The organism is Deltaproteobacteria bacterium IMCC39524 (genome assembly GCA_029667085.1).
Classification (GTDB): domain Bacteria; phylum Desulfobacterota; class Desulfuromonadia; order Desulfuromonadales; family BM103; genus M0040.
The window spans coordinates 343503-458328 of record JARUHJ010000004.1 but is presented as its reverse complement, the minus strand read 5'-3'; the positions used below and the strand labels follow the sequence as shown (position 1 = coordinate 458328).

The following is a 114826-nucleotide window of genomic DNA, read 5'->3' as shown; positions in this document are numbered from 1 at the left end:
TCATCAACCACATCTACAGCGGCTGGCTGATGGATGTCAAGATGCGTAACGGTACTATGAGCGGTATCTTCAGCGGCTACCGTTACATCGAACCGGAGGATCTTTAATGTCAACCCTGGTCCTTGGACTGGGCAATACGATCATGACTGATGACGGTTTCGGGGTGAAAGTGGTCACTACACTTTCATCCCGTTACCATTTTCAGGGTCAGGTGAAGCTGATTGACGGTGGCACCCTGGGCCTTGATCTGCTGCCCGAGCTTGAAGAGCTTGACTCCCTTCTGATTATTGACGCCCTCGATATGCGAGCAGAGCCCGGTGGTATCTTCCGCCTCGAAGGCGAGGAGGTCCCACGTGCGTTTGCCAGTAAGCTCTCAGTCCATCAGATGGGGCTGCAGGACTTGCTCGCTGTCGCCGAATTCCAGGGCCACGCTCCGCGCAACCTGGTTGTCTGGGGCGTCCAGCCCGAATGCATTGAAATGGGTACCGAGTTAACGGCAGCAGTGGAGCAAACGGTTGAGCCCGTGGTTGAAAAAGTACTCGAAGAGCTCCGCGGTTGGGGGATTCAGTACGAAGAAAAGGATCAGGAGTAAGCGTTGAGAGAGAGAACAATAAAAAATCACGTCTTATTGTTCTTTGTCCTGCTGATAGTTTTTGCCCTCTGCGGCTGTGCTGAAGAGGTCGTTGATTACCCCGCTCGTACCATGCCCGACGGCATTCTCAAGGATGAGATACAGTTGAGTCGCGGCGAAGCACTCTTTATGGCTAAATGCGCTTCTTGTCATGGTAAGCCCGGAGAGGGGCGCTCCGGTCGGGCGGCCTTCTTTGAGCCGCCCGCTCCTGATTTCACCGATGCACATTACCAACGCATGGATCCTGCTTATCTTTACTGGCGCATCGAAGTCGGCAAATCAATCGAGCCGTTTCGTTCACAAGGATCTGTTATGCCCGCCTGGGGGATGCATTTAACTGAACAACAGCTCTGGCAAATTGTCGCTTACCTGCAAGTTCGAGCGCACTAGCAACCTGTTGGACAATCAATAGGCTGGCTGCAAATTCGTCAATGTGGTCCATGTCTCAGCCCCTTATTCGACCAATAGCAACGGCTATTCCTCTCAAATGAGTCAAAATCTGGCCTCAAACATTCAAGGTTTCGCTTCAGTCCTGATTGTCAGACAGGCTGCTAGATAGTAGAATTAATCCAAGTAAAACAGCATAGATAGAACACCTTCTCTTTTTAGCCAAAAAAACTCTTTTTTATTCTCACTAAATTTGATAAAGTGCCGCAGTCGCGGCCTTTTGATCAAGGTCATAACTCTAGCCTCTGCAGTCGGTATTCAGCCAATAATGAACCCGTTGATTTTCAGACAAAGACGTCTTCGAGTTAATCGCAGTGGTCGTAAACGCAGCGACTGAAAAGAACACTAATGTCTGGCTTGTACTGAAATGATTCAGTGACAGGCCTCTTCTTTTTTAAACGTATGAGTCAGGAATAAATCAGTGGAAGAGTCACTCTTTCACGCACATTAAGGGGAGCCTCACCATGTCAAACCTTACCGCCCAGGATCTCGGACTGCAGAATGTCGGTACAGTTCGTCACAATCTCGGCTATGACGAGCTGTTCACATTGGAAAGCAGTAATGCAGAAGGTACTGTTTCTGAGAATGGCACCATGATGATCGACACAGGCAAATTCACAGGCCGCTCACCGAAGGACAAGTATTTTGTTCATCAGAAGCCGTCGTTTGAGAATATTGCCTGGGGCAAGATTAATCAGGCGATGGCCCCTGAAGTTTTTGACGAGCTTTACAGCGAAGTCATCGAGCATCTCGACGGCAAGGACCTGTTTGTGACGGACGGTTTCTGTGGTGCCAACGAAAAAACTCGCACCTCGGCCCGTTTTGTCACCGAGTTCGCCTGGCAGTCGCACTTCGTCAAGAACATGTTCATCCGCCCGACGGAAGATGAACTCAGCGCTTTTGCTCCTCAGTTTACCGTTTACAACGCCTGCAGCCTGACCAACAAGAACTGGGAGAAGCACGGTCTCAACTCCGAAGTTTTCGTGGTCTTCAACATCGAGAAGAATATTGCGATCATCGGCGGCACCTGGTACGGCGGCGAGATGAAAAAAGGCATCTTCACCATGATGAACTACTGGCTGCCGTTGCAGGGGATCCTCTCCATGCATTGTTCTGCCAATGTAGGTAAAGACGGCGATGTTGCACTTTTCTTCGGTCTCTCAGGTACCGGTAAAACCACTCTCTCCACCGACCCCAAGCGCAAGCTGATCGGTGATGATGAGCACGGCTGGGATGATGACGGCATCTTCAACTTTGAAGGTGGTTGCTATGCCAAGACGATCAACCTGAGCGAAGAGAATGAGCCTGAGATTTACAGAGCGATTCAGCGCAACGCGCTTCTGGAGAATGTTGTCGCCGATGATAATGGCGTCATCGATTTCGACAGCGATGCCAAAACCGAGAACACCCGCGTCTCCTATCCGATCGACCATATCGAAAACCATGACCCGAGCCTTAAGGGTGGCCATCCAAAGAACATCATCTTCCTTACCTGTGATGCATTTGGTGTTCTGCCTCCAGTCTCGAAATTGAGCAAAGAGCAGGCGATGTACTACTTCCTCTCGGGCTATACAGCGAAGGTTGCGGGTACCGAGCGCGGAGTTACTGAGCCTCAGGCGACTTTCTCTGCCTGCTTTGGTGAGGCTTTCTTGCCCCTGCATCCAACAGCCTACGCAAAACTGCTCGGTGAGAAGATGGAAGGTCACAATGTCAACGCCTACCTGGTCAACACCGGTTGGGTTGGCGGTGGTTACGGCGTCGGTAGCCGTATGAGCATCAAGGCAACTCGCGCATGTATCAATTCTATCCTCGATGGCAGTATCAACAATGTCGAGTTTGACGAAACCCGTTGGTTCCGCCTCAGCATTCCCAAGACGCTGCCCGGTGTCGAAACGAACCTGCTCAACCCGCGGAACGCTTGGGGAAACAAGGAATCTTTCGATGCTACTGCAAACAAGCTTGCTGGAATGTTTATCGAAAACTTCAAAAAGTACACGTCTGAGAATGATGACTTTGATTACACCCAGGCTGGCCCTAAAGTCTGATCCTGTCATCAACATGTAACAGATAAAGGGCGTCCATTTGGGCGCCCTTTGTTTTTTGCCAAGAGACTGCATTTCACTGCAAAGAGGCAGAGATAAAAAGAAAGACACAAGGAAAGAATTGTTCCCTTAACGTCTTTGCGTTAATCTTGTCACCTGTTTGTAGCCTTGACAGGCCTCACCATAGTTATAGATTGAACATGCTACTCAAATTGACTGAGGAAGACTCATTATGCAACTTGAAATATTCACGACTGGTGGCACGATTGACAAGGTCTATTTTGACGCCAAAAGCAAGTTCGAGGTTGGCGAGCCGCAAATTCTCGAGGTGTTGCGTGAGGCCAATCTAAGCATTGCTTACCAGGTCACGCCCCTGATGCGTAAGGACAGCCTTGAGTTAACCGATCAAGACAGGGCGTTGGTGCGGAAGGCCATTGAGTCTTCTACCGCGACCCGGATAGTTATTACGCACGGTACGGATACGATGACGGAAACCGCTAGGGCCCTTGCCGGGGTCACCGGAAAAACGATTGTTCTGACCGGTGCCATGCAACCGGCCCGCTTTCGTTTCACCGACGCCGTGTTCAACATTGCCAGCGCCATGATGGCCGCACAAACGCTTGCCGCAGGGGTTTACATCGCTATGAACGGGCAGGTCTTTGACCCGGAAACAACACGCAAGAACGTGGAGCTGAATCGCTTCGAAGCTATCTGACAGGAACGAAATCATCCTGTCAGGCTCTGTGGTACAAAAAGAAAAGGCGCAAAGGATTTAGTCCTTTGCGCCTTTTTCATATTTGTTGAATTCTCGTTAAAGGATCTGACTTAAGAACAGCTTGGTCCTCTCGTTTTGCGGATTGTCAAAGAAGTCGTGCGGATTGTTCTCTTCCACGACCTGTCCTTCGTCCATGAACATGACGCGATCGGCAACGCTCTTGGCAAAGCCCATCTCGTGTGTGACAACAAGCATCGTCATGCCTTCTTCGGCCAGGTCGATCATAACGTCGAGGACTTCCTTGATCATTTCCGGATCCAGAGCCGAGGTCGGCTCGTCAAAGAGCATCACTTCCGGCTTCATGCAAAGGCTTCGGGCGATAGCGACACGTTGCTGCTGTCCACCGGAGAGCTGCCCGGGAAATTTCAGTGCCTGCTCGGCAATATGGACCTTCTCAAGGTACATCATCGCCATTTCGTCGGCATCCTTCTTCGGAGTCTTGCGCACCCAGATCGGTCCCAGGGTCAGATTCTCGAGAATCGTCAGATGCGGAAAGAGGTTGAAATGCTGGAAGACCATGCCGACTTCTGCGCGAACTTTCTCAATGTTTTTAATGTCATTGGTCAGTTCCGTACCATTGACGATGATCTGCCCGCGCTGATGTTCCTCCAGCCGGTTGATACAACGAATCAGGGTTGATTTTCCGGAACCGGAAGGTCCGCAGATAACTATCCGTTCACCCAGCGCTACTTTCAAGTTGATGTCGCTCAAAACGTGGAAGTCCCCATACCACTTGTGCATGCTGTTGACTTCAATGATCGGGGCGTTATCCGGTTTTGCTGCAGTTTGCTTTTCAGTTTCGTTCATAAATCTCTCGCAAGTTTCGGCCTGCTGCATAGTCAGCGGCCCATTGAATCATCGCCCGGTATGTAGTGATTTTTCCAGTTTACGGCTGTAGCTCGACATGGCGTAGCAACAGATGAAGTAAAGAACTGCCAGGAAAATGTAGGCTTCGGTCGAATAGCCAGTCCACTTCGGATTCGACAGGGTGACCTTGGTCGTCTTCAAAACATCGTAAAGTGCGATGATGACAACTAGCGATGTGTCTTTAAAAGCTGACAGCAAGATACCCAAGGACGGCGGAATGACGATCTTCAGCGCCTGCGGCAGAATGATCAGCCGCATCGTTTGATTGTAGTTGAGGCCGAGCGAGTCGGCGGCTTCGAACTGGCCGCGAGACATTGCCTGCAAACCGCCACGAACGACCTCGGCTATATACGCAGCCGTGAACATGATGATAGCAACCTGGGCGCGCAACACCTTGTCGATGGTTACGCCTTCGGGCAGGAAGAGCGGGAACATGATCGAGGACATGAAGAGCAGACTGATCAGCGGCACACCACGAATCATTTCGATGTACACCACGCAGAGGGTTTTGATTGCCGGCATCTTTGATTGACGACCAAGCGCCAGCAAGACCCCAAGGGGATAAGCTGCGACCATGCCAAAGAAGGAGAGCATAAACGTCAGTGGCAGTCCGCTCCACTGGGCCGTTTCAACGACCTGCATGCCGAAGACACCGCCATACATCAAGGTACCCATAACAACCAGGCCAATTAACCAGTAAACACCGAGTGATTTCTTCCAGTGATTACTGTTCTTGGAAAAGAACACCAGGCCAAGGAGAATCAGCATGGCACTTCCGGGTCGCCACTGCTCACCATCCGGGAAAAAGCCGAAAATGATGAAGCTGATGTTCTGTGGAATGATCGACCAACAGGCTCCTTCGATGTCGCGACAAGCTTCTGAGGGAGTGTTCCAGACGCTGTCGATGAACGCCCAGCTGATGAATGGCGGGACAACCTTCCAGAGGACCACTGCGAACAGGATAGTCAGCACCGAGTTGTACCAGGTGTTGAACAGGTTCCCATGCAGCCAGCCGAGCACACCAACTTCGGTAACAGGCGGCTTGAGATATTCGCGGGTGGGAGTTGTGTTTGGCGCGCTCATATAATCATCTCTCCACCAGGGCCATTTTTTTGTTGTACCAGTTCATAAATAAAGATGTCGACAGACTGAAGAACAGGTAGATGATCATGATCAGAGCCACGCCCTCGATCGCCTGTCCCGTCTGATTGATCGTCGTGTTGGTTACGGCCACGAAATCCGCGTAGCCAATAGCGATCGCCAAGGAGCTGTTTTTGGTCAGGTTGAGCATCTGGCTGGTCAGGGGCGGAATGATCACGCGCAGCGCCTGGGGTAAGACCACCAGGTGCAGGACCTGTCCGGAGCGCAAGCCAACGGCTTTGGCTGCTTCAACCTGGCCATGGCCAACCGACTGGATGCCGGCCCGTACGATTTCGGCGACGAACGCCGCAGTGTAAAAGACCAGACCGAGCAGCAGGGCGCTGAATTCAGGGCTGACTGTTACCCCGCCGGTGAAATTGAATCCTCTCAGTGCCGGTATGTCCATAGCGGTTGGGGAACCGGCGAAAACCCATGCCAGCAGAGGTAACCCTACACAGAGTGCCAGGGTGACTCGTATCGCAGGGAAAATCTGCCCGGTTTGTGCTTGTCTGCGTTTACCCCAGCGGTTGAGAAACCAGCCAATCGCCAGTGCGGCAACGAAAGCCCAGCCCATCGTTGCGTGCACGGCATGTGCTTCGGGGACGCCGAAAATAAGCCCGCGATTACAGAGGAAAACGCCCTCAAAGGGGTTCAGTGCCTGGCGAGGCGAGGGAAAAGACTCATAAAAAATTGCGTACCAGAAGAATAGTTGCAGCAACACCGGAATGTTCTGCATCACTTCTATGTAGCCTGCGGCAATTTTCGAAACCAGCCAGTTGCTGGAGAGCCGGGCAACGCCGACAATGGTGCCAAGAATAAGCGTGAAGATGATGCCGATGAAGGAGACCTTCACCGTATTCAACGCGCCTACCAGGAGGGCATCAGCATAGCTGTCTGCAGCCGAATACTCAATGACCGACTCACCGATTTCGAAGCTGGCTTCCTTGTCGAGGAAACCGAAGCCTGTCGCGATCGACTGCCGCTCAAGATTGGCCTGCGTGTTGGAATAGAGGTAGTAGCTGACGACTGCGACCAGCAACAGGGCGACGACCTGGAAGACGATCGCCCGCTTCTCAGGATTTCGCCAGAAAGGCACCTCGCTCGGCAGCAACTCTGCTTCTGTTGTAATGGCTGGATCTTTCTTCACAGGTAATCCTGTACTTTTGCGTTAAGCAAGTTTCTGAAGGGAGCTGGCTCGTAACAAACAACCGGGGAGGCGCCGCATGCGACACCTCCCCGGGGTTACTGCAAATATTTACTTGAATGGAGGCGAGTACATCAGGCCGCCATTGGTCCAGAGAGCGTTCAGACCACGCTCGATACCGAGAGTGGTGTTTACGCCGACATTGCGCTCAAAAACTTCACCGTAGTTACCGACTTGCTTGATGATGTTGTAAGCCCATTTTTCGTCGAGTCCGAGGGACTTGCCGTTACCTTCGATAACGCCGAGGAAACGCTGGACCATAGGATCCGTGCTCTTCATCTTCTCGTCGATGTTTTTCGAGGTAATGCCCATCTCCTCTGCGTTGATCATCGCCAGTACGGCAAAGTCAACGATGTCGCGGAACTGGTCATCGCCATGGCGAACGGCAGGGGCCAGAGGCTCTTTAGAGATGATTTCTGGAAGAATGGAGTAGTCTTTTGGGTTCGGAGCAACAGCGCGGGTTCCGGCCAACTGGGAAGCGTCGGACGTCAGAACGTCACAACGACCGGCGAAGAAGGTCTTGGCCAGTTCTGATGTGGACTCGATAACAACCGGGTTCCACTTCAAGTTGTTGGAGCGGAAATAGTCGGCGGCGTTCTGCTCGGTGGTCGTTCCCGGCAGGACACAGACGGTCGCGCCGTCCAGCTCTTTGGCGCTCTTGACACCAAGCTTGTTCGGTACCATAAAGCCCTGACCGTCATAATAGTTGACAGTAACAAAGTTCAGGCCGAGCTGGGTTTCACGACTCAGGGTGCGAGTTGCGTTACGGGTCAATACGTCAATTTCGCCGGATTGCAGAGCGGTGAAGCGCTGCTGGGCGGTCAGAGGGGTAAACTTGACTTTACTGGCGTCACCGAAAATGGCTGCGGCAACAGCACGCGCGGTGTCAACGTCGAGACCTTTCCAGACACCTTTCGAATCAGGCATGCCAAAGCCGAAAACACCACCATTGACACCCGCCTGGACAAAACCTTTTTTCTTGACTGCGTCCAAGTCTTTACCGCCGAAAGCTACGCCTGCGGCCAGCAAGGAAAGAATCATTACCAATACTGTCAATCTGCTCAGTTTCATCTGTGGACCTCCTCATTGATTGTAGGGTTGATGAACATATCGGGCAAAATACTTTTAATACCCATAAAATGCTTATTAAATATACGTTGTGACTACCAGTATGTCAAATGTGTATATGGCATATTTACCGGATATCCTTACCATTTACTGGAAATTAGCAAGTGTTTGGAGCGCCTCATACCAGATATCAATTTGATTGAATGATAGCCATGATTGTCATGAGTGGAGATTTCTGCCAGAATCAGGCGTAGCTCTTGTTGACATGAAAGGGACTCTCACCTTATGTGCCTGATTCTTGTTGCCCATCGTCCAGAGGAACCAATTCCCTTGCTGGTTCTCGCCAATCGTGATGAATTCTACGACCGGTCCTCCGGGGCTGCCGACTACTGGCAGGAGTCTCCGGAAATGATCGCCGGCCGGGACCTTGTCTCCGGGGGAGCCTGGTTCGGTGTCAGGAATCAGCGTTGGGCGACGGTAACCAATATCCGTGAAGGCGTCAGAGACAAGGATCCACATCTCAGGTCAAGGGGTTGGCTGGTACGAGATTATCTTCAAGGGGATTTGTCGCCTGCAGACTTTCTGACCAGTATTCAGGCGACCAAGACTGAGTATGCCGGCTTCAACCTGTTGCTGGGAGACGGCAGCGAGCTCTGGTATGCAACGAACCGTAACCTTAGCAGCAAACGACTGGAGCCGGGAATCTATGGCTTAAGCAACCATCTGCTCGATACCCCCTGGCCGAAAGTCGTGCGAGGGAAAGAAGCTCTTGAATGTCTGCTCAAGAGACCGTCATTCGATGATGATGCGGCCTTTGCTTTGCTGGCCGACACCACCCGGGCGCCGGACAGCGAGCTTCCCGACACCGCTATCCCGCTTGAGTGGGAGCGTGCCCTTTCGGCCATTTTTATATCAATGCCAAGCTACGGTACGCGCTGCTCGACACTTTTCATAATCAGCGCAGATGGTCAAAAAAGTTTTCTTGAGCGCCGCTATAATCGTGGCCCAGAAGAGTGGCAGCAAAGTGAATTCACCTGGAAGTTGTAGGGGAGTTTGCTTGACAGATAAAAACTCTCGCATGACAATGCATTTTTACTCTCCTAAGTTCAGGAAGCAGGGACGAAAACCTTTGAAACTGAAAGCGCTGGGTGAATTTAAACTGATCGACCGCATTCGCGAGCAAGCCAGCGAGGGTGACGGGGTAGATCGTGGTATCGGTGACGATGCTGCAGTACTCAGTCTTCCGAAAGGGCATCAGCTCCTGACTTCGACGGATCTGTTGATCGAAGGCGTTCACTTCCGTCACGACTGGACTGACTGTGAAGCTCTTGGCCACAAGGCTGTTGCCGTAAACCTCAGTGATATCGCAGCTATGGGTGGGTCTCCTCGCTATCTTTACCTGGGGCTGGCCTGTCCTGATGAGGCGGAAATCAGCGACATCGATGCTTTTTTACGTGGCGTCCTCGACGAAACTGCGAAATACGGTGTCTCCCTGGTCGGTGGCGATACCTGCAGAAGCCCCGGCCCGTGGATGATCTCGGTGACCGTTGAAGGGAGCGCCCCCAGAGATCAGGCGATCGGCCGTGATGGCGCGCAGCCGGGTGACCTGATCATGGTCTCCGGCACCCTTGGTGACAGCGCCCTTGCCCAGCGATTGATCGAGGAAGACCAGGAAGCACACACAGATTTATTGAGACGTCATCATCAACCTGTTGCCCAGGTTGAACTGGGGCGACTGCTCGGTGAAAATCATTTGGCCAGCGCCATGATCGACGTTTCCGATGGTCTGGCGGGCGACTTGGAGCATATCCTGCAAGCATCTCAGGTCGATGGACTTATCGAAGAGGCCGAACTGCCTTTATCGGAAGAGTTTCAGGCTCATCTCGGCAAAGCTCCTGCCTTGCTGGAACTGGCACTCTACGGAGGCGAAGATTACGAGCTACTCTTTACCGTAACCCCAGGTCAAGCTCATTCAGTAAGGGAGCTCTGTGCCGCCAGACAGTTGCCGGTAACCACAATAGGTTACATCAGCAAGGGTTCCGGCCTACTTTCACTCAAGGAAAAGACGGGAGAAGTGCGACCCATCCTTGTCAGGGGATATGACCATTTTTGTCGGACTTAAAGATGTTTGATGTAATATGACCAAACCAGCTGTTCACATATGGAGGGGAGACGATCTCACCGACGACGAGTTCGCGGCGATTACGCTACTCCTGCGTGAGCGCCGCCAGTTTGATCTCGACCAATACAAGGACCGCTGCATTCGCCGGCGCATCGCCAAGCGGCTGCGGAGCTGCAAAGTTGTGGATGTTGCTTCGTATCTGAAGCGCCTGGAGATGGATCGTGACGAGCTTGACACCTTGCTGGCAACCATCTCCATCCATGTCTCCCAGTTTTTTCGTAATCCGGACACCTACCGGATTCTCGAACAGAAGATTTTACCGGACCTCTGCCGCCGGGCTCGAGCAGCAGGGCGGGCCGAGTTGACGCTTTGGAGCGCCGGATGTGCTTCCGGTGAAGAACCTTACTCTCTGGCCCTGTTGATCGATGACATGAACGTCAGAGACTTGAAGGTCAATATCCTGGCGACCGATGTCAGCGAACCGGTCCTGGATGCAGCTCGCTGTGGGACTTTTGAAGCGTTGCGGCTGAAAGAGGTGCCGCCAGAAGTCCTCAATAAATATTTTCATGAGGATAAAGGTCATTACCAGGTTATTGAACCTATTCGTCACCAGGTGGAGTTTCGCCAGCACAACATCTTGACCGCAAGTAATTATCCGCCGGCAGACCTGATTCTCTGTCGTAACGTGATGATCTATTTTACACGTGAGGAGCAGGAACGAATCCTGTCTCGTTTTGCTGCGACCCTGCCCGAACATGGGGCTCTGGTCCTGGGTCGCTCTGAAACCATGACCGGAGATATTCGCCGCTGCTATCAATCTGAATTTCCTGTGGAACGGGTCTATCGCCGTACGGCTGAGCCTGTCACAGTTGCTGACATTTAGAAGGCCGGGTCAAAAGCCACGGTCTTCACTGATCAATGGCCGGTAAGGAGTGGAAACATGCGCGTCGAAATCAGTTATAAATTCATCATCGGTTTCCTGATTGTGGTGGTTTCGGGAGTCGTCGTCAATCTGGCGGTGCCTTACCTGAAAATTGCCCCTGAGTTCCAACAGTTCTTCACTATCGTCTGTGCCTTGGTTGTTGGCCTGATCATCGGAGCCCTCTTTTCCCGGGTGTTCACAGCAAATATCCGCCGTCTGACCTCAGCGGGTGATCGGATCAGCCAGGGCGACCTGTCTGAGAATATCGAGATGAAAGATAACCGTTTTCCTGATGAGACCAGTGATCTGGCCAGTTCCATGAATCAGATTCAAGAGAGTCTGCGCAGTCTGGTCGGGGACATCCGCGGCATTGCCTTCAAGGTGGCGGGCTCAGCTCAGGACCTTTCCGGGACCTCCCAGGAAATGTCGGCGTCTTCGCAGGAAGTTGCCGGAACTGTCGATCAGATCAGCAAGGGCGCCGAGACTCAGGCGGAAATGGTTGAAGAATCGAACCGTCTGTTTAAGGAAGTGGCCATGTCGATCAACCTGGTCGCCTCGGCGGCAAAGACCGTTGCCGAATCGGCCAATAAAACGGTGGAAACGGCAAGGGATGGCAGAAGCCTTGCCGGAGCCAGCCTCTCCAGTATTCGCCAGGTTATGACCGAAGCGGAAAGCAGCAGCCAGCAAATGTTCAATTTTATCGGCCAGCTGCAACGCATCAACAAGTTTGTCGAAGTGATTAACGGAGTGGCCCAGAAGACCAACCTGCTGGCCCTTAACGCGACAATCGAAGCAGCCCGGGCCGGAGAGTACGGGCGTGGTTTTGCCGTCGTCGCCGAAGAAATTCGCAAACTGGCTGATTCGACCACCATCTCTGCCGATGAAATCAGCAGTCTGGTCGAAGGCATTCGTGCCGAAGGTCAGCAGGTTCAAGCCTCCATGTCCCAGGTTGTTGAAGAGATGGAGAGTGGACGCGAGGCTGTTGACAGGACCAACGAGGCTTTTTCCGCGATTACCGAAAACGCCGAAGGGACACGGGCCAAAGCCAGCAGCATCTCCGAACTGGCTGACCAACAGATTGCCAGCGCCGAGCTCATTACCCGGGCCATCGAAGAGATCGACAAGGTCGTCTCTGACAATGCTGCCGCAACAGAACAGGTTTCGGCAGCAACCCAGGAACAATCTGCCTCGATGGAAGAGCTGGCCCAATCGGCAAAGAACCTCTCCACCATGTCCGAAGAGATGCTGCAGATCGTCAAGAAGTTTAAGCTGGTCAAGACTGATCAGGAATAAAACATGGAACTGACCCTGATTTTCAATCTCGGCGAAGAGGTTTACGGGCTCGAAATCGATGCAATCCAGGAGATCATCGAGAACCCGACCCTTCACCATGTCCCGCTCGCCCAGGGCGTACTTAACGGAGCGATCAGTTTTCACGGCCAGATCCTTGCCGTAATCGATCTGCCGAAACTGCTCGGCTTCACGGCAGAGGAGCGCGATCACCGCTATGTGGTTCTGACCCCGGAATTAAAATCGATGGTGCTGTCAGTCAGTGAAGTTGTTCGCATCGCCCGGCTCGATCTTTCGACGTTGCAACCGGCACCTGCAGAAGCTGGCGATAGTGCCATTCGTGGCGTGGCCTACCTTGAGGACAAGAGGGTCAACCTGCTCGACACTGACAAAGTTATTAATCAACTTGAAAATAGCTATACAGAATAGGGGGTGCTCATGGCCTTACGTGTGATGGTTGTCGACGATGCTCTGTTCATGCGCAATATGTTGAAGGATATATTCGTTAGAGCGGGACACGATGTGGTCGCAGAAGCGGAGAATGGCGAAATAGCTCTCGAACTCTATCAGGGGCTCAAGCCGGACCTGGTGACCATGGATATTGTCATGCCCAAGAAGAGCGGCATAGAGGCGTTACAGGACATTATGGCCTTGGACGCGAGTGCCTGCGTGGTCATGGTCAGTGCTCTTGGTCAGGACTCCCTGGTTCTCGAAGCAGTCGAATCCGGAGCAAAAGATTTTATCGTCAAGCCGTTCAAGGAAGAGAAGGTCCTCGAGATCGTCAATCGGGTGACCGGATAATCCTGCTTCAGGAGCTCCGGACAAGCTATGGATATGTCCCAGTACCGGGATCTTTTCTTAACGGAAACCCGGGAACATATTAATAACCTGAACAAGCTGGTTGTCATCCTGGAACAGGAACCGGACAACCGTGAGACGATTGATGCCCTCTTTCGTGAGGCGCACTCGATCAAGGGCATGGCTGCGACCATGGGCTTTGATCGCACGGCCAGGCTGTCCCATCATCTCGAAGACCTCCTGGACGACTTTCGCTCTTCCGGCCAAATCCCTTCTGCCGCAATTGACTACCTTCTGAGCGGGATAGATATTCTCGACGGACTCATTGATGACCTGCAGTCCAACCAGCCGGAACGGGAGATCGAGGCCTTTCTGCGGGAAACGCCTGAGCCGCCGCCGATCATGGTGGCCGAGGCGTCTGAACCAGAAACGCTTGTGACAGACGCAGGAGCACCCTGTGAAGCTGAGGACGAGACGGCTTCCGAAGAAGAGCCCCTCCCTGAAGAACCCGATGCGTATCAGGTGTTGGTTGATCTGGCTGAGGACACACCGGCCGCCGCCGCTCGCGGCCTCCTGATTTTACGCGAGATCGAGAAATCCGGCGAGCTGATTTCGAGTCGGCCGAATATGGCGGATTTACGCGGTGGAGCACCCTGTCAGCAGATTCAGGCCTGGCTGCGCACCACATTAGGCAAAGGCCATATCGAAGAAGCCTTGCTGAAGATCAGCGGTGTCGTCAAGATCCGTTTCATCGATGATCGCCGCAAGGAAGAACGCCGCAATCGCGATGAGGGTGTACGCACCATTAGAGTGCGAACCGATCTGCTCGATCAGTTTGTCAACCTGACCGGAGAACTGATTACCCACCGCCATATGCTCAACACGGCGACCACCAGCCGCGACTGGGACGAGCTGACCCAGACCCTCACCCGGACCGGCCTCCTGCTCGATGACCTGCATCACCACGTCCTCCAGGCTCGCCTGATGCCGCTGGAAAGCATTACCGGCCGCCTGCCGCGGATCGTGCGTGACCTGAGCCGCAAAACCGACAAGAAAGTCACGCTGCAACTAACCGGCGCCGAAGTCGGTATCGACCGTGCGGTCCTCGAGGCGCTGACCGACCCGTTGGTGCACCTCGTGCGCAACGCGATTGACCATGGCATAGAGCAGGAAGGGATTGTAACTGTGTCGGCCCGTCGCGAAAAAGACCTTGTGCTGGTAGAGGTTGCCGACGACGGTAAGGGGATGGACGCCGATCAGTTGCGTCAGAAAGCTGTCGATCGCGGTTTGATGACGACTCCCCAGGCGAACAATTTAAGTGATCGGGATGCCCTGATGCTGGTCTGCCAGCCGGGCTTCTCAACGGCAGAAGCGATCACCGAAACCTCCGGGCGAGGTGTAGGTATGGATGTGGTCAAGGCTGCGGTTGGCAACCTCGGCGGCACTTTGGAAATCCTTTCCGCTCCAGGCCAGGGAACCCGCTTCCAGATGCGTCTGCCGCTCTCCATCGCCATCATCAAGATCCTGCTGGTCAGCTGTGCCGGTCATCCCATGGCGGTTCCAATCACCCGGGTGGAACGTACTCTGGATTTACCGACCAGGGAGATTCAGAGTTCCGGCCAGAACCGGGTCTTCAGACTCGATGAAGAGCTAATCAGCCTCCATTCTCTCAGCGGCGCTCTGGGCCTGCAGGAGGTTGCCGCCGGAGAAACCACCTGGGTTATTCTGACCGAAGTTCAAGGGCGTCGCATCGGCTTACAAGTGGATCACTTCCTCGGTCAGCGTGAAGCTTTTGTCAAAAGCCTTGGTTTCCCGCTTAACCTTCTGACCGGCCTGAGCGGTGCTACAGTCGAAGGCGACGGACAGATTGTATTTATTGTTGATCCTTCGTCCCTGCTTGAGGGTTGTCAACTTTTCACCAACGATTGATCGGGGAGACTTGAATGCCCTTTCGCGAATTGAACAGTGTTCAGTTGGACACCTTGAAAGAGGTCAGCAATATCGGCAGGGGTCATGCGGCCACGGCTCTTTCGCAAATGATCGGACAGCGCGTAAATCTGACCGTTCCGAATGTCACCGTCACCGAAATCAGCCAGGTCCCTGAGCATCTCGGCGGTGCTGAAAAGATGACGGTCGGAATCACTCTGCAAATTCTTGGAGATGCTCGCGGCAGCATCATGTTGCTGTTCCCGGAGGAAAGCGCCCAGCGCCTGCTCTGCAGCCTGCTTGGTCAGCAGGAAGAAGGGCTGGTAATGACCGAGGTGTCTGTTTCAGCATTGAAAGAAGTCGGCAACATCCTGGCCTCGGCATATCTCAGTGCTCTCGGCAACCTGCTGAATAAGACCCTGATTCCCTCGGTGCCTCTACTTGCCTACGATATGGCCGGTGCCGTGGTTGATCATGTTCTGATTGATTTGAGCCAATCCAGCGACTTCGCCATGATGATCGAAACGGATTTTGGCGGAGAACCTGATCAGGATCTTGCCATTAAGGGTCATTTCTTCTTGCTCCCTGATCCGGCCACCCTGAATATCTTTCTCAGTGATGTCGGAGGGTCGCTATGAGCACCCGGGTCACAATTGCCCAGGTTCGGATCGATCAGACTCCAGCTGTTCTCAAGGCGTGTGGGCTTGGATCTTGTGTTGCCGTTGCACTCTATGACCCCGAAGCCAGGATCGGCGGCCTTGGGCACCTGCTCCTGCCAAATCGGCCGAAGAAGAACGCCTTGGGCTCGGAGAGTAAATACGTTGATGCCGGCATTCTTGAGATAGTGGATCAGCTTGTGCAAGCTGGCGCGAATCAAGATCGCCTGGTCGCCAAAGTCGCCGGTGGCGCCAACATGTTCGAAACCTCGTATCAAACCCTGATCAAGAGCATTGGCGCGCGAAACGCCAGAAGCGCAAGGGCGACCCTTGCCTCGCTCGGAATCCCGATCTTGGGCGAAGAGATCGGCGGCAACCGGGGCCGTACTGTTGAGTTTGATCTTGCCACTGGGAATATGATGGTTTACTGTGCCCGTGATGATGACCAAGTATCCATTTGAAGACCTTTCTTTGAGGAGGCTGTAATGATGAACCGGAGCCTATTCTCCACCTTGTGCCTGGGTGCTCTTCTGGTCACCCTGGCTGCTCCCGCCTGGGCCGCATCGCTTGGCGATGTCATCAGTGCGCTGGAGACACCGTTTCAGACCGAGACTGATGAGAAACTGAGAATTTACGACTACTCCGCCGACTTCTTCCAGGAGTCGAAAATTGCCTCGCTCGACCGCCTGCAGCGCGCCAGCGGAGAAGTTGAAGTCGCTTTTGATTACCAGCGTACGGACACTGTGCCACGCGTCAAGTTTCGTTGGCAATACGAGCAACCTACCACCCAGGAGATCGTTTCCGACGCCAAGACCCTGTGGGTCTATCTGCCGGAGAACAACCAGGTGATCCAATCGGACATCGAGATGGTCAACAGGTCTCGACAGAACGATCCGATGACGTTTCTCACCGGCTTAGGCAACCTGTCCAGGGATTTTTCTATTCGTTGGGCTGCGCCAAATAATGATGTCGAGGGCAACCACGTGCTCGAGTTGACGCCGAAGCGCGTCTCTTCGCTGATCAACAAGCTGATTATCGTGGTTGACCGTTATGCCGTTGAGGCCTATCTGAATCCTGATCAGGATGAAGATCAGGACGCTTCCTCTGCGCAGTCCGCACCACCGGTACCGACGCCTCCAACATCACTGTTGCTAGATGGTTTCAAAAACGATCCCTTCGCTTCGAGGGGACCATGGTTCCCGATCCTGTCGACCACGGTCTACGATCCGAACGGCAACAGCACCACGATTGAATTCAGCAATCTGCGGGTTAATTTCGGTATTTCCGACATGTCTTTCAACTTCATGATGCCGGCAGGCGTACAGGTGGTTCGGCCAACCGGTCAGGAAATGGGGTTCTGAGCCCTCCTGAAAAGGTCTATTTTGATAGCAGCCGCCCCGGAGGAAAGTTTTTGCCCCGGGGCGGTTTTGTGTTATAACTCCCCGAATATTGGAAGAATTTTTAGCAATACCTGCTTCGACACAACTCTGCGGAGGAAGTCTCTTGAATAAATACAACGTCAGCCTGGTCAGTCTTGGTTGTCCAAAAAATCTGGTCGATGCCGAAGTCATGCTCGGTCATCTGCCTGCCGAGCGATTCAAGATCGTGACAGATGAAAGCCAGGCGGACATTATCGTCGTCAACACCTGCGCCTTCATCCGTGACGCCCAGGAAGAGTCGGTGGAAACCATCCTCGAAGTAGCGGACCAGAAGAAAAACGGTCGCTGCAAGCTGCTGATCGTCAGTGGCTGTTTACCGCAGCGTCATCAGGACGATCTCGCCAAGGAGTTGCCGGAAGTTGATTTCTTCATGGGCACCGCTGACGCGCCGCGCATCCTCGAACTGCTCGACAGCCACCTGCAAGGTGAGCAGCAGCAGGAGATCGGCTTACCCGATTACCTCTACGACCACACCACGCCAAGGGTGACGTCATCACCTTTCTACTCGGCCTACGTCAAGATCGCCGAGGGTTGCGCCAACCATTGTTCCTACTGCGTTATCCCGAGTATTCGCGGCACCCTGCGTTCACGGACCATCCCGTCGGTGGTTGAAGAAGTCAAACGCCTGGTAGAAAGCGGCGTCAAGGAAATCAACCTGATCGCCCAGGACGTTACCGCTTTTGGTGCAGAGCGCGGCAATGGCCATGAATTGACGACTCTGCTCCGTGAGCTGGTCAAGATCGAAGAACTGGTCTGGTTACGCCTGCTCTACGCTTATCCGGATGGTATCACCGACGAACTGCTCGACATGATGGCCGCTGAAGAGAAGATCTGCAATTACATCGATCTGCCGATTCAGCATATCGACGATCAGATCCTCGCCGCCATGAACCGCCGCATCGACGAGGCCGGCATTCGTCAACTGCTCAAACGCATCCGTAGCCGTATCCCCGACATCACCCTGCGGACTTCATTGATCGTCGGTTTCCCCGGCGAGACCGACGCGCAGTTCCGCAAACTTCTCGCTTTTGTTGAAGAGGGACACTTTGAACGACTCGGCGTGTTTCAATATTCTCGCGAGGAGGGCACCTCGGCCGCGAAACTTGTCGGTCAGGTTCCAGCCCGTACCAAACTGTCTCGTTACAAGAAACTTATGAAAGCCCAATCGCGGGTTGCGTTGCAGAAGAACCTTGCACTCAAAGGGCGGATCGAGCCAGTACTGGTTGAGGGCTACAGTGAAGAGACCGAACTGCTGCTGCGTGGCCGTAGCGTTCGTCAGGCTCCCGACGTCGACGGTCAGGTCTACATCACCTCCGGACAGGCTGATGTCGGTGACATCGTCAATCTTGAAATCACGGACTCTTCCGAATACGACCTGATCGGCGAAATCTGCGAGGACTGAGATTGCCCTGGAATCGCCCCCTGATTATCGGCCTCCTCCTGGTCGTGCTGACACTTACCTGGTGGCGCCTGCAACCTGACGGCGAAGAGGTCCGGCGCAGCCGCATCATGATGGGTACGGTCGTCGAAATTATGGCCGCGGGACAGAGCAGCAAGACCCTCGAGGCTGCCGTTGAGGCCGCTTTTGCCGAAATGGAGCGTCTTGACAAGCTGCTCAGCAGATATCACACGGACAGCGAGGTCTCTCGACTGTCACAGAGTGCAAACGGCGGTGAAGTCTCCCTGCCCACTGCGGAAGTGCTTACCTTGGGGCTGGAGATTTCCCGCAAGAGTGGCGGCGCCTTTGATATGACGCTGGGAAAACTCAAGACTCTCTGGGCTTTCGATAAAGAGGCACCAACCCTTCCCAAAGCTGCGGAACTTTCCGCAGCCCTCTCCGGAGTCGGGCCGAAAGCCCTCTCCCTGGAAGGACAACAGCTTCGTAAAGCAAGTCCACAACTGCAACTTGACCTCGGCGGCATTGCAAAAGGCTATGCCGTCGATCGAGCCATCGCGATCCTCAAGCAACATGGCGTGGCCAATGCCGCAGTCAATGCCGGCGGCGACATGTACCTGCTCGGCCAGCGCATGGAGCGTGCCTGGCGCATCGGCATCCAGCACCCCCGTGAAGAGAAGGGTGTCCTTGAAACGGTACAGATCAGGAATCGGGCGGTGGTTACTTCGGGAGACTATGAGCGCTTTTTCGAAAAAGATGGCTTACGTTACCACCATATCTTCAATCCGCAGACCGGCATGCCTGCCAGAGATTGCCAGAGCGTCACCATTGTCACCGACAGCGTCGCCCTCGGCGATGCTCTGGCAACGGCTGTGTTTGTGCTCGGCCCGAAGGCAGGTTTGAAGCTTCTGGAACAATTCCCGCAGGCGGAAGGGTTGGTTATTGCCGCTGATGGCAGCCGACATAACAGCCCCGGCTGGACAATCTACCAGGTTGTGCCATGAAAGCGCCCTGGCACTTCATGACCGGGGGTGACTGGCTGGTCGTCCTTCTCCTCCTGACAAGCTCCCTGGCCGGGATCGTCTCGATAGCGGCTATGTCAGAAGGCTCTCGTGTTCTGGTCACCTGCGGCGACGAGCTCTGTTTTACTGCTCCGCTTGACCAACCTCGTACTCTTGCCATAGACGGCCCCTTGGGACAAACTAAGCTTGTCATTGATGAACAGGGAGCCCGGATTGTAGAATCTCCCTGTCCACGTAAAATCTGCGTCAGCATGGGTGTGGCAAAACATACGGCGGACCTGCTGGCCTGCGTGCCGAACCGTATTCTGGTGCACATCGACGGCTCTTCCGGCAAGGAGGTGTCTTATGACCTGCTCAGCCGTTGATGTCCAAGCCTTGAGTCGTTCCCGGCGGCAGGTTTTTCTGGGGCTCTTTATTGCCATCGCCGTTTCCTTGCACGCTTTTGAGAGTCTGCTGCCAACACCCGTGCCCTGGTTGCGTCTCGGGCTGGCCAATATCATGACTCTGGTGGCGCTTTATCTCTACGATGGTCGCGCTGCATGGAGTGTCAGCCTGGCGCGGGTTGGTATCGGGGCGCTCCTGCTTGGCAGGATTTTCGGACCAGGCTTCTGGTTGGCTTTAGTCGGCACCCTCTTCGCAACATCTGCTATGATTATCGTGTACCGTGTCGCCGGGCGGCGTTTGAGTCCGATCGGGATATCAGCCATCGGGGCGGGAGGTCATGCCCTGGGGCAAATTCTGGCGGCTCGTTTACTGGTTGTGCAGCATGCGGCAATCTGGCAGGTTCTGCCGTTCTTTATGTTATTTACGCTCTTTGCCGGGGTGCTGACCGGATGGCTGGCCGCACTTTTGCTTGAAGAACTAAGAGAGCTCCCGGCCTTTCAACAAGCGAACGGGGCGCTTACTAACCAATGAGGATAATGACGTGAATCTTCGGCGCTGGGTGCTGATCATCATCTCTTCCGGGTTGTTATCTGTTTTTGCTTCTGGGCAGCAGAAGGGTCTCCCTTCAGGAGCGGCCTTTGCCTCAAACCTTCCGGCCTTCTCAGCGCAAGACCTGCCATGTGCCGAAGTCAGACAGCGTTATGTGGGTGATGCCCTGAAGGTGGTTTACAAGTCATCTAGTATTTATCGTAGAGGCGCTGTCTTGCCGAAAATGGAAGGCCTTGCCTGCCTTGACGTTCTCGCCGACTGGCTGATCAGCAGACCGCGAAATACCTGGAAGGTGTCTGTAGGTAGTGAGACCGGAACCGGCTTTGACTCGCAAGCTCTGGGCGACAAGCGGCAGGAACTTTTGCAGAGATATTTCCTGCGCAAGGGGATCGATACCTCTGGCTGGACATGGCAGAGCGGTTCTCGGCATCACCAATTGCGCCTGGATGAGCTCAAAGACTCGCCCTGATTTCCTGCAAGGTGTCAGCTTTTACGGTGTAGACGTCTTTGCAGTATTCGCAAGTCACAGAGGCCTCGCTATCTTTCTCGATCAATCGGTCCAGTTCTTCGACGCCGAGGCTGCGCAGCAGTTTGATGGTTTGCCGTTGGCTACAGCTGCAGGCAAAGGTCAGCTCCGTGCTGCCGAGGATCTGATAAGGGAAGTCCTCAAGGATGCATGCTGTGATCGCTTCAGGCATCAGTCCCTGGCTGAGCATAGTCGTGGTTGGCGACATCCTGGAGAGCCGTTCGGAGAGACGGTCGGCCATGCTGTCATCAGCTTCGGGCATTAATTGCAGCAGGAACCCTCCGGCCGCGACCACTTCAGCGTGCAGCCCCAGTTCAACGCCCAGGGCGACACTTGACGGTGTCTGCTCCGAAGTGGTGAAATAGTATGCCAAATCTTCTGCAATTTCACTGCTGACCAGTTGCACCGTGCCGCGGTAAGGCTCTTTCATATCAAGGTCCTTGACGACGTGCAGAAACCCGGCGTGACCGACGGCTCCGGCGACATCGTACCGCCCGTCACGTGGCGGCAGGCCTGCCGATGCCACCTTGAGGGTTGCCCGTACCTGACCATGAGCATTGGTCTCAGCCTGCAACCTTTGCAAAGGCCCGTTGCCTTCGATCGTCAGGCCGACCCGTTGCTGGCCCTTGAGAAGGCTGCCCATTAAGGCTGCAGCCGTAGCCAGGCGACCGATAGCGACGCTGGCGGTCGGATCGGTCTGCTGCCGACGACGGACTTCCTCGACTAGGGCGGTGGTTGAGGCGACGCTGACGCGGATGGCGCCATCGTTAGTCAAGACACGAATCATATGATCAGACATGAGAACAACTCCTTAAAGTAAAGACCGGAATCTTAGCTGAAAGCCAAGCGCCGGTAAAGCTTGTGATGACAACGATAGAGAGAAAAGTATGTTAGAAACTATTTCCTGGTTGCCCTGGCTGGTGCCGCCCCTGCTTGGCGCGCTGATCGGCTATGTGACCAACTACATCGCCATTCGCATGCTCTTTCGTCCCTTGCGACCCTGGCATCTTTTCGGTGTGCGTATACCGCTGACCCCGGGGATTATCCCGTCCAAGCGCGGTGAACTAGCGCAGCGCATGGGTGAAATGGTCGGCGCCCACCTCCTGACAGCCGAGGATGTTCGCCTAACGCTGGAAAAACCCGCTTTTCGGCGTGAACTGAAGAGCGCCGTCAATGACAAGCTCCAAGCTTTTCTCTCTCGCGAGCTTGGCTCCCTCGAGACCCTTGTGCCGGAAAGTTACCACCGCCGTTTCCGTGAGCTGGTTTCGACTCTGCGGGTCAAAGCGGTTGGAGCGATTACTGAATACCTGGCAAGCGATGCCTTCGAAGCTCAGGTGCGTAACTTCATTCAGGAAAAAGGCGATCGCCTTTTGGCCCGCGACCTGGAAAGTTTCCTGACCCCGGAGCGTTATCAGAAATTGCAGAGTCACCTCGACACGCGCGTGACCACGATCCTGCACTCGGACACAACTGCCGGGGCGGTTGAGCGCTTTGTCGAAGATCGCCTAGAACGGCTGCTGCAGAGCGAGCGTTCACTGCGCGACTTCCTGCCTAAGGATCTGGTCGAGGTCCTCCTCCAACAGCTCGAAAAAGAAGTGCCGCCTCTGCTGGAGCGTTTCGGTGGCATGCTCTACGATCCCGATTTTCGACAGCGCTTGGTGGAACGTGCCCGTCAGGGGATTGACACCTTTCTCGATTCTCTCGGCGGTCTCGCCGGCCTCTTGAGCGGGTTTGTCGACCTGGACAAGATCTACAACCGCATCCCGGAGTTCATCGACAAAGCCGGGGAGGAGCTCTCGCACTGGCTGCGCGAAGAAAAGACCCAGCAACAGGTTGCTGGCATGCTTCGCGAGCGCCTTGAAGGGATCCTCGACAAACCCGTCAGCCGTTTCCTGGAAAAGGCTCCCTACGAAAAAGTTGCCGGAGCCAGGCGGTATCTCAGCGAACGCTCGGTTGCAGCGGTGCAGAGTCGGCGCACAACTGAGCTTTTGCTTGGTTTCGCCGACAAAGGATTGCACCGGACCAAGGACCGTTCTTTTCGCAGCCTGCTCGATGAGAACCTGCCCGAAGGCGGCATGGAACAAGTGCAAAACGACCTGGTTGAGCGTCTCCTTGCACTGGCCCGCTCCGTTGAAGCGGCCAATGCGATTGACACCGTAATCAAAGAGAAGCTCGAGGCCTGGATTTTTGAGAAGCCCCTGGGACGGTTGGCTGAACGCTTGCCTGCCGATGTCCTGGAAGAGCTTGAAGACGGACTTTACCGCCAGGTCGGTGATGTCTTGCAAAAAGAGGTGCCACCGCTGATCGAAACCCTCAACGTGACCCGCATGGTGGAAGAAAAGGTCAATCAACTCGATATCCTGCAGGTAGAAGATTTACTGATGGGGGTCATGAAGGAACAGTTCAAGTACATCAACCTGTTCGGTGCCGTGCTCGGTTTTTTAATCGGCTTGATCAACCTCGCTGTTTTGTGGATGGCCTGATGCTGAACCTGTGAGTATATTCAGCGTTAAAAGCAATTTCATCACCCGTGAGCTTCTCTCTCTGTGGTGAAAGTTTGATACCTGTGTTAATTTATTGCGGCCTCGCACTAAGCTGGGAGGTCGTTCATTAGCTAGAAGGAGATGCCTGATGAATTCCCGTTTTTCCTTTGGTTGGGAACATCTTCGCCGCGCCTGGGGCGGTATCCTCGGTTCGGAAGATCTCAACAGACTCCCCAAGGTTGATCGTGACTTGCCCTCGGCAGACGCCGAGCGGGTCAAAAACCTCATGGTGGAATGCCTGAACGCCCGCGGTGGCGAGGTTTCGGCGCGTCAGCGTGCCGCCATACTCGGAGAGCTCTACCTGACGTTAAGTGAAACAGGGCGAAGGAATTTTCTTGCAACGCTGGTAGACAACTTTTCTGTCGACCGTGAGGTGGTCAAGACCACGGCACGAAAGCTCCTTGAAACGGCTGACGACCAGAGCTTTCAGAAAGTTGCCGGCCGCATGCGTGAAGCGCTCATCTCGCCACAGCAACAGCTGCTGACGCAGTTTAACGCCCTGCCCGAAGGGATCAAGTTCCTGGTCGATTTGCGAGCTGACGTTCTCTCTTTTCGCCCCTCTCAACCACAACTGGCAGTCCTTGATCGCGAACTGAAATACCTCTTGGCCAGTTGGTTCGATGTTGGTTTCCTGAGCGTGCAACGGATCAGTTGGCAGAGTCCAGCCGCTTTGTTGGAAAAGCTCATGGCGTATGAAGCAGTGCACGCCATCAATTCATGGTCTGACCTGCACAACCGCCTTGAGTCTGATCGCCGTTGCTACGCTTTCTTTCACCCCGGCATGTCCGACGAACCGCTGATCTTTATCGAGGTCGCCCTGGTTGACGGCCTGGCCACCAGCGTGCAGGAGCTGCTTGATGAAAGTGCCCCTGAAACAATGGCAGAAGAAGCGAATACTGCGATCTTCTACTCGATCTCCAACACCCAGAAAGGGTTGCAGGGGATCAGCTTCGGCCCCTTCCTGATCAAGCAGGTTGTCACCAGTCTGCGCCAGCAGCTGCCGAACCTGAAAACCTTTTCAACCCTGTCACCCATCCCCGGCTTTCGTGGTTGGCTGGCCTCTTATTTCGAGCAGACCCTGGGCACAGCAGAGCAGGAGACTGCCCTGCAGGCACTGAAAGAGGCAGCCGGGTTGCTCAAGGTTGCCGTTGAACCGGAGGCTGTTTTCAATGCTCCTCAATGGTGGGAGAACCCGGAGGTTGCAGACCTGCTGAAAGAACCTTTACTCTCCCTCTGTGCACGTTACCTTCACGAGTTCCGTGAAAAAGACCAGGCCCCGGTTGATCCCGTTGCCCGCTTTCACCTCGGCAACGGTGCCCGTATCGAGAGGCTTAACTGGCTGGGTGACACCTCAGCCAAGGGGATGCGCGAATCCTGCGGCCTGATGGTCAACTATCTCTATCAACTTAAAGAGATAGAGAAAAACATTGAGTCTTATGCCGTCAGCAAGGAGATCGCCTCGGCATCGCGGGTTCGCAACCTGCTGCGCGAGGAGGATGAGGAGTCGGGGCAGTTGAACCGTTTGCGCCGGCTGCTGCCAATTGGCCGCAGCAACAGCTCAACTGATGTTGAGCAATCTTAACTTGTTTTTTTATTTCCTGAAGAGGGCCAGAAATGAACCTGAAGCCGGAAGTTGTTGAACAGTTGGAACGTGTTCTTTCTTCGGTGGAGCAACTTCTGCCGAAGGCTATAGAACCGATTGACTGGAGAGAGACCCCTGCGGCCAACTAGCGAAGGCACTCCTTTGCCGGCTACCTTGAGGCGATTGAGGACATAGACGAAACCGATCTTGACGATCTGGTCGGTATTGATCGTCAGAAAAAGGTCCTGGAGAAGAACACCCGGCAGTTTCTTAAAGGCTATCCTGCTAACAACGTCTTGCTCTGGGGCTCGCGCGGTACCGGAAAGTCCTCGGTGGTACGGGCTCTGCTCAACAAGTATGCCGAATTAGGTTTGCGGATTGTTCAGGTCGACAAGCACGACCTTGATCACCTGCCCGATATCTTCGCGCAGATCGGCAAACTGCCTTACCGCTACATCATCCTCTGTGACGATCTCTCCTTCGAACCCGACGACCCGGGCTACAAGATTCTCAAAAGTGTCCTTGATGGCTCGGTCTACGCATCACCAAAGAACGTCTTGATCTACGTGACTTCCAACCGCCGCCACCTGCTTCCCGAGTTCCATACCGACAATCTCGGTGCCAAGATGGTCCATAATGAAATTCACCACGGTGAGGCGGTCGAAGAGAAAATCTCCTTGTCAGATCGCTTTGGCCTCTGGCTTTCTTTTTACGTTTTCAAGCAGGATCTTTACCTGGAGATTGTACAGAAAACCATCGCCCGGCTCTGCCTTGAGAACCAGGTCGAACCGCAATGGAATGATGAAATGGCCCGGGCGGCAATCAAGTGGTCGCACGAAAAGAGCAAGCGCTGTGGTCGTACCGCACTACAGTTCGCGCGGCACTGGCTTGGGCAACACATGCTGGATAACGAGGACTGAACAAGCGAACGCCTCTCTTGAAGGTTGCACAATCCTACCGTGTCGAGTGGTCAGCTTCGTTCAGGCCTCCCATACGAGACTAGAATAGCTTCTGTGCCCAGACTGATGCGCCCTGCATGATCATCTCTATCGCATAGGTTCCGACGACCAGGGCGACAATGCGACCGGCCACCTCAACGTAACGCTCGATTAATGGTTCATTCCGGGTCCGCACGATATCGTGTACCTTTTTCAGGCCTATCATGATGGCGACAACCAGACCGATGGCGAGCAGGATTGAAGCGATGGCCCAAACCTGTGGCAGCTCTCTGCCGGCCAGAATCGAAGCGCTCACGGTTCCAGGGCCAATCATAATGGGCATGGCAATAGCGCCGGCAATATGCTCAGGCTTGCCACGTAAGTTTTTGATAGCATCCGGACCTTTAAACACAAATTGCAGGCCGATCATCAGGAAGACAATACCACCAAAAATTTGAAAAGATGCAAAGTTGGCCTGCAGGAGCCTCTCGAAGATCAGATCCCCTAGCAGGGCAAAGGTGATGAACACCGCAGAACTGATACAAGAGGCGCGAATAAGAACTTTCAAGAAAGCATGAAAATCCATCTCCTGAACCAAGTCGACCAGGTAGATGATCAACAGGAACGGGTTCAACAACATGAACAGGAGCAGAAATGATTTTATAAACGGATCCATGACTATCCTTTGCGAATCTGGGAGTTGAATTTGTCTACTGTTACATATCATTGGTTCTGTCTTTAAACACACAGAAATCTGCTCGAACGGAAAACGGCCGGAGGAATCAATCCTCCGGCCGTTCATGGTCAAGCTATTACAGGCGGACCTACATGGCTGCCTTGCGAGCCGCTGCGAGCCAGCCGTCCCACTTCTCCTGGTTCTTGGCAATCCACTCCTTGACGTGTCGATTGATATCTTTTTGTGATTTTTCACCTTCCTGCATTTTGGTGTTCTGCTCGTTGATATCACCGAGGGGTAGAGTAAAGACCTTGAAAAACTCTTTAGCGGCAGGGTTCGCAGCGAGAAATTCCTTGTTGGCAACAATCTGGATGTCTGCAACCACGAAGCCGAGTTTAACCGGATCACTGACGGCGCCCTCAATACCGCTCACGGTCAGGCGATCGACCATTGGCTCTTGCGCTTCTGTGGGCTTGATCTCAGGAACGTTCATCCAGACCACGTCTTCACCTGGCTTGAACTTGAAAATTGTCCAGTTTGGGGCCCAGGTGTAAAAGAAGGCTGGTTTGCCGGCTTTGTAACGGGCCAGAGCATCAGCCATACTTGCGGAATAGGACGCTTTGATCGGGTTGATATGTTCTTCAAGATCGTAGACTTCCAGATGATGAGCGATGGTCCCTTCACAGCCCCAACCTGCCGGGCAGGCAGTCAGGTCAGCTTTGCCGTCGCCATTGGCGTCGAAAGCTTCTTTGACTTCGGGACGTTTGAAGTCTTCAAGGGATTGGATATTGTATTTCTCTACGTCTCTTTTTGAGACCAGGTAGCCTTGCAGTCCGCCAGCCTTGACGACGTAGCCGACTTTTTCACCCTTCTCGTAAAAATCCTTTGGTAGTTGACCGTCGTGGACGGGGAACCAACCGTTGGTCCAGTAGTCGAGATCGCCCAGGGCAAGGGATTGGTAGAAGAGAGGATTCTGCAGCTCTTTGGGTTTTTTGACATTGTAGCCAAGTTCTTTCAGGCCAGCACTTACCAGAGCTTCCTGGAAGTAACCTGTATTCCAGGTTGCGCGGGCAGGTTGAACTTTGACGCCTTTGCCGGGCTCTTGCTGGTCAGCTAAGGCTGGCATCGATAGAGCCAACATCAGTAGAACGAATAAAAAACGTTTCATGCTTTTCTCCTTTTTAACATTATGGGTTAATGGATCTTTAAAGGTTACTTGTGGGACATCCCCTGGGTGATCCGGTCAAGCACCATCGCCAGGAGAACAATCGACAAACCACCGATGGTGGCCAAGCCGATCTCCAGAGTGTTCAAGCCTTGCACAACGGGGTTGCCAAGACCACCAGCACCAATCAGTGCCGCAATGACAACCATTGAGAGTGCCATCATAATGGTCTGGTTCAGCCCCGCCATAACCGACGGCATGGCAAGAGGGAATTGGACCTTGCGTAAAACCTGCCAGGACGTGGCACCAAAAGCGAGTGCTGCTTCAACCAGCTCTGGATGAACCTGGCGAATACCGAGGCTGGTCAGACGAATGATCGGCGGCAGGGCAAAGACGATCGTTGCCAAGATGCCGGAGACCGTGCCAATGCTGAAGAGCATGACCACCGGAATCAGGTAGACAAAGGCCGGAGTCGTCTGCATGGCGTCAAGGAAAGGGCGCAAGAACATCTCAAAACGATCGCTGCGACCCGACATGATACCGAGGGGAATCCCGACGATGGCGCAAAACACCACCGAACAGATCACCATCGCCAGGGTCGTCATGGTGTCGTCCCAGAGCCCGAGATAACCAACCAGCAAGAAAGAGAGAACCGTAAAAGCGGTCACCCTTTTCCCGGCATAACGCCAGGCGGCAATGGCAAAGAGGAGGATTACCACGAACGGTGGAAGTGTCGCAAAAAGCCATTCCAGGCCTTCCAGACTCAGCTCGACAGGGACTTTGATCACCTGGAAAAAGTCCCGATAGTTGAGCACCACCCAGTCGACGGCAGTTTGGATCCATTCATCAAGCGGTATCAGCTGTTCATCAAAATTGAAAATTCGCATTAGACTTATTTTTCTCCGTAGGGTTTATCAGGCCGTCACTTCTGTTGTTTCCTGTTCGCTGCGGTGCAGAGTGCGCAGGAAGAGATTCTTGGATACTGCACCCAGGTACTTATCATTCTCTCCGAGAATGGGTAACGGCCAGGGATGGCTTGCTACGTTGGGCAGGATGTCCTGCATCGAGTCAGTGGCTTGTGCTGTTACAACCTCGTCAAGATAGGCGTTAGGGATCAGGTGAGGTTGTTCCTCCTGATCGAGCATCTCGCGCAGCGAGTCAGATGAAACGACCCCCTTGAAGGTGCGGTTGGCATCAACAACATAGCCGTAATCACGGTCATTTTTGATCAGTCTTTGCAACGCCGCACGTGGGTTCTTGCCATCTGTAATCGGTATGGTCACCTGGGTGTCGGTAGCGATGTCTCCAGCAGTAAGAATGTTGGTCGGATCAACACCACGGAAGAAGGCGCGCACGTAATCATCGGCCGGGTTCTGGAGAATTTCTTCAGGGGTGCCGACCTGAACCACACTGCCACCTTCCATGATGGCGATCCGATCCCCGATTCGCATCGCTTCATCGAGGTCATGGGAGATAAAGACGATGGTTCGTTTCGCCTTGGCTTGCAGTTTGAGGAGCTCGTCTTGCATTTCGGTGCGGATCAGCGGGTCAAGCGCTGAGAAAGCCTCGTCCATCAGCAGAATGTCAGGATCAACCGCCAGACCGCGAGCCAGACCGACCCTCTGCTGCATGCCGCCGGAGAGTTCGTCCGGCATGCTGCCTGCCCAGGCCTCAAGGCCAACCTGTTCCAGCGCCTGGAGCGCCCGTGCTTCCCGGGTCTGCTTATCGATGCCGTCCATCTCAAGACCGAAGGCGGCATTCTGCAGAACCGTCATATGCGGCATCAGGGCAAAGGATTGGAAAACCATACTCATCTTCTTGCGCCGCATCTTCACCAACTCGTCATTGGTCATGCTGACGATATCTTCGTTGTCGATAAAGACCTGTCCAACAGTCGGTTCGATCAAGCGGTTGATCATCCGTACCATGGTTGATTTCCCGGAACCGGAAAGGCCCATGATGACAAAAATCTCACCGGTGTAGATTTCGAAGCTTGCATTCTGTACACCGATCGTTGTTTCGGTTTTTTCAAAAATTTCTTCTTTAGCCAAGCCTTGTTCAAGCATGGCCAGGGCTTTTTTGGGATGAGGGCCGAATATCTTGAACAGGTTTTTAACTGAAACTTTGACCGCTTGTGACATTTTGTATCCTTAGGATTTAAGCGTGTTGGCAGATGTTTCCTGGGGTAACTATGGGACGGGGCTTGCAGGCAAGCAGATGTTGCACCTATGGCCACGGCCAATAGCGAACGGAAGAGAAGGTGGTCGTCTGCAATCAGCAGTGCCCCAGAAATCGTCGTAATTTTATTTTTTTTAAAAAGACAGAGCGACCCGCGACTCGTTCTACCGGGAAAGCAGAATCAAGCGCAACTCTGTAAGAAAAGGCAATCTGTGAAGCATCACTCGGGGTGATGTTCTTGGCGATTACCTTGCGGGACAAGGATGGAACACCCTGGCAGGGTGTCACCTTTATCTTGTAATGATACATAGCTTGGCGCGGGAGGTCAAACTTGGCGGTCAGAAATTTAAACCGATGACTTCTCTTCTTCACTGAGCAGATCGATTTTATTTAGGGTGCTTTGGGCAGTCTCTTCTTTACACCGGCAATCACGGCCGCTGCTGGGTGCCGGCGTGCAGCCGCCTTTCAGCCCCCTGCGTTTGAGAAGTAGACCCGCGGCCAGGCCACTAAAAGCGAGCAGAAAAAGCACCAATGTCGCTAAATAAACTTTCATTGTTCAACCTCTTTCAGAAACCGTTCGAAAGCCGGACTGGCATAAGCGGTTGTCGATGTTTTGTCGTGAATCAGGAAATAGGCTGCAATCTGATTCTTTTCACAGAATAAGCGAGCTTTTTCTTCTCCCAGGACCATTAATGCCGTGGCCAGGGCGTCTGCCCGCGCGCAGGTCTTGGCAAGCACGGTGACCGAGGCCAGTTTGTGACGAATCGGCTTACCGCTGACCGGGTCTATGGTGTGTGAGTAGCGCTGACCGTCTTCCACGTAAAAGTTTCGATAATTCCCTGAGGTGGCCAGCGCGGTATTGGAGAGGGGGAAAATCGCAGCAACGTCTCGTACGTCTTCCAGCGGTTTTTCGAGCGCTATCTGCCAAGGGCGATCATCGCCACGATGCCCTGCAATCTTTAGCTCCCCACCAATCTCCAGGAGGTAGTTATCGACGCCCTGTTGTTCAAGGATCTTTGCGAGGGCGTCAACCGCGTAGCCCTTGGCAACGGCAGACAGATCGATTTGCAATTCTGGGATCTGCTTTTTGATCGCTGTGGGCCCTCTGCGCAGTTGAATATTCTTGTAGCCGATCCGGGCAAGGTTTTCTCGAATCTGGCCTTCCGTGGGAGTTTTCGACCTCCGTTCTGCGGCACCAAACCCCCAGAGCTCAACCAGGGGTCCGATGCTGATGTCGAAAGCTCCGCCACTGAGGGCGCTGATCTCTTGCGAAGCATCTATGACACGAGCCGTGTCTTCCGAGACAGGGTACCAATCGGTACTGGCCAGGCTATTGAATCGTGACAGCTCCGACTCCGGGTCATAGGTCGACATCAGACCGTTGATCTGGTCAAGGCGGGCTTGAAGACGTTGTTTCAGAACAGCAGAGTCTGTGCCGGGAGATCCGGGAACCATGTTCAACGACCAGGTGGTTCCCATGGTCTGCCCGGAGAGGAGAAGCCTGTCTGAGGTCTCTCCCTGCTGGCAACCGCAGGTCAGCGCGAGGAGAAGCAAACTGCTTGTCAGGAGGGAAAAGGCTCTCAGCATTAAAGGTCAGCCAGCCCCTGTGCATGGCGGATCATTCGTTTCATCGCTTTTTCTTCCTGGGCCTTCAAGGTTTGGAAAAGGTTGATGGTCTCTTTCTCGGTGCAGTGTTCGAGCAGGTGGCCAAAATAGCTGGTCAGGTTTGTTTTATAGGTAATGGCCGACTTCACCAGTTGATCAAGATCTGTCCTCGCCGCTTCACCAAGAATGTCCTGCCTCGCTTGCGGAAAAGCAATCTCTACCCCCTTGAGCCAGTGCTCAAGGACATGGTGCGATGTTTCCTTGCAATATTCCCCCAGCGCCAGCGCCCGATGCAGTTCATGGTCGATCAGGTAGTCGAGCATCAGCCGCACGCGCGGCGAGACGTCACCGTTCGCCATCTCCTGGTAGTAATCACTGACCTTGCGGTGATAATTCGGGATGAGATGCTGTAATAACGACTTTACCTGTTCAAAGCGCATGTTTGGCTCCTGGTTAGTGTCCCGTGCAGTTAGATACCGAAATCATCGAACATGATATTCTCGTGTTCCACGCCCAGGTTATAGATCATCTCACCGGCGGCCTTGTTCATCATCGGCGGACCGCACATGTAATATTCACAGTCTTCAGGGGCCGGATGGTCGACCAGGTAATTGTCATAAAGATACTGGTGAACAAACCCTGTCGCTCCGCTCCAGTTGTCTTCCGGCAAGGGGTCGGACAAAACCAGGGTCCAGCTGAAATTGTCAAACTTCTCCGCAAGCTCGTCGAACTCCTCCACGTAGAAGGCTTCACGCAGGCTGCGGGCGCCATACCAGAATGAGATTTTGCGTTTTGAATCAAGTCTTTTGAGTTGATCAAAAATGTGTGAACGCATTGGGGCCATGCCGGCACCGCCGCCGACAAAGACCATTTCAGCGTCGGTCTCCTTGGCAAAGAATTCGCCGTAGGGGCCCGAGACCATAACTTTGTCTCCCGGTTTCAGGTTGAAGATAAAAGACGACATCTGGCCCGGGGGTGCCTCGGGGACAGCAGGTGGCGGCGGACAGACCCGAACGTTGAGCATGACGATGCCTTTTTCCTCCGGATAGTTAGCCATCGAGTAGGCGCGCATGATCGTTTCATCGACCTCGGAGCGATACTGCCAGAGGTCGTACTTGTCCCAGTCCCCCCGGAACTCTTCATCGATCTCCATGGTTTTGTATTCGGCAACGTGTGGTGGCGCGTCAATCTGGATATAGCCGCCCGCGCGGAAATCGAGGTCTGCACCTTCCGGCAAAGCCAGCACCAGCTCCTTGATAAAGGTTGCGCGGCTTTTGTTGGAGATAACCTGACATTCCCACTTGCTGATGGAAAAAATCTCGGCCGGCAGTTCGAGGGACATGTCCTGCTTGACGTTGACCTGGCAGGAGAGCCGATACCCTTCTTTCGCCTCCCGCTTGTTGATGTGTGCAGTTTCAGTCGGCAGGATATCACCGCCGCCCGATTTGATCTTGACCCGGCACTGAGCGCAAGTTCCACCACCACCACAGGCGGAGGGGATAAAGATATCGTGGTTGCCAAGCACGCCGAGCAGCTTGTCGCCGGGATTCACCGACAAGCTTTTGTCCGGGTCATCATTGATATTGAGCGTCACTTCGCCCGGCGGGATCAGCCAGGACCTGGCAACCAGAATGACGGTCACCAGTATCATGACTATGATCGTGAATATGAGTACGCCCAAGCTTATTGCAATCATTGTCTTTACCGTTACAGCTGAATGCCTGAAAAAGCCATAAATGCCATGGCCATCAGGCCGGAAATCATGAAAGTAATACCCAGGCCCCGCAAACCGGCGGGGATATCAGCGTATTTCATTTTTTCGCGGATACCGGCCAGGGCAACCAATGCCAGGGCCCAACCGGTGCCGCTGCCGAAGCCGAAGACAACGCTTTCGGCAAAGTTGTAGTCGCGCTCCACCATGAAGAGCGAGCCGCCGAGAATCGCGCAGTTGACCGTGATCAGCGGCAGAAAAATTCCGAGCGAGTTGTAAAGCGAGGGGAAGAAGCGATCAAGGACCATTTCGAGGATCTGTACGATCGCGGCAATCACGCCGATGTAACAGATCAGACCGATAAAGGTCAGATTGGTTTCTGCCATGCCGAGCCATTCGAGTGCGCCCTCTTTGAGAAGAAACTGGTAGATCAGGTTGTTGGCCGGGACGGTAATCGTCTGTACGACAACAACCGCAATGCCGAGGCCTATGGCGGTATCGACCTTTTTCGAAACAGCAAGAAAGGTGCACATGCCGAGGAAAAAGGCGAGCGCCATGTTTTCGATGAAAATCGAGCGGATCAGGAGACTGAGGTAGTGTTCCATTTTAGTTTTCTTCCTCGATCTGATCGGTTTTCCAGCTGCGTAAAGCCCAGATCAGAAGACCGATGATAAAGAAGGCGCTCGGTGGCAGGAGCATCAGGCCGTTCGGCAGATACCATCCGCCTTCGTTGGTACTCGGAAGAATGGTGAATCCGAGCAGCTTGCCGGCACCGAGCAGTTCACGGAAAAAGGCCACGATCAGGAGCACAATACTGTAGCCCAATCCGTTGCCGATGCCATCGAGGAAACTGAGGCCCGGCGGGTTCTTCATGGCAAAAGCTTCGGCGCGACCAAGGACGATGCAGTTGGTGATAATCAGTCCGACGAAGACCGAGAGCTGCTTGCTGATGCCAAAGGCGAAGGCTTTCAGAAACTGGTCGACGATGATGACCAGGGTCGCAATAATGGTGATCTCGACGATGATGCGGATGCTCCCGGGGATTTGGTTGCGAATCAGGCTGACCGAGACGTTGGAGCCGGCAATGACGAAGGTCACAGCCAGGGCCATGACGATAACTGTCTCCAACTTGGAGGTGACGGCCAAAGCGGAACAGATGCCGAGGATCTGCAAACCGATCGGGTTTTTATTGAACAAGGGATCGAGTAAAACATCTCTGGATTTGCTCATTGTTTTAGCCCTGCCGTTTTTAGCTTGTTGATAAAAGGTTTATAGCCATTATCGCCCATCCAATACTTGAGCAGGTTGCCGACGCCACGAGCCGTAAGGGTCGCTCCAGCCAAGCCGTCCGCCTGGTAGACGGCGTCCTGAGAATTCTTGTCGACCGTCCCCTTAAGAACTTCGATGCGGGTTTTGCCCGCTTCATCATAAACTTTTTTGCCGGGCCACTGTTTTTTCCAGTCCGGGTTGTCAATTTCGCCGCCGAGGCCGGGGGTTTCTCCGTGCTCGTAAAAGGCGAAGCCATTCACCGTGGAAAAATCATTGGCGAGAGAGATGAAACCGTACATTGTTGACCACAACCCCTTGCCGTGTACCGGCAGGATCAGTTGCTCCAGCTCGTCACCAGCCATGACCAGGTAGACATCCTTGTAGCGGGAACGGGCCTTGATCGCTGCCAGATCGAGATCAGGCGAAATCCGGTAACTGGTCTCGGGATCACGCGCCGCCGAGCGGCTATCGAAGGTCGTTACATCGAATTCCTCGGTGAACTCGCCGGACTGCAGATCGACGATCCGGGTCTCAATTTTACTGAACTGTTCTTCAATCGACACGTCGACCTCGTAGAGACCTGCCGCCTGCAGGATGTTCTTCTTTTTCTCTTCGGCCTTGTTCCGCTCCTGCCTGTCACTTAAGCCGACGGCCGCCGCCGAAACAAGGATCGAGCAGACCACGCACAAGACAAACGCAACACTCAGGACTCTTGCGGTGCTATCCCTTGACATGCTGCAGCCTCCTCTTGATATGGAGCTTGAGAACCATCTGGTCGATCACCGGCGCGAAGACATTGCCGAAGAGGATGGCGAGCATCATGCCTTCCGGGAACGCTGGGTTGATGACCCGGATCAGGATGCACATGGTGCCGATGAGGAAGCCATAGAGCCATTGCCCTTCTTCTGTCATGGCCCCGGAGACGGGATCAGTAGCCATGAAAACTAGGCCGAAGGCAAAGCCGCCGAGAACAAGGTGCCAGAGAGGGCCGAGCTCGAACATTGGGTTGGTGCTGCTGCCGATCATGACAAAGAGCGTGGACAAGCACACCGCGCCGATCAGTCCGGAGAGCATGATGCGCCAGGATCCGATTCCGGAAAGGACCAGGACCGCGGCACCGAAGAGACAGGCGAGGGCGGACGTTTCCCCCATCGATCCCGGAATGGCTCCGACAAAAGCATCGAACCAGCTGGTTGCAGCCATAACCGCCTGCAGTCCTCCCTCCGCGGCGTGGCTCAGAGCCGTTGCTCCGCTCACCCCGTCGACGGCGGTCCAGACCATGTTGCCCGAGATTTGTGCCGGGTAGGCGAAAAACAGGAAAGCGCGGCCGGTGAGCGCCGGGTTGAGAAAGTTCTTGCCGGTGCCGCCGAAGATCTCTTTGCCGATGACAACACCGAAACTGATGCCAAGCGCCACCTGCCAGAGAGGCAGGGTTGGCGGGCAGATCAACGGAAAGAGGGAGCCGGTGACCAGAAAACCTTCATTCAGTTCGTGACGGCGCACGATGCAGAAGAGGGCTTCCCACAAGCCGCCAACAATGTTGGTGACCAGGTAGATCGGTACAAACCAGGCCGCTCCGAGGAGCAGGTTGTCAAAGAGGCTGTTTGGATTGCCTCCGTAGCCGAGGAGTTCAAGTAAAGCGCCGCGCCAGCCTTCTACGCTTCCGCCCGAGAATTGCATGGCGCTGTTTGCCTGGTAGCCGGTGTTCCACATGGCCATGAAAAAACAGGGAATGAGGGCGAAAACCACCGTGATCATCACTCTCTTCAAATCCATCGCGTCTCTGACATGCGGCGCCCCGTCCGTCACCTCGCCAGGCGTGTAAATGAAACTGTCAGCGGCTTCGTACAGGGGATAGAGGCGCTCGAATTTGCCACCCTCGGTAAAGTGAGGGTGAATCTTGTCGAGAAAAGCACGCAACACTTTCATTAGCCCTCTTCCTCTATCTTTTTCAGGGTTTGCCGCAAATGATGTCCATAATCCATTTTTCCCGAGCAGACAAAACTGCAGAGGGCGAGATCCTCTTCGTCCAGTTCGAGGCAGCCGAGATCCTGTGCCAGATCGGTATCCAGGGTAAGCAGAGAGCGCAGCAGCCAGGTTGCCTTGACCTTGAGGGGCATCACCTTCTCAAAAGCGCCGGTCGGCACCATGGCACGCAGACTGCCGCAGGTGCTGGTCGTCAGCGGCAACGGGCGGCGCGGCAGCAGGGACGAAGCAAAAATCTTTTTAACGGAGAATTTTTTAAAGCCCGGCATGGCCCAGCCCAAAAGCTCGCGTTGTCGATTTTCTTCCAAGACAGTCACCTGATTGTGGTAACGGCCGAGAAAGGCCTTGGTTCGACCTGCGCCATGACCGCTCAGGATGGATCCTGAAATGATCCGGTTTTCGGTGTCATTAAGCTGGCCGGCCGTCAACTCCGACAGACAGGCTCCGAGACGGGTACGGATGAGGCGAGGCTTCTTAACCGCCGGGCCGCAAAGAGCGACAATTCTATCCGTGAGAATCCTGCCGGTGAGCAACAGGTGGCCGATGGCGATCACATCCTGGTAGCCGATGTGCCAGACCGAACGCTCTTGATCGACATGTTCGAGAAAATGGATATGGGTGCCAACCAGTCCGGCGGGATGACAGCCGGAAAATTCACTGACAGTGATTCCTTGCGGAGCCGGAACCTGCGCCTGTGGTTTTTTACACAGGTAGACTTTTCCTTCCGTAAGGTGGCGCAGTGCTTTCAGGCCCGCCTCGAACTCGGTCACTTTCTCTGCAATTGCGACCTGTGGGTCAGCCGATAAAGGGTTGGTGTCTATCGCGGTGACAAAGAGTGCAGCGGGGCGGCTTCCCGGCGTCGGAATCTTGCTGTAGGGACGGGTGCGCAACGAGGTCCATAAGCCTGAGTTGATCATCCGCTCTTCAACCTCCTCTGCAGAAAGCAACTCAAGTTGGGCCGCCGCAATCTTTGCAAAGGTCTTTTCTTCTGCTCCGGAAATTTCGATAACCAGCGACAAGAAGATGCGGCGTTCGCCACGGTTGATGGCGACAACTTTGCCTGGTGCAGGGGCTGTGAAGAGCACCCTGGGGTTCTTTTTGTCGGAGAAGAGAGGCTGGCCAAGAACGACCTGATCACCCTCGGCGACCAGCAGAGTCGGTTTCATGTCCTGGTAATCGCTGCCAAGCAAGGCAACATGAGAAACCGGCAAGGGTTCTCCGACCTGCATCTCTGGAGCGCCGCTTATCGGTAGATCGAGCCCTTTTTTAATCTGTATCATGGCCGAGCCTTCCGATTGGTGGTTGAGAGCCACGCCATCATTGGAATCCTGTTGTTATGCTTGCAAAGAGTTCAATGCTTGAGATTGCCAACGTTTGCCAGAGTTGTGCTCTGGCAAGGGCCAGGCCATCCGAGGTTCACTATGGGTGGATCAAGGGTCACCCTTAATGTACTTTTTGAGCTGCTTGATGACAAAGTCTTTCTCATCAAGGGAAGCTTTGACTAAGTCGCCGATGGAGGCCAAGCCAACCAGTTGGCCATTTTCCATAACCGGCAAGTGACGACGACGGCTCTCGGTTACAATTGACATGGCCTCATCGACCGAGGTCTGAGGCGTAATATAACAAATATCTACGGACATAACCTGGCGGACGGCGACCTTCTGAGAGCAGCGGCCCTCGAGATCCACTTTGCGGGCATGGTCGCGCTCAGTAAAGATCCCGACCAGCTCTCCTTTGTCGATGACGACCAAGGCTCCAACACCTTTTTCTGCCATCAACACCAACGCATCGTAAACCGTGGCGTCCGAACTGATACTCCAGACGTCGCTGCCTTTGATCTTCAAGATTTGTGCGATAGATTTTGACATACTTGATCCTCGTTAAGATGTAATGATTGATAAGTTATTCTAACAAAAAAGTGACGTGAGCAAAAGGTTGGCGAGACAGCCTTTCCACTCAATCGGTTATCGAGATGCCGGCACAGATTTCCCCCCGAGGAATTGATCCTCAAGGGCAATCTCGAATTCCGCCAGAGAAATTTCATTAACCCCCAGGAATTGTGCCTCTGCCGTTGTCGGCAGAACCAGCTCCGGATTGTTTTCCAGGCCAAGACCCAACTTGCGACAACCGAGATTTGCCAAGCGGACCAGAGTGACTACAACATTCTGCGTGTCGAGTTCAAGGTCGTGATGAACGGTGACAACCTCTTTGTAGATTTCAGGCAGATTCCATTCTTCGAAAAGGCGCACCCCCTGCTCTACGTGCATGGTCTCAATCACCTCGTTGATCAATCTGCGCGAAAGCGTCATGCTGAATTCGCCGCTGACGGCAATCCCCTCCAATGCCGCCAGCAGGAACTGCTTGCCGATATCGTGCAGAAGCCCGGCCAGGTAGGCCTGGTCGGCGAGGTCCTGGTATCCGCAGCGATTCGACAACCAGCGGGCTCCGGCGGCGCACGCCTGGGAATGCAGCCAAAGCCTGGGCATGTAATGTGGCAGCAGCTTACCCTTGGTCGCGCTGACGCCCTCCTTGCAGGCTTGCTCCAGAACCTGGCGGGTCTTGTCCTGCCCCAGGCGGGTGATCGCCTCTTCGATTGAGAGGGTTTTGTGCAGCCCGGAAAAGAAGGAAGAGTTGGCGGCCCGGAAGAGGTTACAGAGCAAGCCAGGATCCCGACCGATCAACCAACGCAACTCTTTGATGTCGAAGGTTTCAGCGCCCAGAAGTTTGCTGACGTGCAGGCTGATGTCAGGATGGACCGGCAGATGTACCCGATCGGCTTCGACCATCTCCTTGATAATTTCTGTCAGTGGTTTATTGGCCAAAGCTATTCTCCCAACAGGCGACGCAGTTCGTGTAACGGGCGCGGCTTTAAGATACGCGGCAAACGGCGCATGACTTCAGGAAGGGAAACCTTGCCGCGGGCAGCCTTGGCGATACCGTCTTCCATCAGGGTGATCAAACCGGAGGTCTCAATGCTGATACGGCGAACTTCCTGAACCGTTTTACGGGCCAGAACGGCTTCTTTGACTTCATCGTTGAGAACCAGCAGTTCAAAGATGCCGACCCTGCCTTTGTAGCCGGTAAAACGACAGGCCGTACAGCCCCTGCCGATCTGCAGGTCCGCTCCAGCCAGATCACCATGAGTGTAGCCGAGTCGGCGGTATTCATCAGGCGTAGGCGTATAGGGAACCGTGCAGCTTGGACAAATTCTACGAAGCAGGCGCTGGGCGAGCATACAGTTGATGGTAGACGCGATCAGGAAGGCTTCGATCCCCATATTCAAAAGCCGCAACAGACCACCAACGGCATCTTCGGTGTGAAAGGTCGTCAATACCTTGTGACCGGTCAGTGAGGCCTGAATGGCCGTCTCTGCCGAAAAGGTGTCGCGGATTTCACCCATAACGATGATGTCGGGATCCTGGCGGACGATGTGACGCAGGGTCTCGGTGAAAGTGACGCCGATCTTGGGGTTAATCGAGCACTGGGTGATACCGTCGAGGACATATTCAACCGGCTCCTCTGCGGTAATAATGCAGGACTCAAGGTCATTGAGGTGGTTAACGCAACTGTAGAGGGTGGTGGTCTTACCGGCACCGGTTGGCCCGGTGACCACGATGATGCCGCTCGGTGACGCAAGTCCTTCATCACGGAACTGGTGCAACATACGCGGGGCCATACCGATATCATCAATATCAAGTAACTCGCCCTTCTTGTTCATCAAACGCAGCACGATCTTTTCGCCATGTACGGTGATGTAGAAGGAGACACGCAGGTCCAGGGTCATGCCGGTTGCCGCGCTCTCATAGAGGATGCGGCCGTCCTGGTGACGCCTGCGCTCGGCGATATCGGCCTCTGCCATGACTTTCATACGCGTGGCGATCGGCGCGGCGAGATCCAGGCTCATCTCCTTGTGCACGCCGAGCACGCCGTCACGGCGGAAACGAACACGCAGACGGTCTTTCATAGGTTCAACGTGAATATCGCTGACACCTTGCTGCATGGCGTCATCGAGGAGGCTGTTGACGATGCCGATGATGGTCGAGTCATCCGCGACCTCAGCCTCTGAGCGCTGGGCTCCGCGGCGGTAAAGCTCGATGACTTCCCGGATCGCCTGGCGGGTACCGATGGCAGGAAGAATCTGCCGGCCGAAGACCCTGTCTACGGCTTCAAGATCTTCGAGGTCCAGGGGATCGACAAAAGCAATAATGGCCCGGCCGTCAATCTGTGCCACGGGGACGAAGGCGTGCTGGGCAAACATCTTGGCTGGAACCTGGGCCAGCAGCTCGCGGTCGATTTCGGCAAAAACCGGCTCAACAAAAGGGTAGCCGAGCTTGGAAGCCAAAACCTCCATCAGGCGGTGCTCATCGATGAAGCCATATTCAACCAGAATATCACCGATTTTCTGCTGCCTGTTTTCAACCTGAATCGCTAGGGCCGCGTCCAGATCGCCCTGTTGGATAAAGCCAAGTTCAACCAGCAGGTCACCAATACGAATATTCAAACGTTGCTGCTTGAGGACTTCGTTGAGTTGCTGGTTGGTCAGCAGGCCCAGTTCCTTGACAATTTCGACCAGGGAACGATCAGAGACCAGCTTTGCCTTGATGCGCTTTGCGTAGACCAGCTTGGCCGGGGTGATTAAGCCCTGCTCAACCAGCAGGCGCGCAATGGTGTCGCCGCCTACAGCCATGACCGGCTTATGGGGTTCAGGGAGGTTTTCTGACTTTTTTTGCACGGCAGGCTTGTTGACTTCGGGCATAGCAGCAATCCATTACATTAAGAAAAATTCAGTGGCTTAAGATTACCATAGATCTTCCCGTGTGCAAAAAGTGGCGACTGTACGTACGAAACGGAATGGGCTACGGCAGCAGTAGCCTCAGGGCGAAGATTAAAACGGTGGCGATAACAAACCGCTTGATCCATTCATGCCCTTTTTTTACAGCCAGGTGCGAAGCAAACCAACCCCCTGCCGAGTTACCCGCGGCCAGAGCCAGACCAAGAGCGTAATCGACCTGACCATGCACAACAAAAACACCCAAGGCGACCACGGTGAAGGCAAAGATAACCAGGACCTTGACGGCATTGATGCGAACCAGGTCGAGCCCGTGAACCAGCAGGCCGGTAATGATCAGGAAGCCGACACCGGCCTGGACAAAACCACCGTAGATGCCGATGCCGAAAAAGCTGACCACCAGTAACGCCAGACGCGCCGGAGTTATCGGTTTCTCCGCTTGCTGTAAATGCTTCAAGGGGTCGACGATCATGAAGACCAGAACCCCGACCATGACCAGGGCGAGTAACCGACGAAAAACCATCTCATCGACCGTGATGGCCAGGTTGGCACCGATATAGCTGCCGATCAGGGCGGGGGGAATGCAGAGCAGCGCAAGGCGGATGGGGAAAATTCCCTGGCGCTTGAAGCCGGTAATGGCAAAGATGTTCTGACAAAAGATAGCGACCCGGTTGGTGCCATTGGCGGTCGCCGCAGGCAGACCGAAGAAAATCAGCAACGGCAGGGTCAGGAGAGAACCGCCTCCGGCCAGAACATTGAGTACGCCGGCGACAGCGCCAACCAAAATCAAAACAGGTATTTGCCAAAAGTAGGGGTCCATTTATGAATCCTTCTCCAACAACTCACGGATGACCTCACCGGCCATAGTCAAGCCAAACAGGGGTGGTATCACCGAAGAACTGCCGAGCGGCGCACGTTGGCCTTGATAATGACCAGAGTCTTCTGTTGTCATCTCACGGCGACCATCGGTTAAGGGCCTGAACTCTTCGGTAGAGTACACGGTTTTGACACCGTGAAAAATATTACGCCGGCGAAGCTCCCTGCGAAGAATTCGGGCCAATCGGCACTTGTTGGTGTCGGCCAAATCCGCAACGCCGATGCAGGTCGGGTCGAGCTTGTTGGCCGCCCCCATGGAAGAAATGATCGGCAGTTGCATCGTGACGCAGGTTTCGATCAAGTGAATTTTGGCCGTAATATGGTCGATACAGTCGAGAACGTAATCGTAGCCACGCTCCAGCAATTCGGCTGAATTCTCATGGCTGTAAAAAGCCTGCAATGGCTCCACCTCGACATCGGGGTTGATCAACCGACAGCGCGCTGCCATGATCAAAGCCTTGGGCTGACCGATGGTGCCTTCCTGGGCATGAATCTGGCGATTGCTGTTGGTAATGTCAACTTGGTCGAAGTCGATCAGGGTCAGCCGACCGATGCCGCCACGGACCAGCGCTTCGACTGCATAGCTGCCCACCCCACCGAGGCCGAAGACGGCGACAGAAGCTGCCTGCAGGCGTTTCAAGCCCTCTTCACCAAGGAGCAGGGACAATCGGTCAAAGCGATTATTCTGGGTCATTATCTCAGGTTTCCTTATCTTTCTGAAGCGTGTCCGGCAGAGGCAAGCCGAGAACACGGCAGGCATTGAGTGTCGTCCTTTGAGCTGTCTCTTCAAGGGTCCAGCCACGGAGACTTGCGACCTTTCTGGCGATCAATTCAAGGTACGCCGGTCGATTCAGTTGACCTTTGTGCGGTTCCGGCGTCAGGTAGGGCGCGTCGGTCTCAAGCACCAAGGCTTCAGCAGGAACTTCGCGGATCACTTCGGGCAGGCGACGCGCTGTCTGCGAGGTGACCACACCGCCGACACCGAGAAGAAATCCCAGCCCTATAACTTTTCGAGTGGTTTCAAGGCTGCCGGAAAAGGCATGAAAAATTCCCCCGATCTGATCGCCGCCTTCTCTCTGTAGAAGCTCCAGAAGCCGCTCTGTGCTGCGCCGTGTGTGAATCAGCAGCGGCTTCTCCATCTCCCGGGCGAGACGAATCATTGCAATAAAGAGCTCTTCCTGCTGCTGCCAGGGGATGTCAAGCTGGCGATCCAGGCCGACTTCACCGATGGCGACAGCCCTTTCATGGGTCAACAACTGTCGTAATTTGTCGAGATGAGCTTTTTGAAAGTTCCCTGCGGCCTGCGGGTGAATCCCCGGTGCCAGGTAAACCTGCTCATGCAGTGCGGTTGTTGCCAGCACCTCCGACCATTGTTCTGGTGTGACTCCCGGGACGACCCAGGCACCAACACCGACCTCTTCAGCCTCTTGCAGTAGCAGCGCAGGCTCCGCAAGCAGGTCGAGATGAATATGCGTGTCAATATAGCGATTCACAATCTGCAAAGCCTATCACAACCACCTCAAAGCGAACAGGCGTCTGTGGCTTTTTAAGCATTTTCCTTGCCGCGTTTCACTGGTCAGTGATAATCGTAAGCAGCTGTATCTCTTGTCTTTATTACCTGAAGGTCTTAATGGGAACCTCTCATGTCGACAGCTGCACCAGACCGCTCCACTTACCTCCGTAAACTCTTTCTGGTTTGTCAGGCAAGCACTGAAAAAGCAGCTGCGTGAGCAGCTGGACATGTTACATGAGCTGCTTGGCGAGGATGTTGATGGGCACTCCGGATAGACGGTTGAGAACCTTTTAGGCACCGTTAACAATACCGGCAGCAACTTACGTTCGGTCAGGGCGATTGTGTCGACGATGGAAGATTTTCTCCTGCCTGAAATGACTTCAAACTTCTTGAACTCCTTGTCCAAAACATCCCGTTGCCAGGGCTCAAAATTGTTGTTCCTCTGCAGGGAAAGTTCAGAGGGCGCTTTCGTTGTCTTCAATGCTGATGGTCGGTAGTGAAAGAAGATAGAAAGTCACTGCGCAAGCGATAACCAACAAGAGGACCCGCACCCAGACAAGTTCGATCAGAAAGAAAGCCGAAAGGATGATGCTTGCCCAAAGCAGGGTAATCGCCTTGACTTTGCTCGCTCGTGACATGCCGCAACCATTGATATAGGGTTGAACGATAGGCCCGAAATGCGCGTGCTCAAGGAGCCAGTTGTAGAAGCGCTGGGAGCTGCGAGCGAAGCAGGCCAGGGCGAGCAACAGGAAAGGGACTGTCGGCAGCACGGGCAGAAAGATCCCGAGTACTCCCAGGGCAATGGCAAGAAAGCCCAGGGTCAGCAGCAGCCAGCGGAGAGCCTGGTTGATTGTCTTGGTTTTGTCTTGAGAGGGAATCGTCATTCTGTCTTGAAGCATACCTTGGCCTGCGACTTAATGCCAACCGGATAGAGAGTGTTTGGGTGGCCGTAGAGGTCTTCCCGATTGCCACTCGGCATAATGCGTGTCGAGAGGCGTTGAGGAAAGTTGGAGACGCAAAGTGAGGTTTGTTGTCTGTTTGAGTCAGTATTCTGGGACTGTTTTGGTCTCGAAAAACGGTTCAGGATTTGTAAGAAATTTTAATTATTTGGTTTTCTCCTTAATTGCTGAAGATGTCAATGATTGAAATAAGAAGGTCTTATGTTATCTTTATATCCAAATATTTACTGAGAATGCAAAAGCTCATTTAAAATTATAGCGAAAGGGGTTCTCTGATGAATTTGAAGAATTTTTGTAAAAGTGTTTTGTCATTGATGGTCGCTTCGGCTTTGGTTCTCCAGTTGGCCGCATGTGGAACAATCCTGTATCCCGAAAGAAAAGGGCAAGTCTCCGGCAAAATCGATGTTGGTGTGGCTGTCCTTGATGGGATTGGACTTTTATTCTTCATTATTCCTGGAGTCATTGCATATGCTGTCGATTTTTCCAATGGAACGATCTACTTGCCAGGAACGGCTTCCGTTGATGAGGGTGATGGCCAGTTTAGTGACTGGGCTTCAATACAAATTCCAGAAGAAAATATGACACGTAATGGCATTGAGTCGATTATCGCCGCTCATACGAATGTTCAGGATGCTCTTTCCAACCCGGATAGCTCAGCTTATGAAGTGAGTAGCCTGACAGAGGCAAGTCAAAAACTGGCTTATTTGTCAAACTAGATTTAAACAAATAACGCAAACTACTTATGTATGAAACAAAAAACCCTCGATCTTTGATCTGAGGGTTTTATTTTAAGTCACGACACACTTCTAAGACGAAAGCCGGATTCTTATTGATAGCGGTATTCAAGAGACAGTTTAATCCACACATTATTGCCATCTGGAAGCGGGTGGCTATTTTTATTCATGGTGTGCTTTCGCACAGTTCCGTTTCGTGAAGTGCCGATTCAAAATTTACGGAACTCCACGTATATTTTTGTAGAAGGATTCGATAAATTAGCAACCATCGAAGGCTTGCTGTGGCAGGTGGGTCTGAGACAATCTTCTTCAAAACCTCCTAAAAAATAGAAAAGTTTGCCCCATAGTCTCTACCTCCTGAACTGTGGGGCTTTTTTCTTGTAAGTCACGATTAACAGTAACATCGTAGATTCTCTGTAAGCGCTTGTTATTAATCTCGCAAGTCATTCTCATAAGTTTTTAAGACATTAAATCCAAGAGACTCTTCCCAATGCCCCTCTTCGTCCGTAAGGGGAGTCGTGTTGGACTCGAGCATCGGCTGTTGAGAAGGGGACGTTCTTTCTGAACGTCTCCTTCTGCTGGGATCTAATGTGTCGCCTTATCTCCCCAGATAGATCTTAACCGCTGATCACGACCACAGTTCCATCGATACGCATTGTAGCGAATGGGGTTGTTCTTGTAAAAATCCTGATGGTAGCTTTCGCTCCCCTTGATCGGGTAGAAGGTAGACGCATCCAGGATGGGTGTGACCACTTTTTGATCCGGGAACATTGCAACAACGCGTCTCTTCGACTCCTCGGCAATGGCCCTTTCTGATTCATTGGCGACAAAAATGGCCGCCAGGTAACTGTGGCCTTTATCACAGAATTGCCCACGATCATCAAAGGGGTCGATATTCACCCAGTAATGATCGAGCAACTGCTGGTAGCTTACCTGGTTCGGGTCGTAGGTTATTTCGACAGCTTCATAGTGCCCTGCATGGTTGCCGTTGTAGGTTGGATCTTTCAATGTCCCGCCGGTAAATCCGGAGACCACATCGGTGACGCCTTCAAGTTTTTCAAAATCTGACTCCATGCACCAGAAGCATCCTCCAGCCAGGATCGTTTTGTCGGCCAGGGCATGCGTGGCAAAAATGAGTGAGATGATTAATAGGAAAAGGATCCGTGTGTAGTTCATAAGCCCTCCTGGTGTATGGAGATTAAGTTTTTAAAAATTCTCTGGCTGACTATGGCCCAAGCCTTGCCTGCTATTTGAACAAGGTTGCGTATTCTGCGTAACCTTCTTTCACCAAATCGGCTTTCGGTATAAAACGCAGAGCCGCCGAATTCATGCAGTAACGCAATCCGGTCGGGGCTGGGCCGTCGGTGAAAACGTGACCAAGATGCGCATCGGCGTCTTTGCTGCGGACCTCTGTACGCACAGAGAAGAAGCTGCGGTCTTCTCTCTCAACGATCTGGTCAGGCTCCAACGGTTGGGTGAAGCTCGGCCAGCCGGTTCCTGATTCATACTTGTCGGTGGAACTGAACAGCGCTTTGCCGGAGATGATATCGACATAAATCCCCTGCTCGTGATTATTCCAATAGCTGTTGTTGAACGGCGGCTCGGTTCCATCCTGCCGAGTGACCTTGTACTGCAACGGGGTGAGACGAGCGCGAAGTTCCTGATCTGTGGGTATTGTGGCCTGCTCCATTTTTATCTCATCTTCTTTCTTTATATGCATATCGTCGTCTTTCATCATACCATCTGATTTCATCTTCATGTCGTCGTGCTGCATTGATTGCGCCGTTGCCATGTCATCTGACGTGTTCCTCTTCTCGTCCATACTTTTGCTCTGTACCTGGACAAACCCGATCATAACCAGGATTATACTGACAATTGTTATGGTAATAATTTTCATAACTTCCTCCATTTATTGTGCAGCTGATAGGCTGATTTGGTTTTTATATGGCTGTAGTATAGCGGAGCTGTTTAAGGGCTGATTAAGGAACATGTAAAGATTTGATATAGTTTGAACGGGAAGGTGGAAAATTGGTGGCACGTGGAACGAGGAAAAGTGAAAGCTGATGGTATGGGGAAAGTTACTTTTCTGTGCGGGGACACATCATGTCGTGTCCCCATATCTAGGCATCCAGATCAATCGTCAAGAATTCTTCCTGTGCCATCATATCCCACTGCATTTTTTTATCCAGGGGTTCGGATGAAATAAGGCAGGAGTTATCCGATAAGGCCTTGTAGAGAGAATAGTAGTCCGGTTCCTTGGCGTAGTCACGATAAGCGAAAAACTTCAAACCATCGCTGAACAGGCAGTTCATCGCGGAATATCTGTGCTTGCGCTTTATAAGTGCAGCCGTATCAAGAAAATCCCGGCCCATGTCCTGACCATTGCCACTCATAACGTGATAGAAGAAAACCTCGGTATCGAGTGCATCTGTTCCGAGGCCCGGCAGGGTGATGTCGGGCAATAGTGCCTGGTAGTCGTAGACCACTCCATTATGGAAGAACACGTTGTTGTCGATGAGGAAAGGATGGGCGTGCCGGGTGCTGAACCTGTCGTCCCAAGCGGATTTGCGCAGGTGGAGAATCATTAAAGACGAACTCTTCAACCTGCTGAGTATGCCGATGACCTTGTCGGTCTCATGCAAAAGACTGACGCCGCTTTTATGAACGACCAGTTGTCTTTCCTGGTAGAAGGCCAAGCCCCAGCCATCTTCATGTCCGGGCGGGTCTTCGTCCATGACCACGCCGCTGCGCGCGAGCTCGCAGAACCGTTCAACGATCTTATGATGTTTTGAATATTCGAAATTGGTGATACCCAGAACTCTGCACATTTAGGAGCCTCTCGGACTAGGCATGAGCCTGCAAACGAGCCAAAAGCTGTCTTCAAAAATCCGATTTTTCGCTTCGCCCCGCATAGTCCGTCAGGCACCTAGAAAAACCACTTCGCAACGAAGACGGCGATAACGATGCCGATAAAGTCCGCAACCAGACAGACCGGCACAAGATAACGGGTTCTCCTGATACTGACGGAGCCAAGATAAACGGCCAGCACATAAAAAGTGGTTTCGGCGCTGCCCACGATGATCGCTGACATGTGGGTGGCCATGGAGTCGGAGCCGGTGGTGGTGACGATATCGGTAAAAAGTGCGGTCGAGGCGCTTCCGGAGAGAGGTTTCATGACCGCCATGGATAAGGCTTCTATCGGGATGTCCAGAAAAGCGAACATGCTGTAAAAGGCATTCCTGACATAGTCGAAAGCGCCTGATGCCTGGAAGCCTTTAATGGCCACGAAGATGGTTAAAAGGTAGGGGAAAATGTTCAGGATAATGGCCGGTCCTTCCTTAGCCCCGGTGACGAAGGAATCATAGACTCTGACCTTCTTCAAGGTTCCGTAAAGGACCGTAAAGAGAATGAACAGCGGAATGATGAGTAGCGAGAGGTATTCGACGTTCTCTATCATCTGAATATCCTCCTGAACGCAGCCAGCACCAGCAGCGCTGTCATGGTGGAGATCGCGGTGGCGATCAGTATGGGAAACACGACCGCGGCCGGATTTCGATGCCCGTAGCTGGCAAGGATGCCGATCACGGAGAAGGGGATCAGCTGGATACTGGCGGTGTTGATGACGATAAACGTCATCATCTCAGGCGTGATGGTTCCTTTGTCCTCATTGAGTCCATCGAGTTCCTGCATGGCCTTGATTCCCAGCGGTGTGGCGGCATTGCCGAGCCCGAACAGGTTGGCCAGAACGTTTAAGGTGATGGCCGTAATGGATGGATGATCACCGGGGATGTTTTTGAACAACCGGGAAATAATCGGCTTGAACAGATGCGCGATCCGGTAGATCAGGCCGGAGTCTTCGAGGATCCTGGTGATCCCCATCCAGACCGAGACGATGCCGAGGAGATAAAGCGAGATCTCCACGGCCGCTTTTGCGCCATCGAAGATCGATTTGGTGAACGCCTCCAGATTGCCGGTAAAAATGGCGAAGAAGATACTGACGCAGATCATGATCAGCCAGAGTATGTTCATGGGTTCCTTCCGGGGAAAGACATCTTTCTTATCATGAGCTGCTTCTTGTCCGTGTTCAGCTCAACCCTGGCGCCGATCGGCAAGGTGATCTTGTTCGCAACATGGCCGATGTAAGGACAATGCACAACCGGCACGCTTAAGGCCATTTGCGAAGCCAGGATGTTGTAGATTTTCTGGCTGCCGATCCCGCGGAAATCGCCGAGAATGAGAGCTTTGATTCCGTTGAGCTTTCCGGCAAGGATCCACTGGGTCAGCAAGCGGTCCACCCCATGCAACTCTTCATCGACATCTTCGAGAAACAGGATCGAGCCGGCCGTGTCGATCTCCCACTCCGTATCGATCAGGGCGGTCAGGGTAATCAGGTTGCCGCCTTTGAGAATTCCGCTGGCAGAGCCGGGATTGTAGACTTTGCAGCGGGCTCCTTTGAACAGGTTTTTTTCCGGATAGCCTGTAACGGCGTTGACCAGCGATTTAAGCGTGAAGAGTGTTGGTGTTCCCAGGTTGATCACCATGGGGGCGTGCAAGGTCACCAGCCCTGTGCGCTCGAAGATCGGGTTGAGCAATGCGCTCAAGTCGCTGAAGCCGGCGATGATTTTGGGGTGTTTTTTTATCAGATCAAAGTCGATGTAAGGGAGAGACTTCATCGCACTGTAGCCGCCACGCAAAGCCAGGATCATATCGACATATGGGTCTGCAAACGCCCTGTGGAGCTGGTCGGCTTTCGCTTGCGGTGAGGGGAGTTTTTCCGGGAATTCCGGGTTGATGACGTTGAAGCCCAATCCGGTGAGCTGCTTGATACCACCGGTAAAGTCTCGTTTCTTCTTGATTAAATAACTGGGCGTGACAATAAAGACGTTCTTCAATGGAAAGAGCTCCGCGATGTCAGCCATGTCGCCAAAGATTCCGAGCCGTTACTGAAAATCAATTTATCTTCAATCAGGCATAAATACAACCTGATTGAGAATAGTTTGTGTGCGGGGGGCGCATAATACAAAAGGGCTTTCGGGAAACAGTTAAAGGCTGCACAAACCCGCAGCCTTTAAGAACAGGCCCTATCGTTGAGAGATGCTCCCGTCTATTCGAGGTCGTATAACAATTTTTCGACCATCCCGGCCGCGGCCACCGTGATCTTGCGACAATTTCTCTGATGCTCTTCGCTCATCCATTCATAGCCTTTGGAAAGTCCACGGCAGCAGGAGGTTTGAAAAGTTTCCTTAAAGGCGGCGATCAAGTCTGCAGAACGATCGGCGCGCCAGTTCAGGCCGAGAGCCATAACACCACCGGTAATGGCACCGCAGAGACAGCCACTCTTGCCGATACCGCAGCTGAAGCCCTCCGTTGCTGCCAGCAGTTCCTGGTTGGTGCTGCCAACTGAGGCCTGCAACACCGCACGGGTGCAACTGTGACCCTCATCGAACAACTCGCCTGCGATCTTTGCGGTGCTCATCCTTCCTTGATTCCCAGTTTTCGAAGAATGGTGATCATCGGACACCAGTTGGAGAAGGCACTCTGAAACAGGTTCAGACCGACAAAGGCAGTGAAGAAAAGCCAGTAGGGCGAATGCACCTGGGAAAGGACGACGCTGAGCATCACAAAAAATCCGGCGATCATACGCAGGTAACGATTAATGGTCATGATAAGATTCTCCTTAGTCTAAACTTCGCTCTTGGTTGTTGAGCTGCCAGTCATGCAGGGCAGGTGATCGGAAGCCGCATGCAAAGATGCGTAAAATAAACGTATAAATCAGGCAGGCTCATGCTGCCTTTGGTTGTGTCTTGGGCTTTTTGAGCATGTAATAGAGCACCGGGACCGCCATGCGGCTGACCAGCAAGGAGGCAATTTCTCCAAACATCAAGGAGATGGCCAGGCCTTGAAAGATCGGATCGGCGAGGATCACTGAGGCGCCGACCACTACGGCAAGTGCCGTCAGCAGCATCGGTCGGAAGCGAATGGCTCCGGCTTCGACGACCGCTTCGGCCAGCGGCAGACCGTGACTGATGCGCAATTCGATAAAATCAACCAGGATGATTGAGTTACGGACCACGATACCGGCGCCGGCCATGAAGCCGATCATCGAGGTTGCGGTAAAGAAAGCTCCGAGGGCCCAGTGTGCAGGCAGGATGCCGATCAGAGAAAAGGGGATCGCTGCCATGACAACCAGTGGCGTGAAATAGTCTTTAAACCAACCGACCATCAACATGTAGATCAGGATCATCACCGCACAAAAGGCCAGGCCGAGATCACGAAACACCTCGAGGGTGATATGCCACTCACCATCCCACTTGATCGACGGTTCCATACTGTTAAATGGCTGGTTGAGGTTGAAAATTTCAACCGCCTCACCATCGCCGCCAAATTCACTGGCTTTAAGATCCGCCAGTTGCCGATTCATGTCAAAAATAGCATAAACCGGGCTTTCAACTTCGCCGGCCACATCTGCGGTGACGTAGATCACAGGTTTCAGGTTCTTGCGGTAGATCGGTTGCTCGACTGCTTGTTCGGTGACCGTGACCAGTTCACGCAACGGCACCAAGGCCCCACGCACATCGTCAGTCGACCGAAGTGAAATATTCAGAATGCTGTCTATGCGGGCCCGCTGGCTCGCTGGCAGCTGCAGGACGACAGCGATATCCTCCTTGTCGGCCGGCTGGTGAAACAAGTCTATCGGCAGCCCTTGAACCGCCATTTGCACGGTGCGGGTAATGGCCCCTTCGCTGAGGCCATTGAGAGCGGCTTTCTCCTTGTCGACTTCGAGAACCAGTCGTTTATGTTCGGCTTCGCGGTACCAGTCGACATCAACCACGCCAGCCGTGGTGTCAAAGATCTCCTTGACGCGTTGCGCCAGCTTGAGACGTTGCTCATCGCTGCTGCCATAGACCTCAGCGACCAGCGTTGCCAGCACCGGCGGCCCGGGCGGGACTTCCGCGATGGCGACAGCGGCCCCATATTTTTCCGCGATTTCAGCGATCCCAGGCCGCATGCGTACGGCGATATCATGGCTCTGCAGTGAACGCCTGTCTTTGGGCAGCAGATTGACCTGGATATCAGCCACCGTTGGCCCGCTGCGCATGAAATAATGACGGACCAGGCCGTTGAAATTGTATGGTGACGCCGTGCCGACGTAGATCTGGTAATCGGTTGTCGTCGGATCTTCGCGAACCACAGCAGCCATCTCGAGGGCTACTCGGCTGGTCTGCTCAAGAGTCGAACCTTCGGGCATGTTGAGAATCACCTGGAACTCGCTCTTGTTGTCAAAAGGCAGCATCTTGACCTTGACCAAGCCAAAATAGACCATGGAAAAACCACCCAGCAGCAGCAGGGTAATCGTGGTGAAAAAGAGCGTGCGCGAAACGGCGCTGGCAAGCAAGGGGTCCATGGCCCGATGGTAAAGGCGGGTCAAGAGATCATCGGGCGCACGATCGTGATCCAACGGGCTAGTCTCTTTATCGTCCCTGGGTTCTCTGCCTTTGGCCAACAGACGAATCGCTGCCCAGGGCGTGACGGTGAAGGCGATCAGCAGCGAAAAGATCATGGCCGCCGACGAACCGATCGGGATCGGTCGCATGTAGGGTCCCATCAGGCCACCGACAAAAGCCATCGGCAAAATCGCCGCGATTACCGCCCAGGTCGCCAGAATGGTGGGCTTGCCAACTTCGGCCACCGCCTCGATGGCAATCGTCAACATCGTTTTGTCGCGGCCTCCGGGCAGGCGCATGTGGCGGACGATATTTTCTACCACCACAATGGCGTCATCAACCAGGATGCCGATGGAAAAGATCAGCGCAAACAGGGTGATTCGATTCAAGGTGTAGCCATAGAGATAAAAAACCAGAAGCGTCAGGGACAGGGTCGTGGGGATCGCCAGCAAGACCACCAGTGCTTCGCGAAAACCGAGAAAGAAGAAGATCAGAAGGGCGACACCAAAAACCGCGATGCCCATATGCAGCAGCAGCTCATTCGATTTTTCAGCGGCGGTCTCGCCGTAGTTGCGGGTGACACTGACCTTGATATCGGTCGGGATCATGCTTCCTCTGAGGAGGTCGATTTTAGCTTCGACCGCATGGACCACATCGATGGCGTTGGTCCCTGGCCGTTTTGCCACCGACAGGGTCACCGCCGCTTCTTCACTCTGTCCCGCTTCGCCGTAGAGAACGTAGCTGTCAGGTTCCTGCGGACCGTCGATGATCTGCGCGACATCAGCGAGATAAACCGGATGGCCGTCATAAACGCCCACGACAACCCGGCCGATCTCGGCCGCGGAGCTGAGAAACTGTCCGGTCTGCAGCAGCACCTGCTGGTTAAGAGACTCGAGCTTTCCGGTGTATTGCTGCGTGTTCGCCTGCTGGAAGGCCGGAACCAGTTGCTCTGGCGTCAGGTTACGTGCCTCCAGCAGCAGCGGGTCAAACTCAATCCGCACCTGCCGCCGGGTGCCGCCGATAAGTTTCGTCTCAGCGACGTTAGCGATCGTCTTGATTTCGTCATCAACCTGGGCCGCCAGTCGCCGCAGCATAAAATGGTCATAGCCTCCTCCATGGAAGGTCAAAGCCAGAATCGGCACATCATCGATGGAGTGCGGCTTGACCAGGGGCCGGGAGACCCCGGGCGGAATCCGGTCAAAATTGGTGGCCAGCTTCTGATTGAGGCGAACAATGGCCGTTTCAGAATCCTCGCCGACATAAAACCTGACTATCAGCAGGCTTTGACCGGTCATCGAGGTTGAATAGATGTACTCGACCCCCGGCAGCTCGTAGAGCAGCTTTTCCATCGGGATGGTGACTTGCTGCTCAATCTCGGCGGGTGTGGCACCGGCCATGCTGACCAGAACATCGATCATCGGCACCTTGATCTGCGGCTCTTCCTCGCGAGGCAGCATGTTGATCGACATCAGACCGAGCAGCATCGAGAAGACTACGATCAGCAGCGTTAGCCTCGAATTAATAAAATATTTGGCGAGCTGCCCGGCAAAGCCGGCTTTTTCAACCTGTGGTGCGCTCATTGTGCCGACCTGTCCGTTGTTACCTTAAGAGGTTGGCCATCCTGCAGTTTATCGCTTGCCTCGTTCACAACCTGATCCCCGGCTTGCAGACCTGAAAGAATTTCGGTGCGTCCATCAAACTCTGCGCCGATGCGGACCAGACGCATGCGGGCCAGGCCCTTTTCTGCAACAAAAACCTGTTGCAACTGCCCGTTTTTCCTGAGGGCCTTGCTGTTAACCAGCAAAGTTGTCGCATGGCTGTCAACCAAGGCGACCCGGGCAAACTGACCGCTATGCAACCCGGGAGCAGAGGGTAGCATCAACTTTATTTGAGTGGTTCGCGAAGCCGGATCAACCGTTGGCGCGATTTCCCGGATTTGCGCGTTCAGTGTCAGTCCGGCCGCAGGCACAGTCAAGGGCAGTCGGCTCTCGAGCGTTAAAGAATGTGACAGACCCTCAGGGACCTGGATCACGACTTCAAGTGCTGAGCCGTTTTCCAGCTTCAGGAGAGGAACGCCGGGCGCAGCCTGGTCACCGACGTCGACCGACTTACCGGTTACGGTCCCTGCGAAGGGCGCACGTATTTGCGTATAGCCGAGGATCGTTTGTGCTTCACGGTAGACAGCCTCATTGATTTGTACCAGCTCTGCAAGCGTTTTGACCTTTGTCCGGGTCGAAGCATTGACCTCTTGTAGCTGGGTTTCCCGTGCCAGGTTGCGCCTTGCCTGAGCAAGCTGTGTCTCGGCCTGCTGAACCCGGGCGTTAATTTCAGCGGCAGCAACTTTTATCAGCAGGTCGCCCTTTCTGACCTTCGAACCGATCTGCACCGGCAGTTCCACAATCTGGCCAGCGACGCGTGCCGAGACCGTGATGTGCTCGACCGCCTGCAGGGTCCCAGCCAGCTCAACCTGAATGGGCACTTCGCTCAGGGCGAGAGTTTCGACCTTAACCTCAACCGGAGGCAGGGATGTGGCGGCTGGTTTCTCCAGGGGATCATTGCAACCGGAGAAGAGCAACAGGGACAACAGGCTTAAAAACAGTGAGCTCTTGTTTAGCGTCATGGCTGGTTCTCCATGCTGGTGGTCTGATTGAGGTCTTCAGCATATTGCGGCAAACCGGCCGCGCGCCGCAGATCTGCAATGGCGATCTGTACGGCAGATGAAGCAAGGGCATGGCGAACCCGTGCATCTGTCAAGCGATTCTCGCTATCAATCAGCTCGGAAATCAAAAGCAACCCGGCACGGAATCGGGCCTGGGATAAATTTTCACTTTCGACAGCCTGCTCGACGTTCTTCTGCGTGACTTGTTGGCGCTGCCGGGCCAGCGCCAAGGTTAATTGAGCCTGAGTTACTTCAAGGCCAAGCGCCAACTCCAGCTTCTTCTGTTGGGCGCGCAAAGCTCCCAGCCGCGCTTCAGACAGGGCAATATCGGCTCCGGATTGATAACCGTCGAAGAGCTTGAAGCTCAAATTAACACCGGCCATCCAGGAGTCGCCGTCACCATCCAGAACCGTCCCCCGGTCGTACTGATAACGGGCAAAACCGTCAACTGTCGGCATGCGCGTGCCGCGTGCCGCAGCCAGCTGTGATTCTCCGGCTTCAAGAGCTGCGGTCAAGCTTCTTAACTCCGGGCGCTGTCGCGGATCGGGATCTGTCGGCAGGGTTAGTCCTTCTGCGTCATTGATCTCAATCTTCAGATCCTCCCCGGGTAACCCCAGCAGCGTCAGAAATATCTTTCTGGCCAATTCAAGATTATGCTGCGCCTCAATCAGATTTTCCATGGCGACAGACTTCTCTACCTCAAGATTCAGCAAGTCAAGCTTGAGGAGATCCCCTGCGTCATAGCGGGCTTGTGCAACAGTCAGCGAGGATGTGATAGCTTCCAGCGCCTTCTGTCGTGCTTGCACAAGCCTTCTGCCTTCGATAATTCGCTGAAAACCGCGGAAGACTTCAAACTCAAGTCTTAGGCTGACCGCCTCACTTGCGGCGGCGGAGAGGTCGACCCCGGCTCTGGCAGCATTCTTGTGCGCCAGATCCTGACCACCGTTGTAGAAGCGGTACTGTACCCCAACGCCCAGTCCGAGGTTGTCGGTACGCCCGGGATTGTTAAAGTCGATCCCCGGAGAAAATTCCCCCTGGTTGAGAATGTTCCCAAAGGAATACATCGGGTTGTTCGTCTGGATGTAGTTACTGAAGAGCTCGACTTGGGGATAAAAAGTCACAGAGGACTTCTGCAGCATGGCATCAGCCTCAATAATTCGCTGCGCGGCCAATTGGCTGTCCGGGTTGTTCTGCCTGGCAAAAGTGATGGCCTGCCGAGCGGTCCAGATCTCCGGAAGTTCCGAACCGGCGGCGAACACCGGCAGGTAGATCAGTAGGGTCAGAAGAAGAGAAAAGAATTGCTTAGCTTTCATTGCTTTGCCTGTCATTGTTGGCCTTGACGGTCTTGAGTGCAGATATGCCGATAAAGGAGTGAATATAATTCACCGCAAACGACAAGTCTGTCAGATAAATCAAAAGAGAATACCCACACTACAAGTATTCAAAAAAACATATATATTGTTTTTACGTTAACGTCAACCTTGAACGTTAATAATAGCATATTATTGGCTCTTTTTAATCTTAATCTGGGAAAGAAAGGACGCTTTCTGTGTGGCGATTGCCTTCCCCCTGGATTTGAATGTCTGGATTTTTGGTTATGCAAAAATGAATACTTGGCTAACTGAGTGTTTCCTATAAAAAAAATTGAAATAAAACACGGTTTGCTTTAAGATTCGGATTTCAATCATTGTCTTATAAGGTTATTTTTAACCTCAATTTCTTAAGGAGTGGCTCTCATGAAACGTTTGTCTCTGTTGGTTCTGGCTTTCTGCCTCACCCTGGTTGTCGGTATTTCTGCCGGCTTCGCTGCAGAAGAAAAGAAAGACCCCTTGGCGGCTTGGAAGCCCAAGTTTGATTCGAGTGGTGCCGAGTACACCTACATCCTCTCTAACATCTCACACCCGGTTATTGAAGGTGTCGGTGCAGGCTACCGGATTCGCGATCGCGTCTGGGAAGCTTCCAAAGGCCGCCTCTATGTTGACTTCCGCCCCCTGGCCCAGCTCGGCGGCGAGAAAGACGTTATCAACAAGCTCAAGCTCGGTGCCGTGCACGGCATGCTCAGCTCCTCGGTGGCGGCACAGAATGTTGCTGACACCCTCGGAGTCGTTAACATGCCTTATGTTGTCGATACTTTCGATAAACTCGACACGTTCCGTAACACTCCGGAGCTCTGGCAGCCTTTTGCTGACAGCGCCCTGAAAAGCGGCATCATGACGGTTGACGTCACCGGTTACGGCCCTTACGGTTGGGCCACCACCACCCCGGTCAAAACCATCGAAGACGCCAAGTCGATTAACTTCCGGATTGCCCAGGCGCCACTCAACGCGGACTTTTACAAGGCATGGGGCATGAAATTTACGGTCATGCCCTGGCCGGACGTTCCCCAGGCACTGCAAACCGGTGTTATCACCGGCCTTGATCACACCGCGATCGTTTGCAACATCACCAAGAAATTCACCATTGCCAAGAATTTTACCGAGCTCGACTATGCCCAGGGACTTTTCATCCACCTGATGAACAAGCGCTGGTTCGATAAGCTGCCTGCAGACCTGCAGGAGATCCTGTTGACTGCTATTAAGGAAGAGAGTGCAGCGACCCGCGAGCTGACCCGCAAGCAACACGACACCCAGGTTGCCAAGGCCAAGGAAGCAGGCGTCACCTTTACTAAACTATCCGACGCCGAAAAGCAGCAGTTAATCGATGAGATCGCTCCTGTTTATGAGAAGTGGGGAGAGAAGATCGGCATGGATTATTTCAAAAAGGTGCAGGCTGCGCTCGGTAATTGATTCTTGATACAAAAACAGCTATGATCTGCGACCGGGGAGAGGCTCTCTTCCCGGTCGTTTTTTTTGCGGCAACGCCTCAATGGCGAAGTGAGCCATATTTTTAAACATCTATACGTTGGGGTTTTCTGCTTTTCGCGCCTCGCCTACAGGCGACGCGCCTCTTTCCTATGAAAAAACTTATCTACTATATTCACCGTGTGTTCTCTTTCGTCGAGGACTGGAGTCTCTTCGCGACAGTCATGGTTGCCCTGTCGGTTGCGATCGCCAATGTCGCCCTGCGTAAACTGACCAACGACGTCAACCTCTACTGGTCCGACGAAGTGGTGCGCAAGACAATCTTCTTCACCACCTATGTCGGCTGTATCGCGGCAATCCGCAACCGTTCACTGATCCGTATCGACGCATTGCCCCAACTCTTTCCCTTCCTGAAGAAGCCACTTACTGTTTTCAGTCATATCGGTGTGCTGGTTTTCTCCGGTTTCATGATCAAGCTCGGCTATTCCCTGACTGAAATGGTCTACTACGACGAATACGCCAAAACAGCGTCACTGCAAATTCCCGAATGGTATTTCTACGCGGTTCTGCCGATCATGGGCGTGATGATGTTTGTTCGCACCCTGATTATCATGGTTGAAGACTGGTTCGGCATCAAACTCTGCGAACCGCCAGTTGAAGACGAGGTGGCCTGATGGAAACCAATTACCTCGTCATTATGGCGCTGCTGATCGGTTGCCTGGCTACAACGATCCCGGTCTTCATGGCACTCTTCTTTACCGGTATGGTCGGCCTGGTCTGGATTGCCGGTATCGATCCACAGATCGTTATCGAAGTTCTCTACCGCAGCATGGACAAGTTCGCTCTGATCGTTGTGCTTTTCTTCGTCCTGTGCGGCAACATCATGACCACCGGTAGCATCGTCTCAAAACTGATCAAGACAGCGAATTGCATGGTGGGCTTCCTGCCTGGCGGTCTGGCCATGGCAGGGATTCTGGCTTGTGGCTTCTTCGGCGCCATTTCCGGTTCCACGGTCGCCACGGTCGTGGCGATCGGCGGCTTCATGATTCCGGCGCTGCTTGAAAATAATTATGACGAGAAATTTTCTGTAGGCGTCATGACCACCGCGCCAATTCTCGGCGTCATAATCCCACCGTCGATTTCGATGATCCTCTATGCCATGGTCACCAACGACCCGCTTGAGGCGCTCTTTTTAACCGGTTTCGTTCCGGGTGTCCTGATCATGTTCTTCATGTCTCTTTACGCCTACTTCTTCTGCAAACGCCGGGACACCGTGACCATGCCGAAGCCGAGCCTGCAGGAAGTCTTTGCCACCCTGCGCGAAAGCTTCTGGGCCCTGATGCTGCCGGTCCTGATTTTCGGTGGCATCTACTCCGGCTACTTTACGGCCAACGAAGCGGCTGTGGTCGCCTGCTTCTACGCCTTCATTGTCGAACTCTTTATTCACCGCGATCTCAAGCTACGTGAAATCAAGGGGGTCGTCATCTCGTCTGCAATCACCTCGTCAACCCTGTTGGTGATTGTCGCCGGGGCCTCAGTTTTTGGCGAGTACCTGACCTTTGAGCAGATCCCCGGCCAGATCGCCAACGCCGTGGTCGAGAATATTCAGACCCCCTGGGTTTTTCTCCTCTCGGTCAATATCCTGCTGCTGATTATCGGCATGTTCATGGATATCATTTCCGCCACCCTGATCCTGACACCGATCTTTCTCCCCCTGCTGAGTCGCTTCGGCATAGACACCATGCATTTCGGCCTGCTCATGACCCTGAATCTGGGCATTGGCTACTGCACGCCGCCGCTGGGTGTCAGCCTCTATATTTCGGGAGCGGTCGCCGATCGTGATCTGATTTATGTTTCCAAGGCGGTGCTGCCGTTTCTGTTAATTCAGGTTGCCATCCTGATGCTGCTGACTTTCTGGCCCGACCTGGTGCTCTTCCTGCCTCACTGGGTCTACCCGCCACCTTAAAGGCTGGCCTTGGCTAGGTTGACCGTCTAATTCAGACGAGGGAGGTTTTGATGGAAACAAAAATACTGATTCCGGTCGATGGTTCGGAGACCGCGGATCGCACTCTCAAAAAGATCATTGCCCTAAAAGAACGTTTCCCGAAAGAGTTGACCCTGCTCCATGTTGTCGATGTCGACAAATTGGCGTACCGCATGATTCCCGACTTCCAGATCGAAATGGTGAGGGAAAATGCCGGCAAGGCCGGGCAGCATGTGCTTGACAGCAAGGTTGCCATCCTTGAAGAGGCCGGCTTTACCGTGGAGGCCCGCCTCGAATTTGGCCAGCCCCGACAGTCTATCTGCAAAATCGCCAACGGTGAGGCCTTTCAGCTAATGATCATCGGTCGGCGCGAAAGCACCGGAGAGATCCGCGATGTCCTGTTCGGCTCGGTCGCCAACTATGTTCTGCACAACGTCGCCTGCCCGGTTCTGCTCTTCTGACCTTACTCCCCCAATCTTTCAGGGTGATCCATGAATTTTTCTACTGAGGACCTGCAACAACTCGAAGCTCTGGAGATTGAGCCGTCAAAAGCGGCCCGGCAGCTTGCCTGGTTACGCAGTGGTCAGCTCGATATCACGCTGGAGCGCTGCTGCACTGTCGATGACGGCATCACGCAGCTTCAGCCTGAGTCCCACGCTTACCTGTATAAGGCCTTCGACTCAGCGATCGCAGCCGGACGTCTGCGCCGCTTTGTCCCGGCTTCAGGTGCCGCATCACGCATGTTCAGCCCCCTGCACGCCGAGAGAGCTGTTTTTGATGCCTGTCGTGCTGTCGAACCGCTTACAGGGGCCTCGCAGGCGGAGCTCAACCTGCGACGTTTCCTCGATAAAATTGAGGCCTTCGCTTTTTACCCAGACCTGAACAACGCCATGGCGGAAGATGACCAGGATTTACAGCAAGCCCTGGCTGACCGCGACCTGCCCCTGATCGTCCGTTACCTGCTGGAACCCTGCGGCCTGAGCTACTCACGACTACCGAAAGGCCTGTTAGCCTTCCACGCTGCTGTTGACGGCTCCCGCACACCTTTTATTGAGCATCTCGCAGAAGCCGCGCTGTTGAACGGTCTGGACGGTGTTGTTCGGCTGCACTTTACCGTCTCCGCGGAACACCTTGAACTGTTCAAGGCGCAATTTGCCGCCTGGCAGGAGACCCTTGCTGCGGCCTACGGCTGTCATTTCGAAGTCAGCTACTCCACCCAGAAAGCTTCGACCGACACTTTGGCCCTGGATGCGAAAGATCAGCCGCTACGTGACAGTGAGGACCGCCTGGTATTGCGTCCCGGCGGGCACGGTGCCCTGATCAAAAACCTCAATGACCTGTCTGGCGACATCGTCCTGATCCGCAACATTGATAATGTTGTTCCCGACGTGCACAAGGACGCCAACCTGACCTGGGCCAAACTGCTGACCGGGTACCTCGTGACCCTGCAGGAAGAACAGCACGCTCTGCTCAAGGCGCTCCATGATCACCCGGAAGACCCTATGGCCCGGGAACTGGCGGTCTGTTTCCTTGGCGACCGGCTGCAGCTGGACGTCTCACTCTCTGACGACACCCAGAGCTTGCTCGACAAGCTTGACCGACCGGTGCGGGTGTGTGGCATGGTTCCCAACAGCGGTGAGCCCGGAGGAGGGCCTTTCTGGGTGCGCGGTAGCGATGGACGGGTGACCCGGCAGATTGTCGAAGGGGCGCAGATTGACAAGAGCGATCCCGAACAGGCGAAAATCCTGGCCGGTTCTACCCACTTCAACCCCGTTGACATGGTCTGTGGCGTCAGTGACTGGCGTGGTAGACCTTATGATTTGAATCGTTTTGTCGATGAAGATGCGGTGATCATCACCAGCAAGAGAATGGAGGGACAAGAACTTAAAGTCCTGGAGCTTCCCGGTCTATGGAATGGCGCCATGGCGGGCTGGCACACTCTGTTCGTCGAGATTCCGCCAGAGGCCTTCAATCCAGTGAAGACGGTCTTTGACCTGCTCAGACCGGCGCACCAGGCTTGAGCCCGCAGAAATAGAGTTAAGAGCAGCAAAGAGGCAGCAAAATTGAATTCTGATTTCTTTACTGCTGTACTGTTTAGTGATAACGAATTTTCCGGACACCCTCCAGTTGCTTGATCTCTTCCATCAATTCATGCCCAATGCTGCGTTCTTGCTGAGTGATGACCACCTGGTAAAAGAGCTCATCGAGGGCGAAGTCAAGCTGGGAGCTGATATTGGACACTTCGAGGTTCCGTTTGGCAAAAACGGCCAATAACTCTCCGAGCAGGCCATCACGATTGAGTGCCGTTACGCTCAGAGTGAGGAAACGATCCTTTTTCATTATCGGATCGAGTTTTTTCAGGAAAGTCAGGCTGACCAGGACCAGGGCTGTGGCAATAACGCCGAGACTGAAGAATCCCATACCGAAGGCCATGCCCAACCCGGCAACCGCCCAGAGGCTGGCGGCGGTCGTCAAGCCACGAACCGAGGCCCCTTCTTTGAGAATCACCCCGGCGCCGAGGAAACCGATACCGGTGACGATCTGTGCTGCGACCCGGGAGGGATCAAGGCGCAAGGTGCTTTCCGCGTCAAAGACACCGTACTTGAGGTAAAAAGCTTCTGAGACGATCATCATGACGCAGGAGCCGACAGCCACCAGCAGGTTAGTCCTCAAGCCTGCCGGGCGGCCGTGCTTTTCGCGCTCAAGACCCACCAGCCCGCCGGCCAGTGCTGCCAGCAACAGCTTGATGGTAATATCCAGCTCGACGCTACCCAGTAATGTCGTTTCAAAAAACATACGAAGACTCCCGCTACCATTTTACCTCATACTCAGCCAATCTGCAGGTGCTTTGGGGCAATAGCTCAGGCGACCTGGTCGATTCTGGCAAAACGTGGGACTTTCTGCCCTGCCACCTCAACAGTTTCCAGAAACATCAGCAAGGGTCGAACCCATAACGAGTTGCCGTCGCTGAGACAGCGGTAAACCACCAACTGCTCATCAGTTTCACTGTGTCTTGCCACGTCGATGACTTCGTAGAGATTGCCTTTGTAGTGCCGATAGCAACCCGGTTGAATCGTGTGTTGCATAACTTTTCCTCCAGGAAAGTTGTTGCTCGTAATGAAGGATATCCCAGACTCTGGTACACTGGGACAGATGGATTTTCAACGGGCCTATGAGCCAAACAAAACTTGACAGGCTTAACCCATTCATTATCGCCAAAGCGCAAAGCAGCAAAGAGAAAAAGAGACATTTTACGATCGATAAGAGCTTTTCCTCTGCGTGAAAACTTGCTTTGGTTTACAGCCCCTTTTTAGAAGCCTTCAGAAAGTTCACCATGACTCCTGCTACTCACGATAACCGCCTGCTCGATGCTGTGACGACAGATTTTGCCGTATTACGTGGTCAGCCGCAACCCTATGGTGTCAGCAATCTGGCCGAAGGGGTTAATTTTGCTGTCTTCTCACGGCATGCAACCACTCTCAGTCTTGTCCTCTTCCAGCCCGGAAACCTCGCTCCGTTTCTGGAGTTTCCCTTAGACCCCAAAATCAACCGCACCGGTGATGTCTGGCATCTCTGTGTGCAAGGGCTGCTGCCGGGTTTTGAGTACGGTTACCGGGTTGCACGTGACACGACAGAGGAGTCACCCATTCATCGTTTTGATGCTGACAAAGTTTTACTCGACCCCTACGCACGGGCGATTTCAGGCCCTTCCCTCTGGCGGGAATCAAGTCGTGCGGCGTCAAGGGCTGGGAATTGGCGCGGGCTGCTGGTCGATGACAAATTTGACTGGGAGATGGACCAGCCGCTCAATCGTCACCTGGCCGAATCAGTGATCTACGAAATGCATGTGCGTGGTTTTACCCGGCATGAGTCAGCTCAGGCCGTTCACCCGGGAACCTTTTTGGGCGTCATTGACAAGATCCCTTACCTGCAGGAACTGGGAGTTACCGCTGTGGAACTCTTGCCGGTCTTCGAGTTTGACGAAGCCGACAACTACCGAAAAAACCCCTTAACGGGAGAGGCTTTGCACAACTTCTGGGGCTACCACCCGTTAAGCTTCTTCGCTCCCAAGGCTGCCTACGCCGTCGACAAGAGGCCCGGCGCGCAGCTTTGCGAGTTCAAGGAGATGGTTAAGGCGTTGCATAAGGCCGGCATCGAAGTGATCCTCGACGTGGTGTTCAACCACACCGGAGAGGGCAATGAACAGGGCCGAACCATCTCCATGCGCGGGCTGGACAACAGCGTCTACTATATCGTCGATCCGGAGACCGGAGAGTACGCCAACTACTCCGGTTGCGGCAACACGGTCAATTGCAACCATCCGGTGGTGCGCGATCTGATTATCGATGCTTTGTGCTACTGGGTCACCGAGATGCACGTTGACGGTTTCCGCTTTGACCTGGCCTCCATCCTGGGCCGAGGGCCCGATGGTGAAGTGCTGACCAACCCGCCGCTACTGGAACGCATTGCTGGCAACCCGGTGCTGGCCAACACCAAGCTGATCGCAGAGGCCTGGGACGCCGCCGGGCTTTACCAGGTCGGCACTTTTCCAAATTTCGGGCGCTGGGCCGAATGGAACGGTAAGTTCCGCGATGACCTGCGGCGTTTCATTCGTGGTGACCTGGCCATGACCCCGGTACTGGCGACCCGTCTGGCCGGCAGCTCAGACCTCTACCAGGTTGACGGCCGGGCGCCCTACCACAGCATCAACTTTGTCACCAGTCACGACGGTTTCACCCTCGCCGACCTGGTCAGCTACAGAGAGAAACACAACGAAGGCAACGGCGAGTACAACGCCGATGGCGACAACCATAACCTGAGTGCCAATCATGGCTTCGAAGGGCCCAGTGAGGATTCGGCGATCCGCACTCTGCGAGACAAACAGGTGCGCAACTTTGCCAGTTTGCTGATCCTGGCTCATGGTGTCCCGATGCTGCTCGCCGGTGATGAAATGGGCCGCAGTCAGCAGGGCAACAACAACGCCTGGTGCCAGGATAACGCTCTCAGCTGGATCGATTGGGACGACCTTGAGAGCAACCGGGAGCTCTTCACCTTCTTTCGCCACCTGATCGCTTTCCGCCAGCAACATGCCTTGCTGCGCCCCCGTCATTTCGAGGGGGAAGAAAGCGGTGAGCGCTGCCTGACCTGGCACGGCTTCAGATTGCGCGAGCCAGACTGGTCAGAGACGTCCCAGTCTCTGGCCATGCACTTACAGGGTGCGGCTGATGAAGTTCAAATCTACCTGATCGCCCATGCGTCGACAAAAGCCACTGAATTCGCCCTGCCGGATGCGAGCAGCAACAAGCCCTGGCGGCGATTTGTTGACACCTCCCTGACCGTGGAAGGTCCAAGTTGTTCCCCGGGAGAAGAGGTGGTACTGCATGATCAGAAGAGTTATCGCGTTGCCGGACAATCCGTGGTTGTCCTGGTAAGATGAATCTGCATAAGTGTTGCAGCCGTCAACAGGCTGCCGCCGGCAAGACAGGAGGCTCCTCTCTATTCGGCAGAGAGCAGGGAGAGAAGAACCTGCAATATCAGTATAATCGTCAGCAACCCGACGATGCCGCCGGCAAGGCAGAAAAGAATGATGCCCAGAGTTTTCATAGCGAGCCCTTTCAGGCAAAAGATCTCTTGTTCTCAAATTATGGAGGAGATTTTGGTTGTGTCAACGCTCCTTTGTTTTGGCAGGCAGACTGCCCATAAGAGACAGGAAAAGTTTATCTATGAATTCTGTTCAGAAAACGTGTTGTGATCGTTATCTGCGTTATTTTTTGTCACTTCAGCTGTTTCATAAATGCAGCCGATGTGTCATAAACACTTTGCCCTTGTGATGTTGTTAAAAATTAAGTTTTCTCTGGCTTTGACCTCACACCTCCTCCGAGTATACTTATCTACTCTTTCGACTCTGTTGGAAAAGAATAAATAGGAGCTTTCTTTGAAAAAATTTACCTTTTTGGCAGGACTTCTCATCTGCGGGCTGGTGGCCTTTTACCTTTATATCGACACAACCCCACCGGTTATCTCCTGGGGCGCTGCGGAAAATGACAGCATTAACCACGCCCTTAACGTGAACGTTGCCGACGATGTCAGCCTGAAAGAGGTCTGCTACACCCTGTCCGGTGGCGCCTGCGCCGGTGAGGAACGTTGCTCAAGAGAACTGCAAACCCAATCCTTTGACCTGCCCATTGATCCTGATCAATGCGTTGTCAATTCGGACCCCCTGGAAGTGAAGATCACTGTCAAAGCGGTTGATTCCTCCCTTATCGCCAACAAAGCAGACGGTTCAATAACGCTAACCTACGATAACCAGGCTCCGAACCTGATGACCCTGCAGGGGTCTCTCTCCCTGAAACGTGGGGGGACTGGAGTGGTTCTCTACGAGGTGGGTGAAGTGCCCATTGAAACGGGAGTCCTGCTTGGTGATTTACGCTTCAGGGCCTTCGAGTTTGAGCCGAACAAGTACCTGAGTTTTTATGCCCACCCCTATAATGTAAAAGCAGATGAGTTCAAACCGAGGGTGTTTGCGGTTGATGCCGCGGGGAACCTGAGAAAGATCAGGCCCGGCTCAAGAACCGCTTCACACGCCTATCGTAAAGAGGTGATTGAACTGAGCGATGATTTTCTGGAAACCGTTAAAGATAAGATGATGGCAACCTCAACCCGGTCCCCTCTGGAGGTTTTTGTCGAAATCAACAACAAGGTTCGCCAGGAGAACTACCAGAAGATTGCTCAAATCTGCCAGAACACCGAGCAGAAAAAGCTTTGGGAAGGAGCCTTCCTGCGTAACCAGGGCGCAACCAAGGCCGGCTTCGCCGACAGTCGCACATATAAATATGGCTCAGAGGTTGTCAGCGAGCAGGTGCATTTGGGCCTTGATATCGCGGGGATCAACAACACCCAGATCTTCGCAGCCAACCACGGCAAGGTTCTCTTTGTTGGCGAGATCGGCATCTACGGTAATGTTGTCATTCTCGACCACGGCTACGGCCTGCACTCTCTTTACGGCCACCTCCACCAGACGAACGTACAGGAAGGAGACATGGTGAGAAAGGGCGACCTTATCGCGGTCTCTGGCGAAACGGGCCTGGTCTTTGGCGACCACCTGCACTACGAGATGCGCATTAACGGTGTCGCCGTTAATCCGATCGAATGGTTTGATAACGTTTGGGTTTTGAATAACATCGAGGCCTATCTGCCCGGTGTTGGGGAAGAGAAATAAATATAAGTTTCTGGTTATCTACTTCTCTCCAATCCTATTGTCGGGATCAATAATTCTCTTTACCACCCGTTCGTTTCTCTCACTAGAGACACAGAGGGCACAGAGAACACCTGGTTGTTTTTTGAATTTCTCTGTGCCCTCTGTGGTGAAAGGTTTTCTTTGAATGCCCCTCACTTGAGCAAAGTGGATAACCAGATATAAGTTTTTCTTTTGCGAGCTATCGATAGTAAGGCCCCCCGTTTTTGAGTGAGGCCTTTTATGCTGCAAGGGTTATAGGGGTCAAGCTACCAATTGTAATAGCGAGTTGAATCCGCGAATTGTATTCGATTTGGACATTTACTGGATAAAATAGCCAGCAACTTTCCAATGACCTTCATCCAGCATCACGGTAATGTACTCGGCCACGCTTTCGGCCTGTTGGTACCTGGAATCGAAGACCAGGGAGATATACTCACCCTCCGGGCTATCTACAGCCGTTGTGGAATAACTCGAGTCCTTTTTCTTGCGCTCGAGCAAGGCCCCCGAAAGGGCTCGGGCCTTGGTCAACTTCTCCACCCAGTCCTTTTCAGTGACTCTTTCCTTCATCAAACCCGCTGACATCTGCCAGCTTTCAGCATAATTGCCTGCATCGACCAGCTGCAAAAACTCCATGGCCACTGCCGTTGCCTTTTCGGCCTTCTCCGTATCCGGTGTTTCATTGAGAATCGGAAAAACGATCATAAAGACGCAGGCAAGGATAAGAACAATGTGAATCCGAAATTGCTTGGGGATCAAAACAAACCTCCGGTCAGGAAAACTTAGGGATCGATATCTACTATGAAAAAAGGGTCAGGTCTACACATTTCATTCCACGAGGCTCTCATGCAGAAAGCTCTGATGACGCTTACGCCCTAAGCCTCCTGCCCCAGGCGCCGGAACGCAGCAAGCACATCGTTCTGATTAAGAATACCGACCAGCTTTTGCGGATCCGCCGAATCGACAACGGGAAAGTAGCTGATATTGCGATGCAGTTGCAGAATCTTCAAAGCTTCGCGCAGAGGCTGGTCCGGACATAAGCAATATTGTGCTGTTGCGGTCAAATCTCCAGCGACAACCAGAGGCACAAGTGCCGGCTCAAAAAGCAGATTCCGAATCTCTGTGTAATCGATCACACCGATGAAACGGTCATTATCATCAACGACCGGGAAGCGATCGTAGCGACTATGGGCGATATGCTTGAGCAGTGCATAATAGGGAGTGCTATGCAGCACGGTTTCCACGTTCTGGCGCATAATATGCTTGACCAGTATGTCACCCGGATCCTTGAGATCATGTCCGACAGGAACCCCCAGAGAACTGCGAAAGTGGTGGACAACGTTATGCATTCCCTCTAGAGCCCCCACCGGTGCTTTCTTCTGCAACAGGGCAAGAATTGGCACCTCCCCTGAGCGCACAAGGCCGTGACGCACTGCGAGAGGCCCGATCAGTTCGAAGACCACCACGGACCCAAGAACAACCGTCTCAAGCAACTTGCCGCCAACCGGCCAGTTATGGGCCAGTTGACTGGCGAGACCGATCGCAACACCGGCTTGCGCCATCAGTGTCAAGCCTATATAGGCCCTTTCGTTCGGCCCGAAACCGCCGAGGCGGGCACCAAGGGCTGCGCCCAACCACTTGCCGAGGGTGCGCGCGAAGACGTAGACAACGCCAAGCAGTCCGATGTGCGCCAGGGATTCAATATGCAGGTTGGCGCCTGCCAGGACAAAGAAGATGACGTAGAGGAGGTAGTCGACCTGGCGGATGTCCTGCTGCAAACTATTCCAGCGCGAGCAGCTGTTAGCGAGGACCATGCCGAGGACCAGGCTGGCCAGCAGGGGATCAACCCCCAGCCCCCGGCAGATGGCCACGTTGACGGCAATACCACCCAGCATGAGAATCTTGTTCTCGCTCGGCAGCTCAAGGCGCTGAGCCCACACCGACATGCAAAAACCGATGCTGGCGCCGATCAGGACAGGACCGCCCATGCGCATCATCAGCAAGGCAAGCCCTTCGTCAGGAAAGATGAAAACATGGGCGATGACTGCGAAGCCGAGGACCGACACCAGGTTGTTGAATCCGACCAGGGTCAGCACAAGGTTGGTCACCTGTCCTTCTGCCTCGTACTCGCGGATGACCATCAGGGTGGCCGCAGGGGCTGTGGCTACGGCAATGATCCCCAAGAACATGGCGAACGCCAGCGAGGTTTGCCAGAGGGTCAGGCCTGGTAGGACTTTCTGCAGGACCGCCAGGTTGACCCCAAGGGTGGAGACCGCTACCAGGGTAAAAGTCAACAACATCTCACTGCCGGAAAAGAGCAGGACCCGATGCCGCCAGCGATCAAGGTGGCGAATTTCGAATAATCCGCCGATGTGCATCAAGATCAGGGCAAGAGCCAAATCAGAAACCAGGCGGAGCTCTGCAAGGACCTCCTCGGGGAGGAAGGTCGGCAGGTTGACCAGGCCGGCAAGGGACGGACCGATCAGCAAGCCTACCACCAGGTAGCCGGTGACTCTCGGGATATGGCAGAGCGAAGCCAGCCTGCCGCCCAGCAGAGCGCCGATGAAAATCGCAGCAAGCGCGATCAGTATGTGGAACAAAGAAGAGTCCATAACTTGTGTGCCAGCTCTGTCCGCCTTTGGCGAAGCAGGGAAACCATCAATCACGTGTCGCCGGCGTAAATCTCCTCTAAAGAGAGCAAACCGTTCTTCTCGCCTATAACCAGAAGACGATCTCCCTCCTTAAGGATGGCGCTGCCATCCGGGACAAAGGACTGGTCGTCGCGCGTCAGCATGGCCACCAGGCAGCCCTTGGGGATTTGCAGGTCGCTTAAGGACTGCCCGACCAGGCTGTCCGTGGGGTGATTGGCGCGAAGGTTCAGGATCAGGAAATGATCATCATGGAGCAGGCTCTGCCGCAGACCATGTTCGTCATTGGCCTGACGCCACTCCGTAAAGAAACTTTCTTCATCAATACGTTCTGCGATCCTGGCCAGAATCCTCAGGTGCTGGGTCGGGTTATGGTCCGGGCTGACGAGAAAGAATATCGTGTAAACGACCTCGACGCCCTCCACCTGGTAGTTCAGCGGATTATAGATCGAGATTTGCACACCCTGCTTCGCCCTGACCAGGATCATCTCTGCACGCTCGATCTTGTCCGAGCGGAAATGGGGGAGCGCTACCCCGCGTGTCACCGGAGTCGCCCCTATTTTATTGCCATCCATGACCTGCTTGCAGATATCCCCTTCGGTCATAGGGATAATGGTGCACAGTTGCTCCGCAACCAGTGCCACCACATCTTTGAATTGACTGGCAGTATCTAGATCAATAACCCTGCTGCGCATAACGATCTCATCAAAGGGGTCCTCTGCGCGGAGCCCCTTCTCTCGCAAGATTCCCCGCAACTCACTATCCAGGTCAACATGTTTGTGACGGCCAAGGCGCTCGAATACATGGTAGATGGCTCCTGCCCGGACCACGCGATGACGCCCATAGTAGAGATACCATCCGCTCGAGGCCAGAATCAGACCCGCAGAAAAGAGCATCGGTACGATCCCCATCTCAAAGATCAGGAAAAGTGGCAAAACAACTCCGGCCAGCTGCATCCAGGGGTAAAACGGGGAACGAAAGCCCGGGTCATAGGATTGAATCTGGCTCTCCCGCATGACGATCACCGCTATGCAGACCAGGGCGAACATCAGCAACTGAAAGGAGCTGGCCAGCTTGGCGATGCCAACCGGGTCGAAGAAGACGATGATGAGGATGATAACGGCCAAGGTTAACAAAATGGCATGAAAAGGTGTTCCGAACCGGCTCAGCTTGCGGAACAAGTCCGGCAGCAGATGGTCGCGGCTCATGGCCAGGGGGTAGCGCGAAGCACTGAGCAGCCCTGCATTGGCGACCGACACAAATGCCAATAGCGCCGCCAGAGACAGTAGCACAACCCCGGGGTAGCCCATGGCATAGCCGGCCGCCGTCGCGACGGGGGTCAGGTTACCACGCAACTCGTCGGGCGGGACCAAGCCTACGACCACTGTGGTTCCCAGGCCATAGACCAGAATGGCGCTGGCGAGGGCTAGAAACACCGCCCGCGGCAGATTCCGCTCCGGGTCTTTGACCTCCTCCGAAAGGCTTGCAACCTTGGTCACGCCGACATAACTGATATAGACCAAACCGGCAGTGGCGATAATGTTGTCGAAACCGGCCGCCAGGAATCCTTCGAAATGCTGAGGTTGTATGGAGAAGGCTCCGCTGGTAATAAAGATCAACAGCAGGCTGAGCAGTCCGAACACCAGTGCGACCTGAAGACCGCCGCTCTTCTTGGTGCCCAGGAGGTTGATCACGCCGAGTATAACTGCGATCGTTACGGCTATTGGAACAATCTGAAGGACCGGGAAGAACAGAGCAATATAGGCCCCCATCCCGACCAGTGCGAAGGCGACCTTGAGTACGAGGGCTAGCCAGGTACCTATGCCGCCGATCGTACCAAAAAATGGTCCAAGTGAACGGTCCAGGAAATAGTAGACACCTCCGGCACGGGGCATTGCTGTCGCCAGCTCTATGACACTGAAGGTGGCGGGAATCATCGGCAAGGCGGCCAGCATGTACGCGAGGACAAGCCCCGGGCCAGCACTGATGGCAGCGATGCCCGGGAGCAGGAAAAAACCGGCGCTCAGAGTCGCACCCGTGGCAATGGCATAAACATCGACCAGACGCAGCTCTTTTTTCAATCGTACGTGTGTCCTGGGAAGCGCCATCTTGCACTCTCGCCTGTCAAACTTCTGTTGCGGACCACTCCAGGTCCTCCGTCACCAATCAGCAGCCTGATCATGCCAAGGAAAGCTTAAAATATAGCATACCCCATTAGACTTTCGAAAAGACAATTGTCCGGCACAAACGTTTTCCGAGACCCCATTCCTTCTCAGCTGGTTTTCCGATCGAGGGAACGATATTGAATCGCCTCAGCCAGATGATTGACTTCAATATCTTCTGAACCGGCGAGATCGGCAATCGTCCGTGCCACCTTGAGTAAACGGGTATAGGTCCGTGCCGACAAACCGAGCCGGTCCGTCACCTGCTTGAGTAATTCCTGGCCGGCCGTATCTGCACGGCAAAAAGCCTGTAGCTGTTTGGGACCCATGCGTGCGTTGCAATGAATCCGGAACCGGGAGAAACGCGCCTGCTGAATCTCGCGGGCCTGCTCCACACGCCCTCGAATTATGACGCTCGCTTCCGCTGGACGGGTATCAGCGAGATCACTATGCGGCACCCGCGGCACCTCGACCTGAAGATCGATACGATCGAGCAAGGGGCCGGAGAGTCGGGTCCGGTAACGTTGGATCATGGCCGGAGTGCAGGTGCAGCTATGCTGGGAGTCGCCCTGGTAACCACAGGGGCAAGGATTCATTGCAGCGACCAGCATAAACGAAGCCGGGTAAGTCAGGCTTTGTGCCGCACGACTGATGCAGACCTGACCGTCTTCAAGTGGCTGCCGCAGCATTTCAAGGATGTTTTTCTTGAACTCAGGCATTTCGTCGAGAAACAACACACCATTGTGCGCTAGAGAGACTTCACCCGGACGGGGATGAGAGCCGCCTCCGATCAGGCCGGCATCGGAAATCGTATGGTGAGGCGAGCGAAAGACACGCTTGGCCACCAGCGCCTGGCCCTCTGGCAAAAGCCCAAGAATCGAGTGGATTTTGGTAATCTCGAGTGCTTCTTCAAACGTCTGTGCCGGCAGGATCGTGGAGATCCGCCGTGCCAGCATGGTTTTACCGCTCCCCGGAGGTCCGGTCATCAGGATATTATGGCCACCTGCTGCGGCAACTTCAAGGGCCCGCTTGACATGTCCCTGGCCACGAACCTCGGCAAAATCGACATCATCCTGCACCGCGTTGCCGATCATCGTGGCAATATCAACCCGGCACACTTCCAGAACCCGGTTGCCGGTGAGAAAATCAACAACTTCACCCAAAGTTTTTGCAGGGTAGACCGGCACACCATCAACCAGCGCCCCCTCTTCGGCATTGGCGACCGGCAAGATCAAGCCATCAAGATCCCAACGTCGCGCGGCAGCAGCCACCGGCAGGACACCACGGACAGGCTTGATGCCGCCATCGAGAGAGAGCTCGCCCATAAACAGGAACCGTCCGGCACGTTCAGCGGGCACCAGCCCGGTGGCCGTGAGTAATCCAATGGCCATAGGCAGATCGAACGCAGTTCCCTCTTTGCGAATATCGGCGGGAGCAAGATTGATGGTGATTCGTCGGGTAGGAAATTCGTAGCCGGAATTCTTGATGGCGGACTTGACGCGATCCTTACTTTCCTTGACCGCGCCCTCGGGCAAACCGACCGTAGCGAACTGCGGCAGGCCTTGGGCGATATCGACCTCTACCTCAACCGGGTAGGCATCGATCCCGAGCAGCGCCCCGGACAAAACCTTGGCGAGCATATATCCCTCCTGATTGTCGATTGCAATACCCCTTAAGCGGGGTAAAAATAAATCCGGAGGCGGGGAACATAAAGAGATGAAGCACTCCCTTTCCCTGCACGCCCGGGCACTACCTTACTGCTAAATCTGATGCTTTTAGTGTTTCAGGTTGTCCAGGTACTTCTCGGCAACAATCGCGGCAATTGCCCCGTCGCCAACTGCAGTGGCGATTTGCTTGAGAATTTTCTTGCGCACATCCCCGGCTGCAAAAACGCCTGGTATAGAGGTTTGGCAATCTGAATCAGCCAGAATATAACCTTCCGCATCCAGGTCGAGAATCTCAGCGAGAAAATGTGCTTTCGGTGTCACGCCAACAGCAACGAACATTCCGACAACATCCAGGGTTCGGGTTGAATCGTCCTGACGGTTGCGAAGGACAATACTGGTCACACCGCTGTTATCGCCGATTGCTTCTTCGACAGTGCTGTTCCATACCATCTCGATCTTGTCATTGGCGAAGATGCGCTCCTGCAAAACCTTGGTGGCACGCAGTTCATCACGGCGATGCACCATGTATACCTTGCTGGCAAAACGGCAGAGGAAGAGGGCTTCCTCTGCAGCGGTATCACCGCCGCCGATAATAGCAACCGGAACATCGCGAAAGAAGGCACCGTCGCAAGTGGCACAATACGAGACGCCGCGTCCGGTGAATGCCACCTCTCCAGGGATGCCCAGCTTGCTTGGCTCAGCGCCGGTGGTGATTATCACAGCGCGAGTACGAAACTCCTCTCCGTCCACGGTGACGATTTTTTCATCCCCCTTATCGACCAGACCGGTCACTTCACCGGTAATCGTCTCCAGGCCGAATTCCTGGCAGTGCTCCTGAAAACGCATCATCAGATCAGGGCCGTCTATGCCACCGGGAAAACCTGGGTAGTTTTCCACCTTGGTCGTGGTCATCACCTGGCCACCAAGGATCATCCGCTCTACCAGCAGAGACTTCAACTTGGCCCGCGAGGTGTAAAGGCCAGCCGTCAATCCGGCCGGGCCGCCGCCAATGATCAGTACGTCGTAAAGGGTGTCACTCATAGAATCTGTCCTGTTCTGTTTGGTTGCATTGAACTGCAGAAAATCGGCGCTCACCATAGCACAGCTGCCGAGAAGAGGGGAAGCCCCCATCCGCACCTTGGTACTTGATCTCACCATCTTCGTATGCCTAGTATATAGAAGATTAAGGAGTAGCACTCTCTCATGACAGACCATACCTCATCAGAGCACCACAATCACGATCAAGACTGCCATGATCAAAACGATCACGGGCTGCTGGATCACGGCATAACCCGTGGCTTTATCATCGCTATCGGTCTGACTGCTGTCACCCTGGTAGCTGAAATTATAGGTGGATTCTGGACCAATTCCCTGGCCTTGCTCTCTGACGCCGCCCATGTCTTCATGGATCTTTTCGCCTTGATCCTGTCTCTGGCGGCCATCCATCTGGCCAAATTCCCGGCCAGCGACACCCGCACCTACGGCTGGCACCGTGCCGAGATTTTTGCTTCCTTGATAAACGGTGTGACACTGTTGCTGATTGCCTTCGGCATTCTCGGTGAAGCCTGGGACCGCATGCTTCAACCGGAGGCAGTCAAGAGCAAGGAGATGTTCATCATCGCCATTATCGGCCTGATCATGAACCTGATTGCTGCCAGCCGCCTGCATGGCCACTCACATGATGACCTCAATGTCCGCAGCGCCTTCCTGCATGTTCTGGGTGATGCCATCGCCTCGGTTGGCGTCATCATAGGTGGCGTCATTATGCTCTACACCGAATGGTTTGTCCTTGATGCCCTGGTCTCCATGATCATCGTTCTGATCATCAGTTGGGGAGCGATACGCATACTTCGCGAAGCCGGACACATCCTGCTCGAGGGTGTCCCAAAAAACATTGACATCAATGAACTGGTCGACAAAATGCGTGCCACAGAAGGTGTCAAAGACATTCACCACCTTCATGTCTGGTCCATCTGCTCACACATCACGGCTCTGTCCGCACATATTGATATCGAGCCGGACTACCGCTTGCGTCAGGGCGAAATTATCGGTACTCTTGAACAGCTGTTGGATCACGATTACCATATCACCCACACGACAATGCAGGGAGAGTGCTCAAGCTGTTTGACCGGACCGATTATTCAACAGCTTAAGCATCGCCCCCGCAAAACAACCGACGACCACAATCATCATTCGCACTGAGGACTCATGCATCGTCTCATCAAGCCGATTTTCTGGACTTTCCTCTTCCTGGTCATGATGTTGGTCATCGATCAGATTCTGGTACAGGTGCCGCCTATTCATCCGGCCCATGCTGCCGTCAGCAACTTCTACCAGGATTTCCGCAAACGTCTCACTGATCTTGCCTTTGGCGAGAAGAAAGCAACACCCAAGTCAATAGAAGCGGTGATTGCAAAGCAGCAGAAAGAGAACGCTCCGAAGAAGACAGAGCAAACCAAGGAGCCGCAGGCTGAAGCCACGGCGGCACCGCAAACTAAAAAATCCCAGCGCTACATTTATTCTGACGGCAAAGGAGAACTTCACTTTGCCGACTCGCTGGATGATGTTCCGGATGAGTACCGGGGACTGGCACAGCCGATGGGGAAATAAACCCGGGACGCGGTTCGCGGTACCAGGAACGAGAAAAAGCTCAGATCACAGACAAACCCCGCATTTTCGAATGCGGGGTTTGCTTTTGTTGTTTATCTGTTCCGAAATGATTTTTATTCGATCAAGTCAAGGTTGGCAGAAATGATGGTAGAAATGTCACCGAGAGTTGTCTGGTTCGCCTCAAAAACACCCCAATAGAAACTGTTCCCTCTTTATGGTTCTCCTTGTTGAACAGTTCGCTCAAAAAAGCGTTTTGAACAGAACGGCCGGATCAACCGCAGGACGACCACTGTCGGCACAGCAGAGACCTTTGACCTTGCCTCGAAAGAAGTCAACGGCAATCAAGCTATCGATTTTACGCAGTTGGTGATCTTTGGGTACAAGCCTCTCCAGTGCAGACTGAATCCATACCGGTTTGTTTGTTGTTGTGCTCTATTAAGAGGCCGATATCCTAGAATAATTAGGCTCCCGAACAAAAAAATCCCCGCCAAATTGGCGAGGATTTTGTAGAGGTTACAGTCTTTACTCTTCTTCGCTGCCCGGCCAGTGCAGGTTGTCAACGAAAGAGGAGATGCCGTAAGTCACAAGGAAGGCGACTAAGGATACTGCCAAGCTACTCGCTGCTGGAATCAGGACCATCTTGTGGCCGAGGTAATCCCAGCAGAACATCACTCCGGCAATCCAGCCGAGTGTGAAGCTGATGCCGACGACGTGCTTGATCAACTCGAGGTAGATGACAAAGGTATAAATCATGTCACCCGCATTTTCTGAGCAGACGCCTTCAAGTTCCAGCCTGCGGTTCAAGCTTGCAGCAAAGAGACGGCAGGCGATCCACATGCAAAGAAAGAAAACAGCAGTGTAGCTGGCGTGTCTTACGAAAAGGTCTGTGTGTGCATCAATTTTTTGGGCACCGACGGCGAAAAAAAGCGAAGAGGAGAGTGCCGCAAGGTAGACAGGGCGTGTGCTCTTAATGACTGAAGTTCTGATTTTCTGGAACATGAATACCTCCCAAAGATATTGAAGGTCGCTTGGAGCGCTTTTACATCTTGTTCTATTTTCCTCGTTCTTTAAGAGCGAGTCCAGTTAGAATTCTATAATTTAATTATATTTAATTGGAGAATTAAAATTAAAATAATCAAACAATAACAAATGGTTGTGCCTCTAAGTGACTAATTTTAATCTACTTTATCCGTGTAAGGAAAATTATTTTAATCTAATATTGTGCATTGCTTTAAGCTTTTTTGTGTTGGTTTCGGTAAAACGAGTGTGCTCTGTAGTTCCTACACGCTGGAGGGCAATAATCGGCCGATCAATGCAGGAACAGCGGTTTCAACGCGCAGTGGCCTGGCACCGAGGTGGACCTGTTTCAACCCTGCGTTGACAAGCAGGTCTACTTCGTAGGGCGTAAAACCACCTTCAGGGCCGATCGCGAGAGTTATTTTCCCCTGTACGTCTGCTGGGCAGGGCTGTGATGATCCCGGATGAGCAACCAGGGCACAGCTGGCAGCGGCAAGCTCTGGCAGGTCGTCTTCGACAAATGGTTTGAAGCGCTGTTGCAGTTGAATGTTCGGAAGGATCGTGTCGCGCGCCTGCTCCAGGCCGAGAATGAGTTGCTCTCGCAATGATTCAGGCTCCAGGGAAGGGCTTTGCCAGTAGCTTTTGTCGACGCGCCAGCTATTGAGCATGATGATCTCTTTCACGCCAAAGGCCGTTAGACCTTGGAGAACGCGTTTAAAAACTTTGGGCCGTGGCAGGGCCAGGATAACGGTTATGGGTATCGGTGCGGGAGGAGATTTATCCAAAGAGATTTCCATCTCGAGAGCTGTTGCGTCGATAGATGTAACAGTCCCAGAGCCCGTCTTGCCACCAATAAGTCCGACCTGTAAAAGTTTGCCAATTGTTACGTTCAAGATTTTGCAGGCGTGTTCAAACCGTCGTCCATGCAGTCTGACGCGGTTGGTGTCGATAAAATCATTTTGATGCAGCAGAATCAGGTTCATAAGGTGTTTTTGCTACAAGTTGACAGGTCTGTGAAGGTCTCAGTCGAGAGGGTCCCAGTTGATGACTTCATTTTCAAAGTCGATCTGATAAGGATGTCTTTTTAAAAAATCCATGCCGAGCATGCCGTCAAAGGGGAGCTCTTTACCTTTCAGGTTGATGACCATGGCGGTCGCCTTTTTTCTTTGAAAAGGGCCGATAGTGATCTGCCTGAACTTGATTTTCTCTGACATGACAATACCACCACCGGCGACCCTGGCCTTGTACCTTTTGCCACTGGGTAAGTCGAGCTCTTTGATCGCTTCGCGATGAAGGACCGTTGTGGTTGCACCGGTGTCGAGCAGCAGGGAAAGTTTTACGGTCCTGTTTCCCATGGAAACTTCAGCGGGAACGATGACCCGGTTACGACTTACTTTGACGGGTGTTTGATATCTTCGGAGTTTCTTCTTGATTGCGGCTTTTCTTGCCCTCTCAGTCTGTTCCTGTGTTGCGAGAGCTTCTGCCCGGCTAGCCTTTTTGTTCTCACTCTTGATCTCAGTGCTAACTGAAACGTCTGGCTCGCTTATAGATGTCATGTCATCGCGATACTGAATTGGAACCTTGCTTTCATCATCGACAAAGGTGAGACGACCGTTTACATCGCGGTATTTGTAAATGTCTGCCATGCAATCATAAGGAATTGCCAGTAGCAGAATAAGCGCAAAAAAAATGTGTAAAAGAAGGGGCATGGCGGTTCCATGTTTCATGGTCCATAAAGGCAAGCACGAGACATTCTACAAGCACTAAAGTGTAGAAGAGGCGCATTCTGCGCCTCTTCTCTATGCATGATGTAAGGTTTAGCGGGACTTCGGTAAAAACAAAGGGATTGTCTCGCAAATTTATTTGGCCAGTAAGACATCCTCTTCAAATGTCAGGGTCTGAAAATAATCTGCATTGGTTTCGGCGCGCCGAATCAGTTCCACGCTGCCATCTGTGCGTAGCAGGAGTTCTTTGGGGCGCAACCGGCCATTGTACTGAAAGCCCATGGCGTGGCCGTGAGCGCCGCTGTCGTGAATTGCAAGCAGGTCGCCATCTTGAATCGGTGGCATCTCACGCTGAACAGCGAACTTATCGTTGTTTTCGCAGAGTGAGCCGGCGATGTCGTAGGTTTCGGATTTTTCCTGGTTGATTTTGCCGATCACGTCAATGTGATGATATGCGTCGTACATGGCCGGACGCATCAGTGATGACATGCAGGCATCAACCCCGACGTATTCGCGGTAGATGCTTTTATGGTTTATGGCTTTGGTGATCAGTGCACCATGAGGACCGGTGACCCAGCGACCGCTTTCCATATACATGCGTGGGGCGTAGCCATGTTCTGATTTGAATTCATCAAAGAGAGCAGTGATCTCTTTAGCCATAGTGTCAAGGTCGAGCTCTTTGTCGGCTGGATTGTAGGGGATCCCCAGGCCACCGCCAATGTTGAGAAATTCGAAACGTATCCCCAACTCTTCTTCTACCAGGGCGGAAATCTGCAATAGCATTCGCGCAGTTTCTACCATGTAAGTGTAATCTCTTTCATTTGACGCCACCATGGTGTGCAGACCGAAACGTTTCCCGCCACGTTCCATTGCCATCTTATACGCTGAGATGATCTGCTCATGGGTAATGCCGTACTTTGCTTCAACCGGGTTGCCGATAATGATATTGCCCGTTCTGCGCGGACCTGGGTTGTAGCGGAAGCAGACGACTTCAGGGAACTCAGGAACCTTATCAATCAGGGAGATATCATCCAGGTTCAGAATGCTTCCACCCTCAGCGGCCGCATACAGGAACTCTTCTTCTGTGGTGTTGTTCGAGGTGAACATGATGTCTTCACCCTTGCCGCCAACCTGTCTGCTCACAATCAGTTCAGGTATGGAACTGCAATCGAAACCAAAATCCAGCTCCTTCATCAGTTCCAATATGCGCGGGTTAGGCAGGGCTTTAACCGCATAGTATTCACGGAAGCCGTCTATGCCGGAGAAGGCTTTTTTAAGTCTCTCTCCTGTCTCAAGAATGCCTGCTTCATCATATATGTGAAAGGGCGTACCGTAGTGTTCGGCAAGATCGGCAGCGATAGGGAAAAGACGGTCCTGAAAAGATTGTGACATGGGCATGATGAAAAACTCCTAGCGGCGGTTGTATGTTGATTTGTTGCCGAGAGATATCTCTCCGCATTATAAAAGGCAAGATATAACCGATCAGGTCAGAAAAGACAAGGGCAAGGCTCAGGAAGGGGGCGTCAGAAAAACTCACCGGCTGGATTATAGGTTTTATTGACGCGTTGGAGGAGATGTCGTTGCAAGATTCGAGGCATGACTGAGCTGACTATACGAAAGCCAAAGAAGATCGTCACCTTGTGCGAATGTAATGAACCTTTACTGGCGGATGACTTCTGATAACGATCCATCGAAGGAGTTTACAGCAAAACGGCTGCTGCGGCGCCGATTATTCCCGCGTCATTACGCAAGGTCGCCGGCATAACCGTGGTTTTAATGGTCAGTTCTGGCAAGAAGAGGGCGTGGTCATTACTGATTTCTCCTCCGAGGATAAAGAGATCGGGCCAGAGAAGGTCCTCAAGGCAGTGCAGGTAGTTATCGAGGCGTTTCGCCCATTCAGAATAAGAAAGATTCAGCCTTGTTTTGACTGCTGCCGAGGCGAATTCTTCCCCGCTGCCGCCGTTCAATTGGATATGGCCGAACTCCGTGTTGGGAATCAGGGTGTTGTTTCGGAACAGGGCTGTCCCCAAACCTGTCCCGGCTGTAACAACGATCGTTGTTCCAGAGGCGTTACGACCTGCTCCGTAATGCATTTCAGCAAGACCGGCAGCGTCAGCATCATTGAGGACAAAGACCTTGCTCCGGGTTTTTGCAGAAAACGCCTCGATCAGGTTCGTGCCAATCCAGGCCGGGTCTATGTTTGCTGCAGTGCACGCGATGCCGTTGCGTATCACAGCTGGAAAGCCGCAGCCGATTGGCCCCGTCCAGTTTAAGTCAGCAACGAGCTTGGCGATGATATTGCTGACCGCCTCCGGTGTTGCTGGTTGCGGGGTGGGTATGTGCAAACGCTTTTTGACGAGAGTGCCGTTAACAGGGTTGACCAGAGCGGCTTTGATGCTCGATCCGCCTATGTCTATGCCGAGGACATTCATCTCTTGCTTAGTGGGCGGAGAAGCCGAACCATTGCGGCCAGACAACCAGGATGCCAAGCACGATCATCTGTAGAATAATGAAAGGCAATACACCGTAGTAGATATCCGTCGTCCGAACTTCGGGAGGAGCGACGCCTTTCAGGTAGAAGAGACTGAAGCCGAACGGCGGAGTCAAAAATGATGTCTGCAGGTTCATGGCGACGAGGATGGCGTACCAGACCGGATTGATGCCGAGGTTGGCGGCGATCGGTGCCAAAATAGGTACGATGATGTAGGAGATCTCAACAAAGTCGATAAAAAAGCCGAGAACCATGATGAGCAACATGGAAAGGATTATGAAACCCCATTTCTCGCCCGGTAGGCCCATCATGAATTGTTCAACGACCCAGTCGCCGCCGGTATAGGTGAAGACCATGGAGAAGGCGGTGGCTCCGATCAGTATGGCGAAGACCATGGAGCTGATCTTGATGGTTTCCAGGGAGCTGTCCCAGAGCATACGAAATGAGAATTGCTGGTAGAGAAGGGCCAGGACAATCGCGCCAATACCACCCACCGAAGACGATTCGGTGGGAGTCGCCACTCCTGTCAAAATTGAGCCGAGGACAAGGATGATCAGGACCAGGGGGGGGACGATTGCTTTGAGCGCATGGACGATCTGTTGCATCTTGCTGCCGGTTGATGCTTCGAGGCGGACGGGGGGGGCCAGGTCTTTTTTGAATAAGGTGATAATGACGATGTAGACAACGTAGAAGGCGACCAGCGACAACCCCGGCCAGAGCGCCGCCTTGAACAGATCGCCGACCGGTTCCTGAAAGACATCACCGAGGATGATCAGGACGATTGATGGCGGGATGATCTGGCCTAAAGTGCCTGCGGCACAGATTGATCCGGTGGCAAGGCGCTTGTCATAGTTGTGCTTGAGCATGACCGGCAGGGAAATGACCCCCATAGCAACCACGCTGGCTCCAACCACCCCGGTGGACGCCGCCAGGAGTGCTCCCACCAGTACGGTCGAGATGGCGATACCACCGCGAATTTCGCCGAACAAAAACCCCATCGATTCTAGCAGACGCTCGGCCAGTCGCGATTTCTGTAAGACGATCCCCATAAAGATGAAGAGCGGGATTGCCATCAGTATGGTGTTGTTCATGATTGACCAGATGCGGTGCGGCATCAGGGAAAAGATCTGCGTTCCCTCGGCAAATAGACCAAAAAAGACTGCTACTCCGCCGAAGGTGAAGGCCACCGGGAAGCCCAGAAGCAGCATCGCCAGGGCGGTCGTGAACATTATAAGGCCGATCATATCAGATGTATTTCCATTCCCTCTTGTTAGGGTGTCCGAAAACCTCAGGACACCGGTACGACATAATCATCAGCTACCGTTGCTTGCTGTTGAGCCCTGTACCTTAGCCCTAGAGGATCGCTTTGTCTTCGATATGATGCACCGGAGGCGCTTCGACCCCCCGGAAAATATTAATGTTGTGAAGTATAAAGCCTATGGCTGAAAGGACCAGGAAGACAAAGGAAGCCGGGATCACCGACTTGATCAGCCAACGATAGCTCAGGCCGCCGGGGTCGCCGCTGATCTCTCCGGAGGCAAACGCCTCATGTACGTACCAGAAAGAGCCTTCGATGATCAGCAGGCTCAGGGGGATGAGAAACAGCAGGGCGCCGCCGATATTGACAATGGCTTTCCAGCGTGGCGAGAAATGGTCGTAAAGTATATCGACCCGGACGTGTCCATCTTCCTTGAGCGTGTAGGCCATGCCGAACAGAAAGACCACGGAAAAAAGGTGCCATTCCATCTCCTGCAGGGCAATTGAGCCGGAGTTGAAGAAATAACGCATGATGGAATCGTAGAAGACGTTGACCAGCATGACCAGGTTAAGGAAACCGGCGATCCAACCCATCAGGGTGGAGAAACGATCAAAGAAATTTTCCAGTTTCAGGAGCATAATGTTTCTTGCCTTTTAAACGAAGCTCCCGGCCGAAACCGGGAGCCAGAGTCGGACTATTCGAGGTTGTCCTTGAGATAAGCATAGTCGGAAATCACTGTCCACTTGCGGGCCATTTTCATGTAAGCCCGCTGGGCGTCGAGAATCTCTTTGAATTTGGGGTCACCAGCGGCACTTGCGTCCAGTAGCTCGTCGTTAGCCGTCTTCATGGCCGAGATGATCTCCGGGGAGAAAGTACGGATCTTAACCTCCGGATACTCTTTTTCGATTGATGCCCAGTTGACTGCACTTTCATGATAGGAGCGAGCATACATGTCGTAGGCCGCATACTGCATGGCAACTGTCAGGATCTCCTGCAGGTGTTTTGGTAGTGCATCAAACTTTTCCTTGTTGACCATGAACTGCAGCTCGGTTGCAGGCTCATGCCAACCCGTATAATAGTAAGGGGCAATTTTCTGGAAGCCCATGTTCAGATCGAGAGAGGGACCGACCCACTCGAGGGCATCGATCGTGCCGCGATCGAGAGCTGTATAGAGCTCGCCCGGGGCAATATTGGTGACGACAACGCCAAGCTTGGAGAGAACTTCACCGGCGAAGCCGGGGATACGCATCTTCAGGCCGTTAAAGTCGTCGAGGGTGTTGATCTCTTTGCGGAACCATCCACCCATCTGGTTGCCGGTGTTGCCACCGGGGAAGGCATAGACGCCATGCTTGTCGTAAACCTGCTTCATCAATTCCATGCCGCCGCCGTAATAGAACCAGCCATACTGCTCGGGGGCGATCATGCCGAAAGGCATGGTGGTGAAGAACATGGTGTTGGCATCCTTGCCTTTCCAGTAGTAAGAGGCCGAATGACCCATTTCATACTGGCCGGCTTTAACCATGTCGAGGATGCCGAAGGCTGCTTTGTGTTTGTTGGATGAGTCGATTCGGATTTCCATTTCACCATTTGACATGGTCTTGACCATGTCGGCCATCTTGATAACGGCATCACCGAAGATAGGGAAGCCGGTTCCCCAGGTCTGGGCAAGCTTCCAGACAATGGCTTTCTTCTCAACTTTTTCAGCTTCTGCTTTGGGTGCCTGTTGTTGCTCACCGCAGGCAGTCAGCCCCAGAAATGCGACGCAGACTAACAGGCCGGTAGACAACTTCAGAAAACGCTTCATCTGTTTCATTTTTTCTCCTCCTTCGTGTGTTTTACGACATAATTTGTCTGTCTGAAAATTTCAGACTTTCCACGAGAAACCGTCAATACACAGACCTAAACTATGCCCGAAAACAAGCCGTTGTCAATAACCTGGTTATAATGTTTTCAGGTATTTGCCTGTTTTTCACGGCTTGACGAATACTTCGCGGATGTTACCTTTAATGCTTAGCTTATAGTGATGATTTTAAACCAGGTCAGTCATGGATCGATAATGGGAGATTTTTCGATGAGTAAAGCGATTCGTATGCATGAAACGGGTGGCCCCGAGGTCTTGCGTTGGGAAGAGGTCACGATTGGCCCTCCTGGACCGGGTGAGGTTCATCTGCGCCAGAGTGCCGTGGGATTGAATTTTATCGATGTTTACCACCGCAGTGGGCTTTACCCGCTGCCCGCGCTGCCGGCAACGCCGGGCATGGAAGGTGCTGGAATTGTTGTTGCCACGGGGGAAGGTGTGGAAGGTTTTGTCCCTGGTGATCGTGTGGCCTATGCGGGCCTGCCACCCGGGGCTTATGCGGAGGAACGCCTGATCCCGGCCCATCGTCTGGTGCTTCTGCCCGAGGCCATCAGTGATCAGCAGGCAGCGGGGATGATGTTGCAGGGAATGACGGTGCAGTACCTGTTGCGAAGCACCTTTCATGTCAAGCCGGGTGATACGATTCTGTTTCATGCCGCGGCCGGTGGTGTTGGTCTGATCGCTTGCCAGTGGGCCAAGGCTCTTGGCGCCACAGTCATTGGTACGGTCGGCAGCCCGGAAAAGGCGGAGTTGGCCAGAAAACATGGCTGTGATTTCCCGTTGCTTTATCAGGAAGAAGATTGGGTGAGCAAGGTTAAGGAGATAACTGATGGCGAGGGTGTGCCGGTTGTGTACGATTCTGTCGGCGGAGAGACTTTTATGAAGTCTCTCGACTGTCTGCGGCCTCTGGGGCTTCTGGTCAGTTTCGGTCAGGCGTCCGGTCCGGTGGCACCTTTTGATCCAGCGCTGCTGGCGGCAAAAGGCTCTCTGTTTTTGACTCGACCAACCTTGATGACTTATACCGCGGACCGTGCTGACCTGTTGGCCAGCGCAACGGACCTGTTCGCTGTCGTTGAATCCGGTGATGTAAGGATAGAGGTCAATCAGACTTACCCGCTCAGTGAGGCGGCGCAGGCTCATCGTGATCTTGAAGCCAGGAAAACCACTGGTTCCACGGTGATGCTTGCATAGTCTTTGATGTGTATCTGCCTGGCTGATTAAGTGTTTCTTTTTTTTCGGTAGTCTCAGAGGGATAGATCGTTAAATTGTTGCTCTTTTTGCCTTTTGCTGCAAAAGACCACGACCTGGAAGGCCCTCGACCAGGGCCGGCTTCTTTATTTCTGTTGTGTCGTCTCACTGTTTCACCAGAGAAACCTTTTCAAGAGTCGTTTTGATGCTCAGCAAGCTCTTCGTCACTTAAGACCGGCTGCTTCTGTAACCTCTTGTAATAAAAGTTCTGTCCATAGAGAACCGCTATCGGGTTGTGCCCGGTCACCCGGTCTTTGACCACCAGGGTGGTAACCGGTGCTTCTGAATATTTGTTGAAGAGCATGTCGTGGCCGACGCACAACCCCATGATGATATTCATCTCCATCCCTTCGGCATTCAGAATCCGGGCCTGGGCGATCGGGTTGCAGGCCGGTTCGAAAGTTCCCGGCCTGACTTTGTCTTCTTCTTCGAGGTTGAGTTCAAGCTTGTCGATACTGCCGGCTTTACAACAGGAGGAGTAAGGCTCAAGGTCCTGTGCTCTGAGGATCTCGCATAGCCGATCACACTCATCCAGCAGGCCGATGCAGGTGGCGATGCCGATCTTTTTGTAGCCCATGAGCTTTGCCAGGGCGATGGTGTCTTCGATTCTTGTCCAGCGAGCGTTCACTGCATCGGAACCGGGTACAGGTTGATAGCAAAGGCCCTCGACTTTGGCGGCGACCTGAGCCAGACGAGCGTCAGAATCATCGCCCTGGTATTTGAGAAAGGAACCGTAAATTATCTCTGCATGGGGCTCAGAAGGACAATAAGCCGGTTTGCTCGGTTTATTCTCCGGATCACTCCAGCAATTTGTGGTGCCTTGTTTCTTCCAGATTGTGCTGCAGCTTGAGCAGGTGTGTTGAGGTTTCGGGGTTTTTTCTCGCGACATAAGCTCCTCCCTTGCGACGTCAGTAGTTCTGGAGGATAACCCGCTGTCGGTATGATGTCCAGATTCTACCGTCCTTGCTTTTACATGGGCGTGTTACAAGTAAAGAAAACCGTGCCGCCAGCGCCTTCGATCCCTTCCGCCCAGATCTGCCCATTGTGTCTGTTAATGACCCTTCTTGCGTTAGCGAGGGAGATGGCATCCTTGGGCAGCTCTGCATCGAGGGAGTTGTCTCGAAATGCATCAAACAGACGTTTTGCTTGTGCGTCACTGTAGCCCGTACCGTTGTCACGAACGAAAAAAACTTTCTGTTCATTGCGGTTGAACATGCCTAGCTCGATACGCCCTTTGCGTTCCGCAGGAATAAAATCAATGGCGTTGCAGAAGAGGTTGTGGATGATGAGCCTCAGCATTTTCTGATCGCACCAGTCGCTGAGCCACGGTTGAATCTTGAACTCAAGTTCTCGATCCGGATATTTTTGTTGCAACTCTTCGACAACTTCCTTGGCTAAAAAGTCCAGCCGGGTTTTTTCCCGGTGGGGCTCGCCACAGGTGAGTTCTTTGAGTGCCTGGTTGATGTCGAGTTGTTCATTCAACCTGGAGCTGCAGTTATAGACATTCTCCATGAAAAAACGGGTTTTTTCGTCAAAGTCGTTACTGCATTGGGCTTGCAATAGCTCAACGGTGCTTGTCAGAGACGCCGAGGTTTGACGCAGTTGCCGGGAGAGATTTTCATGAAACTCTTCAAGGTCCTGCCTGACTAGAGACAGGTCTTGCACTCTGCTCAGCAGGGCTGCTTCTTTCTGGGAGGTTTTCGCCAGATAATGTATGCCGAGATAAATGGCTGCCAGGATGAAGGTGCTGAACAGAAGGCGGATAGCCACTTCTTGAGTGGTCGGGGAAAGTAGCTGCTCCTGTATGCTTCCGTCGCTGAAGAGGACCGCGTCAAGAATGACATCAGAGATGACGGCGAAAGGAACCAGAACCATGCCCCAGAGGAATAGTCGGAACGATGATTTTTGGGAAAGAGTCTTGGCCAAAAGGGATAACCTTTTCTCGATAAGGTTTGCTTAATTTAATCACGATCCTTTAATATGGCAAGTGTTCATCCCTCTTAAGAAATCTCTCGGAGGGCAATAAAAAAGATACGGAGCATCAAATGCGTCCGTATCTTTTGGTGAAAGTGACTATGAAGATGGAGGGAAAGTTATGTTGTTTTGCGACGCTCCATGCCCTTATAACCGTTGACCTTCTCAGTGTAGCGGATTGGGTCCTGGCCAACAACAGCCCAGCCGGAAGAACGGTTGAAGCGTTTCACCAGTTCACGGTTCAATAGCAGGTTTAATCCTTTCGGAACAACTCTGCAAAGGGTGCCATCGATGAGTTCAACTTGAATGGTCATGGTTGCCGTTATCTTATCTCGAAGTATTCAGGTGAGGTGAGCCTCTTATAATCAGGCACTATACAGGAGAGCACTCACAATCCTCTCAAAACGGGCGAGAAAGTGGGCACCTCACAAAAAAGATCAGATAATCTTATTGAGAGCATATTCAACAATCCCTTCAGCCCCTAATTCCATAAGTTCCGGAATGATCTTGCGCACTTCCGATTCCTGCATAATTGTTTCAATGGAAACCCAGTCAGACTGGTACAGGTGGGCAATGGTCGGGCGATTCAGGCTTGGCAGAAGATTGACTATTGGTTCAATCTTGTCTCCGGGGGCATTCATTTTCAGCCCAACCATCCCCTCAGCACGGAGTGCAGATTTCAGCATGGTGTAAATGCGCTCAATCTTGGCTCTCTTCCATGGGTCCGCCCAAGCCTCCTTGTTGGCAATCAGGACGGGTACGGATTCCATTAACTCACAGACAATGCGCAGATTGTTGGCTTTGATTGTTGAGCCGGTCTCCGTGACTTCAACAATCGCTTCGCACAAACCTTTGAGGATTTTGGCTTCCGTTGCTCCCCATGAGAATTCGACGTCCACCGGGATGTTGCGTTCGGCAAAGTAGCGTTTTGTGAAGCCGACCAGTTCCGTTGAGATGGTGGCTCCCGCCAGGTCTTCCGGTCTCTCTACTTCGGAGTCTGGACCGACGACCAGAACCCAGCGGGCCGGCCGGCGTGACACCTTGGAGTAGACCATCTCTCCGACTTCGACGACATCGGAGTCATTTTCGCGGACCCAGTCACGGCCGGCAATGCCGACATCGAGTTTGCCGCGTTCCAAGATCTTGGCCATCTCCTGAGGGCGAACCAGGCTGCATTTCAACTCATCATCATCGCTGCTGGGAAAGTAGCTGCGTGAAGAGGTCTTTATATTCCACCCTGCTTTCGCAAGGAGTTCAACGGTCGCACTTTCCAGGCTTCCTTTCGGAAGGCCGAATTTGAGTTCGTTTGACATTTTTAAACCTCATAAGGGCTATGGCCACGGGGTCACAGAGAAAAGATTTTAACCAATAAGGGTCGTTTGAACCGTTAACCCAAAGCTTTTGTTTTCTCCGTGCCTCTGTGCCTCTGTGGCAAAAGATTATTTTTTCTTGTAAACCTCGTCAGGGTCGAAGAGCGGGTTAGAGTGTTCCACCCACTGGTCGTCTTCCCAGCGGACATAGAAACAGCTGCGATTTCCTGTATGGCAGGCTGCCGGCCCATTCTGCTTGACTTTGATGACCACGGTGTCGGCATCACAATCAGTTAATATCTCGACGACGTCCTGGGTGTTGCCGGACTCTTCTCCTTTCATCCAGTACTTTTGGCGGGTGCGGCTGTAGAACCAGGTCTTGCCATCGCGCAAAGTGTTGTTGAGAGTTTTTTCGTCCATGAAGGCGACCATGAGAACTTCACCACTTTCATGGTCCTGGATAATCGCGGGGATCAGGCCCCCCATCTTTTCAAAATCAATCTTAATCACAATCGTGTACCTCCCGGGTAAATTAGTGGAAGCTTTTTATTACCTGCTCATGGTGGTGGTGTCAACTTTTAGGGGCGTGTTCTTTTTCTGGAGCGAACTTGTGGGCGGTTATGAGTTGGTTGTTACTGGATGAAATATTCCCGAACCGAGCAGGCTGGTCCAGAGCTGCAGTCTAACACTACGGTTTCGATCGATTCGGTTTTGTTCTGGTAACTTGACCGGAACTGGACAATAACGTATTCGCCATCTGGAGAAAGACTAAAGGTTGTTCTGTAGCTGACATTTTTGAACTCTCGGGAGATGAGAGGGCCGTAAGCGGCTCTGATGACCTGCTGCCGGTTTTTCCAACGGGCCTGATCGTTGAAAGCCTTGAAAAGAGATGACATGGCGTGCCAGGACTCGTCGTTCAGGTCCTGGTCAAGTTGCTTCAAAAACCCCCTTGCCTGGTTTTCTGCCTGGCTTTGCGACAGAAGGGCGGCGTCTGCCGGTAGAGCAAGAGAGGTAAGCAATATCGCTGTTAGAGCCAAAGCTCTGTGGTCTTTAAACACGTTCCCCCGGATTCAGAGCTGTGTCCTCTAAAGGAGTACAGGTCTGTAATCATTCCTACATGTTAGCAGACGTATCTCAAAAATTTGTCACAGCTGTTGTGAACAAATTCAATTGTCATGTCTATGGATTGATTTCCTCCAGCTTTTTCAAAAGGTCCCCGGGTTCAGACCGGGTTGTATGATCAACACTGATATCGGCATCAATGATCACACCATCTTTACCGATGAGGTAGCGGGCAGGCATCGGCAATGTCCAGCTTGGATCGGCGTTATGACGTTCGAGATCGATTCCGAAGGAGAGATAAATTTCCCGCAAATCGTCCGGAACGGTGAAGACCAATCGAAACTTGTCGGCAATGGCGTTATTCTGATCGCAGAGAACCGGGATGGAGAGGTTGTTCTTTTTGACGATCTGGCGAGCAAACTCCGGTCTCGATGGAGATATTGCCAGCAGGTTGGCGCCAAGGTCAGTAACGGCATCGTAGATCGTTTGCAGAGCTTCCAGCTCCGCGTTGCAATAAGGTCACCAGGAGCCTCGATAAAAGTGGAGGATTAAAGGCCCCTGGGCCAGTAGACGAGCTGAGCTGTAGCTGTTCCCCTGCCAGTCCTGTAGCTCGAAAGATGGGGCTTTGTCGCCTTTGGCGAGGGCTTTGTCGACAATGCCTGAGAGCTCGAGCTGCTTTGTCGTGTGTGCCATGATCGCCGCCGCTTCCGGGGGGATACGTGACAGGGATTTACGTTTCATTTCCTGTAATGTGTTGTTCAAAGTCATGAGAGATCCTTTCACTTGTAATCTCTCGAGCATATCATGACGTCGTGGGATTGCTACTTTTGGAGAGGGATTTGTTGGGATGTGAAGAGAGTGGTTTAGTAGCAGTTAATCTGTTTTTATAAACTGGCCATTTACGATTTTTGCGAGATGAAGGCGGGGTCTTTTGAGGTCACCGTAACGATCGAAAGAGATGTCGGACTGAAGTCCGGCAAAACTCTCAATCTTTAACAGTTCTTGTCGGATCTTTTCGGGGTCAGTCGTTTTTTCAAGAACGCTGAGGAGCATTCTGGTTGCATCGTAGGCATGGAAGGCTGGGAAATTCGGCACAGCGCGAAATCTTTGCCGGTAAGCCTCGACAAAGTTCTGCACTGCCGGCGCCGGATCTGTGACATTGGCACTTTGAATAATGGACAGCCCTTCAACGCTTTTGCCACCGAATTGAACCAGGTCGTCAGAATAGGACCACCCTGTAGCGTAACGAGGTAGATCGATCGATAGCTTTGCCAGTTGCTGGCATATTATGGCCGTGTCAACCGCGTTGGCGAGTATTAATATCCCTTGCGGGTTGGCTTCTGCTGCTTGTGCCGCAAGTTTAATAAAGAGCGTGTCGGAACGCATGTCGAAAGGGATCCTGACGACCTCAGAGCCGTTGTCCCGCTCAATAGCTTCCTGGAAATGGTTGACCCAGTCTTCTGTATAGGCCTTGTTGCCGAGATCGTAGATTGCTGCGATCCGCTTTTTCTCCTGAGACGATATCCGTTCAGCCAACAGCTTCGCTGCCTGGGCGTTGGTGTAATAAACTCTGAAGAAGTAATCGTCGAGACCGTTCAGCTGATTGGTGCTGACCGTGGGGCTGATCATGGGGATTTTGTTCAGGTTGGTTTCAGGAACGACAGCAACGGCTGTCTGGCTGGTCATGGGTCCTATGATTGCCGCTACCTTGCGCCCTACCAGCGAATGGACCGCCTGAAGAGCTGTTTCCTTGTGTCCGCGAGTGTCTTGAATGATTCCTTCTACTTGACGGTTATTGATGCCCCCGCTGGCATTGATCTCCTCTATGGCCAGCTGAAAGCCGTCACGGCCGCTGGTGCTCAATCCTGCGGCGCGTGTCGTCAGACCACCGAGAAAGCCAATCCGGATAGGTTCGGAATCTTGACAGCCTGCTTGAAGTAACAGGCAGGTTGTCAGGAGTATGGCAAGGAAAAGAGCACGCATTCAGACCTCAAGTGTTGATTGTAGCGAGAGATTATCAGTTTCTCACGGTCTTTGCAAGAATGGACCTTGATTGTCTGCTGTTTAAATGTTATGGCGATTTTTTTGTCACCAAAAAAACCGTAAAATCCGGAGATCGGTCTGTTTCTTAGGCCATCATGACGTATATGAAAACGAGCGGGAAGAGGCTGAGGTTGATGCCTGTCAGAGCGTTCAGAGCCATGGCGATATTCATCGTCGCTTTGTCCCTGGTGATCTCATTCCCGGTCTCCAGATCAACGAATCCGACTTGAAGAGGAAAGCCGCAGTGCAGGCGTGTTTTTTCTCCCATATAAACATGAGTTGTCAATTTGAAGCCTAGATAGAACCCAAAAGCCACAGAGCCGACGGCGAGGAAGAGGAGTGCCCCTTTGAAAGCATGCTCACCGAGAAATAGCCGGTAGAGCCCGGTCAGGTTAAAGTAGCCCACGATAATCGCGTTAAGGATTGTTAGCCAGCGAGCCGCCTCCCAGAAAATGTAAGGCCTTGGCCAGTTTGAATTTTTTCTGCGAGAGACTCTGCGGTCAATTTCTTCTTGAGGCATGCCACGTTCGCGCAGGACCCAGGCAACAGATTCATTGTCGCCCTCTTCATGGTCGGTCATTAAATCCAGCAGGTAGCCCGTAGGTAGGTCGCGAAGGTGCTCGAGGTATTTCGGGTCAGAAATGTTCATGATACTTTGATTTTAACCTCTATCGCTCTTCAGCAGACTCTGGGTGCGAGGGCACCGTTGCTGTCGGGGGTGAAGTCAGTCAGGAGGGCAGCGACATTGCCGCAGACTTCCTGTAGCGCCCTCTCTGTGTAGGCTTGCGCAGGGAACAGTCCCCATACCGGCTTTGGCCATGCCTGATCGTCCTGGTAGCGAACGATGTGGTGGATATGAAGTTGCGGAACCATGTTGCCAAGAGCTGCAACATTCAACTTGTCGGCCTGAAAGATTTTTACCAGAACCCGGGAAAGGTGTGACGATTCTTTCAGGAGTTGGCGCTGATCACTCTCCTCAAGCTCATAAATTTCTCTTATTTGCGAACGACGTGGTACCAGGATAAACCAGGGATAGTTGTTGTCATTGATCAGCAACAGGCGACAGAGGGGGAAGTCGCCGATTGTGATGGTGTCTTGAGCCAGTTGCGGATGAAGCTCGAACATATTCTCCCCTTGCCGTTGGCCGGCCTAATTCAGCTTTAATTGTGGGTGATGAAGTCAAGTAGCAGGTTGCTGTTCAGCTCGTTGCTTACCAGGAGTTCCTGGAATTCTTCTTTGCTGGTAACTTCGCTTAAGCGGCAAGTTTGTTCCAGCCAGACCATGATGGCAAAATTTCCAGAGAGAGCCCAGCCCTTTTCTCGTTGCATTGTTTCAAGCAGCATCTTCTCAAGTTGTCGCCCGAAGTCCTGAGTCTCTGCAACATAGTGCGTTGGCCATGCCACCACCCGACGGTCGAGGCTGCTTTCGTATGCCTGTTTGTCCCAGTTGTTCAATTCTGAAAAGTCCACAGTGCACCAGGCTGCCGGTCGCGTTGACAGCAAGGCGCGACAGGTCAGCGGACGTAACGGATAAATTGTACAAGATCCCTTCTGGTTTAGAAATGGGCAGGGACCGAGTTTTTGGCGGTGCTCTTTCAGGTAGCTTTTCAGGTCGCCCCACTCTTTGTGGGCATTTTTTATTCGTTCAACATAACCGGCCAGTGCAGCTGTTTGCTGTGTCGATAATTCTGAAGTCACAGCGACAGCTTCCGGAAAGGTCGCATGGACTGCAAGATGGCAGCAGCCAGAGCAGTTGTCACGACAATAAAGCTGTTTGCCGGAGTCAAGATAGGAGCTGATCCACGCATCGGCAAAGGATACAAATTGGTGATGTTCTTTCAACAGAAGACTCCCTTTTGAAAAGACTCTGAACCCCGGCCCGTTTTATTTTCCTCTGCGACAGTGTAATCTTTTCGGGAGTTTGTCTCAAAAGATAAATTATTCCCTCTGTTAATAATTCCCCTTGCGTGGTTCGAGGAGGTTTCTCCTGTCAGGTTTGTTATCCCTTGCAATCGAGCATTTGTTTGGTTTAATAATATATTATATCGAAAGTTTGTGCCTGTAAATATAGCTGGTAATGCATTTAAGATTAGCGATTTATGATGTCGTACCGCACGGGCAAGGGGGTTCGTGTGGATGACTTTTTTTGAGCTGATTATGCAGGCACAACCAAAAACAATGCTCAAAGTATTGAGCAGAAAGAAGGAGAAGTAGAAATGGCAGAAGGAACAGTGAAATGGTTTAATGATGCGAAGGGGTTCGGGTTTATCACTCAAGATGAGGGGCCGGATGTGTTTGTACATTTTTCCACAATTCAGGGGGACGGCTTTAAATCTCTGGCTGAAGGTGAGCGCGTCACCTTTGATGTTGAAGATGGCCCGAAAGGTCTTCAGGCTTCTAATGTTGTCAAAGGCTGAGATTCTTAACCAACATTTATCGAAACGGGCTCCGCAGAATTCTGCGGAGCCCGTTTTTTTGTGCCAACGAACCCTTGTGATGCTGAGTTTACTCGTTCGCCTCTTCTGTAGCGACAGGCAGATCAATCAGGAGCTTCGTATATTCGCCCTGCCTGCTGTCGATGTTAATGACGCCACCGTGGTTGTTTACGATGTCATTGCAGATACTTAAACCCAGCCCTGTCCCCTGTCCCACCGGCTTGGTTGTAATGAAAGGTTTCATCACCTGAGCCTGTTGTTCTTCCGGAATTCCTGCTCCGTTGTCAAAAACCGTGACCCTGACAAATTCACCAAAATTATTTGCGAGTGGTTCAGCCGTAATCTGTAAATTTTTCTTCGCGTGGTCATCGCGGTGTTTCTCATTGAGCGCGTAGCGTGCATTGCTGAGCAGGTTCAGAAAAAGCTGTAACAATTGTTGGGCGTTGCCTTGCACCAGAGGCAAAGGCTCCACGCGCTCAAAGTTGAACGAGATGCCTTCCTTGGTGAGCTGGCTACCATTCAAGGCCAGGGTTTCATCGATAAGGTTCTGGAGATCAAGCGCTTCAAAACGAACATTATCATCGCGTGCGAAAGCCAGTAAGCCTTTGACGATCATGGCCACCCGGTTTGATTCCTTGACGATGCGTCTAAGAATGTCACGGTCTTTATCGTCCTCGCGACTCCTGTTCAAAAGCAGTTGTGCGTAGTTAATCACGCCGTTGATCGGGTTGTTGACTTCGTGAGCAACTCCGGCTGCCAGTTCACCGAGTGAAGCCAGCTGCGAGGTGCGGAGCGCTTTCGCCTGCAACTCCTTGAGCTCTGTGATGTCGTGCCCGCTAGGCACCAGGTAGATAATCTCAGCCTCGTCATTACGAACAGGGTTGATTGAAAAATCAACGATCCGGGTTTCTCCCGCTTTAGAGATATGAGTGGTTTCAAACTGGACCGTTTCGCCCTGCGCCGCTTTCTGGATGGCCAGCTTGAGATCTGTCAGAGCATCGGGAGAATGTTTCCACCATGGGGTGTCCCAGAAGAGTTTGCCAACGACGGCGTCTTTCTCAACGCCTATGAAGTTGAGAGAGGTACGGTTGGCATCAAGAAGAATCCCATCCGGTGTTAACAACCCGGCAAATTGAGAGGTGTTGTCCTGGACTGTCTGCAGGAGCTTCTGACTGGCATGAAGTTCCCTGGTACGGATTTTAACCAAACGCCGAAGCTGGGCAATAAAGACGAGAGGGATCAGCGTGACCAGCAGAACCCATTTGATGATGTCAGCAGAATTGAGGCCATGCTCGTAGGGGATGACAAACCACTTCTGCTTAATGTGTTTGTGATCTGCAGGTGCAAATGAGCCCATGCCCTTCTCTATGATGCTGACCAACTCTGGCCAGTCCTTGCGGGCCGCCATTGCATAGCTGTCATCGACATAATCTGTGGGCGCGGCAATTTTCAGAGCCGTCAGACCGAGTTCGTCAATCAGGTAACTACCCACGGCCAGGTTCCCTATATAGGCATCGGCTTGACCCGTCGCAACGGCTTCGAGGGCGTCGGCTGTTGTCTCCGTTTCCAGAAGCCTGATCTGAGGAATATCCTTTTTCAGGGTTTCGCCTTCAACAAAGTCATTCTCAGTTGCAACCAGGAGCCCCTGCAGATCCTCCTGGCCCGAGACAAACACACCACTCCTACGGGTAAAAATAACTTCAGGGAAAGTGATATAATCGCGCGTGAAATTCATCGACGCTTCGCGATCCTGGGTGTGTGTGATCAGCAGGATCAGGTCGACGCCATGCTTGTCCTGAAGACTCTGCACGGCGTCTTTCCAGGGCATTTCAGGCGCCGTCCGGAAGTTGAGCCCTGTTCGTTCGCCGATGAGCATCAGGTAGTCGTAGGCCAGCCCCTGGTAGATACCGTCTTCCAAGAATTCAAAAGGGGGATAACTGGTGCTGACCCGGACGTTGATCACAGGGTGTTCAACAATCCATGCGCGTTCTTGTTGCGTTAGTGAGAGAGACCTCTCGGGATCCGCCGGCCAGGCAACCCCTGGCCAAACAAGCAGGAGGGTCAACAGAATAACAGCAATGGGAAAAGTCGTAATACGCATCAGAGTGTCGGCCCAGTTTCTTCCTTGTTGTCGCCCCGGCGCGAGGCAGAGACAAAGAATTCTTCCTTTGCTTAGAGATGAGGGATGAACACCAGTTTATACTTGTCACCCCTCCAAAACAAGACAATCTAGGGGGCTGCTAATGAAAATACTTTTTGTTTTATTTGTGGCACGCACAAGACCGCCTGACGCCACTTACGAACCGCATTTACCAGGTAAATCCGAGAACAGTTGCGCAGGTCGTCTATCGTCAGAACCTGTTCTTTAAGAATCCCGCGTGACAGCAAGTATTCCCGATAGGTCCCCGGCAGCAGCCCCGAGCTGACTGGAGGGGTCATTAACTCCCCTGAAAGTTCAAGCACAAGGTTCGCCTTGCAGCATTCGGTGATCTCTTTCCGCTCATTCCACAGAACCACCTCATCGGCATCCTTTGCTTCGGCCAGGAAGCGTTCATAGAGCTGTCTTCGGGTGGTCTTGTGATAGAGCAGAATGTCCTCAGTATTAACCGGATCAGCTGCAAGTCGGATCTTTACCGGGGCTGATGACGTCGCTGCAAGAGGCAGGTAAGTGCTCTCCAGAAAACCATCTTTATGCAGCAGAAGTCGCACCCTCTGCGGTCTTGCCGGAAAGTTTTCAGCAATTTTGAGCAGATGCTCGATAACCTGTTCGTCGGAAAAGCAGAAATCAAAGTACTCCGCTGAGGCCTCCAATCGTGCCAGGTGCTCGGCCAGGACGAAATAACCTTTCTTCGGTGTCCAGCGCAAGGTTTCGATCAGGGCGAAGTCGCTCAGCGGCTGTTTGAGGACCTCCGCCTTAGCCAGGCACTCCTTGTATTCCTCGTGACTGTCGGAATCCCAGGTGATGCCGGCACCTACGCCATAGGTGCCGATATTGTGTTGCCGGTCGATCAACAGAGTGCGGATCGCGACGTTGAAGCGAGCCTTTTGGCCTGGTGCCAGCCAACCGAAAGTGCCGGTGTAGATGTTGCGGGGTTGCTCTTCGGTCGCTTTGATGATCTGCATGGTTTGTGCTTTGGGGGCGCCGGTGATCGAAGCGCAGGGAAAGAGCGCCTGAAAGGTTTCCGCCAGGGTTGCCTGGCTGCAAGCGGTGACCGTTGAAGTCAACTGCCAGACGGTTGGATATTTTTCCAAAGAGCAGATTTTTTCCGTTTTCACTTCTCCCGGAGGAGCCAATCGACCGAGGTCGTTACGCACCATATCGAGGATCATGATGTTCTCAGCGCGATTTTTGTCCGATTCCAGCAGCGCGTTCGCCAGGCGACGATCTTCTGCGAGGGTTCGACCTCTCGGTGCCGTTCCCTTCATTGGCCGCATGGTCAGATGCTTGCCTTCTCTGCTAAAGAACAGCTCAGGTGAGACTGAGCAGATGGCCCAACGCTCACTTTGCAGGAAGCCGGCGCCACTGGCTTGCTGACCATGCACCAGCTGCAGGAAGAACTCCCAAGGGCTTTGAGTGAAGCTGCTGCGTAGCGGGAAGGTCAGGTTGACCTGGTAGGTTTCTCCCCGGGCAATTGCCTCGCGAATCTCATTGACCTTGCTGGAAAAAGTGTCAGCGCCTTCCTGCGGGTGCCAGTTTGGAAGCGGCACCGCCTCCGAGGCTGCAGGCAGCTCTATCTGCTCCACTTTTGCAAAGAGGCCGAAACGCAGCAGGGGGAAACCCTTTGAAGCGTGAGTTTGCAGGGCATCGTCACAGGCTGGTGCGGCCTCGTAGCTAAGATAGCCTGCGGCATAAAGCCCCTCTTGCTCAACACGTTTTTCAATCTTTTCCAGCGTCGGCAGGACGTCTTTGAGAAGACTGATTTCGATCTCTTCAACAGGGTCACAAAAACGCAACCAGTGGTCTGCCTGAGGATCGTAGAGAACGGCTAGTGAAGGCATGGTGGTTTGTTCGTCAAAAGAGTTATTCGAATTGCGACTGAAAGGCTTTCAGCTGGTTACTCACCTCATCAAGTTCGGCGCGCAGTGCCGCGACCTCTTCTTCCAACCGGGCAATCCGATCATTTTCCGCAGCAACCTTCAGCCTTGCGGGCTCTGTGGGCAGTGCAGCCGATTCTTCAATGTCCGGCAGGCCGGAGAGCAGGTGGGCAAAGCGATGCTCTTTACGGCCGGGTTGGCGAGGCAGTCGCATCACCAGGGGCTCTTCGCGCTCCATCAGGTTCTGCAACAACTCTTCGACGGCCTGGAGATCGCCTACCGGACACATCCTTTCGGCGCGGTTGCGCAGTTCACCAACGGTCTGCGGCCCGCGCAAGAGCAGTTCGGCCAGGATCGCCAGATCTTCAGGGTCCAGGTTCAGAACGGCTTCCAGATTGTGGCAATACTTGGCGGCACGAACACCTTCCGCCGATTGATGTGCCAGCTGTTTTTGCCGCAGACTGTCGAGGGCCCGGATCACATCAGTCTCTTCAAAGAGCATCACCGGGTCACGGTTCGACTTCTGATTGCAGGCATTGGTCAGCGCATTCAGGGTCAAGGGATAGTACTCGGGCGTCGCCAGATCTTTCTCGACCAGGCAACCCACGACTCTGGCTTCAATGTCATCAAGCAGGCGTTCCATAGTAAACCTCTTGTTCTTTCGGTGTTGAAGGTTGCTGTTAATCATAGCCAGATAACTATGAAATGCCAAGGTGCGTAGCTGAGTCTAGAAACCGGGCACCTCAGGTATTTATCGTTTGCGGGGTCGTTTCGGTTGTTTCCTGGCTGGTGCAGCTTGTTTGGCTGCTTGCTTTTGATGACCAAGCAAAGTCGTGATCAGGTCTTCGCGATCGCATTGTCTGAGCGCGGCCAGAACATCCTTACGGCTTTCGGGCAGGTGCCAGAGCAGCAGGGCCTTTTGCTGACGCCGTTCATTCAGATTAAGGGGCACGTGGATGGGTTCACCGCTGAAGGGGTCTCGACCTGTATGATAAATACAGGTGGCCAGGCTGCCCGGGGTGGGGGTGAACTCCTGAACCTGCTCGACGCGCAAGTTGTGCTCCTTAAGAAAGAGGGCGACATCGATCATGTCCTTGAGCGTACAGCCGGGATGTGAGCTGATGAAGTAGGGAATAACGGCCTGCTTCTTCCCCAGGCTCGAGCTCTGTTCACGGAACTTTTGCAGGAATTGTTCAAACACCTGCGGTCCCGGCTTGCGCATGACTTGCGTGACCTTCGGACTGGTCGACTCCGGAGCCACCTTGAGCAGACCACCAACGTGATGTTTGACCAGCTCCGCAAAATAATCCGCTTGCCGATGGAGCAGGTCGAAACGAATTCCCGAGGCGACGAAAAGATGCTTGACGGCCGGGTTCTTGCGGAGTCTGCGGAGCAGGTTGACGGCTCGGTCATCACGGGTGTCCAGATGCTTGCAGATTTGCGGATAAAGACAGCTTTCACGACGACAGGTCGCCTGCGCCTCCGGGTTGCTGCAAAGCATGCCGTACATATTCGCAGTCGGGCCACCAACATCTGAGACCGTACCACGGAAATCCGGGTGCAGGCTCAAGCGCTCAAGTTCTTCCTGCACCGATTGCTCGGAGCGCGACTGAATCGTCTTGCCCTGATGATGGGTTATGGCGCAGAAAGCGCAGCCGCCACAGCAACCGCGGTGACTGGTGATGGAGAACTTGATCTGCGCGTAAGCTGGAATCACGTCCTGGTAGGAAGGGTGCGGCAGCTTGGAAAAGGGCAGGGCGTAGATGCGGTCGAGCTGCTCCTCATCCAGGGGCGAGGCAGGCGGGTTGACCACAAGCTGTCGATTGCCGTGTTCTTGTACGAGTCTTTTGCCACTGAAAGGATTCTTCTCGTCTGCAGCCAGCTTAAAGGCCTTGTTGTAAGCGTCCGTACTTGAGCTGACCTCTTCAAAGGAGGGCAAAATGACAGCATTGTCCGGTGTTGTTTCGGCAAGGAAGGCTGTACCGCGCAAATCAGTGATGGTCTCGAAAGCTTCGCCCGCCAGCATGCGCTTGACGAGTGCCACAAGTGCGGTTTCCGCCATACCGAACAGGAGCAGGTCGGCCTTGCTGTCGACTAGCACTGAGCGCCTGACCTTGTTGTCCCAATAATCGTAGTGAGCCAGACGACGCAGGCTCGCTTCGATCCCTCCGACGACCGTTGGCAGGCCTTTGAAGGCGCCTTTGACTGCGGCGGTATAAGCGATGACCGCACGATTCGGGCGCGCACCGGAACGCCCTCCCGGAGTGTAGGCATCATCGTTACGCACCTTCTTGGCGGCTGTGTAGTGATTGACCATGGAATCCATGGCACCGGCCGAAATTGCCGCAAAGAGCCGTGGTCGCCCCATGACTTTGAAGGCTTCCACATTGCGCCAGTCCGGCTGTGCGAGAATGCCGACTCGCAAGCCTTCGTCTTCAAGCAGGCGCGCGAGCAGTGATGTGCCGAAAGAGGGGTGGTCGATATAGGCGTCCCCGGTGACGAAGAGCACATCGAGTTCGTCCCAGCCTCTCTCGATCATCTCCGCGCGACTGCATGGAATGAATTTATGCTGCCTGGTTTCGCTCACGTAGGGCCTACTTCTTCTGCGCTCTGTTGATCAGATCGTAAATCGCTTCAGCCATCAGCCGATAACCGGTCGCGTTGGGATGAATAACGTCGCTCTTCATGCTGTTGTCACTGAGCAGATCGACAAGAATCTCCTTTTGCAAGGGGATCGTGTGCTGGTCGGCAATTTTCGAATAAAGCTCCGGTACCTGCAGGCCAAAGCCGACCTTCGGCACGCCAACCAGAACGATATCAGCACCGCGTGAGCGGATCAGGGTGATCATCGCATCAAGGTTGCTGCTTGTGGTTGCCTGATTCAGCTTGCGAAGGAAATCGTTGCCGCCGTGGCAGAGGATGACGAGCGTCGGCTTATATTCCTCCAGAACAGCGGGGAGACGTTTTAACCCGGCGGCTGATACTTCCCCGGGAATACCGCCATTAATTACCTGTCTGCCGAGCAGTTCAGAGAGCACGTCCGGGTAGGATTGTCCGGCAGATGCTCCCGTGCCATGAGTGAGACTGTCGCCGAAAGCGAGCACCACGCTCTCCTGGTTGAACGGTTTGATGCCGGGGCCGGAGTCGCAGCCGGTGAAGAGCAGACCAGAAAAAAAGAGCGTGAAAATAAGGAAAATGCTTCGACGCATAATGTCCTCGTGTCAGAATGTGTATGCGGATCAACCTGAACCCATCATGGCATAGATGGTACGTATAAAGGAATCCCTCTGTTGGAACAGTGGCTCTTGGAATATGGCTACCCCGCGCTCTTTCTGTTCAGCTTTCTGGCCTCCACGCTGGTGCCGCTTGGTAGTGAATGGTTGTTGGGTGTGCTGCTGCTGAATGGCTTTGACCCAACGATCACTGTGCTGGTGGCAACTCTTGGTAACAGCTGTGGTGCTCTGACGACCTACGCCATCGGGCTCTGGGGAGGTCCCTACCTCACCCAACGTCTTTTGCGGATCAGACCGGAAAGTCAAAGACGGGCTGAGCATCATTTTAACCGTTATGGCAGCTGGGCTTTGCTCTTTTCGTGGCTGCCCGTTATCGGTGATCCCCTTTGCCTGGTTGGTGGTGTTTTGCGTGCCGGACTCTGGCGGTTTATTCTGCTGGTATCGGTCGGAAAGTTTGTTCGTTACCTGGTGGTCGCTAAGCTGGTTCTGGAAGGGACAAAGGCTTTTTAACGCAAAGGTGCAGAGAATAATGGTCCTGAATCCTCTAGTTCCTCTGAAATTTAGAAGGCTTTCCTTTGCGTTCTTTGCATCTTTGCGTTAAACCTTTTTTAAAGGTGTTTTTTAAGGTTTAAATCTTATGGACAAGAATTTCTGGCACAGGCGTTGGCAAAAGAATGAGATCGGTTTTCACATGACCGACCCTCACCATTTCCTGCAGCAATTTTTCCCGCTCTTGCAAACACAACCCACCGACAGTGTCTTTGTTCCACTTTGCGGCAAGAGCCCTGACCTGGTCTGGTTGCGCGAAGAAGGTCTCAAGGTCGTCGGTATTGAATTAAGCCGAACGGCTATCGAGGCTTTTTTCAATGAGAATGATCTGCCCGGCCATTGGACTGATGAGGCGGTTCTCCCCTTTTGTTCCTCTGAAGGGTACAAGCTCTATTGCGGCGATTTCTTTGACTTGACTGCGTCTGAGTTGAGCGGGATTAGCGCATACTACGACCGCGGTGCATTGGTGGCGTTGCCACCAGAGATGCGTGTGTGTTACGTCGCCCATATGGCGGCGCTGATGCCGCCCGGTGGCCGGGTCCTTCTGATCAGTTACTCGTACAATCAGAGTGAAACGAAAGGGCCGCCTTTTTCGGTTTCGCAGCAAGAGCTTGAGACCTTGTTCTCAGAAAGTTTTCGTGTTGAAATTCTGTCAGAAGAGGAGGCCCTCAGGTCGCATCAAGGCCTGGCTGCAAGAGGTGTGACGAAATTGATGGAATATGCGGTCCTGCTGACTAGGAAATAGTGCTTTCGGGAAACCCCTTAGCTTTCCTCCCGCTGCCATGCCGAGCGACTCTTCCAGATCGTATTCCCTGAATAAATCGCCAATCCCATCCAGATGAAAAGGAAACTGACCAGGTGCCCACGGCTGAACGGCTCGTTGTAGAGCCCAACGGCCAGGAGAAAGTGCAGGCTCGGTGTCAGGTATTGCAGAAAGCCGATAGTTGCCAACTGCAACCGACGTGCAGCGGCGACGAAGAGGAGCAGTGGAATGGCGGTGACGATGCCGGAGAGAGGTAGCAACAGGTCGAGTCGCAAGGTCCCTGTCAGAAACGAGCTGTCCTGCTGGGTGGTCAGGTAAATAATATAGGTAAGGGCAAAGGGGCCGAGCAGGAGCGTCTCCACGGTCAGGCCGATCATCGCCTCGACTTGTGCCACTTTGCGCAATAGCCCGTAAAGCCCGAAAGATGAGGCAAGAATAAGGGCGATCCATGGGACCTGCCCGTGGTGAAGGGTTAAGTTCAGGACTCCGATCAGGGCGAGCAACACACTGAACTGCTGCCAGCGGTTCAGCCGCTCGCGCAAAAAGATAAAGCCGAGTAGAATGCTCAAAAGCGGCGTGATGAAATAGCCCAGGCTGGACTGGAGGACTTCGCCATGCTGAACGGCATAGATGAAAACCAGCCAGTTGGTGGCGATCAGGAGTGTAGACCCGCAAAGAGTCAGTAAAACCCTACGGTTCTTGATAGTTGTGCCGACTTGTCCCAGCTGGCGTCGGCAAGTGACGAGAATAAAGAGGAAGACCACAGACCAGAAGATGCGGTGGCAGACAATTTCGAGGGGTGCTGCGCCTTCGAGGGCCTTGAAAAAGACTGGGAAGGAACCCCAGATCAGGTAGGCAGTCAGGCCAAGCAGTACACCGATGCGCGAGTTGTGATCTGCCTCTGACGTTGTGGCTTGGTTGTTGCCCGCGAGGGGTTCGGTTGCTTTCATCGGTATCATCACTAAAGAGGGACACTTCGATTGAAGTGTCCCTCTTTTATTTCAGGTTGACGTTCTGCCAGTTACTTCTTCTTTTGAGCCTGCTTGAAAAGATCCGCAAAAGAACCCATGCCACCCGTAGCCTTCTCTTCGTAAGAAGTCTCCATCGACTCTTCCGATTTATCGCGAACCGAAGCCAGGGAGATCCTCTTCTCGTCAAGGTCGATCTTCTCAACGCTGACCTGTATCTCCTGGCCGAGCTTCAGTACATCCTGGGGATGTTTGATGCGCTGATCACCACCAATCTGCGAGATGTGCAGCAGGCCGTCAATGCCTTCTTCCAGAGTGACAAAGGCGCCGAACTTGGCCAACCGTGACACGGTGCCGGTGTGGGTCGACCCGGGAGGATAACTGGTTTCGACCTTGCTCCAGGGGTTGGCGAGGGTGTCACGCAAGCTGAAGGAGAATTTTTCATTCTCCCAGTCACAGCGTTTAACGGCAACTTCGAGTTCCTGGCCAACTTGCAGAACCTCTTCAATGTTTTCCACCCGGCCGTAGGAAATCTCGGAGATAGGCAGCAACCCCTCGAGACCGCCGATATCAATAAAGGCGCCAAAGTCACGGATGTTGGTGATGGTGCCGGAAACGACCAGCCCCTCTTTGAGGGTTTTCATCAGTGCGGCCTTCTGTACTTGACGTTCCTCTTCGAGGATGACGCGATGAGAGACGACGATGTTGCGACCCTGCTCGGCAAACTGGGAGATGCGGAAAGAGCGGGTGGTGTCGATGACGTCTGCCGATTCTTCCTGACGACGCAGACCTAGCTGGGAGAATGGGCAGAAAGCACGAACGTTGCCCGGCAGTTTGATCTCGTAACCGCCCTTGATCTCTTTTTCAATGCGCCCTTCTACGGGGATGCCGTTGCGCCAGGCCTCTTCCAGCTGTGCTGTTCCGGAGGAGCCGCCGCCGAGCCGGGTGGTGAATCGCAACTCACCGCCTTTACGGGACATGAAGTAGGCGCTGACAGTGTCACCCACGGCAACGGTCAGGTTGCCTTCGTCATCAAGGAACTCTTTACGGTCGAGAACGCCTTCACCCTTTTGCCCCACATCGAGAAACAGCCACTCGCTGCCGATCTGCAAAACGGTGGCATCGATCTTCTGGCCTGGTTCTAGTTGCGTTTTGCCAACCATGCTCGCTTCGAACATTTTGGCAAAATCACCCTCTTCACTCATGTCTTGATCGTCAAATGTTTCGTCACTCATAAGCTTCCTCGTTTAGATTTATGAATTTGAATCAATATTATAAGCATGTTTATCACACCTGTCATGACTTAAGAAGTGACCTTTGCGGTTAATCTCTCGATTTATGTGCTAAACCTGCTATTGTGCCAGCAGTTGAGATCGACAAAGGCGTATCATCCACCGACATTTAATATATGGACAGCTTATGAAAAATTATGACGTCATCGTCGTTGGCGGTGGCCCGGCCGGACTCTTTGCCGCTGGTTTTGCTGCGCGTAAAGGTGCCAAGGTGCTGTTGCTGGAGAAGAATTCACACTGTGGTGCAAAGATCCTGATTACCGGCAAAGGACGTTGTAATGTCACGCACAGTGAAGATGACCCGCGCAAGTTCGTTGAACACTTCGGGCGGAATGGTAAAGCCTTGCTGACTGCGCTCTATGCTTTCGGTGTCAAAGATGTCGTCTCATTTTTTGAAGAACAGGGTGTGCCGCTCAAAGTTGAGCGTGGTGGTCGCATTTTCCCAGACAAAGGTGAAGCCAAGGATGTGCAGAAGGCCGTGATCGCCTTTGCACGTGACGCCGGAGTAGAGATGCGTACTTCCTGTACGGTGAAAAAACTACGGATTGAAGATGATATCATCAAGGCCCTGGAAACCACAGCCGGTGCTTTTTCGGCAGATAACATCATTGTCGCGACCGGCGGCCTGTCTTATCCGGAAACCGGGTGCACGGGTGATGGTTATGCCTGGGCCAAAGCTTGCGGGCATCGCGTGGTGAAGCCTGAAGCAGCCCTGGTGCCGGTGAAGCTTAATGACGCCTGGACTGCCGAGGTCAGCAACTTCAACCTGAAGAATGTCCGGATTTCGCTCTGTGTTGATGGCAAGAAGGTCGACGAGCGTTTCGGTGAAGCCTTCTTTACCCGCGCAGGAATCGGTGGGCCGATTATCCTCGACATGAGCAGTCGTATCCGTGATGAGCTCAAGAAGGGAGAGGTGAAACTTCTTCTCGATTTAAAGCCGGCGGTTGCTACGGAGCTATTCGACAAACGTTTACAGAGAGAGCTGGCTGAGCAGAGTAATCTGGAGTTTGGCAAATCCCTCGGCGGCCTGCTGCCGCGCGATATGATTCCGGTTTTCTTGCGACTGGTTGGCATCGATCCGAAAAAAAAATGTCATTCGGTGACGAAGGTGGAGAGGCAGCGCTTGCTTAAGCTTTTCAAGGAGCTTGAGCTGAGTGTCTCAAGTTGCGCAGGCTTCCGTAAGGCGATTGTCACCTCCGGGGGCGTTTCCCTGAAAGATATCGATATGCGCAGCATGCGCTCGAAGCGGGTGAAGAATCTCTTTTTCGCCGGTGAAATGATCGATCTCGATGGTCCTACCGGTGGTTTCAACCTGCAGGAGTGTTGGTCGACGGGGTACCTCGCGGGAATCAGCGCAGCGGAGGCGTAATTCCGGTCGCTGTAGACTTTGTGTCCGTCTATAAATCTGTTAAACTGATTTTCTTACCTGGAGTGTTGGGCTTTCCCATTCTGGGAACGTTTGGACAAACTCTTACTGGAGATACAGGAGGTTACAATGCAGGATTGGGGCAACGGTCCCTCGAGTGAAGACTTTGAAAAGAAAGTCATCGAGATAAAGAACCATTTCAAGAATAAGTTTGGCCAGCAAAAGGGCTTCTTGCCGATAGTGATCATAGCTTTTTTGATCCTCGTTGGCGGATACAGCAGTATGTACGAGGTCGACACGGAAGAGACTGGCGTCGTACTAAGGTTCGGCAAATTCCACAGTTTTGCGGAACCGGGGCTGCATTTCAAAATACCTCTCGGTGTTGACCGGGTTTACCTGGTGCAGACCGGTCGTGTTCTGAAAGAGGAATTCGGCTTTCGTACCGTCAAGCCTGATGTCCGTTCCACCTACACCAAGAAGGGGCTCGAAGAAGAGTCTTTGACCTTGACCGGTGATCTGAACGTCAGTGACGTCGAGTGGATTGTCCAGTTCCAGGTTTCCGATCCGTTCAAATTTATTTTCCGCATCAAAGATCCGGTCGGGACCATCCGTGATATTGCCGAAGCCATGGTGCGCAAGGCGATCGGCAACGCCAACGTTACCGAGGTTTTGACCACGGAACGCGCCTTGCTGGCCAACGAAATCCAGGTAGATCTGCAATCAACCCTCAATAATTATGACATCGGTGTGCGCATCGTTACCGTCAAGTTCCAGGATGTAACGCCACCTGATCCGGTCAAGGCGGCTTACAACGAGGTCAATGAGTCTGAGCAGCAGCGTGAAAGCCTGATCTTCCAGGCTCGCGAGCAATTTAACAGAGAGGTTCCCCGCGCCCGTGGTGAGGCCAAGAAAGTTCTTCAGGAGGCGGAAGGTTATGCCGTTGAGCGTGTCAACAAGGCTCGCGGCGAGACCAACCGTTTTCTTGCTCTGCTGACCGAGTATCGCAAGGCGCCTTCGGTGACCCGGAGTAGAATTTACCTGGAAACACTTGAAGAGGTCCTGCCCCGCTTGGATGAAATCTATGTTATGGACGCCAAAAACGCTGGGGCACTGCCGTTGCTGCCCTTGCGCAAAGCGTTGGAAGGAGGGGCCAAATAATGAAAGCTCCCATTATCTTTGTCATTATTATTGCCGCGCTTTTTGTCGGCGTGGATGGTCTCTACGTAGTTAATGAAGCAGAGCAAGCGATTGTCACCCAGTTCGGTAAGCCGGTGGGTGATGTCTCTGAGTCTGGTCTGCACTTCAAGATCCCTTTTGTGCAGAAGGTCAGCCGCTTTGAAAAGCGCATCCTGAAATGGGATGGTGATCCGAACCAGATCCCGACCAAGGACAAGAGATTCATCTGGATTGATACCACGGCTCGTTGGCGCATCAAGGATCCACTTCTGTTCTATACCACGGTTGCCACCGAGCGCGGCGCTATGAGCCGCCTCGACGATATCATTGATTCTGTGGTGCGCGATGCCGTCTCCGGTCGTCTGCTGGTGGAGCTGGTACGCGGTAGCGATTATGAGGTCCGAGATGGCGGCGGCGAAGAGCGCTTCGAGGTAGAAGGTGTCGAGGTCGCCAAGGAGAATCTGGTGGGGCGCGAAGAGATTATGGCGGGAATCCTCGACAAGGCCCGTGCCAACACTCCTGATTACGGCATTGAATTGCTCGATGTGCAAATCAAACGCATTAACTATGTTGAGCAGGTACGAACCCGGGTCTACGAGCGTATGATCAACGAGCGTAAAAAGGTTGCCGCCCAGTACCGCTCCGAAGGCGAGGGCGAGAAGGCTGATATCCTCGGCCAGATGGAACGCGAGCTCAAGGAGATCAGCTCCGAGGCCTATCGTAAGGTTCTCGAGGTGCGTGGTGGTGCTGATGCTGAGGCTGCAGCGATTTACGCTGAGGCTTATAACCAGGACAAAGAGTTCTATACGTTTCTGAGGACTCTGGAATCTTATAAAAAATCGATCCAGAAGAACGGCCGTTTGGTGATATCCACTGACTCGGATTATTATCGTTATCTGAAAGAAGCGAAGTAAACATTTAACCCTGTTTGCTTGAAAGATGATGAAGGGGACTGGCTCCGCAGGTGCCTGTCCCCTTTCTTTTAATGGAAAATTCATGGCCAAACCCTGGAAGACAATAGAAAGTATTGATACGGACGAAGGTGTCCTTGAGCTGCGTCAGCGCGATGAGCGGGATTTTTTGATCACCGTTGGTGGCCTGGTGTTGATGAACAGCATGGCGAACCGTTCCGAAGTGGTTCTCGGCCAACTCGGTTGCCAACATCTCAAAAGTCATGCTGCACCCCGGGTGCTGGTTGGTGGGCTCGGTATGGGCTGTACTCTCCGGGCGGTTCTCGATTCACTGCCTGTAACTGCAGAAGTCGTTGTTGCCGAGCTTAACCCGGTCGTACTCGATTGGTGTCGGGGGCCCTTGTCCAGATTGACTGATGGCGCTGCGAGCGATCCGCGGGTTCGCGTCGAGATTGGCGACGTGGCTGACCTGGTTCGAAATACGGGACGGAAAGGCGGCTTGGAAAAATTTGATGCCATCGTCTTTGACCTTTACAAGGGACCGCATTATCATACCCACAAGATCAAAGACCCCCTCTACGGCAGTCGTGCGATTGACCATGTGAAAGCTGCTCTGAATCCCGGCGGCATGTTTTCCATCTGGGGCGAGAATTATGATGAGGGCTTCGACAAGCGTCTTTGTGCCACTGGCTTCACTGTCAGCCACGAGCGGCCCGGACGGGGAGGCTTTCGTCACGTGGTGTTTCTGGCCAAGCTGCCACTCTCCAGAACCAAACAGCCGCTGACTCATAGGAAGAATTAACTCGAATCTTTTGACAGAGATCGCTGCTAAAAGACTTTTACAGGAAAAGCAATGTCCTCTCGATCAATCCGTGACCAGCGTTCACAGCAACTTGCCCAGATTGTAGCCGCTGGCGTTGGCCGCACTCTGTTTGATGCCCCGATTGCCGATCATAACAGTTGGCAGATTGGCGGTCCTGCCGATCTGTTGGTTGAGCCTGAAACGATTGCGCAGGTTGCGCGCGTGGTCTCTTTTGCCCGTCTCCACGACATCCCCCTGATGGTGATTGGCCAAGGCACGAACCTGCTCTTTGATGACTCCGGGCTGCGCGGTATTGTCCTCAAGCTCGGTAAAAGCCTGTCCCGTGTTGCGATCTCTGACAACAGGATTATCGCCGAAGCCGGCGCCTGGGTCCCTGGTTTGGCCCGCAAAGCGATGCTCGCCGGCCTGGCGGGGTTGGAACACACGATTGGTATTCCCGGAACGCTCGGGGGCTTGGTCCTGATGAATGGCGGCAGTCAGCGTAAAGGCATCGGTGAAAACGTGCGCCGGGTCTGGATTGTCGACCAGCATGGCAAGCAGTTGGAGCTCAACCGGGACGAGTGTGCTTTTGCTTATCGTCGCAGTGCTCTGCAGGGTAGCGGCACCGTGGTGGTTAAGGTGGAGCTGCAATGTGAACGGCAGGAACCGCGGAATATTCGTAAAATGATGTTGGAGGATTTGCGTGAGCGTCGCCGCAAATTCCCACGCAAGCAACCCAACTGTGGCTCTGTATTTCTCAGCACTAGCGAGATGCACGCCAGCGTCGGTCCTCCAGGCAAGGTCATTGAAGATGCCGGCCTGAAAGGAACACGCATCGGCAAAGCTGAAGTCTCTCGTCAACACGCCAATTTTATTGTCAATCTCGGGGGCGCTACATCAGAAGACGTTTTGAACCTGATTGCACATATCCGCAAGGTTGTGCATGAACGGATCGGCTTTGACCTGTGTTGTGAAGTACGCTACGTGTGCCCGACCGGAGACATCATCCCTGCCCATCAAGCCGTGATCTGAAGCATGGCACTTAAGACGATCTTTTGGTTTTGTTCCAGGAGTGATTAATGAACGATCGCGATGAGGTCATTCTTGAAACGGGAAATGTTCGGGTCCGCATCCTGGTTCTCGACCCCGGCGAGGCTACGGCCTGGCACTTTCACTCGGAGGTGACTGATCGGATCCTTTGTCTGCAAGGCTTGATTGCCGTGGAGTATCAGGACCCTCGGGAGTCTGTTCAGCTTGCTTGCGGAGAGCGTTGCGAGGTTGCGGTGACGCGGGTACACAGAGTTGTTAATATGTTGCCTGAAACGGCAAAATACCTGCTGGTTCAAGGTGTGGGTCGTTATGATTTTAATGCTGTTGAGCTTTAGAGGCAGGTTTTTTCACAATTTCTTTAGCGCAGTGGCTCAAAAAGTGCGTCAAGACCGTTCAGTTTAAACTCGTAGACCGCCTGCAACCTCCTGCCTACCTGGCCTTGCGGAAAACCTTTACTGGCAAACCAGACCAGATAATCCTCCGGCAGATCGATGATCAGCCGCCCTTCGTATTTGCCGAACGGCATACGCGCCTTCACCAGTTCGAGTAACTCCGTGTGATCAAAATCAGGGCTCTCGCTCATCATCTTTTAAGTGCCTCGATCAGGGCTGCCAGGTCGGCGAGGTTGTGAACCCGTTTCATCTTCGTGATCCGTTTCGAGAAGGCCGGGGTGTCAATGAAGGACATGACGTTTTTTACCTTGTCGAGGATCTGTCGTTCACCGCAGAAAAGATCACTATAAAGTCTGAGCAGCTCCTTCAGATAGCGATGCAACATGAGGGCGGTTTCTGTTTCCGTTGGCTCTTCGGTGTTTTGCTTGCGCAGGCGTTCAAAGAGCAGCGGGTCGGCAATCGCGCCCCGCCCGAGCATCAGCCCGGCGGCACCGGTCTCTTCAAGTATGCGCAATCCCTGCTCTGCCGTGCGGATATCACCATTGGCGATAACCGGTATGGATAGCTCACCTACGACCCGTTGCGTGATCCTGTGGTCTGCTGATCCCGCGTACTTTTGCGTGACTGTGCGTGGGTGTATGATTAGAAAATCGACCTCGGCGGCAGTAATCAACGGCAGCAGGGCAAAAATCTCCTCGGGGTCTTTGTATCCCGCCCGTAGCTTGATCGAGAACGTCCCGGAGATGGCCTGGCGTAAAGCCGGCAGCATTTCGGCAAGAATCTCGGGATACTGCAGCATGGCGCCACCACTTGCGCCGCTGGCCGTGCGCCCGTAGGGACATCCCATGTTCAGGTTGATATGCAGGGCGCCGGCGGCTTCTGCGTGCTCGGCCGCCTTCACCAGGGCCTGGCTGTTATTGCCGACCAGCTGTGCGACCAAGGGCACGCCTCCGGTGGTACTGACGGCTTCTTTCAGGTCGTTTTTGGACAGATGTTTACGGCCGACGCTGCTGACACGCATGAACTCGGTGAAAACCACGTCGGGGCGAACCCAGTCAATAAACAGAGAGCGTGTCGCGCGGTTGGTCAGACCCTGCAATGGGGCGAGCATGAGTGGCTTTTTTTCAGAATCCCAGGGCAACGCACGCAGGCCATGCTTTGTCTTCGGTAGAGGTTGTGCAACGGGCATCTTCAGGTCTCTTAATTCAGTGATTGCGCTTCGCTTGAGGGGGGGGTCGCTATGGCACTTTGATTCCTGCCGGCCTGCTTGGCTGCGTAGAGCGCTTTATCTGCCATGGCAACCACCTGGGAAGGTGAGATGCCTTGATTGGGGATCACACTGGCGATGCCAGCGCTTACAGTCACGTTTGATGATACCGGTGAATCTTCGTGTACAAGTTCCAGTTCCCGAATCCGCTCATGCAGATTCTCTGCCAGCTCCACAGCCCCTTGCAGATCGGTATGCGGCAGGATAGCGACAAACTCCTCACCTCCGTAGCGAGCAAGCAGATCACCGGGTCGACAAAGGGCGCTCTGCAGTGCCCATGCGACCTTCTGCAGGCAGACATCGCCCTCCAGGTGGCCGTAGTGATCATTATATTTTTTGAAGTGATCGATGTCGATCATAATGACGGAAAAAGGTTGCTGCTCGCGCTGCTCTCTTAACCATTCGCGGGAGAGAAATTCATTGAATGAGCGCCGATTGGCCAGGCCGGTCAAGCTGTCGGTTGTGGAAAGTCTTTCCAGCTCCCGGTTCATCTCGGCCAGGCGATCGTTGAGAACCAGCAGATCTTCTTCACGAGCCTTGCGCTGATTCATCTCTGCTTTTAAACGCAGGGCTGAGCGGATTCTGGCGAGGAGCTCGGTATGGCTTGGAGGCTTGGTGATGTAGTCTGAAGCGCCGGCTGTAAAGGCTGCTTCCAAGCCGTCAAGATGGTCGGCGCCACTGATAACAATAATCGGAATGTCGCAGAAAAGCTCATGATCAGAAATTTCCCGGCAGGCGTCGATACCGCTTTTGCCGGGCAGGTTGATGTCGAGCAGGATCAGGTCGAGGTCGGTGCTGGTTGTCTCCGAATCGTAAAAGCCGATGGTTTTGTACGCATCCTCGATAGACTCGCAGAGAATCAGCTCTGTGTAGCCGACTTCGTTGAGAAGATCGCTAATGAAGGTACGGGAAACCAGAGAATCATCAACAATCAGAATACTCATTTTGCCACCATAAAGAGGGTCAACCTGTTTGCCTATTGTATAGAATAACGTAAAGATCGAAAAGTGAAAGGCTGTGGCCTGGATAACTGAGAAAGTCCTCCTGTCTGTGACCTCAATTATTCAAAGCGTCGAGTCCTTCCCAACGGGCATAGGTTTCAGCAAGCTCAGTTTCGAGTCTTTCCAATCGTGCCGTGGTTTCAGCGACCTGCTCTCCGGCGTTGCGATAAAAATCGGAGTCAGCCATTTTTTCATGGAGTTCAGAGATTTCAGTCTCTAGCGCGTCTATCTTTACCGGTAACTCTTCAAGTTCATGCTTCTCTTTGAACGTCAGCTTGCGGGCGCGTTCTTTTTTGGGCTTCTCCTTGGTCGCCTCAACCACTGGCCGCGGTTCTTCGGTCTCTTCCTTTTGGCGCAACCATTCATCGTAGCCGCCGACGTACTCGTTTATCTGGCCGTTGTCTTCGAAGACGATTGTGCTGGTGACCACCCGATTTAAGAATGCCCGGTCATGACTGACCAGAAACAGGGTTCCCTTGAAGTCGGCGAGTAACTCTTCCAGCAGGTCGAGGGTTTCCAGGTCCAGGTCATTGGTGGGCTCGTCAAGCACCAGGACGTTAGCTTCCCGGGTGAAAAGCCGGGCAAGTAAAAGCCGGTTGCGTTCCCCACCGGAAAGAATGCGTACCGGGCTACGGATGCGGTCAGGTGTGAACAGAAAATCCTG

At 53.3% G+C, this 114826-nt stretch carries 115 protein-coding genes and 3 pseudogenes (2 of these 118 only partly in view); 44 read left to right on the top strand and 74 right to left on the bottom strand.

Translation table 11 applies throughout. The features are described 5' to 3' along the window. The 5 genes from cybH to P9J64_12515 form a co-directional block, all read left to right on the top strand. Positions 1-107 carry the final stretch of a Ni/Fe-hydrogenase, b-type cytochrome subunit gene (gene cybH / locus P9J64_12535; GenBank protein ID MDG5469148.1) on the top strand. 547 nt of this gene lie to the left of the window's left edge, so 107 of the gene's 654 nt are visible here — the last part of the coding sequence; its start codon lies off the left edge, out of view; it ends in the stop codon at positions 105-107. Next, the gene (locus tag P9J64_12530; protein MDG5469147.1) at positions 107-592 is read left to right on the top strand and encodes a HyaD/HybD family hydrogenase maturation endopeptidase; all 486 of its coding nucleotides are present in this window, start codon (positions 107-109) and stop codon (positions 590-592) included. Before cybH ends, P9J64_12530 begins: the two co-directional genes overlap by 1 nt. Positions 593-595: 3 nt before the next feature. Beyond that, positions 596-1021, top strand: coding sequence for a cytochrome c (locus P9J64_12525; GenBank protein ID MDG5469146.1), 426 nt, complete (start codon positions 596-598; stop codon positions 1019-1021). 521 nt (positions 1022-1542) lie between these two features. Beyond that, complete coding sequence (gene pckA / locus P9J64_12520) at positions 1543-3123, top strand: phosphoenolpyruvate carboxykinase (ATP) (protein MDG5469145.1); 1581 nt, start codon at positions 1543-1545, stop codon at positions 3121-3123. 229 nt (positions 3124-3352) lie between these two features. After that, complete coding sequence (locus P9J64_12515) at positions 3353-3835, top strand: asparaginase domain-containing protein (GenBank protein MDG5469144.1); 483 nt, start codon at positions 3353-3355, stop codon at positions 3833-3835. Between the two features lie 96 nt (positions 3836-3931). Here the strand turns inward: P9J64_12515 and P9J64_12510 are convergent, their stop codons facing one another. The 4 genes from P9J64_12510 to P9J64_12495 all read right to left on the bottom strand — a co-directional run bounded on the left by P9J64_12510 (position 3932) and on the right by P9J64_12495 (position 8177). Next, positions 3932-4702: an amino acid ABC transporter ATP-binding protein gene (locus P9J64_12510; protein ID MDG5469143.1), complete on the bottom strand. Its 771-nt coding sequence runs from the start codon at positions 4700-4702 to the stop codon at positions 3932-3934. Positions 4703-4750: 48 nt separating this feature from the next. Beyond that, positions 4751-5845, bottom strand: a complete 1095-nt coding sequence (locus P9J64_12505) for an amino acid ABC transporter permease (GenBank protein MDG5469142.1) — start codon at positions 5843-5845, stop codon at positions 4751-4753. Between the two features lie 4 nt (positions 5846-5849). After that, positions 5850-7049: an amino acid ABC transporter permease gene (locus tag P9J64_12500; protein MDG5469141.1), complete on the bottom strand. Its 1200-nt coding sequence runs from the start codon at positions 7047-7049 to the stop codon at positions 5850-5852. Between the two features lie 108 nt (positions 7050-7157). Continuing rightward, the gene (locus P9J64_12495) at positions 7158-8177 is read right to left on the bottom strand and encodes an amino acid ABC transporter substrate-binding protein (GenBank protein MDG5469140.1); all 1020 of its coding nucleotides are present in this window, start codon (positions 8175-8177) and stop codon (positions 7158-7160) included. Positions 8178-8459: 282 nt separating this feature from the next. Between P9J64_12495 and P9J64_12490 the strand changes: the two genes are divergently transcribed. From P9J64_12490 to P9J64_12420, 15 genes are all read left to right on the top strand, one after another. Continuing rightward, a complete protein-coding gene (locus tag P9J64_12490; GenBank protein MDG5469139.1) occupies positions 8460-9221 on the top strand; it encodes an NRDE family protein in 762 nt (253 codons plus the stop codon). 82 nt (positions 9222-9303) lie between these two features. Next, positions 9304-10296 (top strand): thiamine-phosphate kinase, encoded by a 993-nt coding sequence (thiL, locus tag P9J64_12485; GenBank protein ID MDG5469138.1) that lies wholly within the window; start codon positions 9304-9306, stop codon positions 10294-10296. A gap of 16 nt (positions 10297-10312) precedes the next feature. After that, positions 10313-11179 carry a protein-glutamate O-methyltransferase CheR gene (locus P9J64_12480; GenBank protein ID MDG5469137.1) on the top strand — a complete coding sequence of 289 codons (867 nt, stop codon included), beginning with the start codon at positions 10313-10315 and terminating at the stop codon, positions 11177-11179. Between the two features lie 57 nt (positions 11180-11236). Beyond that, positions 11237-12511, top strand: coding sequence for a methyl-accepting chemotaxis protein (locus tag P9J64_12475; protein MDG5469136.1), 1275 nt, complete (start codon positions 11237-11239; stop codon positions 12509-12511). Positions 12512-12514: 3 nt separating this feature from the next. Further along, on the top strand, positions 12515-12937 hold the full coding sequence (locus P9J64_12470) for a chemotaxis protein CheW (protein MDG5469135.1): 423 nt from the start codon (positions 12515-12517) through the stop codon (positions 12935-12937). Positions 12938-12946: 9 nt separating this feature from the next. Next, the gene (locus P9J64_12465; GenBank protein ID MDG5469134.1) at positions 12947-13309 is read left to right on the top strand and encodes a response regulator; all 363 of its coding nucleotides are present in this window, start codon (positions 12947-12949) and stop codon (positions 13307-13309) included. Positions 13310-13336: 27 nt separating this feature from the next. Continuing rightward, positions 13337-15235 (top strand): chemotaxis protein CheA, encoded by a 1899-nt coding sequence (locus P9J64_12460; protein MDG5469133.1) that lies wholly within the window; start codon positions 13337-13339, stop codon positions 15233-15235. Positions 15236-15249: 14 nt separating this feature from the next. Further along, entirely contained in the window at positions 15250-15870 is a 621-nt protein-coding gene (locus P9J64_12455; GenBank protein ID MDG5469132.1) for a chemotaxis protein CheC, read from the top strand. Then, positions 15867-16349, top strand: a complete 483-nt coding sequence (locus P9J64_12450; GenBank protein MDG5469131.1) for a chemotaxis protein CheD — start codon at positions 15867-15869, stop codon at positions 16347-16349. Before P9J64_12455 ends, P9J64_12450 begins: the two co-directional genes overlap by 4 nt. 24 nt (positions 16350-16373) lie before the next feature. Continuing rightward, a complete protein-coding gene (locus P9J64_12445; GenBank protein MDG5469130.1) occupies positions 16374-17249 on the top strand; it encodes an outer membrane lipoprotein carrier protein LolA in 876 nt (291 codons plus the stop codon). Positions 17250-17391: 142 nt separating this feature from the next. Further along, positions 17392-18729 carry a 30S ribosomal protein S12 methylthiotransferase RimO gene (gene rimO, locus P9J64_12440; protein ID MDG5469129.1) on the top strand — a complete coding sequence of 446 codons (1338 nt, stop codon included), beginning with the start codon at positions 17392-17394 and terminating at the stop codon, positions 18727-18729. A 2-nt stretch (positions 18730-18731) separates the two neighbouring features. Then, positions 18732-19727 (top strand): FAD:protein FMN transferase, encoded by a 996-nt coding sequence (locus tag P9J64_12435; protein ID MDG5469128.1) that lies wholly within the window; start codon positions 18732-18734, stop codon positions 19725-19727. Beyond that, positions 19724-20110 carry a NusG domain II-containing protein gene (locus P9J64_12430; GenBank protein ID MDG5469127.1) on the top strand — a complete coding sequence of 129 codons (387 nt, stop codon included), beginning with the start codon at positions 19724-19726 and terminating at the stop codon, positions 20108-20110. Before P9J64_12435 ends, P9J64_12430 begins: the two co-directional genes overlap by 4 nt. Further along, entirely contained in the window at positions 20091-20660 is a 570-nt protein-coding gene (locus P9J64_12425; GenBank protein ID MDG5469126.1) for a Gx transporter family protein, read from the top strand. Before P9J64_12430 ends, P9J64_12425 begins: the two co-directional genes overlap by 20 nt. 10 nt (positions 20661-20670) lie before the next feature. Beyond that, entirely contained in the window at positions 20671-21147 is a 477-nt protein-coding gene (locus P9J64_12420; GenBank protein MDG5469125.1) for a hypothetical protein, read from the top strand. On the opposite strand, the gene hslO is transcribed toward P9J64_12420, so the two are convergent. Beyond that, positions 21131-22003 carry an Hsp33 family molecular chaperone HslO gene (gene hslO, locus P9J64_12415; GenBank protein ID MDG5469124.1) on the bottom strand — a complete coding sequence of 291 codons (873 nt, stop codon included), beginning with the start codon at positions 22001-22003 and terminating at the stop codon, positions 21131-21133. The genes P9J64_12420 and hslO overlap by 17 nt on opposite strands. 88 nt (positions 22004-22091) lie before the next feature. Here hslO and P9J64_12410 point away from each other — a divergent pair, with 88 nt between their 5' ends. The 3 genes and pseudogenes from P9J64_12410 (at position 22092) to P9J64_12400 (ending at position 26249) form a co-directional block, all read left to right on the top strand. After that, entirely contained in the window at positions 22092-23687 is a 1596-nt protein-coding gene (locus P9J64_12410; GenBank protein MDG5469123.1) for a DUF445 family protein, read from the top strand. A 148-nt stretch (positions 23688-23835) separates the two neighbouring features. Next, the gene (locus tag P9J64_12405; GenBank protein ID MDG5469122.1) at positions 23836-25329 is read left to right on the top strand and encodes a malonyl-CoA decarboxylase; all 1494 of its coding nucleotides are present in this window, start codon (positions 23836-23838) and stop codon (positions 25327-25329) included. 32 nt (positions 25330-25361) lie between these two features. After that, positions 25362-26249: pseudogene (locus P9J64_12400) on the top strand (ATP-binding protein). Positions 26250-26328: 79 nt separating this feature from the next. Here P9J64_12400 and P9J64_12395 read toward each other — a convergent pair. From P9J64_12395 to P9J64_12300, 20 genes are all read right to left on the bottom strand, one after another. Next, the gene (locus P9J64_12395; protein MDG5469121.1) at positions 26329-26943 is read right to left on the bottom strand and encodes a MarC family protein; all 615 of its coding nucleotides are present in this window, start codon (positions 26941-26943) and stop codon (positions 26329-26331) included. Between the two features lie 148 nt (positions 26944-27091). After that, positions 27092-28111 carry a glycine betaine/L-proline ABC transporter substrate-binding protein ProX gene (gene proX, locus P9J64_12390; GenBank protein MDG5469120.1) on the bottom strand — a complete coding sequence of 340 codons (1020 nt, stop codon included), beginning with the start codon at positions 28109-28111 and terminating at the stop codon, positions 27092-27094. A gap of 44 nt (positions 28112-28155) precedes the next feature. Beyond that, a complete protein-coding gene (locus P9J64_12385) occupies positions 28156-28995 on the bottom strand; it encodes a proline/glycine betaine ABC transporter permease (GenBank protein MDG5469119.1) in 840 nt (279 codons plus the stop codon). A 27-nt stretch (positions 28996-29022) separates the two neighbouring features. Further along, positions 29023-30249: a glycine betaine/L-proline ABC transporter ATP-binding protein ProV gene (gene proV, locus P9J64_12380; protein MDG5469118.1), complete on the bottom strand. Its 1227-nt coding sequence runs from the start codon at positions 30247-30249 to the stop codon at positions 29023-29025. A gap of 383 nt (positions 30250-30632) precedes the next feature. After that, positions 30633-30839, bottom strand: a complete 207-nt coding sequence (locus P9J64_12375) for a hypothetical protein (protein MDG5469117.1) — start codon at positions 30837-30839, stop codon at positions 30633-30635. Then, positions 30836-31873 (bottom strand): FAD:protein FMN transferase, encoded by a 1038-nt coding sequence (locus tag P9J64_12370; protein MDG5469116.1) that lies wholly within the window; start codon positions 31871-31873, stop codon positions 30836-30838. The genes P9J64_12375 and P9J64_12370 overlap by 4 nt, the downstream gene beginning before the upstream one ends. Beyond that, a complete protein-coding gene (locus P9J64_12365) occupies positions 31873-32331 on the bottom strand; it encodes an aminoglycoside phosphotransferase (GenBank protein MDG5469115.1) in 459 nt (152 codons plus the stop codon). Before P9J64_12365 ends, P9J64_12370 begins: the two co-directional genes overlap by 1 nt. 29 nt (positions 32332-32360) lie before the next feature. Beyond that, positions 32361-33587, bottom strand: coding sequence for an NADH:ubiquinone reductase (Na(+)-transporting) subunit F (nqrF, locus tag P9J64_12360; protein ID MDG5469114.1), 1227 nt, complete (start codon positions 33585-33587; stop codon positions 32361-32363). Positions 33588-33598: 11 nt separating this feature from the next. Continuing rightward, positions 33599-34207, bottom strand: a complete 609-nt coding sequence (nqrE, locus tag P9J64_12355; protein ID MDG5469113.1) for an NADH:ubiquinone reductase (Na(+)-transporting) subunit E — start codon at positions 34205-34207, stop codon at positions 33599-33601. A 1-nt stretch (position 34208) separates the two neighbouring features. Then, positions 34209-34832 carry an NADH:ubiquinone reductase (Na(+)-transporting) subunit D gene (locus tag P9J64_12350; protein ID MDG5469112.1) on the bottom strand — a complete coding sequence of 208 codons (624 nt, stop codon included), beginning with the start codon at positions 34830-34832 and terminating at the stop codon, positions 34209-34211. Continuing rightward, entirely contained in the window at positions 34829-35605 is a 777-nt protein-coding gene (locus P9J64_12345; GenBank protein ID MDG5469111.1) for a Na(+)-translocating NADH-quinone reductase subunit C, read from the bottom strand. The genes P9J64_12350 and P9J64_12345 overlap by 4 nt, the downstream gene beginning before the upstream one ends. Further along, on the bottom strand, positions 35592-36800 hold the full coding sequence (locus tag P9J64_12340; protein ID MDG5469110.1) for an NADH:ubiquinone reductase (Na(+)-transporting) subunit B: 1209 nt from the start codon (positions 36798-36800) through the stop codon (positions 35592-35594). The genes P9J64_12345 and P9J64_12340 overlap by 14 nt, the downstream gene beginning before the upstream one ends. After that, entirely contained in the window at positions 36800-38137 is a 1338-nt protein-coding gene (locus P9J64_12335; GenBank protein ID MDG5469109.1) for a Na(+)-translocating NADH-quinone reductase subunit A, read from the bottom strand. The genes P9J64_12340 and P9J64_12335 overlap by 1 nt, the downstream gene beginning before the upstream one ends. 150 nt (positions 38138-38287) lie before the next feature. Continuing rightward, complete coding sequence (locus tag P9J64_12330) at positions 38288-38725, bottom strand: CBS domain-containing protein (GenBank protein MDG5469108.1); 438 nt, start codon at positions 38723-38725, stop codon at positions 38288-38290. A 96-nt stretch (positions 38726-38821) separates the two neighbouring features. Continuing rightward, positions 38822-39679 carry an HDOD domain-containing protein gene (locus P9J64_12325; GenBank protein MDG5469107.1) on the bottom strand — a complete coding sequence of 286 codons (858 nt, stop codon included), beginning with the start codon at positions 39677-39679 and terminating at the stop codon, positions 38822-38824. A gap of 2 nt (positions 39680-39681) precedes the next feature. Then, positions 39682-41613 (bottom strand): ATPase, T2SS/T4P/T4SS family, encoded by a 1932-nt coding sequence (locus tag P9J64_12320; protein MDG5469106.1) that lies wholly within the window; start codon positions 41611-41613, stop codon positions 39682-39684. A gap of 100 nt (positions 41614-41713) precedes the next feature. Next, complete coding sequence (locus P9J64_12315) at positions 41714-42466, bottom strand: sulfite exporter TauE/SafE family protein (protein ID MDG5469105.1); 753 nt, start codon at positions 42464-42466, stop codon at positions 41714-41716. Beyond that, a complete protein-coding gene (locus tag P9J64_12310) occupies positions 42467-43216 on the bottom strand; it encodes a tRNA threonylcarbamoyladenosine dehydratase (protein ID MDG5469104.1) in 750 nt (249 codons plus the stop codon). 4 nt (positions 43217-43220) lie between these two features. Beyond that, complete coding sequence (locus P9J64_12305) at positions 43221-44015, bottom strand: TatD family hydrolase (protein MDG5469103.1); 795 nt, start codon at positions 44013-44015, stop codon at positions 43221-43223. 475 nt (positions 44016-44490) lie between these two features. Then, positions 44491-44934 (bottom strand): YbaN family protein, encoded by a 444-nt coding sequence (locus tag P9J64_12300; GenBank protein MDG5469102.1) that lies wholly within the window; start codon positions 44932-44934, stop codon positions 44491-44493. A 335-nt stretch (positions 44935-45269) separates the two neighbouring features. Here P9J64_12300 and P9J64_12295 point away from each other — a divergent pair, with 335 nt between their 5' ends. Further along, on the top strand, positions 45270-45710 hold the full coding sequence (locus P9J64_12295; protein ID MDG5469101.1) for a hypothetical protein: 441 nt from the start codon (positions 45270-45272) through the stop codon (positions 45708-45710). Between the two features lie 603 nt (positions 45711-46313). Here the strand turns inward: P9J64_12295 and msrA are convergent. The 11 genes and pseudogenes from msrA to P9J64_12240 form a co-directional block, all read right to left on the bottom strand. Continuing rightward, positions 46314-46904 carry a peptide-methionine (S)-S-oxide reductase MsrA gene (msrA, locus tag P9J64_12290; protein MDG5469100.1) on the bottom strand — a complete coding sequence of 197 codons (591 nt, stop codon included), beginning with the start codon at positions 46902-46904 and terminating at the stop codon, positions 46314-46316. Positions 46905-46974: 70 nt separating this feature from the next. Further along, positions 46975-47400, bottom strand: a pseudogene (msrB, locus tag P9J64_12285) (peptide-methionine (R)-S-oxide reductase MsrB). A gap of 448 nt (positions 47401-47848) precedes the next feature. Next, positions 47849-48556, bottom strand: a complete 708-nt coding sequence (locus tag P9J64_12280; GenBank protein MDG5469099.1) for a class II glutamine amidotransferase — start codon at positions 48554-48556, stop codon at positions 47849-47851. A gap of 98 nt (positions 48557-48654) precedes the next feature. Continuing rightward, complete coding sequence (locus P9J64_12275; protein ID MDG5469098.1) at positions 48655-49185, bottom strand: spore maturation protein; 531 nt, start codon at positions 49183-49185, stop codon at positions 48655-48657. Beyond that, complete coding sequence (locus P9J64_12270) at positions 49182-49757, bottom strand: nucleoside recognition domain-containing protein (protein MDG5469097.1); 576 nt, start codon at positions 49755-49757, stop codon at positions 49182-49184. Before P9J64_12270 ends, P9J64_12275 begins: the two co-directional genes overlap by 4 nt. Further along, complete coding sequence (locus P9J64_12265; protein MDG5469096.1) at positions 49754-50647, bottom strand: LD-carboxypeptidase; 894 nt, start codon at positions 50645-50647, stop codon at positions 49754-49756. Before P9J64_12265 ends, P9J64_12270 begins: the two co-directional genes overlap by 4 nt. Positions 50648-50832: 185 nt before the next feature. Beyond that, entirely contained in the window at positions 50833-51204 is a 372-nt protein-coding gene (locus tag P9J64_12260) for a C-GCAxxG-C-C family protein (GenBank protein MDG5469095.1), read from the bottom strand. After that, positions 51201-51392, bottom strand: a complete 192-nt coding sequence (locus P9J64_12255) for a DUF2892 domain-containing protein (GenBank protein ID MDG5469094.1) — start codon at positions 51390-51392, stop codon at positions 51201-51203. Before P9J64_12255 ends, P9J64_12260 begins: the two co-directional genes overlap by 4 nt. Before the next feature lie 118 nt (positions 51393-51510). Then, positions 51511-54753, bottom strand: a complete 3243-nt coding sequence (locus tag P9J64_12250) for an efflux RND transporter permease subunit (GenBank protein MDG5469093.1) — start codon at positions 54751-54753, stop codon at positions 51511-51513. Beyond that, positions 54750-55793 carry an efflux RND transporter periplasmic adaptor subunit gene (locus P9J64_12245; protein MDG5469092.1) on the bottom strand — a complete coding sequence of 348 codons (1044 nt, stop codon included), beginning with the start codon at positions 55791-55793 and terminating at the stop codon, positions 54750-54752. Before P9J64_12245 ends, P9J64_12250 begins: the two co-directional genes overlap by 4 nt. Next, positions 55790-57145: a TolC family protein gene (locus P9J64_12240; protein ID MDG5469091.1), complete on the bottom strand. Its 1356-nt coding sequence runs from the start codon at positions 57143-57145 to the stop codon at positions 55790-55792. Before P9J64_12240 ends, P9J64_12245 begins: the two co-directional genes overlap by 4 nt. Before the next feature lie 423 nt (positions 57146-57568). Here P9J64_12240 and P9J64_12235 point away from each other — a divergent pair, with 423 nt between their 5' ends. The 5 genes from P9J64_12235 to P9J64_12215 all read left to right on the top strand — a co-directional run bounded on the left by P9J64_12235 (position 57569) and on the right by P9J64_12215 (position 62638). Next, positions 57569-58618 carry a TRAP transporter substrate-binding protein gene (locus P9J64_12235; protein ID MDG5469090.1) on the top strand — a complete coding sequence of 350 codons (1050 nt, stop codon included), beginning with the start codon at positions 57569-57571 and terminating at the stop codon, positions 58616-58618. A 167-nt stretch (positions 58619-58785) separates the two neighbouring features. After that, on the top strand, positions 58786-59307 hold the full coding sequence (locus P9J64_12230) for a TRAP transporter small permease subunit (protein MDG5469089.1): 522 nt from the start codon (positions 58786-58788) through the stop codon (positions 59305-59307). Next, on the top strand, positions 59307-60599 hold the full coding sequence (locus P9J64_12225) for a TRAP transporter large permease (GenBank protein ID MDG5469088.1): 1293 nt from the start codon (positions 59307-59309) through the stop codon (positions 60597-60599). Before P9J64_12230 ends, P9J64_12225 begins: the two co-directional genes overlap by 1 nt. 50 nt (positions 60600-60649) lie before the next feature. After that, the gene (locus P9J64_12220; protein ID MDG5469087.1) at positions 60650-61078 is read left to right on the top strand and encodes a universal stress protein; all 429 of its coding nucleotides are present in this window, start codon (positions 60650-60652) and stop codon (positions 61076-61078) included. A 30-nt stretch (positions 61079-61108) separates the two neighbouring features. After that, positions 61109-62638 carry a DUF4301 family protein gene (locus P9J64_12215; GenBank protein MDG5469086.1) on the top strand — a complete coding sequence of 510 codons (1530 nt, stop codon included), beginning with the start codon at positions 61109-61111 and terminating at the stop codon, positions 62636-62638. A gap of 73 nt (positions 62639-62711) precedes the next feature. Here the strand turns inward: P9J64_12215 and P9J64_12210 are convergent, their stop codons facing one another. Beyond that, a complete protein-coding gene (locus P9J64_12210) occupies positions 62712-63413 on the bottom strand; it encodes an MgtC/SapB family protein (protein ID MDG5469085.1) in 702 nt (233 codons plus the stop codon). Between the two features lie 65 nt (positions 63414-63478). Beyond that, entirely contained in the window at positions 63479-63703 is a 225-nt protein-coding gene (locus P9J64_12205; protein MDG5469084.1) for a DUF1653 domain-containing protein, read from the bottom strand. A 248-nt stretch (positions 63704-63951) separates the two neighbouring features. Here P9J64_12205 and glgX point away from each other — a divergent pair, with 248 nt between their 5' ends. Continuing rightward, complete coding sequence (glgX, locus tag P9J64_12200; protein ID MDG5469083.1) at positions 63952-66054, top strand: glycogen debranching protein GlgX; 2103 nt, start codon at positions 63952-63954, stop codon at positions 66052-66054. 498 nt (positions 66055-66552) lie between these two features. Continuing rightward, positions 66553-67836, top strand: a complete 1284-nt coding sequence (locus P9J64_12195; GenBank protein MDG5469082.1) for a M23 family metallopeptidase — start codon at positions 66553-66555, stop codon at positions 67834-67836. 336 nt (positions 67837-68172) lie between these two features. Here P9J64_12195 and P9J64_12190 read toward each other — a convergent pair whose 3' ends face one another. From P9J64_12190 to trxB, 5 genes are all read right to left on the bottom strand, one after another. After that, positions 68173-68610 carry a DUF4019 domain-containing protein gene (locus tag P9J64_12190; GenBank protein MDG5469081.1) on the bottom strand — a complete coding sequence of 146 codons (438 nt, stop codon included), beginning with the start codon at positions 68608-68610 and terminating at the stop codon, positions 68173-68175. A gap of 116 nt (positions 68611-68726) precedes the next feature. Further along, on the bottom strand, positions 68727-70463 hold the full coding sequence (locus P9J64_12185; GenBank protein ID MDG5469080.1) for a cation:proton antiporter: 1737 nt from the start codon (positions 70461-70463) through the stop codon (positions 68727-68729). 50 nt (positions 70464-70513) lie between these two features. Next, positions 70514-72580 (bottom strand): amino acid permease, encoded by a 2067-nt coding sequence (locus P9J64_12180; protein MDG5469079.1) that lies wholly within the window; start codon positions 72578-72580, stop codon positions 70514-70516. A gap of 191 nt (positions 72581-72771) precedes the next feature. Further along, positions 72772-74301 carry a YifB family Mg chelatase-like AAA ATPase gene (locus P9J64_12175; protein MDG5469078.1) on the bottom strand — a complete coding sequence of 510 codons (1530 nt, stop codon included), beginning with the start codon at positions 74299-74301 and terminating at the stop codon, positions 72772-72774. Positions 74302-74436: 135 nt separating this feature from the next. Continuing rightward, entirely contained in the window at positions 74437-75369 is a 933-nt protein-coding gene (gene trxB, locus P9J64_12170) for a thioredoxin-disulfide reductase (GenBank protein MDG5469077.1), read from the bottom strand. A gap of 162 nt (positions 75370-75531) precedes the next feature. Here trxB and P9J64_12165 point away from each other — a divergent pair, with 162 nt between their 5' ends. Then, entirely contained in the window at positions 75532-76530 is a 999-nt protein-coding gene (locus P9J64_12165; protein ID MDG5469076.1) for a cation diffusion facilitator family transporter, read from the top strand. Positions 76531-76536: 6 nt separating this feature from the next. Beyond that, positions 76537-76938, top strand: a complete 402-nt coding sequence (locus tag P9J64_12160; protein ID MDG5469075.1) for a hypothetical protein — start codon at positions 76537-76539, stop codon at positions 76936-76938. A gap of 243 nt (positions 76939-77181) precedes the next feature. Here P9J64_12160 and P9J64_12155 read toward each other — a convergent pair. From P9J64_12155 to P9J64_12115, 9 genes and pseudogenes are all read right to left on the bottom strand, one after another. Beyond that, positions 77182-77343, bottom strand: a pseudogene (locus P9J64_12155) (IS5/IS1182 family transposase). 117 nt (positions 77344-77460) lie between these two features. Beyond that, positions 77461-77937 carry a hypothetical protein gene (locus P9J64_12150; protein ID MDG5469074.1) on the bottom strand — a complete coding sequence of 159 codons (477 nt, stop codon included), beginning with the start codon at positions 77935-77937 and terminating at the stop codon, positions 77461-77463. 281 nt (positions 77938-78218) lie between these two features. After that, complete coding sequence (locus tag P9J64_12145) at positions 78219-78938, bottom strand: 16S rRNA (uracil(1498)-N(3))-methyltransferase (GenBank protein MDG5469073.1); 720 nt, start codon at positions 78936-78938, stop codon at positions 78219-78221. 39 nt (positions 78939-78977) lie between these two features. Further along, on the bottom strand, positions 78978-79601 hold the full coding sequence (locus P9J64_12140) for a retropepsin-like aspartic protease (protein ID MDG5469072.1): 624 nt from the start codon (positions 79599-79601) through the stop codon (positions 78978-78980). Positions 79602-79814: 213 nt separating this feature from the next. Then, positions 79815-81077: a diaminopimelate decarboxylase gene (locus P9J64_12135; GenBank protein MDG5469071.1), complete on the bottom strand. Its 1263-nt coding sequence runs from the start codon at positions 81075-81077 to the stop codon at positions 79815-79817. A gap of 302 nt (positions 81078-81379) precedes the next feature. Beyond that, positions 81380-82168 carry an ROK family protein gene (locus P9J64_12130; GenBank protein ID MDG5469070.1) on the bottom strand — a complete coding sequence of 263 codons (789 nt, stop codon included), beginning with the start codon at positions 82166-82168 and terminating at the stop codon, positions 81380-81382. Next, positions 82119-83414, bottom strand: coding sequence for a TRAP transporter large permease subunit (locus tag P9J64_12125; protein MDG5469069.1), 1296 nt, complete (start codon positions 83412-83414; stop codon positions 82119-82121). The genes P9J64_12130 and P9J64_12125 overlap by 50 nt, the downstream gene beginning before the upstream one ends. A gap of 109 nt (positions 83415-83523) precedes the next feature. Further along, positions 83524-84066 carry a TRAP transporter small permease subunit gene (locus P9J64_12120; protein MDG5469068.1) on the bottom strand — a complete coding sequence of 181 codons (543 nt, stop codon included), beginning with the start codon at positions 84064-84066 and terminating at the stop codon, positions 83524-83526. A gap of 56 nt (positions 84067-84122) precedes the next feature. After that, positions 84123-85241 (bottom strand): TRAP transporter substrate-binding protein, encoded by a 1119-nt coding sequence (locus P9J64_12115; protein MDG5469067.1) that lies wholly within the window; start codon positions 85239-85241, stop codon positions 84123-84125. Between the two features lie 258 nt (positions 85242-85499). Between P9J64_12115 and P9J64_12110 the strand changes: the two genes are divergently transcribed. Continuing rightward, complete coding sequence (locus P9J64_12110) at positions 85500-86477, top strand: quinone oxidoreductase (protein ID MDG5469066.1); 978 nt, start codon at positions 85500-85502, stop codon at positions 86475-86477. 187 nt (positions 86478-86664) lie between these two features. Here P9J64_12110 and P9J64_12105 read toward each other — a convergent pair whose 3' ends face one another. The 6 genes from P9J64_12105 to P9J64_12080 all read right to left on the bottom strand — a co-directional run bounded on the left by P9J64_12105 (position 86665) and on the right by P9J64_12080 (position 90837). Beyond that, positions 86665-87423: a DUF1847 domain-containing protein gene (locus P9J64_12105; GenBank protein ID MDG5469065.1), complete on the bottom strand. Its 759-nt coding sequence runs from the start codon at positions 87421-87423 to the stop codon at positions 86665-86667. Positions 87424-87503: 80 nt separating this feature from the next. Further along, the gene (locus P9J64_12100; GenBank protein ID MDG5469064.1) at positions 87504-88460 is read right to left on the bottom strand and encodes a HAMP domain-containing sensor histidine kinase; all 957 of its coding nucleotides are present in this window, start codon (positions 88458-88460) and stop codon (positions 87504-87506) included. A 167-nt stretch (positions 88461-88627) separates the two neighbouring features. Further along, positions 88628-88822 (bottom strand): hypothetical protein, encoded by a 195-nt coding sequence (locus P9J64_12095; protein MDG5469063.1) that lies wholly within the window; start codon positions 88820-88822, stop codon positions 88628-88630. 123 nt (positions 88823-88945) lie between these two features. Beyond that, positions 88946-89821, bottom strand: coding sequence for an ATP phosphoribosyltransferase (hisG, locus tag P9J64_12090; protein MDG5469062.1), 876 nt, complete (start codon positions 89819-89821; stop codon positions 88946-88948). A gap of 126 nt (positions 89822-89947) precedes the next feature. Next, positions 89948-90328, bottom strand: a complete 381-nt coding sequence (hisI, locus tag P9J64_12085; protein MDG5469061.1) for a phosphoribosyl-AMP cyclohydrolase — start codon at positions 90326-90328, stop codon at positions 89948-89950. A gap of 122 nt (positions 90329-90450) precedes the next feature. Next, a complete protein-coding gene (locus tag P9J64_12080; protein MDG5469060.1) occupies positions 90451-90837 on the bottom strand; it encodes a DUF4019 domain-containing protein in 387 nt (128 codons plus the stop codon). 217 nt (positions 90838-91054) lie between these two features. Here P9J64_12080 and P9J64_12075 point away from each other — a divergent pair, with 217 nt between their 5' ends. After that, complete coding sequence (locus tag P9J64_12075; GenBank protein ID MDG5469059.1) at positions 91055-91432, top strand: hypothetical protein; 378 nt, start codon at positions 91055-91057, stop codon at positions 91430-91432. Here the strand turns inward: P9J64_12075 and P9J64_12070 are convergent. The 5 genes from P9J64_12070 to P9J64_12050 form a co-directional block, all read right to left on the bottom strand. Then, positions 91400-91648 carry a redoxin domain-containing protein gene (locus tag P9J64_12070; GenBank protein ID MDG5469058.1) on the bottom strand — a complete coding sequence of 83 codons (249 nt, stop codon included), beginning with the start codon at positions 91646-91648 and terminating at the stop codon, positions 91400-91402. The genes P9J64_12075 and P9J64_12070 overlap by 33 nt on opposite strands. A 105-nt stretch (positions 91649-91753) precedes the next feature. Next, positions 91754-92863, bottom strand: a complete 1110-nt coding sequence (locus P9J64_12065; GenBank protein ID MDG5469057.1) for an ABC transporter substrate-binding protein — start codon at positions 92861-92863, stop codon at positions 91754-91756. A 145-nt stretch (positions 92864-93008) separates the two neighbouring features. Then, a complete protein-coding gene (locus P9J64_12060; GenBank protein ID MDG5469056.1) occupies positions 93009-93572 on the bottom strand; it encodes a hypothetical protein in 564 nt (187 codons plus the stop codon). A 29-nt stretch (positions 93573-93601) separates the two neighbouring features. Beyond that, positions 93602-94048 (bottom strand): HIT domain-containing protein, encoded by a 447-nt coding sequence (locus P9J64_12055; protein ID MDG5469055.1) that lies wholly within the window; start codon positions 94046-94048, stop codon positions 93602-93604. A gap of 35 nt (positions 94049-94083) precedes the next feature. Continuing rightward, on the bottom strand, positions 94084-94764 hold the full coding sequence (locus P9J64_12050; protein MDG5469054.1) for a YkgJ family cysteine cluster protein: 681 nt from the start codon (positions 94762-94764) through the stop codon (positions 94084-94086). 374 nt (positions 94765-95138) lie between these two features. Between P9J64_12050 and P9J64_12045 the strand changes: the two genes are divergently transcribed. Then, the gene (locus P9J64_12045) at positions 95139-95339 is read left to right on the top strand and encodes a cold-shock protein (protein MDG5469053.1); all 201 of its coding nucleotides are present in this window, start codon (positions 95139-95141) and stop codon (positions 95337-95339) included. 88 nt (positions 95340-95427) lie between these two features. On the opposite strand, the gene P9J64_12040 is transcribed toward P9J64_12045, so the two are convergent. The 5 genes from P9J64_12040 to P9J64_12020 all read right to left on the bottom strand — a co-directional run bounded on the left by P9J64_12040 (position 95428) and on the right by P9J64_12020 (position 102601). Continuing rightward, positions 95428-97458, bottom strand: a complete 2031-nt coding sequence (locus P9J64_12040) for a transporter substrate-binding domain-containing protein (GenBank protein MDG5469052.1) — start codon at positions 97456-97458, stop codon at positions 95428-95430. Positions 97459-97586: 128 nt separating this feature from the next. Beyond that, complete coding sequence (gene pabB / locus P9J64_12035; protein MDG5469051.1) at positions 97587-99356, bottom strand: aminodeoxychorismate synthase component I; 1770 nt, start codon at positions 99354-99356, stop codon at positions 97587-97589. 22 nt (positions 99357-99378) lie between these two features. After that, positions 99379-100035, bottom strand: a complete 657-nt coding sequence (locus P9J64_12030) for a YceH family protein (GenBank protein ID MDG5469050.1) — start codon at positions 100033-100035, stop codon at positions 99379-99381. Positions 100036-100143: 108 nt separating this feature from the next. Further along, complete coding sequence (locus P9J64_12025) at positions 100144-101979, bottom strand: YgiQ family radical SAM protein (protein ID MDG5469049.1); 1836 nt, start codon at positions 101977-101979, stop codon at positions 100144-100146. Positions 101980-101986: 7 nt separating this feature from the next. Beyond that, positions 101987-102601 carry an arylesterase gene (locus tag P9J64_12020; protein ID MDG5469048.1) on the bottom strand — a complete coding sequence of 205 codons (615 nt, stop codon included), beginning with the start codon at positions 102599-102601 and terminating at the stop codon, positions 101987-101989. An 81-nt stretch (positions 102602-102682) separates the two neighbouring features. Between P9J64_12020 and P9J64_12015 the strand changes: the two genes are divergently transcribed. Together P9J64_12015 and P9J64_12010 are read left to right on the top strand one after the other, a co-directional pair. After that, on the top strand, positions 102683-103135 hold the full coding sequence (locus P9J64_12015; protein MDG5469047.1) for a DedA family protein: 453 nt from the start codon (positions 102683-102685) through the stop codon (positions 103133-103135). 127 nt (positions 103136-103262) lie between these two features. Next, positions 103263-103919, top strand: a complete 657-nt coding sequence (locus P9J64_12010; protein MDG5469046.1) for a thiopurine S-methyltransferase — start codon at positions 103263-103265, stop codon at positions 103917-103919. A 17-nt stretch (positions 103920-103936) separates the two neighbouring features. On the opposite strand, the gene rarD is transcribed toward P9J64_12010, so the two are convergent. Continuing rightward, positions 103937-104887: an EamA family transporter RarD gene (gene rarD, locus P9J64_12005; GenBank protein MDG5469045.1), complete on the bottom strand. Its 951-nt coding sequence runs from the start codon at positions 104885-104887 to the stop codon at positions 103937-103939. Between the two features lie 71 nt (positions 104888-104958). Further along, a complete protein-coding gene (gene rpsA, locus P9J64_12000; protein MDG5469044.1) occupies positions 104959-106140 on the bottom strand; it encodes a 30S ribosomal protein S1 in 1182 nt (393 codons plus the stop codon). A gap of 184 nt (positions 106141-106324) precedes the next feature. On the opposite strand from rpsA, the gene P9J64_11995 reads away from it, so the two are divergent. The 6 genes from P9J64_11995 to P9J64_11970 all read left to right on the top strand — a co-directional run bounded on the left by P9J64_11995 (position 106325) and on the right by P9J64_11970 (position 111837). After that, on the top strand, positions 106325-107566 hold the full coding sequence (locus tag P9J64_11995) for an NAD(P)/FAD-dependent oxidoreductase (GenBank protein MDG5469043.1): 1242 nt from the start codon (positions 106325-106327) through the stop codon (positions 107564-107566). Positions 107567-107692: 126 nt separating this feature from the next. Further along, entirely contained in the window at positions 107693-108721 is a 1029-nt protein-coding gene (gene hflK / locus P9J64_11990) for an FtsH protease activity modulator HflK (protein MDG5469042.1), read from the top strand. Further along, complete coding sequence (gene hflC / locus P9J64_11985; protein ID MDG5469041.1) at positions 108721-109653, top strand: protease modulator HflC; 933 nt, start codon at positions 108721-108723, stop codon at positions 109651-109653. The genes hflK and hflC overlap by 1 nt, the downstream gene beginning before the upstream one ends. 82 nt (positions 109654-109735) lie before the next feature. Continuing rightward, a complete protein-coding gene (locus P9J64_11980; protein MDG5469040.1) occupies positions 109736-110452 on the top strand; it encodes a spermidine synthase in 717 nt (238 codons plus the stop codon). Positions 110453-110503: 51 nt separating this feature from the next. Then, positions 110504-111484, top strand: coding sequence for a UDP-N-acetylmuramate dehydrogenase (murB, locus tag P9J64_11975; protein ID MDG5469039.1), 981 nt, complete (start codon positions 110504-110506; stop codon positions 111482-111484). Positions 111485-111531: 47 nt separating this feature from the next. Next, positions 111532-111837: a hypothetical protein gene (locus tag P9J64_11970; protein MDG5469038.1), complete on the top strand. Its 306-nt coding sequence runs from the start codon at positions 111532-111534 to the stop codon at positions 111835-111837. A 23-nt stretch (positions 111838-111860) separates the two neighbouring features. Here the strand turns inward: P9J64_11970 and P9J64_11965 are convergent, their stop codons facing one another. From P9J64_11965 to P9J64_11950, 4 genes are all read right to left on the bottom strand, one after another. Next, on the bottom strand, positions 111861-112085 hold the full coding sequence (locus P9J64_11965; GenBank protein MDG5469037.1) for a DUF3820 family protein: 225 nt from the start codon (positions 112083-112085) through the stop codon (positions 111861-111863). Beyond that, positions 112085-113083, bottom strand: coding sequence for a tRNA-dihydrouridine synthase family protein (locus tag P9J64_11960; protein ID MDG5469036.1), 999 nt, complete (start codon positions 113081-113083; stop codon positions 112085-112087). Before P9J64_11960 ends, P9J64_11965 begins: the two co-directional genes overlap by 1 nt. A gap of 11 nt (positions 113084-113094) precedes the next feature. Then, the gene (locus tag P9J64_11955) at positions 113095-114105 is read right to left on the bottom strand and encodes a diguanylate cyclase (GenBank protein ID MDG5469035.1); all 1011 of its coding nucleotides are present in this window, start codon (positions 114103-114105) and stop codon (positions 113095-113097) included. Positions 114106-114217: 112 nt separating this feature from the next. Further along, positions 114218-114826, bottom strand: partial view of an ATP-binding cassette domain-containing protein gene (locus P9J64_11950; GenBank protein ID MDG5469034.1) — the 3' portion only. The gene runs 1269 nt beyond the window's last position; the window shows 609 of its 1878 coding nt (coding positions 1270-1878); its start codon lies off the right edge, out of view; its stop codon occupies positions 114218-114220.

What these genes read in the sequence shown, in the direction of transcription:
- P9J64_12530 (MDG5469147.1), top strand. Translation starts at nt 107, where the DNA reads ATGTCAACCCTGGTCCTTGGACTGGGCAATACGATCATGACTGATGAC.
- pckA (MDG5469145.1), top strand. Translation starts at nt 1,543, where the DNA reads ATGTCAAACCTTACCGCCCAGGATCTCGGACTGCAGAATGTCGGTACA.
- P9J64_12515 (MDG5469144.1), top strand. Translation starts at nt 3,353, where the DNA reads ATGCAACTTGAAATATTCACGACTGGTGGCACGATTGACAAGGTCTAT.
- P9J64_12510 (MDG5469143.1), bottom strand. Translation starts at nt 4,702, where the DNA reads ATGAACGAAACTGAAAAGCAAACTGCAGCAAAACCGGATAACGCCCCG.
- P9J64_12505 (MDG5469142.1), bottom strand. Translation starts at nt 5,845, where the DNA reads ATGAGCGCGCCAAACACAACTCCCACCCGCGAATATCTCAAGCCGCCT.
- P9J64_12495 (MDG5469140.1), bottom strand. Translation starts at nt 8,177, where the DNA reads ATGAAACTGAGCAGATTGACAGTATTGGTAATGATTCTTTCCTTGCTG.
- P9J64_12490 (MDG5469139.1), top strand. Translation starts at nt 8,460, where the DNA reads ATGTGCCTGATTCTTGTTGCCCATCGTCCAGAGGAACCAATTCCCTTG.
- P9J64_12480 (MDG5469137.1), top strand. Translation starts at nt 10,313, where the DNA reads ATGACCAAACCAGCTGTTCACATATGGAGGGGAGACGATCTCACCGAC.
- P9J64_12475 (MDG5469136.1), top strand. Translation starts at nt 11,237, where the DNA reads ATGCGCGTCGAAATCAGTTATAAATTCATCATCGGTTTCCTGATTGTG.
- P9J64_12470 (MDG5469135.1), top strand. Translation starts at nt 12,515, where the DNA reads ATGGAACTGACCCTGATTTTCAATCTCGGCGAAGAGGTTTACGGGCTC.
- P9J64_12465 (MDG5469134.1), top strand. Translation starts at nt 12,947, where the DNA reads ATGGCCTTACGTGTGATGGTTGTCGACGATGCTCTGTTCATGCGCAAT.
- P9J64_12460 (MDG5469133.1), top strand. Translation starts at nt 13,337, where the DNA reads ATGGATATGTCCCAGTACCGGGATCTTTTCTTAACGGAAACCCGGGAA.
- P9J64_12455 (MDG5469132.1), top strand. Translation starts at nt 15,250, where the DNA reads ATGCCCTTTCGCGAATTGAACAGTGTTCAGTTGGACACCTTGAAAGAG.
- P9J64_12450 (MDG5469131.1), top strand. Translation starts at nt 15,867, where the DNA reads ATGAGCACCCGGGTCACAATTGCCCAGGTTCGGATCGATCAGACTCCA.
- P9J64_12445 (MDG5469130.1), top strand. Translation starts at nt 16,374, where the DNA reads ATGATGAACCGGAGCCTATTCTCCACCTTGTGCCTGGGTGCTCTTCTG.
- P9J64_12430 (MDG5469127.1), top strand. Translation starts at nt 19,724, where the DNA reads ATGAAAGCGCCCTGGCACTTCATGACCGGGGGTGACTGGCTGGTCGTC.
- P9J64_12425 (MDG5469126.1), top strand. Translation starts at nt 20,091, where the DNA reads ATGACCTGCTCAGCCGTTGATGTCCAAGCCTTGAGTCGTTCCCGGCGG.
- hslO (MDG5469124.1), bottom strand. Translation starts at nt 22,003, where the DNA reads ATGTCTGATCATATGATTCGTGTCTTGACTAACGATGGCGCCATCCGC.
- P9J64_12410 (MDG5469123.1), top strand. Translation starts at nt 22,092, where the DNA reads ATGTTAGAAACTATTTCCTGGTTGCCCTGGCTGGTGCCGCCCCTGCTT.
- P9J64_12405 (MDG5469122.1), top strand. Translation starts at nt 23,836, where the DNA reads ATGAATTCCCGTTTTTCCTTTGGTTGGGAACATCTTCGCCGCGCCTGG.
- P9J64_12395 (MDG5469121.1), bottom strand. Translation starts at nt 26,943, where the DNA reads ATGGATCCGTTTATAAAATCATTTCTGCTCCTGTTCATGTTGTTGAAC.
- proX (MDG5469120.1), bottom strand. Translation starts at nt 28,111, where the DNA reads ATGAAACGTTTTTTATTCGTTCTACTGATGTTGGCTCTATCGATGCCA.
- P9J64_12385 (MDG5469119.1), bottom strand. Translation starts at nt 28,995, where the DNA reads ATGCGAATTTTCAATTTTGATGAACAGCTGATACCGCTTGATGAATGG.
- proV (MDG5469118.1), bottom strand. Translation starts at nt 30,249, where the DNA reads ATGTCACAAGCGGTCAAAGTTTCAGTTAAAAACCTGTTCAAGATATTC.
- P9J64_12375 (MDG5469117.1), bottom strand. Translation starts at nt 30,839, where the DNA reads ATGAAAGTTTATTTAGCGACATTGGTGCTTTTTCTGCTCGCTTTTAGT.
- P9J64_12370 (MDG5469116.1), bottom strand. Translation starts at nt 31,873, where the DNA reads ATGCTGAGAGCCTTTTCCCTCCTGACAAGCAGTTTGCTTCTCCTCGCG.
- P9J64_12365 (MDG5469115.1), bottom strand. Translation starts at nt 32,331, where the DNA reads ATGCGCTTTGAACAGGTAAAGTCGTTATTACAGCATCTCATCCCGAAT.
- nqrF (MDG5469114.1), bottom strand. Translation starts at nt 33,587, where the DNA reads ATGATTGCAATAAGCTTGGGCGTACTCATATTCACGATCATAGTCATG.
- nqrE (MDG5469113.1), bottom strand. Translation starts at nt 34,207, where the DNA reads ATGGAACACTACCTCAGTCTCCTGATCCGCTCGATTTTCATCGAAAAC.
- P9J64_12350 (MDG5469112.1), bottom strand. Translation starts at nt 34,832, where the DNA reads ATGAGCAAATCCAGAGATGTTTTACTCGATCCCTTGTTCAATAAAAAC.
- P9J64_12345 (MDG5469111.1), bottom strand. Translation starts at nt 35,605, where the DNA reads ATGTCAAGGGATAGCACCGCAAGAGTCCTGAGTGTTGCGTTTGTCTTG.
- P9J64_12340 (MDG5469110.1), bottom strand. Translation starts at nt 36,800, where the DNA reads ATGAAAGTGTTGCGTGCTTTTCTCGACAAGATTCACCCTCACTTTACC.
- P9J64_12335 (MDG5469109.1), bottom strand. Translation starts at nt 38,137, where the DNA reads ATGATACAGATTAAAAAAGGGCTCGATCTACCGATAAGCGGCGCTCCA.
- P9J64_12330 (MDG5469108.1), bottom strand. Translation starts at nt 38,725, where the DNA reads ATGTCAAAATCTATCGCACAAATCTTGAAGATCAAAGGCAGCGACGTC.
- P9J64_12320 (MDG5469106.1), bottom strand. Translation starts at nt 41,613, where the DNA reads ATGCCCGAAGTCAACAAGCCTGCCGTGCAAAAAAAGTCAGAAAACCTC.
- P9J64_12315 (MDG5469105.1), bottom strand. Translation starts at nt 42,466, where the DNA reads ATGGACCCCTACTTTTGGCAAATACCTGTTTTGATTTTGGTTGGCGCT.
- P9J64_12310 (MDG5469104.1), bottom strand. Translation starts at nt 43,216, where the DNA reads ATGACCCAGAATAATCGCTTTGACCGATTGTCCCTGCTCCTTGGTGAA.
- P9J64_12300 (MDG5469102.1), bottom strand. Translation starts at nt 44,934, where the DNA reads ATGCTTCAAGACAGAATGACGATTCCCTCTCAAGACAAAACCAAGACA.
- P9J64_12295 (MDG5469101.1), top strand. Translation starts at nt 45,270, where the DNA reads ATGAATTTGAAGAATTTTTGTAAAAGTGTTTTGTCATTGATGGTCGCT.
- msrA (MDG5469100.1), bottom strand. Translation starts at nt 46,904, where the DNA reads ATGAACTACACACGGATCCTTTTCCTATTAATCATCTCACTCATTTTT.
- P9J64_12280 (MDG5469099.1), bottom strand. Translation starts at nt 48,556, where the DNA reads ATGTGCAGAGTTCTGGGTATCACCAATTTCGAATATTCAAAACATCAT.
- P9J64_12275 (MDG5469098.1), bottom strand. Translation starts at nt 49,185, where the DNA reads ATGATAGAGAACGTCGAATACCTCTCGCTACTCATCATTCCGCTGTTC.
- P9J64_12270 (MDG5469097.1), bottom strand. Translation starts at nt 49,757, where the DNA reads ATGAACATACTCTGGCTGATCATGATCTGCGTCAGTATCTTCTTCGCC.
- P9J64_12265 (MDG5469096.1), bottom strand. Translation starts at nt 50,647, where the DNA reads ATGGCTGACATCGCGGAGCTCTTTCCATTGAAGAACGTCTTTATTGTC.
- P9J64_12260 (MDG5469095.1), bottom strand. Translation starts at nt 51,204, where the DNA reads ATGAGCACCGCAAAGATCGCAGGCGAGTTGTTCGATGAGGGTCACAGT.
- P9J64_12255 (MDG5469094.1), bottom strand. Translation starts at nt 51,392, where the DNA reads ATGACCATTAATCGTTACCTGCGTATGATCGCCGGATTTTTTGTGATG.
- P9J64_12250 (MDG5469093.1), bottom strand. Translation starts at nt 54,753, where the DNA reads ATGAGCGCACCACAGGTTGAAAAAGCCGGCTTTGCCGGGCAGCTCGCC.
- P9J64_12245 (MDG5469092.1), bottom strand. Translation starts at nt 55,793, where the DNA reads ATGACGCTAAACAAGAGCTCACTGTTTTTAAGCCTGTTGTCCCTGTTG.
- P9J64_12240 (MDG5469091.1), bottom strand. Translation starts at nt 57,145, where the DNA reads ATGAAAGCTAAGCAATTCTTTTCTCTTCTTCTGACCCTACTGATCTAC.
- P9J64_12235 (MDG5469090.1), top strand. Translation starts at nt 57,569, where the DNA reads ATGAAACGTTTGTCTCTGTTGGTTCTGGCTTTCTGCCTCACCCTGGTT.
- P9J64_12230 (MDG5469089.1), top strand. Translation starts at nt 58,786, where the DNA reads ATGAAAAAACTTATCTACTATATTCACCGTGTGTTCTCTTTCGTCGAG.
- P9J64_12225 (MDG5469088.1), top strand. Translation starts at nt 59,307, where the DNA reads ATGGAAACCAATTACCTCGTCATTATGGCGCTGCTGATCGGTTGCCTG.
- P9J64_12220 (MDG5469087.1), top strand. Translation starts at nt 60,650, where the DNA reads ATGGAAACAAAAATACTGATTCCGGTCGATGGTTCGGAGACCGCGGAT.
- P9J64_12215 (MDG5469086.1), top strand. Translation starts at nt 61,109, where the DNA reads ATGAATTTTTCTACTGAGGACCTGCAACAACTCGAAGCTCTGGAGATT.
- P9J64_12210 (MDG5469085.1), bottom strand. Translation starts at nt 63,413, where the DNA reads ATGTTTTTTGAAACGACATTACTGGGTAGCGTCGAGCTGGATATTACC.
- P9J64_12205 (MDG5469084.1), bottom strand. Translation starts at nt 63,703, where the DNA reads ATGCAACACACGATTCAACCGGGTTGCTATCGGCACTACAAAGGCAAT.
- glgX (MDG5469083.1), top strand. Translation starts at nt 63,952, where the DNA reads ATGACTCCTGCTACTCACGATAACCGCCTGCTCGATGCTGTGACGACA.
- P9J64_12185 (MDG5469080.1), bottom strand. Translation starts at nt 70,463, where the DNA reads ATGGACTCTTCTTTGTTCCACATACTGATCGCGCTTGCTGCGATTTTC.
- P9J64_12175 (MDG5469078.1), bottom strand. Translation starts at nt 74,301, where the DNA reads ATGCTCGCCAAGGTTTTGTCCGGGGCGCTGCTCGGGATCGATGCCTAC.
- trxB (MDG5469077.1), bottom strand. Translation starts at nt 75,369, where the DNA reads ATGAGTGACACCCTTTACGACGTACTGATCATTGGCGGCGGCCCGGCC.
- P9J64_12165 (MDG5469076.1), top strand. Translation starts at nt 75,532, where the DNA reads ATGACAGACCATACCTCATCAGAGCACCACAATCACGATCAAGACTGC.
- P9J64_12160 (MDG5469075.1), top strand. Translation starts at nt 76,537, where the DNA reads ATGCATCGTCTCATCAAGCCGATTTTCTGGACTTTCCTCTTCCTGGTC.
- P9J64_12150 (MDG5469074.1), bottom strand. Translation starts at nt 77,937, where the DNA reads ATGTTCCAGAAAATCAGAACTTCAGTCATTAAGAGCACACGCCCTGTC.
- P9J64_12145 (MDG5469073.1), bottom strand. Translation starts at nt 78,938, where the DNA reads ATGAACCTGATTCTGCTGCATCAAAATGATTTTATCGACACCAACCGC.
- P9J64_12140 (MDG5469072.1), bottom strand. Translation starts at nt 79,601, where the DNA reads ATGGCAGACATTTACAAATACCGCGATGTAAACGGTCGTCTCACCTTT.
- P9J64_12135 (MDG5469071.1), bottom strand. Translation starts at nt 81,077, where the DNA reads ATGCCCATGTCACAATCTTTTCAGGACCGTCTTTTCCCTATCGCTGCC.
- P9J64_12125 (MDG5469069.1), bottom strand. Translation starts at nt 83,414, where the DNA reads ATGATCGGCCTTATAATGTTCACGACCGCCCTGGCGATGCTGCTTCTG.
- P9J64_12120 (MDG5469068.1), bottom strand. Translation starts at nt 84,066, where the DNA reads ATGCTCCTGAAACTGGAAAATTTCTTTGATCGTTTCTCCACCCTGATG.
- P9J64_12115 (MDG5469067.1), bottom strand. Translation starts at nt 85,241, where the DNA reads ATGAAACAGATGAAGCGTTTTCTGAAGTTGTCTACCGGCCTGTTAGTC.
- P9J64_12110 (MDG5469066.1), top strand. Translation starts at nt 85,500, where the DNA reads ATGAGTAAAGCGATTCGTATGCATGAAACGGGTGGCCCCGAGGTCTTG.
- P9J64_12105 (MDG5469065.1), bottom strand. Translation starts at nt 87,423, where the DNA reads ATGTCGCGAGAAAAAACCCCGAAACCTCAACACACCTGCTCAAGCTGC.
- P9J64_12095 (MDG5469063.1), bottom strand. Translation starts at nt 88,822, where the DNA reads ATGACCATTCAAGTTGAACTCATCGATGGCACCCTTTGCAGAGTTGTT.
- hisG (MDG5469062.1), bottom strand. Translation starts at nt 89,821, where the DNA reads ATGTCAAACGAACTCAAATTCGGCCTTCCGAAAGGAAGCCTGGAAAGT.
- P9J64_12075 (MDG5469059.1), top strand. Translation starts at nt 91,055, where the DNA reads ATGATCAACACTGATATCGGCATCAATGATCACACCATCTTTACCGAT.
- P9J64_12070 (MDG5469058.1), bottom strand. Translation starts at nt 91,648, where the DNA reads ATGACTTTGAACAACACATTACAGGAAATGAAACGTAAATCCCTGTCA.
- P9J64_12065 (MDG5469057.1), bottom strand. Translation starts at nt 92,863, where the DNA reads ATGCGTGCTCTTTTCCTTGCCATACTCCTGACAACCTGCCTGTTACTT.
- P9J64_12060 (MDG5469056.1), bottom strand. Translation starts at nt 93,572, where the DNA reads ATGAACATTTCTGACCCGAAATACCTCGAGCACCTTCGCGACCTACCT.
- P9J64_12055 (MDG5469055.1), bottom strand. Translation starts at nt 94,048, where the DNA reads ATGTTCGAGCTTCATCCGCAACTGGCTCAAGACACCATCACAATCGGC.
- P9J64_12045 (MDG5469053.1), top strand. Translation starts at nt 95,139, where the DNA reads ATGGCAGAAGGAACAGTGAAATGGTTTAATGATGCGAAGGGGTTCGGG.
- P9J64_12040 (MDG5469052.1), bottom strand. Translation starts at nt 97,458, where the DNA reads ATGCGTATTACGACTTTTCCCATTGCTGTTATTCTGTTGACCCTCCTG.
- pabB (MDG5469051.1), bottom strand. Translation starts at nt 99,356, where the DNA reads ATGCCTTCACTAGCCGTTCTCTACGATCCTCAGGCAGACCACTGGTTG.
- P9J64_12030 (MDG5469050.1), bottom strand. Translation starts at nt 100,035, where the DNA reads ATGGAACGCCTGCTTGATGACATTGAAGCCAGAGTCGTGGGTTGCCTG.
- P9J64_12020 (MDG5469048.1), bottom strand. Translation starts at nt 102,601, where the DNA reads ATGCGTCGAAGCATTTTCCTTATTTTCACGCTCTTTTTTTCTGGTCTG.
- P9J64_12010 (MDG5469046.1), top strand. Translation starts at nt 103,263, where the DNA reads ATGGACAAGAATTTCTGGCACAGGCGTTGGCAAAAGAATGAGATCGGT.
- rarD (MDG5469045.1), bottom strand. Translation starts at nt 104,887, where the DNA reads ATGAAAGCAACCGAACCCCTCGCGGGCAACAACCAAGCCACAACGTCA.
- rpsA (MDG5469044.1), bottom strand. Translation starts at nt 106,140, where the DNA reads ATGAGTGACGAAACATTTGACGATCAAGACATGAGTGAAGAGGGTGAT.
- P9J64_11995 (MDG5469043.1), top strand. Translation starts at nt 106,325, where the DNA reads ATGAAAAATTATGACGTCATCGTCGTTGGCGGTGGCCCGGCCGGACTC.
- hflK (MDG5469042.1), top strand. Translation starts at nt 107,693, where the DNA reads ATGCAGGATTGGGGCAACGGTCCCTCGAGTGAAGACTTTGAAAAGAAA.
- hflC (MDG5469041.1), top strand. Translation starts at nt 108,721, where the DNA reads ATGAAAGCTCCCATTATCTTTGTCATTATTATTGCCGCGCTTTTTGTC.
- P9J64_11980 (MDG5469040.1), top strand. Translation starts at nt 109,736, where the DNA reads ATGGCCAAACCCTGGAAGACAATAGAAAGTATTGATACGGACGAAGGT.
- murB (MDG5469039.1), top strand. Translation starts at nt 110,504, where the DNA reads ATGTCCTCTCGATCAATCCGTGACCAGCGTTCACAGCAACTTGCCCAG.
- P9J64_11970 (MDG5469038.1), top strand. Translation starts at nt 111,532, where the DNA reads ATGAACGATCGCGATGAGGTCATTCTTGAAACGGGAAATGTTCGGGTC.
- P9J64_11965 (MDG5469037.1), bottom strand. Translation starts at nt 112,085, where the DNA reads ATGAGCGAGAGCCCTGATTTTGATCACACGGAGTTACTCGAACTGGTG.
- P9J64_11960 (MDG5469036.1), bottom strand. Translation starts at nt 113,083, where the DNA reads ATGCCCGTTGCACAACCTCTACCGAAGACAAAGCATGGCCTGCGTGCG.
- P9J64_11955 (MDG5469035.1), bottom strand. Translation starts at nt 114,105, where the DNA reads ATGAGTATTCTGATTGTTGATGATTCTCTGGTTTCCCGTACCTTCATT.